Raw genomic sequence first — 85,864 nt, 5'->3', positions numbered from 1 at the left:
ATTTCATTTGAGAGCGTCATTTTTTCACTTCAATCGGGAGGATTACTGGACGATATGTTCCATCCAAATAAGGATAAGTATCCGCAGCAACGGATTTTTGTAGTCTCGATCGGCGAATATGTTTATTTGGTTCCTTATGTGGAAACCGAAGAAGAAATATTCCTTAAAACAATCATCCCTAGCCGAAAGGCGACAAAACAATACTTTGGTGACAAACGATGAAAAAAACAAAGCTGGAGTTGGAAGAAAAAGCATTGCTCGAAGCTTTCGAGTCGGATGAATTTCAATCCGGATTGACGCCGTCGCGCAAAAAAATGATCGAGGCAGCGGCAGCGCAAACGTTCAAAAAAGACAAACGGATCAACATCAGAATTTCCGGCAGAGATCTGACGGCAATTCAAAGACGGGCGATGGAACAAGGCATGCCGTATCAAACCTTGATTGCCAGCATCATTCATAAATACGCTGCTGGAAGTTTGTACGACGCGACGGTAAAGAATGCTATCGATACAAGCAACTAAACTGCTTGGCTTGTTCACGATGCGAATACGGCGTATCGAGTAATCGCTGCAAATTACGATTCAAAATTCTTGAGCACACGTTATATTAATTGCAAGGTTTGGTTCTGTTTTGCATTTTTTCTTTCAAGCTATTCACGCTATGGTGGATCTAAAAACTGATAGCGTGACAGCTAAATCAGTCGTTAAGTCTGAAAAATAAGGAGATACCATGAATCACTTCGTGTTAGATTTGACTTATGACGTAATATATTGCGTCATTTCGGACGTCTAATTGTAGTTAGGCCACACCAGCAAGGGAGCACAACTTGGCAAGCCCTCGATTCCAAGGCATGCGAGAACACCTCTCACGCGCCAGGCTCTTCCTAGAGATGACTCGCGCGGCACCTGAGGCAGTCACAGCACATCGGCTCTCCCTAGCCGCCATTTACTCTTGCCGCGCAGTTGTGGAGTTGATGCTTGAGGCCGCAGAGAAGCAAGAAATCAGAGACCCAGGCGAACCCACGCTGTACTGGAACCGCAAAGATCTGGAGAATCACGTATCTCCAAAACTTCCCTACTACGCCCTGATAGAACGAATCCGAATTCATGATTTTCATCGGTTCGGCATAAGCCCGCCAAACCCGAAGCAGCAAGAAGTCTTTATTGGTGGTCCTGTAAAGCTCGTGGCTCAACGGGGCGCGTCAGTGCTATCAGTGGGTTCTGGCGGGCTCGTCACACTTGTCAGTGGTGGGTCACAAATCAAGGAACAGCGACCTCTATTGAACCAGGATGGTCAGTTCTTCGACGAGGAGTCTTCTTCGTATGTCGCGCTCAACCAAGTCATCGAGAAGTTCATAGTCACAGCGGAAGAAGTCGTCAGTGAAATCGAGGCGAGTGCGGCCTAACCCTTCCATCGAGCGGATGTCACAAGGGCTACGCCCTTGCGCCACCGCTCATGTCAAACGTTAGGTGCCCGAGGAAGAAAAGTGGAAACCAAAGACTACATTACGATTAGCATATCTGTTGTCGCTCTTTTTATTTCAGGGTTTTCTTTTTACTTGGCGCAGTCCAAATACAATGATTTTAGAGCAACCGTATCGAATCCAAACTGGACTGTACATCCGATAGGTGAAGGCGATGATCGTCATCCTACGATTAATATTGAAGCTGACGTCTCTTTCATTAATGCCGGAGAGTTGCCAGTTATTGTAACCAGCATGAATCTTATAGCATCAGCATATGGACAAAATGAAAGAGTGCCATCATTAGAAGATTGCTCAAAGGGTGCTGTCGGAGGAGATCATGGGGCATGGGATATTAACGCTCAAGCACTAAAACCCGGAGAAGTTGCTACAAGCCACGTATCATTTGAATCAATAAGGTTTATGACGATTGATTACCCGCCAGATTCAACAAATGACACTATTGTCATAGTGTGTGCAGATTATTGGCTTGTTGATTCAAAAGGCAAGTCTCATAACTCCAGAGCACCAGTTTTAAAAATATTTGGAAACGGTGGTGAACATCCGAACAATATCCCTGTTTTACTCAGTGATTGAAGTATGAGTTTAGCACCTAACAAACATATCAAATTCGCTCCCGTTGGTCGCCGGACGCTCCTTGCGTCGCGCCGTTTATGTGGGCGTTAGCCGTCTGAGATGCATCCTCTCGCTGCGCATTTACTGAAAGTCGTCGGCGTCGGTCTAGCCGGGTTGGTCGGAATCGTCGGCATTCCAATCCTCGTGTTCGCCTTTCTTTTTTCTGGGGCGAACGAACTCTGCGGTAACTCGCCAATCCTTGAAGTGCCGTCGCCTAATGGCAAACTGAAGGCGGTTGTCTTCGAGCGAGATTGCGGGGCAACTACTGGCTTCGCTACGCATGTTTCGGTAATTGAGGCCGCCAGTTCATTGCCGAACGAAGGTGGCAACCTCTTCGTTGCCGACTCAAACCACAATGCCGCCCCTTCCGGTGCTGGCGGCGGTCCGAGTGTTCAAGTGGCTTGGGTTGGGCCCTCCGCTCTGCGCATTGAGCATCATCCCCTCGCACGGATTGTTCGCGCCGAGCCTTCCGCATTTGGAGTCAAGGTCCAATATGTGCCTCCGCGCGCCAACGGCTAACCCTACGGTCAAGGCGTGGCCCTCGGCCACTGGGACGCTCCGCCTGCCGGCGGTGCGCCCCTTACCTCCACGTTAGGCGGCACCGAGAGCACATGCTAGGCTTTGGGGGCGAGGGGTCGCTTTCGACCCGAGACGCGCAACTTCTTACATCATCTGCATAGGTAGAGTCATGAAATCCAATTTGGGGCTCTTTCGGCTTCTGACCACAGTCGTGATTCTTGGTGGGCCAATCGTCTCTCAGGCTGATTCTTTTCGTTGCGGTAGCTATCTCGCTCGAGAAGGTATGCCATCTTCGGAGATGGAAGAAAAATGTGGTCAGCCCGATGTAGTAAAGACGTCAGAAGAGCCGATTATCGTACGGCGCCCTGATGGCAGCACATTTTCGAACGGTGTAACGACAACTCATTACTGGTACTACGGGCGTGGCCCAAACGAGTTTGTGGCACGCGCGACGATTCGAGAAGGTTTGGTTGAGGAGATCGAGTTGCTATCAGCCAGGCTGATAGAATCCTTGCATCTTGATTAGGTGTTTAGCCCTACACTTGGTCCTGCGTGGAGGCGGATACTCGAGAGAAGAGCGCCGCCTAACAATAAGATGGAGCCGACAATCAAAATTGGCACTTACCTTGCAGGAAGAGGAATAGAAGCACGGGCTAATTTTGCTCACAGCTCATCTATGGCGTTAGTGTTTTGCAATGACTATACGCAGAAATTTCACTTGCTACCGATATTATATTTAATCAAGACATTGTAATTTGATTACCGGAAATGACTGGTAAATATCGCGCTCTATTTTAATTAAAAAAATAATTCAATGCTTCTGTATTGATATACCTGCCAGCAAAACAGCTTTGCTATTAGGTAAAAATCGTAACACGATTAATCGTTGGTATGGCATTTTCAGGCAAGTAATATATCGTCATCAGACTGCCCTTAAAGACAAGTTGTTAGGTAGAATGGAAGTTGATGAAAGCTATTTTGGTGCGAAATGGCGTCGTGGTTATCATGGCAAACTCAAACGCGGTCGCGGCACATTAAAACAACCTGTATTTGGTGTGTTTGAGCGAGATGGTAGGGTATACACCGAAATAGTACCGGACTGTAAACGCTTGACTTTACAAGCGGTAATACTGGGTAAAGTATCAATTGAAAGTGTCATTTATAGTGATGGCTGGCGTGGTTATAACGGTTTGGTAGATGTAGGATACTCTAAGCATTTTCGTGTATCCCATGGTGATAATGAATTTGCTCGGAATGGACATTGCCATATTAATGGTATCGAATCGTTTTGGAGCTTTACCAAGCGGCGGCTTGCAAAGTTTAACGGCGTGTCAGTTAACTTTGAGCTGCATTTAAAAGAATCTGAATGGCGTTGGAAAAAACAACCTGGTGAACTTGCTAGTGAACGATGGCAGCTCATCAGATGTTATTAACTCTGCTAGTCTAGAGCATATTAAATATACTTAAATTCTGAGGTTAGTTATTCAGTCTACTATAAGGCTACTAATAAAATTAACTACTTTGGCTATTGAGCATAACCAATTAATTTAATTGGCTCCCCGACCAGGGCTCGAACCTGGGACCTGCGGATTAACAGTCCGTCGCTCTACCGACTGAGCTATCGGGGAATTGGTGAGTAGCGCATGTTAACGGTTTGGAACCTTCCGGTCAACCATTGCTAATGCCGCTCCGGCAATCGAGTCTGGTTTTGATTGCTTTGCTATCGATTGTCGGAGGGCAATTGACGAGTCGAATATTTTTTGTTTAAATCTTTTAAATTTCATGTTGTTATGAAAATTTCTTAGCTTAACTATAAGGATAATTTATTGAGTGCTTCTAAGATTATAGTAAACTCACATTTCGCTTGTTAGAATCTGACTTTTTTACAAGATTAATCAAACTAAAATTACTAACTTAGGATTGTTCATGAATACCGAAGATTTTCGCCCTGAAAAAGAAGCCAAAGTATTTTACCCGCCACAACGTGTTTTGATGGGGCCTGGGCCATCGGATACACATCCGCGCGTGTTGAATGCGATGGCGCGCCCAACCTTGGGTCACTTGGATCCTGTTTTTACCGAGATGATGGAAGAGATTAAGGGATTGATGCGTTATGCCTTCCAAACCAAGAATCGCATGACTTTTCCGGTATCCGGCCCGGGTTCGGTAGGGATGGAAATGTGCTTCGTCAATACCATCGAACCTGGCGATAAAGTGATCGTTTGCCGCAACGGTGTGTTTGGCGGCCGTATGATCGAGAATGTTGAACGTCATGGCGGTGTAGCGGTGGTGGTCGATGACAAATGGGGGGAGCCGGTCGATCCGCAGAAAGTTGAAGATGCGTTGAAGAAAAATCCGGATGCCAAGATTGTGGCGTTCGTGCATGCCGAAACCTCGACCGGTGCGCAATCCGATGCTAAAACGTTGTGTGAAATTGCGCGGAAATATAATTGCTTGACGATTGTCGATACTGTTACTTCGTTAGGCGGTACGCCCATTAAAGTGGATGAATGGGGTATCGATGCGATTTATTCCGGTAGCCAAAAATGCTTATCCTGCCCGCCGGGCTTGTCCCCGGTGAGTTTTTCCGAGCGCGTGACCGAGCTGGTTAAGAATCGCAAAACCAAAGTGCATAGCTGGTTCATGGATATCAGCCTGTTGCTGAATTACTGGGGTTCGGCGGCCCGTACTTACCATCATACTGCGCCGACCAATGCCTTATATGGATTGCATGAATCGCTGCTGATGTTGTATGAGGAAGGTTTGGAGCATTCTTGGGCGCGCCATCGTTACAATTACGAAGCGTTGAAAGCCGGTTTTGCGACCCTGGGAATGAATTACGTGGTAAAAGAAGAGCATCGCTTGCCGCAACTGAATTCGGTTTATGTGCCTGCCGGCGTGGATGAAAAAGAAGTGCGCCGCCGTCTGTTGGATGATTACAGCTTGGAAATCGGTGCTGGTTTGGGCGATTTCGCTGGAAAAGTATGGCGCTTCGGTTTGATGGGTACATCCTGCCGAGTGGAGAATGTGATTTTCTGTTTGAATGCTTTGGAAACCATTCTGTCCGATATGGGTGTTAAAGTCGAACGCGGCACTGCTGCAGCGGCCGCACATAAGACTTATGCGGCAAAACCGATGTTCTAGGATACACTGGATTAGTAACAATCCTTATTCGCTCTGATACCACTTTTCCGTCGGCAACGAGGGGAAAGTGGTTTGTGTTTTTATATAGCTCATAACGGATAAATCCGCATACTATGGTTTTGGATTTTCCTTATTCGATGTTTTTAGCGCCTTCTCTGGCGTTTTTTTTGTCGTTTTTTTCCATTTTATGGCTGCTTAAAAGAAAAGCGGATTGGGTGCTGGATCAACCGAATGCGCGTTCGCTACATACGGTTCCGGTTCCCCGGGTCGGTGGTGTCTGTCTATTATTCGGAACGATGGTTGCATGGTTCTGTTTCTCGGCAATCATGCCATTCACTGTTTTGTTGGGTGTGGCATTGCTGATGGTCATATCGTTGATCGATGACATTTGGCATGCACCGGTGTGGTGCCGGTTACTGATTCATGCGGTCGCGGCTGCTTGGTTTGCAGTTGTACTTTTATTCAATACCTATGACTGGTCGGTGGTGTTGTGTGTGATAATCGCAGTAATCTGGATGTCGAACCTTTATAATTTCATGGATGGTTCGGATGGATTGGCAGGTGGGATGACGGTTATCGGATTCGGTTATTATGGATTGATCGCTTTTTGGGCGGGTGATTACAATTTTGCCATGATTAATTTCTCGATTGCCGCTGCGGCAGTGGCTTTTTTATTGCACAATTTTCATCCGGCGAGGGTTTTTATGGGTGATGCAGGTTCGGTTCCATTAGGGTATCTGGCGGCAGTGCTTGGAGTGCTGGGGTGGTTGAATCAGCTCTGGACGATTTGGGTGCCTCTATTGGTTTTTTCCCCTTTCATTGCGGATGCAACAGTGACGCTGACAAAACGTTTATTCCACGGGAAAAAAATTTGGCAAGCGCATCGGGAGCATTATTATCAGCGCTTGGTGCAAAGTGGTTTCGGCCATCGCAATACCGCATTGTCGGCTTATGCGTTAATGCTGATGGCAGGTGCGAGTGCAACGTGGATCAATGGACAAGACATGGTGGTGCAACAATGGGTCATGATGATGTGGGGAGGTGTTTATTTGGCAGCAATGATGATTGCCGATCGGAGTCTTAAATCGTTTTCTGACCGAGGATAACATGTTCGTTGGTCGATACGGAGTTCGCACTTTTATCGCTTTTACCCATGACTTTATCGCGGTCGCTGCAGCTTGGTGGCTTGCGTATTTATTTCGCTTTAACTTTCATGTTCCTGCTTCGTCGGTATTGTTCCTTTTAGAGGCTATTCCGTGGATCGTGCTGATTCAAGGTGGTTTCTTTTTGTGGCTAGGGCTTTATCGCGGATTGTGGCGTTATGCCAGCTTGCCGGATTTAAAAAGAATTTTCGTGGCTGTGATGGCTGGTTCCACGGCTGTGATTTTGTTGTCAGGGGCGTTTGGTTTGCTGGCAAAAATTCCGGGATCGGTCATGGTACTTGCACCGCTCTTATTGATGTTTATTATGGGCGGCAGCCGCTTGATTTATCGTGCTTGGAAAGAACGCCGCTTATACGGTTTGGAAAGCCCTGAAGCCAAATTGGTATTAATTATTGGAGCAGGCAGTACGGCGGTCAATTTGGTGAAAGCATTGACCGGAAGCCGGGAATGGCATGTGGTCGGTATGCTGGATGACGATCCAAGAAAATATGGCACCCGTTTACAAGGTATCCGAGTATTGGGAAAAATTGATGAGCTACCGCATTGGATACATAAACTCAATGTTGAGCATGTGATTATTGCGACGCCATCGGTTTCGCGCCGGATTCACCGGCAAGCATTGGAAATTTGTTCGGAACTCGGTGTTAAGGCGATGACGGTGCCATCGTATGCCGATTTAATCGGCGGCAAAGCGACGGTATCCAATATTCGCGAGATTCAATTGGATGATTTGCTGGGCCGGGCACCGGTGGTTCTGGATGACGAAGGACTACATGGCTTGCTGACGGAGAAAGTTGTTTTAGTAACCGGTGCGGGAGGATCCATCGGCTCGGAACTATGCCGGCAATTGGCGGCATTCGCGCCAGGACGGATTGTTTTTTTCGAGCGCAACGAATATGCGTTGTACAGTGTTCAGGAAGAATTTGCAGCACGATATCCGGAAATGAATATGTCGTTCTTGATCGGCGATATCAAAGATCAGGCGCGGATGGTGCAATTATTCGAGCAATACCGCCCTGCGGTGGTTTTTCATGCTGCCGCTTATAAGCATGTGCCGTTGATGGAACAAGGAAATGCGTGCCAGGCTTTACTGAATAATGTTCTAGGCACTTATATACTGGCACAAGTGGCGATTCGTTTTGGCGTCGAAAAATTTGTTTTGGTTTCCACTGATAAAGCCGTGAACCCGGTGAGTGTCATGGGAGCCACCAAGCGTTTGGCGGAAATGGTCTGTCAGGCTTTGCAGCAATCCATTCAGAAAAACCAAACGCAGCGTACTTGTTTTGTGATGGTACGTTTTGGCAATGTGCTGGGTAGTACCGGTAGCGTCATACCCAAATTCCAAGAGCAGATCGCCCGGGGTGGCCCGATCACCATTACGCATCCCGATATGACGCGCTATTTCATGTCGATTCCCGAAGCTGCGCAATTGGTTTTACAGGCAGGATTGATGGGAGGTGTTAGGGGCGGTGGAGAGATTTTTGTGTTGGATATGGGAGATCCGGTCAGGATCGTGGATCTGGCGAATGACTTAATTCATTTGTCCGGATTGGCTGAAGGCGATATCCGCATTGTTTATACCGGTCTTCGACCTGGCGAAAAACTCCATGAGGAATTGTTGGCGGTTAATGAAAATACCTATGCGACACCCCATCAAAAACTGCGCATCGCGCAAGCGCAGCAGGTGGATGAGCAATGGTTGGCCGATTTAATTTCATGGCTGGAGAAAATTACCGTGCTCGATGATCAAGAAGTTCGCGATCAACTGATCAATTGGGTGCCGGAATATAGTCGAAAGGAAGTCGAAGCCTAGGGAAACCTGCCGGACAACAGTGTTTCATGGCGGGTAACTATCAGGCGCTTTCAGATTTTCAGTAATGCTTCCATTTTCCAGTACGATGATCCGGTCAATTTTTCTGAGTTGCTGCGGAATTTGTTGATTGAAGATTAACGTGGTGCGGTTCTTCATCAGTGTTTCCAGAATTGAAAGCAGTTTCCCGGAATCGTGATCGGTTAATGAGAATATCTCATCCAAGATCAAGATGGGGGTGTTTTTGACAAACGCGCGAGCGATGGCAAGCTGCAGAAATTGCTGCCGGGTTATTTTGTTTGCTTTCCGATCTATTTGGGTTTGCAATCCGGCGGGCATCGTACGAATAAATTCCATCGCCCGTGAAGCGTGGGCGGCAGCGGTGATGGTCGCTTCGTTACTGCAGCGTTTTGCGCCATACGCGATGTTGCCGGCGACTTTGTCATTCAATAAAAAAGCGTCCGAAGAAACCATGGCAATATTGGCATGCAAGCTATCGAGCTTGATGCGTTCTATCAAATGATCATCCAACCAGATTTTTCCATCGGCAGGTCGTTGCAAACGAAGTATCAGATCGATCAACGCGGTTTTCTCGTCGGTGGAATAACCTTTGAAGACGACCACTTCTCCCGGCTTAATGGTGAAATTGATGTGATTCAGGATTGGTTTGGATCTCACCTCGTCATCATAACGTACTTGTTCGAATACCAATTTTCCTTGGAGCCTGGGGATATCCAGGATACCAGTGTCGGTTTCAAACGGTTGATCCAGAAACATAAAAATGGCTTCTAACGGTTTTTGATGGCATTCCATTTGTTTAGGTATTTTTAAAATACGCTGGATAGGTGTCAGTAGCAAAAGTGTTGCAGTAACAAGCGCTCCGATTTCCGGTAAATCCAAGGTGCCATTAATGGCCTGAAAAGCAACGGCGTAGCTTACAGCGATTGTGATCAACACCACGATTGCTAGAGAGAATGAAGTGACGATAGCGCTTTGTCCTGTTTGCTGTACTTCATCGAGTTGGATTGTTTTGGAAATTTTCCTCAGACGTTCGCTTTCCTGCGCTAACCCTCCATCCAGCCGGATTATTCTATGATGCTCGATCGCTTGGGATAAATGCTGTAATAAGTCGTGAAGAGCCGGTGAACGCCGTTGATCGGAATGCGCGGTTAACCGGTGAATTAACGCGAGCAGCGGCACGATCAGTACCAATAGAATCGTAAATTCCTGATTGAGATACAACGTACATAGAAGCAGTCCAAAAATTATCAGGCAATCCTGCAGTAACTGCGCGAAGTGGCGAATCGCGCTTGGGGATACTTGATAAATGTGAGCGATCATCTGATGGATCCGATCGTTTCTGAATAACGGTAAACACTGGTTGACGGGCAGTGCGAGCAGCTTGTCGATAAGATCCATGCGTAAATCATCCGCCAGAAGGCTGCCGCTTTTGCCGATCGAAAAAAGTTTGAAATAAACAGCCGCGGTGTGAATTGTGAATAGTCCGATTATCATCAGAATTGTCGATTGCAATACCGCGTGGTTTTTTGTGACAAAAATACTGTCAAGCAATTGATGAATAAGCAGCGGAAATACGGCGATCGTGGTAGCCATGAGCAATATCGAACAGGCTGTCAGAAGGTGTAATTTTCTATACGGCGCTTGTTTGGCGAGTAGGCGAAAATAAAGTTGCATGCGGATCATAATTCATCATTTTACACCAACATTCTCATGGTATTGCTGGCGTGATAATCCGGCGCAGGGCATAGATATAGTACAATCGCTATTGTTTATCATGAACTGATCCAGCTTTATTCGGTACATTCTATTTGAGGAGTCACTCTATATCCATGCTTCCACGACGAAAAGGCATTATTCTGGCAGGCGGTTCCGGCACTCGGCTTTATCCGGTGACGCAGACAATTTCTAAGCAATTGTTGCCGGTATTTGATAAGCCTATGATTTATTACCCGTTGAGTACATTGATGCTCGCTGGGATTCAGGAAATTTTGGTGATCTCAACGCCGCGCGATATTGGGAGTTTTCAGGAATTATTACAAGATGGGAGTCAGTGGGGGCTGAATATATCTTACGCGAAACAACCTTTACCCGATGGTTTGGCGCAGGCTTTTCTGATCGGCGAATCGTTTATCGGCAACGATCTTTCGGCATTAGTCCTGGGTGATAACATTTTTTATGGGCATGATTTCCATCATTTGCTGATGAATGCGATGCGGCGCACTGAAGGCGCAAGTGTTTTCGCGTATCACGTGCACGATCCAGAGCGTTATGGCGTGGTTGAATTCGATGCCAGTGGCAAAGTCGTGAATTTGGAAGAGAAGCCCGGGCTGCCGAAATCAAATTATGCTGTAACAGGTTTATATTTTTATGATGCTAATGTGGTGGATTACGCTAAAAACCTGAAACCGTCGGCGCGTAACGAACTGGAAATTACCGACTTAAATCGTATTTATCTGGAGCATGAGGCGCTTAACGTGGAAATCATGGGGCGCGGTTACGCTTGGCTGGATACCGGCACGCATGAATCATTGCTGGATGCCAGTCAGTTTGTTGCGACCATTGAGCACCGGCAGGGCCTCAAAATTGCTTGTCCGGAGGAAATTGCATTTCGGCAAGACTGGATCGATGCTGTACAACTCGAGGCACTGGCACTGCCATTGGCCAAGAATGGTTACGGACAATATCTGCTGCAAGTTCTGAAACGGGGATTCTGATGAAAGCGACACCTCTACGCATTCCCGATGTTTTTTTGCTGGAGCCGCGCGTTTTCGGCGATGATCGCGGCTTCTTTTATGAGAGCTTTAATCAGCGTGCATTTGAGTCCGCTATTGGAAAGTCCGTCGGTTTTGTGCAGAGCAATCATTCGCGTTCCGCTCATAACGTGTTGCGTGGTTTGCATTATCAGATCCAACATGCACAGGGAAAATTGGTGCGCGTCGTGGTGGGTGAAGTGTTCGATGTCGCGGTGGATATTCGTCGCTCTTCGCCGACATTCGGACACTGGGTAGGGGAAATTCTCAGCGCGGAAAACAAAAAGCAGTTGTGGATTCCGGTTGGTTTCGCGCATGGCTTCGTGGTGCTATCCGATAATGCCGAGTTTTTATATAACACCACCGACTATTGGGCGCCGGAGTTCGAACGTTGCATCGTGTGGAACGATAAAACCTTGACGATAAATTGGCCAATTTCAGGTTCTCCAGTGCTATCCGAAAAAGATGCCCGCGGTGCTACATTTGCGGCAGCCGAGGTTTATGATTGACATGTTAAGAATCTATCATTGGCGAAAACCGATGGTTGGTATCGGGACTGCTATCTTCATAGTGTTTATAGACTGATGGCCAAACAGAAAACCATCTATTCCTGTACCGAATGCGGCGGCCAGACCTTGAAATGGCAAGGCCAGTGTCCGCATTGCCAAGCTTGGAATACTTTGGTTGAAACCATCGCGGAGAAAGCGGTGTCACGTTTCAGTCCGGTATCCGAAACCGGGCAGGTGCAGAATCTGGGGACGATCGAGGCATACGAGGAGCCGCGTTATCCAACCGGGATCGAGGAACTGGACCGAGTGTTGGGCGGCGGCATGGTGCGCGGCGGGGTTGTGTTGCTGGGCGGCGATCCGGGCATCGGTAAATCGACCTTATTGTTGCAAGCATTATCTTATATGTCAGCACAGCATGCTGTGCTGTACGTCAGCGGCGAAGAATCAGCGCAGCAAGTGGCGTTGCGTGCCAAGCGCCTGGCGCTTGATGTGCGCTCAGTTGATTTATATGCGGAAATCCAACTGGAGAAAATCCAAGCGGTACTGGCAAAGCATAAACCGGCTGTAGCCGTGGTCGATTCGATCCAAACGGTTTATTCGGAAATATTACAATCCGCGCCGGGTTCGGTTGCGCAGGTGCGCGAATGCGCGGCGCAATTGACGCGGTTGGCGAAGTCGAGCGGTACCTGCATCATTCTGGTTGGCCATGTCACTAAAGAAGGGGCGTTGGCAGGGCCGCGCGTGCTGGAACATATGGTTGACACCGTACTGTATTTCGAAGGCGACATGCATTCCACTTTCCGTATGATTCGCGCGTTCAAGAATCGCTTTGGCGCGGTCAATGAATTAGGGGTTTTTGCGATGGGCGAGAAAGGGTTGCGTGAAGTCAAGAACCCTTCGGCATTATTTTTGTCGCACCACGATGCGCAAGTACCGGGATCGTGCATTATGGTTACGCAAGAGGGGACGCGTCCGCTGTTGGTGGAAATCCAAGCGCTGGTTGACGAAGCGCGGTCACCCAATCCTCGCCGGTTGTGCGTTGGTTTGGAACAAAACCGGCTGGCGATGCTGTTGGCGGTTTTGCATCGTCACGCCGGAATCCCGTGTTACGATCAGGATGTGTTCGTCAACGCCGTGGGCGGTGTCAAAATTACTGAACCCGGTGCCGATCTGGCAATTTTGCTGGCGGTTGTTTCATCGCTGAAAAACAAGCCGTTGGCGGAGAAAATGATCGTCATCGGTGAAATCGGTCTGGCGGGTGAGATCCGCCCGGTGCAACGCGGCCAGGAACGGTTGAAGGAAGCCGCCAAATTGGGTTTTAAGCAAGCCATCATTCCGTTGGCTAACAAACCCAAGCAAGCCATTGACGGCATGACTATTATCCCGGTGGCGCGGCTCAAGGACGCGGTTACGCATATGCATTGACCGTTATTGCAGGAGTCTGCAAGTTGATGAATTCAAACAGGCATTGGCAGTTTCTGGCGGGTATATCGATTCTGGTCATCTTGATTGCCGCATGGGCACCGCCATTGGCGCAATCTGCCGAGTATCACCGTTTCGCCGACCAACGCAGCTTTCTAGGTATCCCGAATTTCAACGATGTTGTGTCTAATCTGGCTTTTTTGGTCAGCGGTGGCGCCGGTTTACTGTTTCTATGGAGAATCCATCAGAATCCAGCGCAATCGGTATTCCAGGATTGCAAGGAAAGCCGGCCATACCGGATATTGTTTTTCAGCGTTGCTTCAGTTGCGTTTGGATCGATTTATTATCATTGGACTCCGGATATTGATCATCTGTTGTGGGATCGATTACCGATTGTCGTTGCGATTGCGGCATTACTGTCGGCGACACTGGTCGAGCGTGTAAATAAAACCGCCGGTTTAGTGGCTTTGCCGCTGCTGGTTACATTGTCTGTGTCGAGTGTGCTGTATTGGTATTGGACCGAGTTGCACGGCGCGGGTAATTTGAATTTTTATATCGTGATGCAGTTTTATCCGATCCTGCTGATGGTCTGGATCAGTCTGTATTTCCCATCGCGTTACAGTCATGGCCATACGGTTTTTCATGTGATTGCGCTCTACGCGGTCGCAAAGCTATTTGAAATATTCGATTCGCAAGTCTTTGCCTGGACAAACGGTTGGATCAGCGGCCATACGCTCAAGCACTTGATTGCCGCGTATGCGGCATACCGGATTGTGAGGATGTTGCAGGAACGGGTGTTAGTGGAGCGCCAATAAACCAAGCGCATCAGGTTGACATTCAGAGTTGCTTAGCTCCGCAATACCTTTGAATTCGGAGCAAAGCAACTTTAGAAGTGATTACTTAGTACGCGCAAACTGATAGCCGGTTTTATTCCCGTTATTATTTCGGAAAGCACCACCACGATTGCTGTTTCCAAATGCACGATTGTCTTCGAACGGCCTGCCACGCTGGCTGTTGCGGTTTCTGCTTTGCTCCTGGGTTTTGGCGGTTACGCCTAAACCGGGGCGGCTGTCGTGACTCGCAAAGGGTGCTCGTTTGCGTTTTTGAGTGACATTTGTTGTGCTTTTGGGGTTGTTATTATGAAAACGGGGTTTGATACGTGGCTCCAAGCCAGGGATAATGTGCGAGGTAATGCGTTGACCGGTATAGCGTTCAATCCTGGACAGATGGAGGCTGTCTTTGGTCGATGCGAAGGAAACGGCTGTGCCCGTCGCGCCGGCGCGGCCGGTACGGCCAATGCGGTGCACGTAATCTTCCGCGAATTTGGGTAAGTCAAAATTGATGACATGCGTGATGTCGGCAACGTCGATGCCACGGGCGGCCACATCGGTAGCCACCAGAACACGCAAGCCGCCGTTGCGCAATCGGGTGAGCGTGCGATTACGCTCGCGCTGATTCATATCACCATGCAAAGCGGCGGCGGCAAAGCCTTGGGCATGCAGGTTATCCGCCAAGGTGTCGGCATCGCGTTTGGTGGCGGTGAACACGATCGCTTGTTTCAATGATTCGTCACGCAGCAGATGATCGAGCAAACGATTTTTGTGCGACATGTCGTCGGTGTAATGCAGCCGTTGTTCGATATTGTCAAGCTTGGTTTTGTGGGATGCGACTTGGATGCGTTTAGGCGTTTTTAGCAGCTTCGTAGCGACCTTATCGATGGCATTGTCGAGCGTGGCGGAGAACAGTAACGTTTGGCGGGTATTCGGTGTCGCGGCTGCAATGGTTTCGACATCTTCGATGAAACCCATGTCCAACATGCGATCGGCTTCATCCAATACCAGCATCTGCAGACGTTTAAAATCAATACGGCCTCGTTGTATGTGATCAATCAATCGTCCCGGTGTGGCAACCAGAATTTCGACCGGTTGCGATAATAACCGGTTTTGTAGCGGATATGGCATGCCTCCCAGGATACTGACGACGTTGATACGTTTCAGGTATTTGCCGTATTTTTTGGCTGCGTCGGATACCTGCAATGCCAATTCGCGTGTCGGTGTCAGAACCAGTACGCGGGGGCCGCTGCTGCGGACGGGTGAAGGCGTAGACAGTATATGCAAAGCGGGTAACATGAAGGCCGCTGTTTTGCCGGTACCTGTTTGAGCGCAAGCCATGACATCATGACCGGCGATTAATTCGGGGATGGCTTGTTGTTGAATCGGCGTTGGTGCAGTGTAGCCGGCTTCCTGGATTGCTTTGAGTATTGCAGGTTGTAAGTTTAAATCTTCAAAAGACACGTTGATTTCCTAAAAAAGACAATGAAACGCACGACATGATTCACTGGATGTGAATCATTGGTGTGCATGCCCTTGTCAGCGGATTAAAAAAGCATCGCCGCTAACCAAGGTTATATACAATTTCCGGGAAACAAAATTGAAGAGAGGTCAGGAACGATGGAACCAAATAAAGTCGATGAACGCGAATTCACTCACCAACTTTGGCCGCGCAGTATACCGGATTAAGCGTTATCATGCAACGAACTCATTTATTGAATGGCAACTTTTGCAAATTTTCGTTTGCCGACTTGAATGACAGTCTTGATTCCTTTTTTCAACTTCATTGACTTATCGTCCACTTTCTCACCGTCCAATTTCACAGCGCCTTGTTCGATCATGCGCAATGCCTCACTGGTACTGGCAGTTAATCCGCTTTGCTTTAACACCTGCACCAATGGAATTTCATCGTCGGGTGCTTGAATCGAAGTTTCAGGTATTTCATCGGGAAGTGCGCCGTGTCTAAAGCGCGCTTCAAAATCCGCCAAGGCTTCTTCGGCATCGCGTTGACTGTGAAATCGAGCCACAATTTCTTGTGCAAACCGGACTTTGACGTCGCGGGGGTTGCGGCCGGATTCTACTTCTTCACGCCATTTTTGAATGGTTTGCAGCGATTCAAAAGACAGTAATTCCAGATAACGCCACATCAGTTGATCGGAAATCGACATCAGTTTGCCAAAAATATCTTTCGGGTTTTCGGTAATTCCAACGTAATTGTTGAGCGATTTGGACATTTTATTGACGCCATCCAATCCTTCCAGCAATGGCATTGTCAGGATGCATTGTTGAGGTTGCCCGAAATGTTTTTGCAATTCCCGCCCCATCAGCAAGTTGAATTTTTGGTCGGTTCCGCCCAGTTCGAGGTCAGCTTTGAGTGCAACGGAGTCATATCCCTGAATCAGCGGATAGAGAAATTCATGGATAGCGATGGCTTGATTATTGCGATAGCGCTTATCGAAGTCGTCGCGCTCCAACATGCGGGCCACCGTATGTGTTGCCGCCAGTTTGATTAAATCCGCAGCGTTGAGCTTATCCATCCAGGTGGAATTGAATACTACTTCGGTTTGATCAGGCTTTAATATTTTGAAAACTTGCGCGGTGTAGGATTTTGCATTTTCCGCTACTTGTTCTCTGCTAAGCGGCGGGCGAGTGGCATTCTTTCCACTGGGATCACCAATCATGCCGGTGAAATCACCGATCAGAAACAGAACATGATGTCCCATTTCTTGTAATTGGCGTAATTTATTGATTAACACTGTATGCCCTAAGTGCAAATCCGGTGCTGTGGGATCAAACCCGGCTTTTACGCGCAACGGATGTCCGGAAATAAGCCTGCTTTCCAGTTCTGTTTCTACTAATAGTTCGTGACTGCCACGTTTTATAATGCCAAGATCAGATATTATTGATTTTTTCACGATAATATTAACTTAATGATTTATATTGATATTATGGAATTGTGCGATAAATTTTTAGTACTTTTCTAGTAGTTTTTTAGTACAAATTAACTATTTTCATGATAGACTCGCGCCTGTTTGCAAAAATGATACAAACGACTGGAGGTACTTCATAGATGCTATATACGCCTATTAGCAGTAAGCAAAGGATTCTAGCTCAAAAATCATCAAAACTAACAAAAAAATCAATTCGCTGGCTGGTAGCGCTATCCAGCATCCCGCTTTTCGGCATCGTTACGGCATTTGGAATTGCGCCAAATTCCCCTTCATTCGGTGATGTTCAAGTAGAGGAAGTTGTTCTTGATCTTGATTTATCCATTCCGGATGTCTTAGCCGAAGCACAAGCGAATCAAACATTCTGGCGTCAGGAAAGCATCCGTCGTGGTGATACCATTGCAACCATTCTAAACCGGCTGGACATAAGCAGTCAGGATTCCACCGATTTTCTTCAGGCAGCGCGCGGTAGCCGCGCCATGCGCCAACTTAGACCGGGAAAGACCATTTACGCGCAAACAACAGCCGATGGTGAATTGTTATCGCTGCGTTATTTCTTTGGTAACGAAGAGTTGTTTTTGATGGAAAAAACGGACGATGAATTTAAGATGACCGAGCAATCCATTGAGCTCGATAGTCAAGTTCATATGAAGTCCGGCGTAATTACCAGTTCATTATTTGCGGCAACTGATAATGCAGGGGTTCCAAACAATATTGCCATGCAGTTGACTGAAATTTTTGCATCCGAGATCGATTTTTATCGTGATTTGCGCCAAGGTGATCGCTTTACCGTTGTCTATGAAACATTCTCAAATAACGGCCGGTTGGCAAAAACCGGCCAGGTATTAGCGGTTGAGTTTATCAATAAAGGAAAATCCCATCAGGCCATTTATTTTAAATCTTCGAACGGTGCAGATGGCTATTACACACCTGAAGGCGACAGTTTGCGTAAAGCATTCCTGCTATCGCCGCTCGCTTTTACGCGAGTGAGCTCTGGTTTTACCAACGCTCGTTTTCATCCGATTCTGAAGAAATGGCGTGCGCACCGTGGTATTGATTATGCTGCACCGACAGGCACACCTGTAAAAGCAACGGCGAGCGGGATAGTTGCTTTCTCAGGATCGCAACGGGGGTATGGAAATCTGGTGGTGTTGAAACATAACGGTAAATACGAAACAGCGTATGGACATTTATCCCGTTTTGCTTCAGGATTGTCGAAAGGTAAACGGATCAATCAAGGTGATGTGATTGGATATGTCGGTTCTACCGGCATGGCAACCGGTCCGCATCTGCATTATGAATTACGTGTTGACGGTGTGCAGCGCGATCCGACGAAAGTGGTGTTGCCAACGGCGCCGCCAATTGCCAAGCGTGATTTGAACAATTTCCAGAAAGAAACACAATCATTGGTTGCGCGCCTGAATATCATGCGTAGCATCCAGCTTGCTGCAATAGAGTAATCAACCAAAAGCATCCCATCCATCCAACGTTGGCGATTTGCCGTTGCTGGAATCGTCAACGTCGTTATGGTGGATGATTACGGATCTTTATTTTTTCTCAAGTATTAAATTAGTTGGAATCTGCTTTTTATATTGGCGTCATGTCGGGTACCAGTCTGGATGGCGTGGATGTGGTATTGGTGGATTTTCAAGATTCCCCTCCGGCGCTGCTGCAAACTTTCTTTCTTCCCTATGATGATGAACTAAGAAGGCAATTATTAGAGCTTCATCAATCCGGAAATGATGAATTGCATCGCGCCGCAATTCTCAGCAATCAGTTATCTCAATGCTATGCACAAGCGGTTATTAGCTTGCTGGAAATAGCAAATTTCATTCCCGAACGAATAATAGCAATCGGTTGCCATGGTCAAACTGTTCGTCATTGTCCAGAAAAAGAGAAGGGCTATACAATACAACTGGTTAATTCTGCGCTATTGGCGGAATTGACCGGGATTTCCGTGGTTTCCGATTTTCGCAGCCGCGATATTGCTGCTGGCGGGCAAGGAGCGCCATTGGTACCTGCTTTTCACCAGGCTGTTTTTATGCATGCTGATAGTCCTCGCGTGATAGTCAATATCGGTGGTATCGCTAATATTACCCGGCTAAATTCCAGATTGCCGGTCATGGGTTTTGATAGCGGGCCTGGAAATTTAATAATGGATGCTTGGTGTTTGCGTCATATAGGGCAGCACTATGATGACAATGGACATTGGGCGGCCAGCGGGCACGTTATCGCGACTTTACTGGATACTTGTATGGCGGATCCTTACTTTGAATGCAATCCGCCTAAAAGTACCGGCAGGGACAGGTTTAATCTTGAATGGCTGGAACAGAAGATTTCTGGAAATGAATTGCCCGAAGACGTGCAAGCGACACTACTGCAATTGACCGTGCAGTCGATAGCCGCAGCGATTATTCAGTTCTGTCCGAATACCGAAGAAGTTTATGTTTGCGGCGGAGGGGCTCACAATGCGGCTTTGATGAGGCGGCTCGCCGGTGAAATGCCCGGAAAAAAGGTGGAAATGACCGATCGGCTCGGCGTTGCGGCTGATTGGGTGGAAGCTTTTGCATTTGCATGGCTGGGACGGCGGGCTTTGCTGCGTGAAACGGGGAATCTAGCATCGGTGACCGGCGCAAAAGGCGAGCGAATCCTGGGTGCAATTTATCCGGCCTGAACTCCCGTCAATCCGAATTGGATGGAATTTATACGGAAAAAGACGATCCGCAACCGCAAGTACTTGTTGCTCCAGGATTCTTTATGACGAACTGCGAGCCTTTTAAATTTTCCTGATAATCAATTTCGGCTCCGATTAAATACTGAAAACTCATTGGATCAATCAGCAATTTAACACCGTTTTTTTCCATTACGGTATCGTCTTCGTTGATTTGTTCGTCAAAAGTGAATCCGTATTGAAATCCGGAACAACCGCCACCACTGATAAAAACTCGAAGATTAAGATGACTGTTGCCTTCTTCTTCAATGAGTTGCTTGACTTTGGCAGCCGCACTCTCGGTAAAATTGAGCGGTGCATTGATTTCAGTGTTCATATACGCTTAAGTTTTGTTGATGAAATTTATTTCTCATTCAGCAGAAAGCGTTATTTCGCTTCATCTGTGGAAGTATGCGGTTGATCGACCGCAGAAGATATCAATGTTATCATTTTATCCGTATTTTTTGCATGATCGTCTTCCAGAAAATTTTCTTGAATCATTTTTCCCTGAACAGAAGCGCCTAAATGTATTTCCAGCAAACCATACTGAATGTCCCCGTGAACTTTGGCGTTTTCTTGCAACTCCAGATAGCCGGATGCATGGATAGGACCATTGACAGTGCCATTAATTACAACGTTGGCAACGCTAATCTTGCCTGTAACGCTACCTGCATTACTGAGTACTAAGGTATCGTGTTCGTTACCTGTGGCGGTGACATTTCCGGCGATGTGTCCGTCGACCCGCAAGCCGCCCGTGAAATGGATATCACCGATCAGATTGGTATTCGCTCCAATCAAAGTATCGATATGGTGATGCAGTTGGTTCTTTTTTCTTCTGCCGAACATGTTTTATTCTCCTTTACAAGGCCGGTGACACAGTTTCAGTAAGGATGGCTTTGTTGTTACTCTCTTTAAAGATTTGAACTTGCATATTTTCTACGTTGGCATCCGGCGGTACTACAAAGGTTTCTTCCAATCGATGCAGAAATTTGAATTCAATAGGAAAATTGCGATTTGAGTTTTTGTTGACCAAAGGAATAAGCTTGTTCTGGCCATTCTGAGATAATTTAACTTGAAATTTGAGATTGCCTTTGAAATCACTAGGTCTTTCGCCGCTTTGAATTAAAGTTAGTGCGTAGCGGTATTTTCCGGATGTTTCAGTTTCTTTCAAACTGAATTGATAGATTGATATTCCATTTTTTGTATTGCTTGATACAAAATGTTGAAAGAAAGCTAATTTTTCTTTGAGATGATCATTTTCCTGCGAGAGTGACTTTACTTGTTCAGCAAGATCGTGGTTAGCAGTATTGCCGATTTGCAATTGTTGCGTTAAGTCGCCTATTTGTGAACATAATTGGCGTTTCTTTGTTTGCCGGCAAATTCCCGGATCAAATGAATAGCTGTGGTTTTCTTCAGTTACGTCATTGAACGCACTTTCTGAGCGTTTACCGGCTTCGTACATAATCCATGACAGCAGTGAGATGAGTAAACAACCAATGATGCCCATCGAAAAGAGAAAATGCCACGAACGAAGCGGACGAATGGTAACACGAGGAATTTCTGTTTTTTGGGGGGATGGAGAAGTCACCGTGTGTATTTATTTTATTAATTGATGATTAATTGCTCATACATTGTATCCGGTTATTTTCTTGGATAACTCAAAACATCTTACCGCAATCAAACTAAAAAAACAGATCGACTGCTACGGTAACAAAGGAATCTGTTGAATGCCAAGTGATTCAGGTAGATTGAACATGATGTTCATATTTTGTATTGCTTGCCCTGCCGCGCCTTTTACGAGATTGTCAGTGACAGATAAAATCACGACTGTATCGCTATTTTGTGGTTGATGTACGGCGATACGGCAAAGATTGGATCCTCTGACAGAACGGGTTTCAGGATGTTTTCCCGCTGGTAATACGTCAACAAATATTTCGTTCTGATAACGTTGCTCGTAGAGCGACTGCAGATCAACTTGTTTGGTGAGTTTCGCATAAAGCGTTGCATGAATTCCGCGAATCATCGGTACTAGGTGAGGAACAAAAGTCAAACCGACCGGATGCTTGGCAACATTCGATAGCCCCTGCTTAATTTCGGGGAGATGCCGGTGGCCAGGTACGCCGTAGGCTTTAAAATTATCGGATGCTTCAGCAAGTAAAGTGTGAACTTCCGCTTTTCTACCTGCGCCGGATACGCCCGATTTGACATCGGCGATGAGGTGATCGGTGTTAATGACCTTCGCTTCTATTAACGGTAAAAAGCCGAGTTGTACTGCAGTGGGGTAACAGCCCGGATTGGCGATTAATCGTGCATTTTTTATTTGTTCTCGATTAATCTCGGGGAGTCCGTAAACCGCTTCAGCTACGAGATTTGGGCAAGCATGCCGTATACCGTACCATTTTTCCCATTCTGCAACATTCTTGATACGAAAATCCGCTGCGAGATCAATAATTTTCACATCCGCCTGAAGTAAAGATTCTGCTTGTTGCATTGCGATGCCATTTGGTGTGGCAAAAAAAACTAAGTCGCATTTATTAAGTTTAGCGTCGGTAGGGTCGCTGAATTTGAGATCGAGATAGCCTCTAAGATTAGTGAATAATTCAGAAACAGTGATGCCAGCTTCGTTACGTGATGTGATCGCTTTAATTCTGACTTTGGGATGGAGTGCGAGCAGTCGAAGTAATTCAACTCCCGTATAGCCTGTACCACCGACAATACCGACGTTAATCATAATGACTCCTATATTTTATTGGATGTATTTTGCAAAAGTATCAATAAAAAAGCCGCCCAATACAAGGCGGCTTTTGAAATTCCAAATACAAATAAAATTATCGTTTAGAGAATTGTTTACGACGTCTCGCCTTACGTAAACCGACTTTCTTTCTCTCCACTTCCCGAGCATCCCGGGTAACCAGACCAGCTTTACTGAGAACCGGTTTTAAAGCTGCATCATAATCAATTAACGCCCGCGTGATTCCATGACGCACCGCACCAGCTTGACCGGATTCACCGCCTCCATGGATATTGACCATGATATCAAATGTTGAAAGATTATCTGTTAATTCCAGCGGCTGCCTGACGATCATGCGCCCGGTTTTTCTGGAGAAGTAATCATCAATCGGTTTGTCGTTAATAACGATCGCTCCCTTGCCCGGTTTTATGAAAACACGAGCTACCGCGCTTTTTCGTCTGCCGGTTCCATAATTAGATTGGGTAGTCATATTAGGCTCTTATCTCAAGTGGTTTGGGTTGCTGAGCAGCATGCGGATGTGAATCACCGGCATACACTTTAAGTTTCTTTAGCATTGCATATCCCAATGGTCCCTTCGGTAACATGCCTTTAACAGCTTTTTCAAGCGGACGATTAGGAAAACGAGCGTGCATTTTCTTAAAAGTGGTTGCATAAATTCCGCCGGGATAGCCGGTATGGCGATAATAAATTTTATCGTCAGCTTTATTACCGGTTACGCGTAATTTGTCTGCATTGATGACAATAATATAGTCACCGGTATCAACATGAGGCGTATAGATCGGTTTATGTTTACCACGTAAACGGTGAGCGATTTGAGAAGCAAGTCGACCGAGCACTTTATTTGTTGCGTCAATAACAAACCAGTCATGATTTACTTCGTGTGGTTTGGCTGAAAATGTTTTCACGAAAACCTGTCCTGCGTATTCAAAAGAGTCGGGAATTCTATGATAGACATCCCTAAAAGTCAAATTTCGAACAACCGTTGATTAATTTTGACTGTGGTGTCATTCAATGCATTAGTCTGCATTGGCAACTTGCGGGTAACCCAGTTGTAATAATTCATCCCAGACATTGCCGTGCGCAATGCCTTTAATGATGCGATCAATGTGTGCGGCCAGGCAAAGCTTTTGTAATAGGGAATGTAAACTGGTTCGTTTGGCTGCAGTTAAGACGATCTTCTGGCGTTCTCCCCAAACTCTTGCCTTTAGCAATAGTTGATCTGGAGATTGGCCATTATTAAGCCCTTTGTGTATGGCGATGAGTTGGCGGATGTGCTCGGTTAAAGTGGCGAGAATTAGCAAAGGCGCGGTTCCTTCGTCTTGTAATCCTATCAGGATACGATGATAGCGTTTGATATCGCCAGCAATCAGTGCATCCGCCAGTTGATAGACATCGTACCGTGCTACATTCAGTACGACATCTTTCACTTGATCGAATGTGAGATTACCACTCGGATAAAGCAGGGCAAATTTTTGTATCTCCTGATGCGCGGCAAGTAAATTTCCTTCAAGACGATCGGCAAGAAACTGTAATGTGGCCGAGGTTGCTTTTTGATGTTGTTTGGCAAGGCGCCGACTGAGCCATTCCGGTAGCTGGTTGCGCTCGACGGCATAAAGCGGAAGGTATGCACCGGTGGATTCGAGCGTTTTAAACCACTTGCTTGCTTGTCCTTGTTTATCGATTCGTGGCAGTGTAACCAGTGTTATGGTATCGGGGGGCAAGGCTTTGCAATAAGCTTCGATAACTTTGCTACCTTCTTTGCCGGGTTTTCCGGATGGAATACGAATATCGATCATTTTCCGGTCACCGAACAGTGACCGATTATTGCCTGCATTGAGCAGATCGGGCCAAGCAAAGTGCTGATCAACGGTAAAAAGCTCACGCTCGGTATAGCCTTGCTGGCGTGCGTAAGAACGGACTTGATCAGTGGCTTCCTGGATCAGGAGCGGCTCGTTACCGGAGAATGTATAGAGTGACGCGGATTGATTCTGCAGGAATTGTGTTAATTGCTCAGGCCTGATTCGCATATTGCGTAACCAAAATCAACGATTACCGCGAGTTTTCGAGGGGCGCTTTATAGGCGGATAAACGCCAGATAATTTGTTGTATTGCATCGCTTTGCATTTCCTTCACCAATAAATGTTCTTCCGATTCTTTAGCGAGAATTTGCGCATCCAAGAATGGTAGGATGCGCGTTAAGGAAATTGCGGTATTGGGTACGATTTCAACACCTCGATGATCAAGTACACGGTAAGTCACACGGTATACCAGATTAAAATCCCGCACGCGGCCACCACCCGACAAAGACAAAATGATCCTCTCGTTGGTAGCGCTGATGATATCCAAGGTCGCTTCGGCTTCTGTAGAACTAGTCGCCAGTTTGGTAGCGGAAGAGTTTCTGAGCATACGCTTCATCTCCATTCCAATGGTGTGACCGTCTGGCGCGATAACGTACAACGACTTGAACGGCAAAGGAGAAACTTGGCCGCGCAATTGAAATCCACAAGCGCTTAGCAGCAATAATACGATCAGAATAAAAATTGGAAACTTCATCATTTGAAGAGAGTGGGCGCTAGGTCACAATATTGACAAGTTTACCAGGGATAACGATGATCTTTTTAATTGCTTGTCCTTCAATAAATTTTTGCACATGCTCGTTGGAAGTTGCAATGTGCTCAATCGCTTCTTTTCCGGCATCTTTCGAGATATTGATTTGTGCGCGTAATTTGCCATTGACTTGCACGATCAGTTTGATTTCGTCTTGTACCATAGCAGCGCTATCCGCCTGCGGCCAAGGTTGATCAAAAAGCTCGGTATCCGGTCTCAGTTCGTGCCATAGCTCATGACAAATATGCGGAACGATCGGAGAAAGCAAGAGCACGATATTCTCTAATGCTTCTTGCATTAGATTGCGGCTGGCGGCATCAGAATCCTGACATTTTGCTAATCCGTTCATCAGTTCCATTATGGCGGCGATGGCGGTATTGAAGGTATGGCGGCGTTCCAGATCGTCGGTAACTTTAGCGATGGTTTGATGCAATTGGCCACGTAGTGTTTTAAGTTCCGGTGGCAAGGTTGCGTGCAAACCGGGATCGGCCTTGATCAGGCCACCTTGTAGGTGAGTATACGCTTGCCGCCACAAGCGTTTGAGAAAACGATGCGCGCCGTCGACACCTGCATCCGCCCATTCCAGAGTTTGTGTGGGAGGACTGGCAAACATCATGAATAAGCGCGCAGTATCGGCGCCATATTCATCCACCAGTTTCTGCGGGTCGACACCATTGTTTTTGGATTTGGACATGGTGCCGATACCCCCGGATTCGACCGGCTGGTTATCGGTTTGCAAGATAGCGCCGCAACGTTTGCCCTGTTCATCAAACTGCAGGGTGACTTCCGATGGGTTATAGTATGTGATACGGCCACTATCGGATTTGCGAAAAAAAATCTCGTTCAGCACCATGCCTTGCGTTAGTAAATTGGTAAACGGCTCGTCCAGCGACAGTAAGTCTAAATCGCGCATCACCTTGCTCCAAAAGCGCGAATACAGCAAATGTAATATGGCGTGCTCAATGCCGCCGATATATTGGTCGGCGGGTAGCCAATAATTAGCGCGCCCGTCGGTCATGGCCTGATGCTGATCCGGGCAGGCATAACGCGCGTAGTACCATGAAGAATCAACGAACGTATCCATCGTATCGGTTTCCCGGCGCGCGGCTTTGCCGCATTTCGGACACGTGCATTCGTAAAACGACGGTGTTTTACCGAGCGGATTGCCGGAACCATCGGGCACCAGATCCTGCGGCAACACCACCGGCAATTGATCATCCGGCACCGGTACCACACCGCAATGATCGCAATGAACCAATGGAATCGGACAGCCCCAATAGCGCTGTCGGGAAATGCCCCAGTCGCGCAAACGGAATTGCACTCGTTTGTCACCCAGGTTTTTTTTCTCGAGTGCTGCAGCGATGGCATCGACCGCTTGCTGAAAATCCAATCCGGAAAAATCACCGGAATCGAAGGTGATGCCATGCTCGGTATATGCTTCGGCAAGCGGTAACTGCAATTCACCCTGATCTGGTTTGATAACCGCTTTGATCGGTAATTGGTATTGCGTGGCAAATGCAAAGTCACGTTCGTCATGTGCCGGAACCGCCATGACCGCACCTTCGCCGTAACCCATCAATACGTAGTTGGCGACCCAAACCGGCAATTTATCGCCATTGAGTGGATGAATCACAAACAAACCGGTATCCATGCCTTTTTTCTCTTGCGTCGCGAGATCGGCTTCCTTCGCCGAACCGAGTTTGCATTCCTGGATAAACATTTGCAGCGTGGGATTGTTTTGGGCGGCATGCAGCGCGATCGGGTGCTCGGCAGCGACGGCCACATACGTTGCGCCCATCAGCGTGTCGGCACGGGTGGTGAATACCTTCAGGTCTTGCGGTGTGCCGGATTCGCGGTCGGCAGGGAAGGTGATATCGACACCGTAGCTTTTACCGATCCAGTTCGCTTGCATGGTCTTGACCCGCTCCGGCCAGCCGGTCAGCGTATCCAAGGCGGTCAGTAACTCATCGGCATATTGGGTAATTTTCAGGTAATACATCGGAATTTCGCGCTTCTCCACCGGTGCACCGGTACGCCAGCCGCAACCGTCAATGACTTGCTCATTTGCCAGTACCGTTTGGTCGATGGGATCCCAATTCACCGTGCCGGTGGTTTGATAGGCTAATCCTTTCTCCAGCATGCGCAAAAACAACCACTGATTCCAGTGATAATAGCTCGGGTCGCAAGTGGCGATCTCGCGTGTCCAGTCGATGCTCAACCCCAGGCTTTTTAATTGCTTACGCATGTACGCAATATTGTCGTACGTCCATTTGGCCGGTGATACATTGTTTTGCATTGCGGCGTTTTCCGCCGGTAAACCAAACGCATCCCACCCCATCGGCTGCAATACGTTGTAGCCTTGCATCCGGCGGTATCGTGACAATACGTCACCGATGGTATAGTTACGCACATGCCCCATGTGCAACTTACCGGATGGATAGGGAAACATCGACAGGCAATAGTATTTTGGCTTACCGGGATCTTCAATGGCTTTGAAAGCTGCGGTTTGTTCCCAATGGTGCTGGGCTTTTTTTTCAATTTCCTGCGGGTGATATTTTTCTTGCATGGTGGTTTTTTTCTGTAAATTGGCTGATTATACTGCTAACCGGCGCGCTTAGTCTCTTTCAATCCGTCATCTATTTAAAAGCATTATGGGAGTTCCTCTGCTGCAGCGAAGCCTCTTTTGCTGTTTTATTATTATCAGTTGGTTTTCAATAAGTACGGACACATTCGCCGATACATCGGCACGGGTGCACGGAAATCATGGCGTCGGCGCTTTAGGCCGGATTGAGCCGCGCTCCCGGGTCATCAAAATTTCTCATAATGCCGGACCGGAAGGCGCGCGAGTGCAGCAATTGCTGATTCAGGAAGGCGATCTGGTTATTTCCGGCGATAAATTGGCGGTTCTCTCGGATGACCTGAAAAGAAAAGCGGAAGTCGGTGCAGCAAGGACTTTTGTGACGATGCTTGAAGCGCAATTGAAGGCGGAAAAATATTCACTGACTTTCAATCGAAGAGAATTTAAACGCTACCAATCGTTGCAACAAGACGTTGCCACCAGTGAATCGCAAACCGATAGCAAGCGTTTGGCGCTGCAGCAATCGGAAACGACGATAGAACGTCTATCGGCTGAAATTGCCAATGCGCGGTTCAAACAGAAAATCGCCGAGGCGGAGCTCGACAATGCGTTTATTTATGCGCCGATTACCGGTACTGTTTTAAAAATCCTGACACGTCCCGGTGAGCGGATTAAGGAAAATGGTCTGCTGGAGATGGCGGATTTATCGCAATTGGATGTCGTTGCGGAAGTCTATGAAGTGGATTTGTTACAAATAAAAACGGGACAGCAAGCTTTGATCAGTGCAACCGGTTGGCAGCGGGCTTATCAAGCGCAAGTCGGGGAAATCGGTTTTCAGGTAAAGAAGAACGATTTGAACGATACCGATCCATTGGCGGATACTGATAATCGCATTGTAGAAGTCCGTTTGACGCTGGAAGCGGAAGCGGTCGATGTGTTGCGGCATCAGATTTTCCGTCAAGTCAAAGTGCGTTTCCTGCCATGAATATTGTGAATTGGTGCTATTTCCCGGCGCGTTTGGCGTGGCGGCAACTGGTGTTCGATCGTACCAAGCTGGTGGCTGCAATTTTCGGAGTGATGTTCGCCTGTGTATTGGTGTTTATGCAGTTGGGCTTTAGAGATTCCTTATACGATAGCGCGATTTCCGCACCATTGAAATTAACCGGCGATTTGTTTCTAATGCACAAACAGACCGAAGCGATGTGGCGTCCGGCTAAATTTCCACGCCGCGAACTGATGCGGGCGCTGGGGCATCCGGCGGTCGTTGATGTGATTCCTGTGTATTTAGGACTGGCATCATTCAAGAATATTGAGACGCGGGTGAAAAGAACGCTGATGGTATATGGTTTTGATCCCGATTCGCAGATATTCGATATCGCCGGTATCCGGAATTACCGCGATGGACTGCGGATTAAGGATACGGTTTTATTCGACGAATATTCCCGTCCTGAATTCGGACCCATGCGCCAACTGCTGGAAGCAGGCCGAAGCTCTACCGAAGTCAATGATTACAAAGTCGACGTGATCGGATTGTTCCACTTAGGTGTCTCCTTTGCAGCCGATGGCAATATAGTGACCAGTGATCTCAATTTCATGCGTATTTTTCCCAATAGAAACCATAATGCGATTGATTTAGGCGTGATTAAGCTTGATTCCGGATCGTCGATTCAGCAAGTGCAACGGGAGTTAAGATATCAACTTAACGAATTTGTCGATGTTTTTACGTACGAAGAGTTGTTGAAACATGAAAAGGATTATTGGGCGGATATGGCGCCGATCGGTTTCATCTTCGGCTTTGGCACGATCATGGGATTGATTGTCGGTCTTGTCATCGTTTATCAGATTCTTTTTACCGATATCGCCAATCTGCGTTACGAATTCGCAACACTGAAAGCTATGGGGTATGAACATGGCTATTTTATTCGTGTCGTCTTTGCTTCGGCTTTTTTCCTGGCGGTACTGGGGTTCTTTCCCGGGCTTATGCTGTCGACCGGCTTATATTACCTTGCTGAATCGCAAATATTCATGCCCATGCCGATGACTTTTAGCAAATTGGGTACGGTATTTGTGTTTATTTTATCGATGTGCGTAATGGCCGGAGTGTTAGCCATTCGCAAGTTGAAAGCCGCTGATCCCGCGGATATGTTCTGATGGCTGGAATCATTGATGTGCGTCGTCTGAATTTCAGTTTCGGCAGCGGTGAGATAGAACGCCCTGTTTTAAAGGATGTGACGCTCTCGATCGACAAGGGGGAGATCGTTTTAATGACGGGGCCGTCCGGTTCCGGGAAAACGACGTTTTTAACCATCGTCGGTGGTTTGCGTCAAGCTTGCCATGGCAGCGTGCACGTGTTGGATCAGCAACTGGTCGGTAGCGAGGAGCAAGTCAGGATTAAGATCCGGCAGCAAACCGGCTATATTTTTCAGCAACATAATCTGCTTAAAGCGTTGACAGCGTTGCAGAATGTCAGCATGGCTTTGGAAATGCACGATACCATGACAGAACAACAAAGACTTGATCGGGCTGCAGCGATGCTGGATGCGGTCGGACTTGGCGACCGGATGGATTATCGTCCGGAACAGCTTTCCGGGGGGCAGCGCCAACGGGTTTCGATTGCTCGAGCGTTGGTCGGACAACCTAAAATCATTTTGGCTGATGAACCGACAGCTTCGCTGGATAAGCAAAGCGGTTACGAAGCTGTCGGGATGTTGAAAAGATTGGCAAAAGAACGAGGTACTACGATATTACTGGTCACGCATGATTATCGAATCCTGGATATTGCAGATCGCGTGGTGGAACTGGAAGACGGCGTGATCAGAAATGCCTGACGGTGTACGATCGACAATGTGCAAACCGCAGAAATGGGTTTTGTGCTAACGAAAACTGCGATAGGTGCGCTAGTCCAAACGGAAACCGATTTTTAGCTTTACCTGAAAATGCGCGATTTTTGCATCAACGATATGACCGCGGGTTTCTACAACTTCAAACCAATCCAAGTGATGCAACGATTGTCCGGCTTTGGCAATTGCCTGATGAATGGCATCATCACTGCTTTTGGTCGATGAGCCGACAATTTCAATCACTTTGTAGACATGATCGCTCATTTTTGAAATCCCCCTTTTATGTTGATGGAAGAAACGTTATATCATACTTTGGTCATTTATTTTAATGGAGCAATTTGTCATGAGATTCAGATTGGTCGTTGTTTTGTCGATGCTCGTGCTGATGACGGCTTGTGCGACGACGCCTACCGGTAGAAGTCAGATGGTTTTTATGCCGGATAATGAGGTGGATGCGATGGGATTACAAGCTTTTACCGATATGAAAAATGAAAAGCAAATGAGTCAAGATACGCGGGAGAATCAGTTTGTGCGTTGCATTACCGATGCGATCACTCACGAAGTCGGTGGTGAGTGGGAAGTTGTCGTATTTGAAGATAAAACTTTGAATGCTTTCGCATTACCCGGTAAAAAAATTGGCGTTCATACCGGTTTAATCGATTTGGTGGATAACCAGGATCAATTGGCTTCCGTGATAGGTCATGAAATTGGCCACGTATTGGCGAGACATAGCAATGAGCGGATGTCCCAGAAATTAGGCGCGCAAATTGGAATTTCACTGATCGCCGCGGTGGCGGCGCCGCAAACGCCGATGGGCCAAACTGCCCTGGGGTTGCTTGGTGTCGGTACTCAATATGGTGTGTTGATGCCGTTTAGCCGTTTACATGAAAGCGAAGCGGATTCGATCGGAATTGATTTGATGGCCAAAGCAGGATTCAATCCTGCCGAAAGCATTACACTTTGGAGAAAAATGGCACAGGCCAGTCAGGGTTCGCAACCGGCTGAATTTTTGTCAACCCATCCGTCGCACGAAACCCGGATCCATGATTTGCAGGAACGAATGCCGAAAGCCACGGCATTGATGCAACAAGCCCGTGCTGCCGGGAAAAAGCCAAATTGCGTTAAATAAGGTTATTATTATTTTGGCGCCGGCTCGTTTGCCGGAAAATCCAGTTCGACTTTTGCGCCATCCGGGTCATGGCAGAATAATTGCCATATTTCCAATTCCGGCAATCGTTGTAATTCATAATGGATACCGTGTAGCTTGAGAGTATCGGCTGTCGCTTGTAAGCCGGAAGCTGTGAAAGCCATGTGATCAATGACGCCGGCTGCATTGGCCGGTATCGGTTTACCCGTCATGATGTGCAATATGGCTTGATCTCCCGCATAGAGCCAGACACCCGGGAACGTAAACGGTGGCCGGTAACCTTCTGAAAGACCTAAGATATTGATATAGAAATTTTTGCTTCTTTCAAGATTGCTGCTTAGAACCGTGAAATGATTCATGCCGAGGATTTTCATTTTGTTACGCTCCTGCATAATGCTAATTCATATCCGGGACGAAACTAAATCTGCTACCTGCTCCGTACCCTTACAAATAATTTCATATATTCCTACATATATAGAGGATTTTTCCTCCTCTTATTCCATACTTGGATTTTTCTGATCCTCACTAAAATGGTGATAACAAACCATGCTTATCGCCAGCTGATGCCGTTCAAAGATAGCAGCATTCGGAAATTGATGATTGGATTTGCCTGTAAGAACATAAAAGTCTACCAGCAATATTTTTGTGTAGCCACTCTTTTGATCACCTGTTTATTTATTTATTTTCTATCAATAGTTTGTTATTAAACGGGATTTAATGAGAATAAGCTCCGATGAAAGTGAGCTTGAGAGAGGCGTGATTTGCACCGAGCATTTTGGGCGCATTGTTTTGGGTAGTGTCAATGTGGGGTGATGCCTCAAGTATTGACGAAAGATAATGCCGCTGCCCGTGTAAAGCCACTGGAAAATTGATCGCATAATACTTCAAGACGAGATTTATAGAATCCACGTAGAACCGGCGTGTGTGGGACTCTGTGCCGGATTTGATTTTCTTTCTTGAGGTTTTATTTTAAATTATTAAAAAATAAATTAAAGAAAATATTTCCTTCTTCCGTAAGAAAACTCCTACCTATCTGTTTGAGTCGGTAAGAATACGAATTGTCATCTAATCCAAAATCAGTTTTGTAACTAGAAGGAGTAGGCGCATGTTACAGGAGCAGACGACCCCAGCCGTGAGTGGGTCAACGCAGCTGCGGACGAGCAGCATTACCAATGAATTCCTAACCTTTCGTCTGGGAAATGAGGAATATGGGATAGAGATCCTCAAGGTGCAGGAGATTCGTGGTTATGAAGCCATTACGCAAATAGCCAATGCGCCCGACTTCATTAAGGGCGTTGTGAATTTGAGAGGTATCATCGTACCGATCGTCGATATGCGAATCAAATTTCGCTTGGGAAATGTTGAATATAATCAATTTACTGTGGTGATTATTATAAATGTCGCTGGCAGGGTGATGGGTATCGTGGTGGATGGCGTTTCCGATGTCATCAGCTTGGAGTCTGAGCAAATGCGCCCAGCGCCGGGATTAGGTTCCGTGATCGATACCGAGCACATAATGGGTCTTGGGACGATTGATGAACGGATGTTGATATTGATCGATATCGAGAAGCTGATGAGCAGTGGCGATATGGAATTGATTGAACCAAGCATTAACTAACAGAGTGGCTTTTAGAAAAAAATTCATAGGAGGTTTTGATGTTTACTGAGACGTCAATTAAGTTTCGCTTAAATTTTGTGTTATCGATAATGGCAATATTGTTGGTTTGTACTGGCGCAGTGGGTTTGTATGGTTTTAGTCAGTCAAATAATGGATTGAAATCGGTTTTTGAAGACCGCTTGACTCCATCAGTTCAATTAGGCTCCATTCTGGATGTCTGGTACCAAGTTCGGGAAAATGCCAGAAACGCGGTTGAATCGAGAAATGTTGCGACCGCAAGAACATTGGGAGACGATGCGAATCGTTTGGTCAAGCAAAACGAAGGGGTGTGGGCCAAATATCTTGCAACCTACTTAACGCCTGAAGAAGAATTGCTGACCAAAACCAAAGGTGAGCAACACGTGCAGTATGTAAATTCAATGAACCGGACGATTCAATTAGCTTCGACCGGAGAATTTGAAGCCGCGGCACAGAATCTCGCAAACGATACCGTGCCAAAGTTTAATGCTTTGCGTGATACGGTTTTTGCATTGCTGGATTTGCAAGGCACAGTTGCTGAAAAGGAATATGCGCATGCGCAAACAAATTTCGAGACCATTCTTATGGTTTTGGTGGGAACGATGATTGCAGGCGTAGTATTAGCATTCGTGTTTTGCATGTTGCTATTAAAGTCGATTGTGGATCCGCTGAATGAAGCGATAGATATCGCCCATAGAGTAGCGTCAGGCGATCTGACTTCGAATATCGTAGTAGGCTCAACGAAATCGTCGACGGGCAGGTTATTGCAAGCATTAAAAGAGATGAATGACAGCTTGATAGACTTGGTCGGAAAAGTACGCTCCAGTACCGATCAAATAACGACGGCATCGGGTGAAATAGCTTCCGGCAACATGGACTTGAGTCAACGGACCGAAGAGCAAGCATCGAGCCTAGAAGAAACAGCCTCCTCGATGGAAGAACTGACATCGACAGTGAAGCAGAATGCCGATAATGCGCGCCAAGCGAATCAACTGGCGGCGGGCGCATCGGAAGTTGCGGTCAAAGGCGGTACCGTGGTGGGTCAAGTGGTGCACACTATGAAATCAATCAACGAAAGCTCGCATAAAATTGTCGACATCATCAGCGTCATAGACGGGATCGCGTTCCAGACCAACATTTTGGCATTGAATGCGGCAGTGGAAGCGGCGCGTGCTGGAGAACAAGGGCGTGGATTTGCGGTCGTGGCAACGGAAGTTCGAACCCTGGCGCAACGTTCAGCGGCGGCGGCGAAAGAAATCAAGGAACTGATTAGTGACTCGGTAGCGAAAGTCGATGAAGGAACACGGCTGGTCGATGAAGCGGGAACGACGATGGACGAAATCGTGAGTGCGGTGAAACGCGTAACGGACATCATGAGTGAGATATCGGCGGCATCGCAAGAACAAAGCTCAGGAATTGAGCAAGTGAACCAAGCGGTCACGCAGATGGATGAGGTGACGCAGCAAAACGCGGCGTTGGTGGAAGAATCGGCAGCTGCAGCTGAATCAATGCAAGAACAGGCGCAATCGCTATCGCAAGCGGTCAGCATATTCAAGCTATCGGGTGGTCATGGATCGGCCGTCACACCGGTTAAGAGAAATAATCGTCCGGCGGCGGTAGCCAAGTTACCGAACCGCGGCCCGGCGACCAAGAAAGCGCTAGTAAAACCTGAAGCGGCATCATCGAGTGTATCAACACAGCCTCGCAAAGTTGCATCCGGTGGCGGTGGCGATGATTGGGAAGAGTTTTAGCATTGATTAATTTGCCGAGCAAGATATGATGTCAAGCAAATGGGGTGCAAAAAACGCGCGATATATTCTCAAGATAGATGAATTTTTGAGCGTCACCTAATGCAGTAATTTGTTTGCGCAGGCAATTTGGTTTTCCTTGATAAAAACACCACCTGGTATCCAGGTGGTGTTTTTATTTGTAACAGCCATTCGTAAAAAGATCTCGACAGTTGAGCCTACTGTTACAATAATGCGGGACTTATCAGGGCGATGATTGTAATAAGATAACGTCTTTGACGACGCATGTTGAATGCGATCAAGGTTTGCGATACGGGCAATGAGAATCCAATCTAATGCGGCAATCAGCTAATCACACTGGTTTCAACACGATTCGGCCTAAGCAAGATCCAGTCGTGGAATCCTGAAGTGACTCCCAGTAATACTTAAATTCCCGATTTTAATTTGCGATAGCTTCGAACCTTGATTTTACGGAACTGCGTGCATCTTGGAGGAGCGGTTAACAATAGCGATAACAGTTTCATGACTAAATTTTTTCTTGAACGGCCGATTTTTGCTTCGGTATTGTCAATCATCATCGTGTTGGCGGGGCTGGCTGCGGCGATACAATTGCCGATTGAACAGTATCCTCGGATTACGCCTCCCACGGTCATAGTAACGGCGACCTTTCCAGGTGCGAGTGCCGAAACAATGATAAAAACCGTAGCAGCGCCCATTGAAGAGAAACTTAGCGCTATTGAAGGGCTGTTATACTTTAATTCCAGCGCTGACTCCAGCGGCCGGTTGACGATTACGATTACGTTTGAAATCGGAACCGATGTTGATCGCGCTGTTTTTAATGTCAGTAACGAAGTCAATACCGCGTTGGCGCGTTTGCCCGATGAGGTTAGACGAACCGGCGTTACCGTTCAGAAGCGTTCGAATGATTTATTGCTGGTTTTAGCACTGACTTCCAGCGATCCAAAACATAATACGCTGTTCCTTAGCAATTTTATTGCAATCAACTTGCTGGATGATCTGAGACGCGCCACGGGAGTGGGCGAAGCGCGGATTTTTGGTGCGCAAGACTATTCCATGCGAATCTGGTTGCGGCCGGATCGTATGGCGCAACTGGGGGTTACCACCAGTGATATCGTGAATGCCATTCGTGCACAGAATGCACAGCAAGCAATCGGGAAAATCGGTCAGGAACCTGCATTGGCCGACCAGCAGCTGGTCTATACAGTGACTGCGAAGGGTCGGTTATTGGAACCCGAGCAATTCGAAGAAGTGATTCTGCGCTCCGATGGGGTGCGCGGTGTGCTTTATCTGAGAGATGTCGCACGCATTGAACTGGGTGCGCAGGATTATGCGACGCGTACATTGCTGAATGGCCAACCCGGCTTGGGAATCGGAATTTTTCTGCGATCCGGCGCCAATGCGCTGGAAACTGCTGCAGCGGTTAAAGCCAAAATGGCTGAGTTGAAGCAGTATTTTCCGGAAGGCATGGAATACGTCATATCGTACGATACCAGTATTTTTGTTAAAGCATCGATTTGGGAGGTTGTGAAGACCTTGGGAGAAGCTTTGCTGCTGGTCGTGCTGGTCGTGTATCTGTTTTTGCAGAGCTGGCGAGCGACTCTTATCCCGATCATTGCCATTCCGATTTCGTTGATCGGCACGTTTGCCGGATTGTGGTTACTTGGATACTCCATTAATACTTTGACGCTGTTTGCCATGGTATTGTCGATAGGCATCGTGGTCGATGATGCCATTGTGGTGCTGGAAAATATTGAGCGCCTGATATCACATGAAAAGTTATCGCCGATTGATGCGGCGATGAAAGCAATGCAGCAAGTTTCCAGCGCTGTGGTGGCCATGACCATGGTATTGGTGGCGGTCTTTGTTCCCGTAGCGTTTTTGGGAGGCATCGCCGGGGAGTTATATCAGCAATTCGCGGTGACCGTGGCTGTCGCCGGTGTGATTTCAGGCATCGTGGCATTAACGTTGACACCGACGCTATGTGCGATGTTACTTCGATCCACGCACCGGCAATCGGCTTTCTTTTCCTGGTTTAATCGCTATTTTGAGCGCACTCGTCGGTTATATGTCGGAATGGTGGGGCTGAGTCTGCGAAATTCGATCAAAAGTACGCTGATATTCGCAGCAGTGATCGTGTGTTTAATTGTTCTGATAAATAGAATTCCGGATAGTTTTATACCGCCGGAAGATCAAGGATTCGTACTGGGGGCGGTAATTTTGCCCGATGGTGCGGCACTTGGCAGGACGATTCAAACGGCGAATGCCATTACGACCGAAATGGGGCAGTTACCCGGTGTAACTTTTCAATTCTCTGTCAACGGCCTGGATTTTGTCGGCGGCGGAAACAAAGCGAATGTGTCGACGATTTTTTTACGAATGAAAGACTGGTCTGAACGGACCATTACCGCTGAAGATGTGGTCAAGAAAATGACGGAAGCCGGTGCGCAGCAGCCGGATGGAATGGCTATTGCATTTAACCCGCCGGCGATTCGCGGGCTTGGCAGCACCGGCGGGTTTGAATTGTTCGTGCAGAGCCGAACGGATTCTGATCCGGCACAATTGGCGCGTGTTGTCGACGAATTGATGCAGACGCTGCGGCAGGATCCTAAATTGGCAACTGTAAATACATTCTTGCGGTCATCGGTGCCGCAATATTTTATTGAAGTCGATGATGCCAAGGCGATTGCACAGGGCGTGTTGATATCGGATATCTATGCAGCATTGCAAAGCACCATGGGTTCATTTTATGTGAATGATTTTAATCGTTTCGGGCGAACCTATCGCGTGCAATTGCAGGCTGAAGCGCCATTCAGAATGACCGCGGAGGATCTTGGGAAAGTATATGTGCGTTCAGAATCAGGTGCGATGATTCCGTTGTCGGCCTTAAGTATGGTGAAACATATCGTTGGTGCGGAACAGCTGGAGCGGTTTAATGGCTTGTTAGCGGCTAAGGTGATGGGCAGCGGTACGAAGGGGGTGAGTTCCGGCGAAGCGATTGCACGGGTGGAGGAAATTGCGGCTAGAACATTACCGGATAGTTATCAGATCGCCTGGACGGGGGCAGCTTTTCAAGAGAAGAAGATGGGGTCGGCTGCGATTATGGCGGTGAGTCTGGCAGTTATAATGGTCTTTCTTATTTTAGCGGCGCAATTTGAAACCTGGGCATTGCCATTAGCGGTCATCATGGCGATCCCTTTCGCGATGATGGGGGCTTTGATGGCGATTTTGTTGCGTGGCATGCCGAACGATATTTATTTTCAGATCGGTATGGTGACTTTGATCGGATTGACAGCGAAGAATGCGATACTACTGGTCGAATTTGCAAACCAAAAAATGAAACAAGGTGTGGCGATTTCTCACGCAGCCATACGGTCCGCGCAACTTCGTTTCCGCCCCATTGTGATGACCTCGATGGCTTTTATACTGGGTGTCGTTCCCTTGGTATTAGCCACCGGTGCCGGTTCGGCAGCCCGGCAATCCATGGGGACCGGCGTTTTTGGCGGGATGATACTGGCCACGACGATCGCAACAATTTTTGTGCCACTATTTTTTTCTTGGTTTGTACGCAAGCAGAGTTCCAAACAATCCGGAAATAAGGATAAAACTGTACCGCAGCAACCAGCCGCATAAATTGATCGAATGGTAAGGGGTTCTCAGGGATTATCTCGGCGGAAGCTCAGCCCGATGGAAAGTGTTCCCGCGAGCAAGCTGCTAATTCAGCTACAATCACGGCTATGAATTTAAGTAAAACGAAAATGCTGCAACCTCTTCAGAAAAAAATCGGAAATACCAATATTATTTTGATTGGCATGATGGGTGCTGGCAAAACTACGATCGGCAAAGCGCTGGCCAATGCGCTGAATAAAGAATTTATTGATTCCGATCATGAAATTCAGAAGCGTACCGGTGTAAAAATCCCGGTAATTTTTGAAATCGAAGGCGAAGCCGGATTCCGGAAACGCGAATCGGAAACCTTGTCTGATCTGGTTAATAAAGAGAATGTGGTGCTGGCGACCGGGGGCGGGGCTGTCCTTAATTCAGGCAACCGGCAGTTGTTGCGACGCAGTGGCATCGTCATCTATCTGCGGGCATCGGTCAATGATTTATACCGGCGTACCCGGTATGATAAGAATCGTCCGTTGCTACAGACCGATAATTTGTATGCCCGGTTGAGCGAACTTTACGGTCAGCGGGATTCGCTGTATCGCGAAACGGCGCATCTCATTGTCGACAGCGGTAAGCAAGGCATTCGTTTTCTCGTTCAAAAACTTATCAATAAATTAATTTCTAACGACCTCGATTATATTATGTACGGTAGAGACAAGGATGTTATGCAAACCATTACGGTAGATTTTACGTCTTCATCTGAAAAACGCAACTATCCAATTCATGTGGGGCATGGAATATTGCAGCAGATTGATCTGATTGTTAATTGCTTGCCGCAAAAACGGGTGGCAATTGTCAGCAATACTACCATTGCACCGCTCTATCTGGATAAGTTGCGTGCAGCCTTGGAAACCAGAGGGGTTGTTTCTATTCCCATTATTCTTCCAGACGGCGAAGCCTGTAAAAATTGGGAAACATTGAATTTGATTTTTGATGCGTTGCTCAAAAACCATTGCGAACGCAAAACCGCAATCTTGGCGTTGGGTGGTGGCGTAGTCGGTGATTTAACCGGATTTGCCGCAGCAACTTATTTACGCGGTGTTCCATTTATCCAAATTCCAACCACGCTATTGGCGCAAGTCGATTCCTCGGTCGGCGGTAAAACGGGTATCAATCACCCATTAGGTAAAAACATGATCGGCGCATTTTATCAGCCACGGATGGTGCTAGCCGATAGCGCAACGCTGAATACCTTACCTGATCGGGAGCTGCGCGCGGGAATTGCTGAAATCATTAAATACGGTTTGATCCGTGATCCGGTTTTTTTCGAATGGTTGGAGCAAAACATGCATCGGCTGCTGGCGCGTGATCCGACAACGTTAAACGAAGCGATTCGGCGGAGCTGCGAAAACAAAGCGGAGATCGTTGCATCCGATGAGCGGGAGAGGGGCGTCAGGGCGTTATTGAATTTGGGGCATACTTTTGGTCATGCGATTGAAAATGGCATGGGTTATGGTGTTTGGTTGCATGGCGAAGCGGTGGCGGCCGGAACTATTCTGGCGGCGGAGTTATCACGTCGCATGAAGTTAATTAGCGAAACGGATGTGAATCGAATCCGCAAAATTTTTCTGCAAGTAGGCCTGCCGGTTGTTGCACCGAAAATGCCTGTGGAACAGTATCTGGAGTTGATGATGCTGGATAAGAAAGTGGAGTCTGGTAAAACGCGTTTTATTGTTCTTAATCGCATCGGAGAAGCGGTGATGCGCGCCGATGTGCCTCCTGAATTACTGAACGATACGATTCGGGCTTGCATGCCGCATGAATAAACTGACCGATTATGCGGTGTCTTCCGAGAATTCACGAGGGCGCGTGATTTTTGAAGAATCGCCGACCGGACGAAGCGAATTTCAGCGAGACCGGGATCGTATCATCCACTCAGCGGCTTTCCGCCGGTTGGAATATAAAACCCAAGTGTTTGTTAATCATGAAGGGGATCTGTTTCGTACGCGCTTAACACATAGTCTGGAGGTTGCCCAGATCGGCCGATCGATTGCAAGAAACTTGGGACTGAACGAGGATTTGGTTGAAGCCATAACCTTGGCGCATGACCTGGGGCATACACCATTCGGACATGCCGGGCAAGACGCATTGAATAATTGCATGCGCGACTACGGTGGTTTTGAACACAATCTTCAATCCTTGCGGGTTGTTGATGTGCTCGAAGAGCGTTATGCGACCTTCGATGGTCTTAATCTATGTTATGAGACCCGGGAAGGTATTCTTAAGCATGTGGCGAAAAAAAATGCACAAAAATTAGGAGCGTTAGGGGAACGTTTCTTGCAACATAAAAGCCCATCTTTGGAAGCGCAATTAGCGAATCTTGCTGATGAAATTGCCTATAATAATCATGATGTCGATGACGGTTTGCGATCCGGGTTGATCAATTTGGCGCAATTGCAGGAAGTTTCGATTTTCTCCCGCCACCTGCTGCGCGTGAAAACCCTGCATCCATCGCTTTCGGAACGGCGTATGGTTTATGAAACGGTGCGCAACATGATCAATACGTTAGTAACCGATCTGATACAACAGAGCACCCAAAATATCCGGGATGCCTGTATCCGCAATTTGGAAGATGTGCATGCCGCACCTCCGCTGATTGGTTTCAGCGGGCAGGTAAAAAAAGAGCAGCAGGAATTAAAGAAATTTTTGTTCGATAAGCTATACCGGCATTTTCGTGTGGTGCGCATGAATAACAAAGCGCGTCATACCATCGAAAAATTATTTTCCGCGTTCAGTTCGGAAATAAGGCTATTACCGCAGAAGTATCAAGAAAAATTTGAAGCGGAAGGGCAACAAGCGGTTGCAGATTATATTGCTGGCATGACAGATCGTTATGCCATCAAAGAATACCAACGTTTATTCACGATTGCACAAGACTGACAAGCAATAGTTGTACGGTGTGCAGTTGCTTGGATTACTTGTCCAGTTGTCATGGTCGGATGCGCGAAACGACACGCATTGGTTTTATCCTATGGAATGAGAATATACGTGATGGCCATTCGCTGGTAAAATCACGGTTAGGAAAAGGTTAAATATTTACGGGAAGGTAGCCTTTTATAACAATTATAAATAGAGGCTTTTGGATGACAACACTTAAAAACGACACGTTGCTACGCGCATTGCTGAAGCAACCCATTGAATACACGCCTGTTTGGTTGATGCGGCAAGCGGGTAGATATCTTGCGGAATATAATGAAACGCGCGCGCGCGCGGGTGATTTTCTTTCTCTATGTAAGAACCCTGGATTTGCAACCGAAGTTACCATGCAGCCGCTTGCTCGTTTTCCGCTGGATGCTGCCATATTGTTTTCTGATATTTTAACAATCCCGGATGCAATGGGGTTGGGATTATACTTTTCTCAGGGCGAAGGCCCCATGTTTAAGCATCCTTTGCGGAATGAAGCTGAAATCCAGGCACTGAAGGTTCCCGATCCGGGGGCGGAATTGCGTTATGTGATGGACGCCGTATCCGAGATCAGGAAAGCGCTGGACAATCGAGTGCCGTTAATCGGATTTTCCGGTAGCCCTTTTACACTTGCCTGTTACATGGTGGAAGGGCGTGGCGGCACCGAGTTCCGTGAAATCAAAACTATGATGTACGCACGGCCTGAGCTGCTGCATCATATTTTGGAGATCAATGCAAAAGCCGTGACGGCTTATTTGAATGCACAGATTGAATCAGGCGCGCAAGCCGTTATGATTTTCGATACCTGGGGTGGTGTGTTATCGCATGCTGCGTATCAGGAATTTTCATTGCGCTATATCCGGCAGATAATCGCCGGTCTGAAACGGGAGCAGAATGGTTCGCGTATACCCAATATTGTTTTTACCAAAGGCGGTGGTTTATGGTTAGAAGCAATTGCGGATATTGGGTGCGATGCGATCGGGTTGGATTGGACGATCGATATCGGGGAAGCGCGTCGACGAGTCGGCGATAAGGTTGCTTTGCAAGGTAATCTTGATCCATCCGTGCTATTTGCAACCCCGACAATTATTGCCGCCGAGGTGGAAAAAATTCTGACGAGCTATGGCAAAGGAAGTGGGCACGTCTTTAATCTTGGACACGGTATCTCGCAATTTACGCCTCCGGAAAATGCTGCGGCATTAGTCAGTGCTGTTCATTCTTTAAGTCGCAGGTTCCATTCTGAAGGAGTTTAACCACAGCCAATTGATAGTTGCAGGTAATCCTATGCATATATTAATTATTGAAGATGATTTAGCTATTGCTGCTAACCTCTATGACTTTCTGGAATCAAGAGGACATACGGTCGATGCTGCAGTGAATGGTGTTGCAGGTTTACACTTGGCGGTTACGCAACGGTTTGATGCAATATTACTTGACTTAGGTTTGCCTGGGATGAATGGCATGACGCTATGTCGTAAGCTAAGACAAGAATCGCAAATCGACACGCCCATTTTAATGCTGACTGCACGAGACACTTTGGAAGATAAGTTAGCAGGTTTTGAACAAGGGGCCGATGATTATTTGATCAAACCCTTTGCTTTGAAGGAAGTGGAAGCGCGTTTATTGGCATTGCATAAGCGGCATGCAGGAAAAGTGGCCAATCGCACATTGGAGTTTGACAAGCTTTCTTTCGACCCGAAAACGCTTTCCATTCGTTTTGAGAATCAGAATGTCAAGCTTCCTCCCAAGTGCATACGTTTATTAGCTTTGATGATGAGTGAGCCGGGCAGGGTTTTTAGCCGTGAAGAACTGGAAATGGAGGCGTGGGAAGATGTTCAGGAAACGAGTGATACCTTGCGTAGCCATATGCACATACTGCGGCGAGCGTTGACCAAAGCCGGAGGGTACGATCCGATAGAAACCGTGCATGGTCTCGGTTATTGTTTGACATCGCGTGTTCAGATTCCCGAGTGAAAATAGCCTGCGCTACCGGGTTGCCGTAGCGCTGACAACTTTTAGCGTTTTTATCGTTGGAACGCTTTGCATCATTCTTTATTTTGTCTCAGACAATATCGAAGAGGAACATATTGAGCAGGTGATCGAGATGGAAATGGATCATCTCGTTCAACGCTATCAAAAGCACTCCGATTTTATTTTCCAAGTCGGTTTGCATCTTAAAAGCTATGTTATCCATAATATCGATGACGAGCTGCAGATTCCTACTTATTTACGTGGATTGAATGCGGGGTATCACCGGATTTACTATGGCTTGGAGAATTTCCACGTACTGGTGCGAACCGATAAAGAAGTGAAGTTTCTGGTTGCATACCGGATTGCACTGCATCAACAGCGGTTGAGTAAATTAAGGGTAATTATTTTGTTTTCCTGGTTTGCAGTGGTTGCAATTACCTTTGTTGTCGGGTATTTGCTGGCTGGCGTACTGGTCAAGCAGGTAACGGATTTAGCGGACCGTGTCAGTACTCTGGCAACGGGGAATGTTCAGACAGGTTTGCTGACGCAACCCGACATGGATGAGGAGGTTGCGCAGCTGGCGCAAGCTCTGGACGATTACCAGATCCGCATTAAACGGATGCTGCAGCGCGAGCAAGAGTTTACCGCCAATATCAGCCATGAATTGCGTACGCCCATTACCACGATTCTGACCAGTTGCGAATTGCTGGAAGCTTCTTCTGACGTACCTTCGAGAGTTCAACACCGGATAAAAATGATCGAGAGTGCGGCAACGCGTATGGGCGAGCAACTGCAAGCTTTGTTGTTCTTGGCGCGGGAACAGTCGTTGGGTGTGACTGAACCGGTTGCGATCGCTGAATGCGTTTACGACGCAGTTGAACCGATTTGTACCGAGATTTATCGCAAAAGACTGAATTTTGAGGTCAATATCGCACCGTCTGTGACGGTAGTGCTGAACCGCCAGGCCTTACATACTACTCTGATGAATTTGCTGCGCAACGCCGTGCAGTATACCGAAAATGGCTTTATTCGCGTGGATTTCAACAACCGGCGTTTGTCCGTTGCCGACTCAGGCATTGGCATTGAGCCGGCTTATCTGCCCTTGCTGTATGAGCGTTTCTTTCGCGGATCCACGCAAGGCGAAGGTTTAGGCATTGGATTGGCGATCGTAAAACGTATCAGCGACCACTATGGTTGGCGTATCGAAGTCGACAGTACCCCTGGTAAGGGCACGACTTTTCACATTATTTTTCCTTGATTATCGAAGGCAGATACCTAATTTTCTTCACGAATTCTTCACGTTTCCTATGTTAACGTTTAAGCGTGAAGGGTACTTGAGTCACGGGTTTCCAGATCTATAACAGAGCGTTTTTTCGTTACTTACTCCAACTAGGTTGTTACGTTTCGTAGAGTCTCAGTTAAAGAATTGAATCCCCCATAAGTTATACGGATTTTGGGACTATCTTTTTTTTCTCTGGATTTATGGCGCTTTGAAAGATACTGGAGAGAAAGGATTTTTCTCAATTAAGAATAGACATAATTAATAAAATAGGGAGTGTTGCATGGCTACTATACAACCAGTAGTGTTCTTTTTTGTTGCTGGGGTTCTGGCAGGTGTAATCAAGTCTGACCTGAAAATACCCGAAGCGCTGTACAAGAGCTTGAGCTTGTTCTTGCTGATTGCCATTGGTTTCAAAGGCGGGGTGTCAATGGCGAAATACGAAATTATGGAAGTATTGCCGATTGCTGTTTCTATGGTGGTTTTATCAGCATTGATTCCATTATCTGCTTATCCGATCTTAAGATTCATTGGTAAATTTTCGCAAGCGGATGCTGGTGCGATTTCCGCGCACTATGGCTCGGTCAGTGCGGTGACTTTTGCTGTGGGTGTGGCTTTCCTGGGGACCATGAATGAGCCTTCTGAAGGTTATATGGTTTTGATTATGGCGTTGATGGAGATTCCGGCGTTGGTAACCGGTACTATTTTGGCACGTGCTGGTGCCGGCGGTGAGAAAACCCAATGGGGCAAACTGATGCACGAAATTTTGACTGGTACCAGTCTTTATTTGCTAATTGTGGGTGTTCTGATTGGATACTACGCAGGTGTAGTAAAATTAGTATCGCCGTTGGATAAAATGTTTATGGACTTGTTCATGGGCGTGTTGGCATTCTTCCTGCTGGAAATGGGCTTGTTGGCAGCAGCGCGGTTGAAAGCGGTTATAGACAAAGGTATTTTCATCGTGGCGTTTGGTATTCTATTTCCGTTGACGGCTGGATTGTTTGGCGCTTATTTAGGTTGGATCTTCGGCCTGTCTGAAGGTGGTACTATGTTGTTGGCGGTATTGTATGCCAGCTGCTCGTACATTGCTGCGCCGGCGGCTATGCGTATTGCGGTACCCGATGCTGATCCTGCGCTTTCAATTGGCGCTTCGCTGGGTGTAACATTCCCTTTCAATATTTTTATCGGGGTACCGATTTACTGGGAAATGGCGCACTGGTTCCATGGCATTGCAGTATAATGAAATATATCTAATTAACCAGACAATTAATGGGAAAAATTTATGAATAATACGATTGCTATGAGACGATTTGAGATCGTTGTCGGTATTGAGCAGCTCGAACAACTGACGGAAATATTGGAGCGGTGTGAAGTGCGTGGTTACACGGTGCTGAAGAATGCGGGCGGATTGGGATCGCGTGGCGTGCGGGATCCTGGCGATGTTTTGATGGAACAAGAAAATGTGATGGTTATTCTTGCTTGTAAAGATGAGCAGGCACAAAGAATTGTCAGCGAATTGCGGCCAGTTCTTAAGAAATTGGGCGGTATGTGCCTGATTTCCGAGTGTCTGTGGCTCGAAGGACCGGCAGTCTCTTATTAATCTGTTTTTTTTAATTTTTTAAATTCCGTTTTATCCCAGCATACGCGCAATAGTTTTCTATTGCGCGTATTGCTTTATCTCAAACAGATAATAAATGCCGATGATAAATTTAAAATATCGGTTTTGTTATCAACCTGTTAGTGCCTGCCATGCAAAAAACCACGCCATTGTTATTGCGGGTTATCCGATTGATTAAATTGTTGCTGCAGGTGTTTTCCGGTGTGTTGCAATCGCTGGTTTATCCCTATTTTCCTTCGTACATCCAGCGTACGATGATGCAACGATGGGCAAAGGGCGTATTGACCTGTCTTGAAATCAGACTGCAATGTTGCGGAAGCTTGCCTGTGTGGCAAGTACAACGAGCATTGCTTGCAGCGAATCATGTTTCCTGGCTTGATGTGTGCGTGTTGATGGCTGCACATCCAACGCGTTTTGTTGCTAAGGCCGAGATCAGCCAATGGCCCATCTTGGGTTTTCTAAGCCGGAATGCTGGTACGCTATTTATCGAGCGTGCAAGACGCAGCGATACGCAACGTATTAATAAAAAAATTGGTGAAGTGCTGGAAAACGGTGAGACGGTAACGGTATTTCCGGAGGGAACAACGACGGATGGTACGCAATTGAATCATTTTCATGCTTCATTGCTGCAATCGGCAGTTAATGCGGACGCCTTACTCTATCCAGTGGCAATCAGATACCATAACGCTGCCGGTGAGGTTTGCAAGGAAGCCGCGTATATCGATTCATCCCTTATTTTATCGCTGCAGAAGATTTTGAGCCAACCACGGATTGATGTGGCATTGATTTTTAATCCGCCGATTCCATGCGGTTCGAGAAATCGGCGGGAACTGGCACGTTTGGCCGAACAAGCGATTGCAGATACTTTAAGCGTGCCTATTGTTCACAAGGAATCTGGAAAATTTTCCGGTCTTCCAAGCGAATAGCCGATAACTGCCTGCCCCAAACACAACCGCTATCTAAAGCAATTATATTGTCACTCATATGGAATCCCAGTGCTGACCAATGCCCGCATACGATGGTGTGTTGTTCGCTGGCGCGCCGAGGAACGCGAAACCACGGTAAATAATCGGATGGAATCGATGATAGTGCGCCTTTAAAGTACAAGCCCATTTTGCCATCGGCAGTGCAAATTCGCATTCGTGTCATGGCATTGACGATGACGCGCAAACGAATGTAGCCACTCCAATCATCAAACCAGTAATCGGGTTCGTTGCCATAAATGCGTGAGAATAACGCAGGATAGTCGTTTTGGCGCAAGGCATTTTCCACTTCGGTTGAGAATTGCACGGCTTGCGCGATTGACCAGGATGGCAGCAGGCCGGCGTGTACCATGGCATAAGAGCCTTCGCTGTGAAACAATTTCTGTTGCCGTAACCAATGTAACAATTCGTCGCGGTCAGGTGCGCTGAGGATCGATTGCAAGGTGTCGTTCGGGTGATTTCTTGCGATGCCGGCTGCAACCATCAGTAAATGCAAATCATGATTGCCCAGTACGACCTGCATCGCATCGCCGGCTTGTTTGATATAACGCAAAGTCGCTAAGGAATCCGGGCCGCGGTTGACGAGATCGCCTACCAGCCATAATTTGTCTTGGGTAGGATCGAAGCGGATTAAATCGATGAGGCGGCGGAACGCCGTGAAACAGCCTTGTAAATCACCGATTGCATAGATTGCCATGGAACGGTTTTAACGTAATTTTAGTACATCCTGCATATCGAAGAGCCCATTGGGTTTGTCGGCCAGAAAGCGTACTGCACGTAATGCGCCCATCGCAAAAGTCATGCGGCTGCTCGCTTTGTGCGATATTTCAATGCGCTCGCCGATTCCGGCAAATAGCGCCGTATGGTCGCCGACAATATCGCCGGCTCGGATGGTTGAAAAGCCGATGGTCTCGGGATTTCTCTCGCCGGTTATTCCTTCACGGCCGTATACCGCAATCTTGTTTAAGTCCTTGCCCAATGCTTCCGCGATGACTTCACCCATACGCAAAGCGGTTCCGGATGGCGCATCCACTTTATGCCGATGATGCGCTTCGATAATTTCGATATCGTATCCTTCATTGAGTACTTTGGCGGCGATTTCCAATAGCTTAAAAGTAACGTTAACACCAACGCTCATATTCGGTGCAAAAACAATTGCGATATCTTGAGCAGCTGCTTTGAGCTGGGCTTTCTCTTCCGCTGAGAATCCGGTGGTACCGATGACCATTTTTACTCCCGCTTCGCGGCAAACGGAAAGATGCGCCAAGGTGCCTTCCGGGCGGGTGAAATCGATCAGGTGATGGCAATTTCTCAAAGCGGTTGCAAAATCGCTGACGATCGTGATGCCGCAACTGGTTCCGATTAATTCTCCCGCATCCTTGTTCAAATAAGGGCTGCCGGTTCTTTCAAGCGCTGCGGCGAGTTGCAAATCAGGCGCTTGCGCCACTGCTTCCAACAGGGTTCGTCCCATTCGTCCGGAGCATCCTGCAATTGCAATCTTCTGAGTTATCATATTTTTCCCTGTAGATCTTGGGTTTGTACGAATAAAAAAGTATTTTAGAGGGTTATTTTTTTTCTTCTTCGGTAACCGGCGTGGTTTCCTCTTTCTCAGCGCTTGCTTCGACCGGCTGTTGTTTTACAGGTGCTTCTGTTGAGAAATGTAGATAATTTTCAATATTGATCAAAGTATCGTTATCGAAGAAAAGGGTAAGCCGTTTTTGTTCAACCAAATCATCTTTCTCCCGGGAAACGTAGACATAGTCCCATCGATTGTCACGAAAAGCGTCGACAATCAGCGGTGACCCTAATACGAATAACACCTGCGATTTAGCCATGCCGGGTTTTAATTTTTCCAGCATTTCGTCGGTAACGACATTTCCTTGTTGTACATCGATTTTATAAATAATGTGCGGCATGAATGAACAACTCGTCAGCAGAAAGAAAGAAAGCAGAGCAGTGATTTTTGCAGCCATTTTGTTGATATTATATGTTTCCAAAGTGAACACAGCACTATATGATACAGTAAATTATTTTCTGAACAGAGATAACTATGGGTAACTTTGATGATCTGAAAAGTATCGATTTAAAAAACAGTGGTCTTAAAACTACTTTACCGCGGTTGAAGATACTGAATTTATTCGAGCAAAGCAGCGTGCGGCATTTATCGGCTGAAGATGTTTACAAGGAATTGATCAATGAAGGCGAAGACATTGGATTGGCAACCGTCTATCGAGTGTTAACGCAGTTTGAGCAGGCCGGATTGCTGGAGCGGCATCATTTTGAAAGCGGCAAGGCGGTATTTGAACTAAGAAGCGATGGTCATCATGATCATCTGGTTTGTTTACAATGCGGCCGTGTGGAAGAGTTCTACGATGCCGAGATTGAGAAACGTCAAATCGCTATAGCAAAAGAACGCGGCTTTACGTTGCAGGAGCATTCGTTGTCACTGTATGCGGATTGCACGAAGCCCAATTGTTCGCATCGAAAATAAAGAATGCCGTTGATCGCGCTAGAATATTTTTCAATCAAATCTCTCTTGCATAACAAGAAACTGGGTGCTGGTTTTGTCGCGCTTACCGTTTCACTTTTAATGCAGCCTGCGGAAGCAGGCAATCCCCAGTTTGGTGAATGCATCTCGAGAATGAAAGATCAGGCGCGAGTGGAAGGTATCTCTGACAGAACCATCAGCCAGGTTCTCGGAAACGTAAGATATCTGCCACGCGTAATTGAATTGGATCGGCGGCAACCCGAATTTACGCAAACATTTGCAAACTACTTCAATGCGCGCATTAACGAGGAACGGGTTCAACGCGGACGGGAATTGCTGGCCAGGCACCGCGCATTGCTGCGGCAGATTGAACAGGAATCCGGTATTCCGGCGCAATTTCTGGTTTCGTTCTGGGGACTGGAGACTAACTATGGCGGTTTTTTTGGGGATTTCCGGGTCACCGATTCGCTGGCGACATTGGCTTGTGATACGCGCCGCAGTTCATTTTTTACGCAGGAATTGTTCAATGCAATGCGGATCGTTGATGCCGGTGACATTGTCGTCGAGCGAATGATCGGGTCTTGGGCGGGTGCGATGGGTCATATGCAATTCATGCCATCAACCTTTTTGCGGTACGCCAAAGATATCGACGGCGACGGGCGCCGGGATTTATGGGGCAGTATCCCCGATGCGATGGGCTCCGCAGCCAACTTCTTACGCCAACTGGGTTGGGTGGCAGGGTTAAACTGGGGGCAGGAGGTACGCTTGCCGCCATCTTTTGATTATTCGCTGGCGGGGCGTGATCAATTGATGAACTATGCCGAATGGGAGCGGCTTGGCGTAACGGCTGTGTCCGGCACATCGCTGGGACCGAGGGAGCATAAAGCCGCCTTATTGGTGCCTTCGGGGCATCAAGGTCCCGCTTTTTTAGTCACTCAGAACTTTCATGTCATCATGCGCTGGAATCGTTCCGAGTTTTATGCGCTATCCGTCGGACACTTGGCCGATCGGATTGCGGGCGCCACGGGATTATATCGCTTACCGCCCATTGAAAACGTCAAAATATCGCGCGAGCAAGTGCGTCAACTGCAAAAAGATCTACTGTCATTAGGCATTGATGCCGGTGAAGCTGATGGTGTGCTAGGTTCCGCTACCCGGAAAGCAATCAGCCGTTTTCAACAGAAAACGCAGCGGATTGCGGATGGTCATCTGGATACCGCCGTGCTGATCGCAATCCGTGAAGCAGCGAGCGGGTTATCGCGCTAATTGACGGAATCGGCTCAGCATACTTCCGTGAGGAAGTTTTGAAAAAGCTGGCGAACGATGATCAAACAAGATGAGATTCAGTAAAAAACCGCAGTAATTTCTCCGAAGCTTCCTTAAAATAAGTGTCGGACGGCTTCTTGTTCGGCAGCCAATTCCCGGTAGCTTGCTTGCATTTTTTCCTGATCCGAATCATTGATTTTCAGGCCATCGACAATTTGATACCGGCCATTCTGGCATGTGACCGGGAAACTATAAATAACGCCGCTCGGTATTCCGTAGCTACCGTCCGACGGGACGCCCATCGACACCCAATCACCTTCGCGAGTACCGAAGATCCAATCTTGCATATGATTGATAATCGCATTGGCGGCACTGGCGGCGCTGGATTTGCCACGGCGCGCTTCGATGATGGCCGCGCCGCGTTTTTGCACAGTCGGGATAAAGTGGTGCTCGACCCATCCGGCGTCATTGATCAAAGAAGATACGTTGTCCTCACCGATCATGGCGTGACTCAAGTCAGGAAATTGCGTGTTGGAGTGATTACCCCACACGATCATTCTTCTTATGTCAGATACCGGTGCTCGGAGTTTTAGGGCAGCTTGCGACAACGCACGATTGTGATCCAATCGCAGCATCGCCGAGAAATTATCCGGATCCAAATCGGGTGCGTTTTTTAAGGTGATGTAAGCATTGGTATTGGCCGGATTACCCACGACCAGAATCTTGACATCGCGTTTGGCGACGGAATTTAAGGCTCTGCCTTGCGAAATGAATATCGGACCATTGGCTGCGAGCAAATCTTTCCGTTCCATATTTTCACCGCGCGGCCGTGCACCGATCAGCAGCGCGATATCGGCATTCTCGAACGCAACTTCCGGATTATCGGTAGTGATGATGCCTGCTAACAGCGGAAAAGCGCAGTCATAAAGTTCCATCACAACACCTTCAAAGAAGGGTTGCGCTTCGGTTACATCATGCAACTGCAAAATGACCGGTTGGTTTTTACCAAGCATATCACCTGCTGCAATGCGATATAACAGGCTATAACAAATCTGTCCGGTCGCGCCGGTGACGGCGATACGAATAGGCGGTTTCATTTTTTTCCAATCCTCGAAAAGCCACCAATAGGTTGGAAAATTGGCGGTATATGGGGAAATGTGAACGAATTATACTTGCAATCAATGTCTCGCGGAAGAGCCGCCGCATCGCTAGACACAGAATAACGGTAGTGTATTGATTGCATATCAGAATAATTACCCGTGATCGGGATGGATTTTAACGGGATCAGTCAACGTACTCGTCATGCGCATGTAAAATAAATGCTAGAATCGGTCCGGCAGAAGCGCCGGAAGCCGGGTCATGCTTCGCGCCGAGCTTTGTTCCATCAACCTAATCCAATGATCCAAGCTGCTTTAATGGATCGCGAACCGCTTAAATCTCAAGCTTGTTTATTCTACGACTTGCATCGCAATCAACAGTGCGTATGATGCGAAAAATCAAAATTTCAAGGAGAAATTATGCCGCCCAATAGCTTTCCCTACGTGATTGCAACACCAGCTACAACCATTGACGAAGTCATTGCGCAATTAACCGCCATTGTCGAATGGTCCAAACAAAACAACTCACGCATGGGCTATTTTGCGGCGCTGTATCGCAAGGTAACCATTCAAGTCAAAAAAGGTATCGAGCAAAGTTACTTCGACGATGGCCTGCGCATGGAACGTCTCGATGTGATTTTCGCCAATCGCTATATTCGCGCCTGCTATCTGCATTTTACCGATCAAACGCCGACGAAATCGTGGGTGCGGGCATTCGACGCCACGCAACAATGGTGGCCGATTGTATTGCAACATTTGTTATTGGGCATGAATGCGCATATCAATCTGGATCTGGGCATCGCCGCGGCGGAAACCGTGCCGCCGGAAGAATTGCAAAACCTCAAGGGTGATTTCGAGAAGATCAATAAAGTGCTGGCCGATTTGGTAGGTGACGTGCAAAGCGAACTGGCGGAAATCTGGCCGGTCTTCGGATTGCTTAACCGTTTTTTGGGATCGGTACAGACCGCTCTTATCAATTTCAGCATGGAAAAAGCCCGCAACGCCGCCTGGTTATTCGCGGAGAAATTGTCTCCACTCACGGAATCGCAACGGCAACAGGCAATTCTGGAAAAAGACGAGATGATGGCATTGTTCTCCGATGTGATCTCCCATCCGGGTTTTTACGGCTCACTTATCATCGGCATCATCCGCCTGGGAGAACGCGGCACAACGCGTCAACGCATCGAAATTCTGGAATGATATGTTCAAAATCCGTCAACACACTATTTTCCCCGAAGAATTCCCCGAAGCGTGGGCATCCGATTGGGGCGAGGATGAATTCGGGCTGTGGATGGCATTCACGTACAAAGGCGTGCGGCAAGCGTTCCGCTGGTGCGAGCCGGGAACATTTTTGATGGGTTCGCCAAGCGATGAACCGGAACGTTATGAAGATGAATTGCAACAAGAAGTTACTCTGACCAAAGGTTTCTGGATTGCGGATACGCCGGTGACGCAAACGTTGTGGCAAGTGATCATGGGCGAAAATCCCAGCGAATTTAAAGGTGATGAGAACCCGGTGGAAAATGTTAATTGGCATGATGCACAAGCCTTCATCAGTAAGATGAATGATATGAAAGCGGAATTGAAGTTGTGCCTGCCGACGGAAGCGCAATGGGAGTACGCCTGCCGTGCCGGAACCACTACGCCGTTCAGTTGGGGCGATCAGATCGACTCAAGGTATGTAAATTTCGATGGCAATTACCCATACAACAATGGCAGCAACAGCGAATACCGGAAACAAACGGTGGCGGTGAAGGAATTACCGTGCAACGACTGGGGGCTGCACCAAATGCATGGTAATGTTTGGGAATGGTGCCAGGATTGGTTGGGCGATTATCCATCGCAACCAGTCACGGACCCGCAAGGCCCGGAATCGGGCGCCTACCGCGTGCTGCGCGGCGGCTCGTGGTTCGACCGCGGCGGGTACTGTCGTTCTGCTCACCGCTACCGCGACGATCCGTCCCATCGCTTCATCAACTTTGGCTTTCGCCTTGCCCGAGGTCAATGAGCTCAAGCCAAGTCAAGGCAGTGGAGCAGGCCAGCAGCCGATTGGCAGCCGCGCTGGCGGAGCGCGCGGGGGACAAGCGGGGGATGGACTGCGGGGAGGCTCAGCGAATTAACCCAAAATCGCTAATTTTTCAACTTCGTCGAGATTGACGCGCTGTTTTGTTTGCCAGAGATCGTAGTTGCTTTGCATCGCCAGCCAGCTTTCCGGGCTACGGCCGAGTGTTTTTGATAGTCGCAATGCCATCTCGGAACTGATGCTGCCGCGGCCTTGAACGATCCGATGAAATGTCGATGGCGATACATGCAGTTTCAGCGCGACAGCCCGGTAACTAATACCCAACGGCTCAAGATAGACTTCGCGAATAAATTCGCCGGGGTGCGGTGGATTGTGCATACTCATCAGTGATAATCCTCGTAATTGACGATGGTCGCATTGCCGTCAGAAAACTCGAAAGTGATGCGCCAGTTTTTGTTAACGCGAATTGCCCATAATCCTGCTTTGTCGCCTTTCAATGCATGCAGATCAAAACCGGGCAAACGCATGTCCTCGATACCAGTGGCGGTATCCAATGCAACCAATCTCATCCTTAATTTTGTTTGGTGTGCCGGAATGATACCGGCGCAATTGCCGCTTTCGAAAAATTGCTGCAATCCTTTATGCTTGAATGATTTGATCATGATTTTTATTATAATCATTTTCATAAGACCTTTGCACGGCAACGCCCCCAGAGTATGTAACTGGCGTTACAATTATGTTTTAAAACAACGGTATTGAATTATTGACTATGAGTATTTTCGGAATACAGATGTAACTCACCGTATGTGGAAAAAGAATTCTCTTAAGACTATAGGGTGCAATAACCGAAGGGCATTGCACCTTACGACTTTTCCTGCAGTACAATCCAAAAATCGATTAAACCAATGAGTGCGTAAATGACAAAACCAGTTAACGTTTTTGTTTCATATTCGTGGGCGCACGAAAAGCATACACGTGTTGTGGATGAATTGGAGGGGCTATGCCACCAGCGTCGTAATATCAACTTGATTCGCGATAAAAACGAGATGCAGCACGGCGATTTGATCAGAGATTTTATGGATCGATTGAGTGGCGGTGAGCACATCATTACGATATTTAGCGATGATTATTTTCGCTCTACTTGGTGTATGTATGAATTGTTAGCAATATGGAGAAAAGGAGGTTTCAACGAACGTACTCATGCATTGTTTATCGATGTTAATTGCAAATTAGGAGATGACAAGTATCACGATGACATTATTTCTTATTGGGAAGCTAAAGAAAAAGAAGCAGATGGAATATTAAGTGATAAGAATTCAAAGAATAGAAGAAAATTGATTGATAAATCAGTTCTGTATCGCGATATAAGTCAAGCGCTTGATGAATTGCTAGATTTTGCTGCAAATCGCCTAACAACACCGCTGGATCAACTCAAAGCACAGCATTACTCTCAAATTCTTAACAAAATAAGCCCTTTAAAAAATGGAATCAGAGATTTCATCGAGCCAGATGAATCTAATCCACTTGTTAGAGACGAAAAAAAGACTGCTCGACCCACTCCGAAATTCCAAGACAAATATATCCAAGTTATACAGAAGCATATTGCTGAAACACTCTCGGGCGATGCAATGGCGGTATGTAAGCAGGTTCTATATGGAGAATTAAATAAAGTTTTGGTGATGCTTGAAAGGGATCAAATTGAATGTAATGCTAAAGATATCGCAGAAAATCTAATCACTGCATTGCAGCTTGGCGGTAAAAAATGCCCGGTTATCAATAAAGTACTGACTAACACCGTCGTCATGTGTCTGGATAAAGAGAAAGGTGGGCAGATTTTTGAGAAAGCGATTCCTTATCAAAAGAATATCATAGAAAAAATTGAGCAGATTTTAGGTTATCTTGTGCTGAGTCTTGTTGTTGAAGATGATGCGCGTGATGTGTCGGATTGGTTAAATGATGATCTTCACGGGTTTTATTTTGAGCTGCGTGTACGGACATTGGGTGGCGTAGAGTTGTTTATCGCCAGGCAACAGGAAAGAAAAGCGACGGTTACTATTGATGGTCACGAGATCACTGGTAAGCATCTGATCTTTATAGATACAAATCCACTGACTTGGCATGAGCAAGTTCGTCTGGATGAAGTAAAACGTATTATCTGGAATATTATTATGGACGATGAACGAGAGCAGTTATTAGATGAAGATGATTTAGAAAGATTAAAAGCTAAAATCAATACATTGCGTGAAATAGAGCACGATCCAAAAAAATATTGTGTGGCTATTAAATTTGAGGACGGTGGCGATGATTCCTATCGGAAAATTTGTGAAAATTTTTTGATGCAGCTTGAAATCCCATTGGTGCGTTTTGGTATAAAAGATAAAAATATGACTCAATCTTCTTTTGGTGGAATTGAATTCGATTTGATGAGTGCAATAGAAGAATTTCTTAAAACATTTAACAAGTACACATAACTTATGAAAATTCCTGGACTTAAAGCTTTTGTCGACATCAAGCATGTTTTGCCTGCGATAGGAACATGGCGTAAAAGCGTACATGTTTTTGATGAAAGAACAGCACAGGCGGTACGTGCAGCACTGGCGTCAGGGCGACCGCTGCTGGTGCGGGGTGAGCCTGGCACAGGGAAAAGCCAGTTGGCGCGGGCGGCAGCTAAAGTGCTGGGGCGCAAGTTTTTGTCGCATGTCGTCGATGCGCACACCGAAATACAGGATTTATGGTATCGCTTCGATGCGGTTAGCCGGTTGGGGAATGCCCAGGTATTGAGCGCCATAGGCAAAAATAAAAGTGATGGACAAATCGACCAGATGCTGAATCCAGAAGAATACTTAAGTCCCGGTATACTCTGGTGGGCTTTTGACTGGAACGATGCATCCAGTAAGAAAGGGAAGCATCCTTTTTTCATACCGGATGTAAACGATCCGGGCGATGAGAAAAAAGGCATTGTTCTGCTGCTCGATGAAATCGATAAAGCCGATGCCGATCTTCCCAACAGTTTGTTGGAGACCTTGGACAATGGACAATTTACTGTGCCCTGGATCAAGAAAACAGTTGGTGTGGCGCATGGTGAATTGGCAAACCGTCCGCTAGTCGTGCTGACGACCAATGAAGATCGACAATTGCCAGGTGCCTTTATTCGCCGGTGCCTTGTGTTGGATTTACAATTGCCAAAAGAAAGAAACGAGTTGATTCGGAGATTAAAAGAACGGGCTGTTTTTCATTTTCCTGTTATGAAAAAGGGTGAATCAGAAAGTGATACCGAGATTCAGCGTGATGAAAATGATGTACCGTTACAAAAATGCCGATTGCATGAAGATGTGCTGCAAGAAGCAGCAGATCAGCTATTCAAAGATCGACTGGAAGCGAATAGTCTGGGTGTGACCCCGCCCGGCCAGGCTGAGTATCTGGATATGCTGCGTGTGCTCGATGAGCTCGTGCCCAATGATACAGAACAGCAAAAGGAACTGCTAAAAACGATTAAAGATTTTGCGTTGAAGAAATATCCAGGGATGCAAAAGCAGATTGATAGCAAAGTGCAAAATAGAAAAGATGCGCAAGAAGTAAACGAGGCATCTGAGTGATGCATGCCTACCAGTCCGCAAAGCGGTTGAACCGGGCTGATTTATTACGTGCACTAAAGCAACTGGGTGGCGACGCGCTGGATACGGTTGCAGAATATAGCGGATACGTTGCCCCGCCTCGAAAGAAAGTACAACTGATCTTGCCGTCGCTAGTACAGGATCAATCAAATAAGCCATTTCCACATAAAATTACCATAGAGCCAATACCGGCGCCGCAAAAAAAAACGCAAGCCGTTTATTACGCGATTACAGAAAGAAAGGGAAGCAGCTTACTCCCAGAACCAGCAAGCATAAATGCATTACCCAAGCCGCGCTGGTATCAAGAAGCTAAACGATTGAATCCGGCAGCCATGCATCGACCATCTGATCAGCCACCGTACAAAGAACCTCTGGTGCCATGGTCCAGATTATGGCCAGTGTTAAGGTCATTGCTTAGCGAGACTAAAGTAACGCGGCAACCGGATATGCCGCGTATTATCAAAACGATGGCAAATGGCTTGTTATTGCAAAAAATACCACGCCGGACACGTCGCCGTTGGGCGGCATCGGTTCAGGTGCTGGTTGACAGGCCACAGCGAACTCATTTGTTCAATCGTGATTACAATCAAGTCTTACATCAATTAGAGAAATTACGAGGCGGAACGGGATTGGTCATTCAAAAAATCCTGCAGCGGCCTGGTGGTAATGTGCAAATTGTTCAAGGTAAAGCCATTGTCAACAAACAATGGAAAGCACCTGTTGCAGGCAATACGGTGTTTGTCCTAAGTGATTTGGGGTTGCTGGATAGAACAGGAATGGCTTTACGTTCTTGGCTGAGAGTAGGCAATCTGCTGCGCCAGGCCGGTTGTCGCACGGTAGCGTTAGTACCTGTGCCAGAACGTTACCTGGCGCCGGACTTAATAGGCCTTTTTGATTGCGTTTGTTGGGACAGGAATAGTCAACTATCGCCTGTAAGATATGTGCCACCGCCGGATAATAGCGTCGAAACGCCAATGCAGAAGGATGCCGGCGGTGCCAAACAGTTGCTGGCCTGGTTGTCACCGGCTAAGCTGGTGGAACCAGCATTATTAAGAGCGATTCGTCATTGTTTGCCGCTTTCAGAAGTTGACATCGGTCATGAATTGGCGGCGTGGCATCATGAAAATGTCGTGCCAACACCGTTGGGTTTTTATTATAAACCGGATACCTTGAAAGAATATCGGCAGCAGTTCATGAGCATGGCACAAGAGAATCCGGAACTGGCAAGAATCATTTCCCGCATGATTCGGCGTTACCATCGGCATGTGTTTCAAACGCAGCGTGATGAAGAGCTGTTAATTCTTGAGCAGTTAATGAAAGAGAATCTTGATGCGGATGATCGTGAAGAAATCGAATCTGCACGGCTAGCTATGTGCGAATTGATAAAAGCATCTATTGAACAGAAACAGGAAATACCGACGCTGCCGTCTTTTCTCGAGAATCTTTTGGATAGGCAGCATGATGAAGTACTATCCAAGAATTCATGTTATCAGGCTATCTGGGCAAGCCGTCTGGGTAAGCAGGGTATAAACAGTGAAGTCGTTATACCGGATGACTGGGATATGCAGACTGTTATGTCATTTCTTGAAACAGAAACATCCAAGCAGCAAACCTTTATTCTTTATCAACAGGGAGTTAGAGAGCTAAAACTGACCACGTCTGATCGATTCCAGGAAGAAACGGATGGATTTAGATTGGGCAGTGTGCTGGCTGAGTTTGTTACATCATCGTCTTGTATGTTGCGTCAGCATGTCGGAGCTTTGGGAGCATCCAGTAATACTTTATTACCGTTAAGCAAAATCGATCAATATGAATTTACGCTGGATGAACAGGAGAAACAAAAGCTGCACATTGATGGAGAAGAATTAACCGTAGAGCGTTTTACCAAACCTGATTGGGCGATATTGATCGCCAATACAACCGGTGGTTTAAATGCAGAATCGATGGATAACAAAGGTAATGTCTACCGCTGGTACTGGCATCCGCCTGAATGGCGAGACGGTGAAGGCATGCTACCAGGCTTCTGGTTCTATTTGCCTGTGTATGAGGGAGCAGCACATAAACCGGATTGGGCAACCAATGCAGGCCGTGACCAATACGGCTTCTACGCCGACGCTGAAGTCTCTGGCGTCATCCAGCGTTTCCGCTGGATCGAGCCGAATAATTTTATGATGGGTTCTCCGGCAAATGAAGCAGGGCGTTATGACTGGGAACATCAACATCCAGTTATTCTCACGCAAGGTTATTGGCTTGCGGAAACGGTTTGCACGCAGGAACTATGGCAGGCAGTGATGCGCAAGAATCCGAGCAGTTTCAAACGAGAGCAATTGCCGGTGGAGTCAGTCAGTTGGGAAGATGTGCAAAATTTCCTGAAACAGCTCAATAACAGCCACCCGCAGTTGCAGTTGCGCTTACCCACTGAAGCCGAATGGGAAAATGCTTGCCGGACGGGAACTGAATCAGCGTTTCATTTTGGTTCTGACATTGCGCTTGATAAAGCGAATTATCGCGGTACTTGGGATGATTATGATAATTGGGGTGAAGGCGCTTTGCAGCAAACCGCGGCGGTTAGAAGTTATGCGTCGAATGCTTGGGGATTGTATGAGATGCACGGCAACGTATGGGAATGGTGTCAGGACAGGTATGACGAGTATCCAGCGGAGCGAGTCATCGACCCGCAAGGGCCGGAATCAGGCGCCTACCGCGTGCTGCGCGGCGGCTCGTGGATCGACGGCGGCAGGGACTGTCGTTCTGCTTACCGCTACTACGACGATCCGTCCCTTCGCAGCCGCCGCATTGGCTTTCGCCTTGCCCGAGGTCATGAGCTCAAGCCAAGCCGGGTGCTCGGAGCAGGCCAGCAGCCGATTGGCAGCCGCGCTGGGGACAAGCGGGGGATGGACTGCGAGGGAATAGGCGATGGAGTGTAATAATCGAAGGGCATTGTCGTTTTGGGGTAAATGGTTAGGCGCAAGGTGCTGCGCTCCCAGATGCTTGTAAAGAAAATTGCCGCATCGCTCAGCAAAAAATGGAGAATTACTATCTGAGGTACAGAAAAGTAGTGTTAGAATCCTAACGCCGAGTTTATTTTTATCGTATTAGGGAATTGATAAATTGATAGAGAAGGCCTTGGCAATGTTTGCCCTTTCCTTGAGTTACTTTGAATATGGCAAGTATGAGATAGAACTTATGATCAAATGACTAATTACTACAAAGGATATCTAAAATGTTTGAAAGTTTAAAAAATCTGTTAAAACATTTTACAGGCAGTCAAGAAACAGAATCGGCAGTTCCGGAAACAAAATCACAACCACAATCAGCTTCAACACCCGCCTCAACCACTTCCGCCGCTGAAGAAAGTCTTAATCAGTATATTTCACTAGGTCAATTTAACTTGGGCTTGGGTAGCATCGGGCCTGACAATCGGGATGATATCGATAAAAATGTTTTGGTCCAGATGTATCAATCGATTGCAGCCGGTACATTTAATGTGCCTGCAAACGGAGCAGTGCCGGAAATTTGTGTCGATGGCCGTACCAAAGCCGATGGATCGCGTTTCAGCGCGCCATGTGCAGCCGGTGGCACATTGAGCATCGTTTATGGCGGTGATCTTGGCGGTGGCTCAGCCGCTGGGGATGTCAATGAGCTTCAATTGACGACACAGGCGATCAATACGCTCAAATCGAAAGGGCATTCCACCGGCGTGCACGGCGATGATCACGGTCCTTGCGGTTGCGGCGCATGCGCCAAAGCACCGACGATTTATCAACATATCTCGGAGCGCATCAATGATATTGCAGCGCTGGTCGGCAAACTGGGTATCGATGTTACGGAATCGGAAAAGGGTTCGATTGTACAGCAAGCTAAGAACCGTCTGGGTCAAGCGGGCTTTTTTGCCGAAGACCGGGCTGCGGTGCTGCAAGCGGCGCAAGAATGCGGAGCGCTTTATGAAGAATTGGTGGGCAAGCACAATGAACTCGGCATCGCATTGAATACCAAACCCGGCACCACGATTGATCGTGCCGCGATCCGTGCCAAATACGGGCCGCAATACGATATGTTCGTGGTCGATGCCTGGGCATTCGGCAATGCGGCAAAAGATATCAATGCGAGCGGCAGCGATGATGATGCGCAACGCATCGCGAAAGCAATCACAATTCAGAATGTCGCTACGGCTTCGATTCTCGGCCATGGCTCATTGCGGATTATACCCATCGCTTAATTTTTTCAGATAACGGGCGCATACCCGCTTCCTCCGGATTTATTCGATCCGAAGAAAGCGCGTGTGTGCCCGCATCCTATCAGCGGCAATCGCTATCGTTTCGTTATTCAACAAGTGTGATTTATATCAATGTCACGCGCCGGCAAATAGTATGTAATGGACCAGCCTGGGATAAGTCTATAGCTGATTCGGCTTGTCGTGGCACAGGATAATTCATACAAGGAGACCTTTGCACGGTGTCATGAGCGGTGCGAGAATGAGGCAAAAATTTGCGAAAAAGTGGAGTTTACACAGGGTAAATGAGCATTTTTCGCAAATTTTTAACGCAATTATCGTGTCGCGTAGTAACCGTGCAAAGGTCTCAAAAGGTTGTTGAATCCTTCGGAAGGATCATGTCGCAGAACACGCAAAACCCATCGACCGGTTCGGCTGCATTTCAATCGCAATTCTTGATTCGCGATCTGCAAGCCGGCATCATTACCGGAACAATGGCGATCCCATTATCCGCCGGGATTGCATTGATGTCCGCTTATCCCATCAAAGTAGCGTTGGCAACCGTCGTTTTCGCGTGTCTCGTCGGCTGGATCAACGCCTGGTTCCGTCCTGGAAATTATGTCGGCGCTCCCGGCGTTGCTGCCGGTTTGGCACCGGTGCTGGCATTGGGTGTGGCGACATTCGGCATGGACAATATGGCTTTCGTTATTTTCCTGACAGCATTCATGCAATCCGTCATCTGGAAATTCAATTTGCAAAAGTACATTCTGGTCGCCGTCCCGGAGTATCTGGTTGAAGGATTGTTAGCCGGGGTTGGGCTTAAAATCGCCATCAATTTTTTTGCCATGACTTACGAAATACCGGATGGCATGGTAACGGAAAGTTTCTGGAACGGCGCGCGTATTCAGATGGTGTCGATTTCATTGCTGGGGATGATTGCTTTCATATTTCTCTTCAGTAAATTTCAAACCCGGCAACCGGCTGTTCCGTATTTTTTTCTGATGGTTGCCGGTGCGATTCTGGCGCAGTTTATCGCGATGCCGATGCTGCATGTCGAGGACGTGCCTTTACGTTTGTCATTGCCGCTGCCATATTTCGATGATATGCGGATGTGGCTCTATGTGATTGGTTTTGCAGCCATGCTGGCGATTATTGATGTGATTGAACAAGTCATGAGTAATGCCGCCATACAAAAAATCGATCCGTTGCAACGCAGATGCAATACCAATAACAGTTTGTTGGCCATTTGGATCGCCAACATGGGATCGAGTTTTTTCGGCGGCATGACAAATCTGGACGGCTTGGCTAAAAGCACTACCAACAAACTGGCCGGCGCTTATACCAAATTCTCGGTGTTGGTGGTCGGGTTGGTGATTTTATTTTTTGTGGTCAATACGCAATATTTGGAATTTCTACCAAAATTTTCCCTGGCGGTGATCATGATTTTTACCGGTTGGAAGATGATTCTGGGATTACTGCATGTTGCGCATCAAGGGCAATACGCATTGATGCTCGCAACGTTGTGCGCGTTGTTGGTTTACCGGTTGGGGATTTTTGAAGGATTGCTGTTGGCGCTGGCTATCCACGGGTTTGTGAATTATGTGATTTTATATTATGTACATAATATTAAAGTCAGCGCGATCGTCAGGAAATATTTGCAGCGATTTTCTATTGGAGGTGGTGCTGATTAATTCACGCATGATGAGTCGGGAAAATTGTTTTCCGGTATGATCGCCGTTAACATCGCCCTATGGGTATAACGTATTTTCATCAAGCCGCAAAAACAATATGAGTGAGCAGAAACGACCGGAATCGCAACAATTCGCCGCATTGGTATTGGCAGCCGACCGCACCGGCAAAGATCCCATAACCCGGCATACCGGCGCCGCCTGCAAAGCATTTGCGCCTGTTGCCGGTGTTCCGATGGTTATCCGCGTTCTGGATACGCTTGCCGCTTGCGAATCCATTAATCGAATCATTTTATGCGGTCCGCCGGAATCATTATTGCAGCATTGCCCGGAGTTACAGCAGCGGATCGCTTGCGGTCAGGTGACATGGTTATCCAATCTCGATTCGCCAAGCCGCAGCGCGGACCGGGGGCTGAGTATTATTCCCGATGACATTCCGGTATTAATAACCACCGCCGATCATGCGTTGCTGACTCCTGCGATCATCCAGCAATTTATAGCTGCATCATTAGCGGCGACGGCGGATGCCACGGTCGGAACCGTCACTGAGCAAGCGATCGTTGCGGCATTTCCCGGTGTTAAGCGTACTATCATAAGGTTGCGCGACGGCGGATTTCGTGGCTGCAATCTGTATGCATTCAGATCGCGCGGACGCGCGCTGGTACGTTTCTGGCAGCAAGCCGAGGATTTGCGCAAAAAACCTCTGAAATTAGTTGCGCGCGTGCTGGGTTTCAAAACCGTGCTGTCGTATTTTTTTGGATGGCTAACGTTGCGGCAAGGTGTAGCGGCGGTATCGGAGAAATCAGGGGTGGTCATCCAGGTGATCGTGCTGGACGATGCGCGTGCCGGCATCGATGTTGATAAGGTGGAAGATCTGCAACTTGCGGAATCGCTGTTGAGCCGACAGCGCCATTAACCATACCTGTTCTCCGGTTTGTTACCGCGATGGCAAGCTTAGGATCGCGTCGGCGTTACTGCTGGAAAAAACTTTCTGAGCGGCTTGTTGCCAAGGTAGCCAGATAGAGTTCAAATGTTCCCGGGTTGAGAGTTTGACAGGGATGGTCGCGGGCAAGCGTAAACCGAATACATGTTCGGTGTTGAATCGTACATCCGGACCATAGCGCCAGCGCCATTCCTCGTAGATTTCGTAGCGATTCTCGACGTGCCAGTCGGTTAATTGATAGTCGGCAGCGTTTAAACCGGTTTCTTCGGCAATTTCGCGAATTGCCGTGTCAAACAGCGTTTCACCGGGATCCTGACTGCCGGTGACCGACTGCCAATAACCGGGATGATCCGCGCGTTCCAATAATAAGACTTGCAAATCAGCGGTGTGAATAACAACCAAAACGGAAACCGGTATTTTGTACATCCGCTGAAAGGCAGGCTATTAGCCCGGTTTTACTTCCGTTTGGCGCAAGCGGATATTTAATTCCCGCAGTTGCTTGTCATCGACGGCGCTGGGCGCATGCGTTAACAGACATTGCGCGCGCTGGGTTTTCGGAAAGGCGATGACGTCGCGGATCGACTCTGAACCGGTCATCATCGTCAGGATGCGATCCAAACCGAACGCGATACCACCGTGCGGCGGTGCACCGTATTGCAGCGCTTCCAGCAGGAAGCCGAATTTTTCCTGTGCTTCCTGTTCCGAGATATTTAATGCGCGAAATACCTTGGACTGCACCTCCTGACGGTGAATCCGCACCGATCCGCCGCCGATTTCGGAGCCGTTCAGCACCATGTCATAAGCCTTGGAGAGCGCTTTGCCAGGATCGGTTTCGAGCAAATCGTCGTGCCCGTCGGCGGGTGAAGTGAACGGATGGTGCAAGGCTTTCCAGCGGTTTTCCTCGTCATCGAACTCGAACATCGGAAAATCGACGACCCATAGCGGTTTCCAACCGGGTTCCGCAAAACCGTGCTGATGACCGATTTTAATTCTTAGCGCACCTAAGGATTCATTGACGATTTTGGTTTTATCCGCGCCAAAGAAAATCAAATCGCCATCTTGCGCTTTGGTACGGGTAAGGATCGTTTGTATCGTTGCTTCCGGCAGGAATTTCAGAATCGGGGATTGCAATCCTTCCACGCCACCGGCCAAATTGTTGACTTTGATATAGGCCAAGCCTTTGGCGCCGTATATCGCGACGAAGCTGGTGTAATCGTCAATCTCCTTGCGCGATAACTCGCCGCCTTTTGGAATGCATAATGCGGCAACGCGGCCATCGGGTTTTTCCGCCGCTTCGCGGAATACCTTGAACGATACATCTTTCATGATGTCGGTCAATTCGGTGAATTCCAGCGGTACACGCAAATCCGGTTTATCCGAGCCGTACTTGAACATGGCTTGTTCATGCGTAAGCCGGGGAAACGGATCAGGCAAATCGACATTGATGACCGATTTGAACAATCCGCGAATCATGGTTTCCATCAGCCCCATGATTTCATTTTCTGACAAAAATGAGGTTTCAATATCGATCTGTGTGAATTCGGGTTGACGGTCGGCGCGCAGATCTTCGTCGCGGAAACAGCGCGTGATTTGATAGTAGCGGTCAAACCCGGACACCATCAGCAATTGCTTGAATAACTGCGGTGATTGCGGTAAGGCAAAAAAATGCCCGGCGTTAACCCGCGACGGCACCAGGTAATCGCGTGCGCCTTCCGGTGTCGATTTGGTCAGCATCGGCGTTTCAATGTCGAGAAACCCCTGCTGATCCAGAAATACCCGCACTGCCATTGCCACCTGATGACGCAATCGCAGATTCGATTGCATGGCCGGGCGGCGCAGATCCAGGTAGCGATGCTCCAATCGCACCACTTCGCTGATGTTGTCATCGTCCATCAAGAAAGGCGGTGTCAGTGAAGCGTTTAACACGTCGATCGCGCTGACCAGAATTTCTATTTCACCGCTGAATAGCGCCGTATTAACCGTTCCTTCCGGGCGTTTCCGCACCTTGCCGGTTATTGTCAGCACATATTCATTGCGTACTTTCTCGGCGATCTGGAACGTTGCTGCATTATCGGGATCGCAGACGATCTGAACCAAACCTTCGCGGTCGCGCAAGTCGATGAATATCACGCCACCATGGTCTCTACGCCGGTGAACCCAGCCGAAAAGCGTGACTGTTTGATCGAGATATCCGGCATTGATGGCGCCGCAGTAATTTGTACGCATGATGTTGTTCAGTAGATTGGATAATGAAAGTTAAAGGACATTAGTGTTGATTGCATTGCGAGCGATCAAGGTATCGGATTTAAACAGATCGCTTGGGTAGCTTGGGTATTTTGGTAGCGGCTTAAATCCATCACTCGGCTGCGGTTGTGGAAGTGGGTTTGCTTTCTTGATTTGCCGATGATTCCTTAGCGGGCGTTGCTGCTGTCTGCACGTTATCTTTGGTTGCCGCAGTATTATCCGCCGGTTTGGATTTGTTATTCTTGAAATCGGTCACATACCAGCCGCTTCCTTTTAACTGAAACCCTGCAGCCGAAATGCGCTTGACATAATTGCTGCTGCCACAAACCGGGCAAGCCGCGATCGGCGCATCGCTTACTTTTTGTAAATGCTCTTTCTCAGCGCCGCATGAATTGCAAAGATATTCATAAATAGGCATCGAGACCTCCGACAATACAATATTGAAAAGCCGAGTATTATACCTTAACTCCCTGGGTTTGATAGGTATCTCACCTTGATTGGAATCGGAGTGATGGTATTCGGTCATGTCAGTCCGGCGTCATTCAGTGGTTCCGGTTAGCCATTTTCCGCATCGCAAGCATGAAAACCAATACCGATATGGAAGATTCCTTCTCATTTTCCCGGATTTTTGTGATTAACCAAACAGCCTGAAGTATTCACCAATAATCAACCCCAAAAAACCCAGTGTCAGTAACAAAGACCGGATAGCAGGCTGCTCGAAGAACGGTTCGAATGCGCCATAATCGATTTCCTGTATTTCCCGGATCACGTCTTCCTTATTCGGGTGCGGCAAGTTTTTGGCGCAATTGATAGCGGCGCGTTTAAGTTGAATGGCCTCGATTCGCAATTTCGCGCCTGCATACAGGAGCAGCGAGATGCTCAGGATCACGGTAAAACCGACATGCAGCGGGAAAGCAATGTTGTCAAAATAGCTCATCCGGGCGATCAGCAATAGCATGATGGCAATAATCGGATAATAAATCAGCCGATCGACGGTGCGGGTTCTTTTGGCTACTAGCGTAACAATGCCTTGCAGTGATTTTAGCGCTTCCGCAGGATCTTTTTGTGCGTAAGCCGGCAATACGTTTGTTTTAAGTATTTCCAAGTTTTTTCTAAGTTTCTTTAGTTGACACTGATTGGATGAGTTTTCTGGATTCTTGGTGTCATTTTCGAGTCTTGTTAATTGTTCCTCAAGTTTATCAAGTGAATTCTTTTCAGAGTCTGTGGGAATTTTATTTCCGCTTTTTAATTTTTCATAAAGTGATTTTATTTCGAAATAAATTCTCACATAGTTTGGAACGCAGTCATTAATATTGATAAAGTGTTTACTATGCTTTGGAAGAATAGCTTGATGTACAAATAATGGGTGTTTGGTGCGTATCTTTTCTATCCAATGCAAACAAAGTCTTTGCGCATCGAGCACCAGGAACGTTAACAACATGATGATGGAAAAGCTGAGTACCCGGGAAGTCTCTTCCCAGAAAATACAATCCTGTCCCCGGCAGGGCGGCGGTAGCGTCGGAAATAATTGGTATAAGAACGCGGCAACGAGCATGAAAATGCTGAACTTCAATGAAGCGCGCAGCAAGCGGTGCCTGAATCGGCCATGAAGATAATAGTCTTTCCATAAGTCTTCGGACGGGATGACTATTCTTTCTTTTTTATTGTTTAAATCTTTTCCTGTATATTCATTGCGTTCGGTTTCTTGCGTTCGAACCGTGTCTTTTTCAACCATGATTTGGATGGATTTTATTTTTTTTCCAAACCTTGCTACAAGGCAAATGAGCGCTATCAATGCTACTTCTATTATCCGTTCATCCAGATTTTCATAAGAAGGAGTTACTTTAATAAAAAACATTAATATGCTGATAATTACTAGGGGAATCAAGATCAAGATTAATATCAAAATTACTAATAAAATTTGATCAACCCAGAAAATTAATAAAAATATTAAAACTATTAAGAAAAAGAATCGAATGGAAATAGAATCAAGAATTGTAAGAGCATAAATAGTGGTTACTAGAGTAATGATCAAGAACGCCAATAAAGTTGTTCCGCTTGGTTTTAATCGATTACTAGATTGCTCGATGATCTTCCAGTTTAGCAGTTCGCTTTCAGAAAACGGTTTCTCATCCTTCCACAACGTGATTAGCTCATCGGCAAGATCGGGATAATATCGCCTGTTCAGCCGGTCGAAATTGGCTTCCAATGCGCGTATTGCGGAGAAAAAAAATGCGATGACCACGAAAAACGTAAACCATCGCAACAATATGGATGGCCACATGCTGATACCGTCGGTAAAGCTGAAAGGCTCTCCCCAGTTGATCGCATAACCTGCCAGTGCAAATAGGGCCATGGTTGTTGCCATCAACCAAAAGACGATTGCGCCTGAGTGGGGTTTAATTTGCTGCACGGTAAAGATCAGCGCGATTGCGATGAAGAACCATAAGATCAATTGGTCTTTCAATCGATTCTGCGGCTCGGGGTAGTCAGGGTGAACCGAGTTTTCCTGATTTCCGTCCAAATAGACCGGGCCGTTTCTGCCAATTTCAAAAATTAAAGAAGGAGCGGCGTTCGGTATATTAGATTTAACATTTTTCAGTGTTTCGTGAAAAATTTGCGTTTGCAAGCTATCTCTGAACGGTGGTGTCTGATTTTGAAGATCTTTCTTCAAGCGCAAATCGTACGGTGTTGCTACGATCAAGTTTCTAGTCCAGCGCCAGTATTGCGGGTGCAGCATTTCCGCATCGAGATCGGTTGTGAACAGGACAATATTCGGAATATCGGCGCGTAGGGCTTCAAAAATAATCAGCTTGTCATAAAAATCGCTGCCAAAAACTCCGACGGCTTTGATGTGCTTGCTGCGGTCGCTATTTTTGTGAGATTCTTTGATTTGCTTGACCAGGCGGTATAGATAATCGAATTGCGCCGCACCGATGGGCAAATTATGCTGATCCATGATGGAAAGGAGTTCTTCGCGCTTTTCGGCGGTTTTTCCGGCGCCTTCCCGATCCTGTTTACCAAGTTGCCGTTGGTAAGCATCCAGACCTTTAAGGTAAGTATAAGTGCTTATGTCACTGTTACATCCATTTTTTCTATTATTTTCATTCTCACTACATGTCTTTTTGATAGAGCTCCAGAAATTATTTGTTAGCGTTTGAACTTCTTTTGTATCATATTCTGAGATGGTTGCGATTTCAGAAGGGAGCAGTTGACGGTGTGTATAGAGTTCATTAATTAGTGGCTCTAGAAGGGAATTCTCGGTGTTTATTGATGATGGTAAATCAATTATTGTTATTCCCTTATGCATACTGCTCGTCATTCTTGTTTTAAACGTTTTTTTGTCAGTTCCCCAGATCACAAAAAGATTATCTTTGTCATTACGTTTGAAATGTTCCCAACGAATATCGTATTGCAATTCACCCTGATTATTCTGGCTTGTGCAGAAATTGATTGGGTGAGGTTTTGATGGACGATAACCTTCTTCAATTAAGCCGCTGACTACTGCATAGCGATACCGGGTTCTAAATTCTTTGCTTTCGACAGTGTTGGGTTTAATTTCAATAGAGGGTATCAATATTTTGACTGGTACTCCTTGTTGGTTTTCTGAAATTTTAGATATTTCCTGAGTCAGTAAGCCATTCTCGCAGTAGCAAAGATCATTATTTTTTCTGGATTCTTCAGCGAGAGAATGCGATTCTCCAACGCTAATCTTGAAAGTTTCATGCAATTTGTTATGAAGCTTGTCGTCCCCGGGATCGAATCCAAAAGGATCTTGCCACAACCAGCTTTCATAGGTATGTCCGGTAATGCGTGGATTCTGCTGGTGCTTGCCAGCGGAATCATAGGGACGGGGGCTTTGGATTGGGCGATCCTGCCACATCATGAAGGCGAGAATAATGAGCAAAGCAAGGCCGATCAGTGCGAAATCCGGCTCTCCGGTGTGCTTAGGCATCATCTTGTTAATCCCCTTTCAAGTGGTTCATATCAAGTGCAAGGCAAGATATTAGGGAAATGTGTGCTTTTGTGACAGTTTTAGATTGAAAGATAGGTTAATTACCGCAGGCTTTCCTTAACGCGCTTACAACGCTACTTTGCAAATATCTTCTCCCCTTTTTTGATATGCTATCACAACATACTGAGCATGTAGAAATGCTATCCAATAGTAGGAAATATTTGAGTTATATATCTTTTCCGTTGTGTTCGAAATAACAGTTATTCAAGGATACTGCTACAACACATACCTTGCCAGATCTTCACTTTGCGACAGATTCTTGAGGCGATCGTCGACATAGGTTGCGTCGATTTGGATGGTTTTTCCGCTGTGTTTGGAGGCGTCGAAGGATATTTCTTCGAGTAGTTTTTCTATCACGGTATGTAAGCGCCGGGCGCCGATATTTTCGGTTTTACTGTTAACCGAAAAAGCGATTTCCGCTAGGCGTTTGATACCGTCGTTGCCAAATTGCAATTTTACGCCTTCTGTCGCCAGCAACGCTTCATATTGCCGGGTGAGGCAGGCATCGGTATTGGTCAAAATCTGCTCAAAGTCGCTCACGCTTAAACTGGCTAACTCGACGCGGATCGGAAAGCGGCCTTGCAGTTCCGGAATCAGATCCGACGGTTTGGACATGTGGAACGCGCCGCTGGCGACAAACAGAATATGATCGGTTTTGATCATGCCGTATTTGGTGGAAACAGTGGTGCCTTCCACCAGCGGCAGTAAATCGCGTTGCACGCCCTGGCGTGAAACATCGCCTCCGGTATGACCGGAGCGGCTGGCGATTTTGTCGATTTCATCAAGGAAGACGATGCCGTTTTGCTCGACATTTTGTATGGCGGTCAGTTTGAGTTCTTCATCGTTCACCATTTTTGCAGCTTCTTCTTCGATGAGCATTTTCCTCGCTTCGCGTATGGATAGCTTACGGGTTTTTTTTCGCTCACCGGTCATGTTTTGAAACATGCCTTGGATCTGCGAGGTGAGATCTTCCATGCCGGGAGGCGCGAAGATTTCCATACTGGTGCGCGGAGATGCCACTTCTATTTCAATTTCTTTGTCGTCCAATTCACCTTCACGGAGTTTTTTTCGAAATTTTTGCCGGGTTGAACTGTCGTGGTCCGCAGTATTGGATGGCAAACCGAAATCCCTTGATCCCGGTAAGAGCGCATCGAGAATGCGGTCTTCAGCTTGATCTTCCGCCAGTGGTTGTTTTTTGCGCGTTTCTCTTTCCCTGGCTCCCTTAATGGCGGTTTCCACCAGATCGCGAATAATAGAGTCAACATCGCGCCCGACGTATCCGACCTCGGTAAATTTGGTCGCCTCGATTTTGATAAAAGGCGCATCGGCAAGTTTAGCCAAGCGGCGCGCAATCTCGGTTTTGCCGACACCGGTCGGACCAATCATCAGAATGTTTTTGGGAGTGATTTCCTGGCGTAACGGATCAGCGATCTGTTGCCGGCGCCAGCGGTTTCTCAGCGCAATCGCAACCGCGCGCTTGGCTGCATCCTGGCCGATGATGTGTTTATCCAGTTCGTGAACAATTTCCTGCGGAGTCATTTGTGACATGATGATAAATTCTAGAAGAGAGAAAATGTAAGGGGTTACTCAATTACCGGTCAGGCATCCTCGAGATGATAGGCGCTGATAAATCTATCAGGAATCATGATAGGAGAAATTATTTAATGGTCTCAATAATATGATCCTGGTTGGTATAGATACAGATATCGCCGGCAATGGTCAGTGCTTTTTTTACAATATCTTCTGGCGGTAGATCGGTATTTTCCAGAAGCGCGCGCGCGGCGGCCAGTGCATAGGAGCCGCCGCTGCCGATTGCGGCAATTCCCAGTTCAGGCTCGATAATATCGCCTGCGCCGGTAATGATGAGCGTTGCTTCTTCGTTTGCGACCACCAGCATGGCTTCTAGTCTGCGTAGGATCCGGTCGGTGCGCCAGTCTTTAGCCAGTTCAACGGCTGCGCGCATGATATGGCCTTGATGGGCTTCGAGCTTGCCTTCAAACCGTTCAAACAGGGTAAAAGCATCGGCGGTGCCGCCGGCAAATCCGGCGAGAATTTTGTCATGGTAAAGTCTGCGGACTTTGCGCGCGCTCGATTTGGCTACGACCGCTCCCAGCGTTACCTGACCGTCTCCTCCCAACGCCACTTGATGCCCGCGCCTTACAGAAACAATTGTTGTCATGAAATTTCTTAATTTGTTACAAAATTTAATTATAACGCATAACACATCGCGGATTCGGATAGAAACTATCTGTGTTGTTCAACTTCTTTTTTTGGCGCGGGGATGCGCAGCATCATATATTTTTGTCAGATGCTGAAAATCCAAATGAGTATAGATCTGGGTGGAGGTGATATGCGCGTGCCCGAGCATTTCTTGAACGGCGCGCAGATCACCGCTGGATTGCAGCACGTGCGAAGCAAACGAATGCCGAAGAATATGCGGGTGCACATTTTGTTGAATGCCTTGTTGTATGGCGCGGTTCTTTAGGCGGTAACCGATGGTGCGAGCACTGATTGCATGACCGCGGTGCGATAAAAAAAGCGCCGTCTCGTCCGCTCTGACGATCAAGGAGCGTTGTTTGAGCCAGGCTTGCAGCGCCTGGATCGCAAACTTTCCGACCGGCACAATCCGGGTTTTACTGCCTTTGCCAAGTACTCTGATCGTTCTCTCTGCAAAGTCAATATCGTCGGGTTTGAGTTGGGTTAATTCCGCCAGCCGCAGGCCGGAGGAATAAAATAACTCGAACATAGCGCTGTCACGAATCGTTAACGAATGATCAGCCGGAAACTGCAGTAACTGTGCGGCTTCATCCGGTGATAGCGCATTGGGTAATTTTTGCGGTGATTTGGGTAGTCGTATGCCAATGCAGGGGTTATGCTGAAAGCGATGTTTCCGGATTAAATAGTGATAGAAGCTGCGCCAGGCCGACAGCATTCTTGATAAGCTTTTGCCGGAAAGACCTTTGCCGTGGAGTTGTGCGATCACCTGACGGATATGTTGCGGATGAACCTGCGCGACGTCGTTTTGTTTAAGATGTTTTAGCAGAACCGCAATATCGCGCGCATAATTTTTGCTCGTATGAGGCGACAATCGCCGTTCGTAATTCAAATAATCAATATACGCAGCCGCCAATGATTCAGATTCGTTAGACATAAGGAATGAATTTATGCGGTGACGCCGCCGGTGTTTTCGAGCTGACTGTAGCGCGTTAACGTCGTGCAGGCCAATTCCCCCAAACGTTTTAAATGCAATGTTCCCATCTCGGGATAAAATCTTTCCGGGTCGGGGCTGCCAAGAACAAGCAAGCCGATGGTTCGTGTTGTGTTTAACGGGATCATCGCAAACGAATGCAAGTGTTCTGCGTCTTCACCGAACCATTGTTTGATTTCGTCCGCGACATGGTTGCCGCAATAGGGCTGCGGCAGGCTTTCGGCAATCGCGTGAACATCTTCGCTGATCGTGTCGAACTCGGTTTTGGATTGATCAGCGTTCGGTATATTCCAGAAACGCATTGCCACGAGCGGTACGGAAAAATCTTCTTTTAGGCTGAAATACAATGCATTCAGCAGCTCATCCAGGTTGGATACGGAAATCAGCGCAATCGAGAGCCGATGCATTTTCTCTCCAATCGCGTCATTTTCTTCCCCGAAACTAATCAATTCCAGAAGCTTATCTTGCAACGCACGGTTTCTCTCTCTCAATGCAATGATCTGGCGTTCGTTCAACGAGATGACCTTGTCATCCTGGGGGTGCGAAATCTGGATGTCCGCGAGTAAATCAGCATGATCGTTAAAAAACTGCGGATGTTCCTGCAAATATTGTGCGACATCTTCTGCTTTCATGGTGTTTCCTTGATTGATTACAAATTGATTTCACCTTCAAACACGGTAACTGCCGGGCCGGTCATCCAGACCGGCTCATTCTTTCCTTCCCAGCGTATCGTTAATTCACCGCCGCGCGTACTGACGACTACTTGCGGATCGAGCAACCCCAAATTGATACCGGCGGCAACCGCCGCGCAAGCGCCTGTTCCGCAGGCCAATGTTTCACCGGCGCCCCGTTCAAAAACGCGCAATTTAATATGATGACGGTCAACGATTTGCATAAAACCGACATTGACTTTTTTGGGAAAGCGCGAGTGCCGTTCGAGCAGTGCGCCTTCCGTATCGACCGGGGCATCATCCACATCCGCTACTACACGAACCGCATGCGGATTGCCCATCGACAATGCACTTATTGTAACCGGCTGACCGGCTATTTCAAGTTGATAGGCGGGTGCGATGCGTTCAGCGATAAAAGGAATCTGTGCCGGTTCAAAAACGGGTGGTCCCATATTGACGGTGACATTGCCGTTGATTTCCAATTTTGGTGAGATCACACCGCCCAATGTTTCGATTCGAATCTCGTTTTTCTCAGTCAAACCATGGTCATGCACGTAGCGCACGAAACAACGCGCACCATTGCCACATTGCTCCACTTCGCCGCCATCGGCATTGAAAATGCGATAGCGGAAATCGGCTTCACCTTCGGCTTGCTCAACCAGCAAGATTTGATCGCAACCGATACCGAAATGACGATCTGCGAGAAAGCGTAATTGCTGGCGGTCAAGATCGATGATTTGATGAATTCCGTCCAATACCACGAAGTCGTTACCGAGTCCCTGCATTTTGGTGAATTTCAGTCTCATGAATCAGACATTCCATTTATTAAAATTAAGCATCATTAAATAATCGTTCATGACAAACCCTCCGCCGATATCCACAATACTATCATTCACAATCTCGAATCCATAATGCCGATAGGCCGAGATGGCGGTGAGATTGTGTTTGTTGACCGTTAGAACCAATGTTTGCAGCTCATTTTCTCTCAGTATTTCAACCGCATCCGCTACCAGTAAGGCGCCGTAACCTTGGCGATGGTGATCGCAATGAATGTATAGCTTGTCTATTTTAAGCTCGTTCGGATTGGCCGTGCGCGTACAGCAACAGAAACCGATAATATCTTTTCCAAGAACCAGTTTTTTCCACCAGATACCCGGATTCGATAATTGTTCTTTGATTAATGCCGGTTGATAGCGTTGCATCAGCATGTACTCTATTTGTCCGGTTGCAATGATGCCGGTGTAATGGTACCGCCAGATCTTCCCGGCAAGCACCGAAACAGCGGGAACATCCTGCGGCGTTAAAGGCAGAACGAATGCGATCATGGTGTCGATGTTGCGAGCATAAAACACCATTGTACGCTCACAGCAAGGGCGGGTCAGTACTGGGAGAGCAATGTATCGAACTAAGTGGATTGAATGATTGATCTGCTCTGATTATGGAGTTCCGTTTGCGGAGAGTTTGCTACCGATTGTATGAAACGCGCCGCCAATAGCTCGGGTATCACGGTCTCACCATTCCAGACGTATTCCCCATCCACGCTAATGAGTGGTGCGGTAATGATAAAAATGATCAGTAACACCAACATTACATCTACAAGCGGTACTACATTGATTTCAGACAAAGTTTTCTGTGATTGATGACTGTTTCCATTATCGAACGCCATTATTGTCTCTCTTCCGGCATAAGGAGAGCTCCGGCAGGGTGCGTGTTAACAACTCACCCATTCCGCCGCTGACTGCAAGTTCTCTCAAACTCGCTTTTCGTGCACCGCTTTCAACATCGATCGCCAATTTCGCCAGGTGCGCAAATGCATTGTCAGTGGCGGTATCTTTCATTTCCATCTTCAATGCCTGCAAGGATTCGGCTTTCCAAAATCGTTCCAGAAAAATATTGGCATGCCGGCCGGCGAGGCTGTTATGGATACTTTTCGTGATAATTAAATACCAACTGGCAACGGATAACGACAGCAATAAAATCGCCACGCTCATCAGCGGATAGTATCGCCGGTTGCGCGCTTGCCGTTTTTTCATTCAGATAACGATGCCGGTGACCGACAGCATGGCAATGACCAGGCCGAACAAGTACACGAAAATGCGGTAGGGTAAGCCGAAGATATTGGCCATGTGCAAGGCGTAGAGCCAGCTGGTCACGGTATTGCCGTTATTGTATCACTCGATCCATTGCTTTAAGGTCGTAGTCGTGCAAAGGTCTCTCATTGTGTGAGCAGCCTGTGCCAGTTCAGCAAGATATGCTTGCTCAATGCGTTGTTTTCGCACTTGATCGATGAGCAAACGTTTTGCCGTCGTAACCAGATAAGCCCTGGGTTCTTGCAAACAAGGTAAGTTGGATAAAGCGAAGATGCATGTAAACGTGTCGTGCGCAACATCGGCTGCCTGATGCTGGCAATTCAGTTTTTTCCGGAGCCAGGCATACAGCCAATGATGATGATCGCGATAGAGTGCGTCAACCGCAACGGTATGCGTATCGGTGGAGGTTCCGGCGATATTGACTGAGGGTAGTGCGGATTCTTCGTCACGATTGAAAACAGATGGCGGCATTGACTTTGGGTAACGCGGTTAATTGCAAAGTTGAGCATTATCCGTAGGATGTTTTCCGATCGGATGCGGCAAATTGCCGCATCCGATCGGCTCCGCTTCATCAATTACCAAAATGGGCGGGAAATTGCGTGTATTTTAGGGTTGTTCATCAATGAATCAGTTTCCACGGTTTTGCATGCCGAATAACATTTTTGACAGAAGCTTGAATCTTAACTTCGGCAGCATTGGTAACATGATGAGTAGCACGATGAATACCGGAAAAGCAAACGTCATAAACAGTTCCGCTACTTTTGCCACGTAGCGCCAGACAGGTGTTGCTTCCGTATCCATACCGACATCGAATCGGATTTTTAAAATATCATCAGCAAATGCTGATTCCTCGTCCCCGATGATCAGATATAAAGCATAGTGACCGGTTTTATCAATGACGGCACGGGTTTCAATAGTGCCTTGCGGGTAAACTTTAGGCATCACTTCTGAAATTATCCGGGTATCTTCATAGTCGGCTGCAGTTTCTTTATTTTTACCGGCCGGTTCCTGTTCGACCAACCTCAGACTGATCGGCATTTCTCTCAAATCTTCATCGACCAGATCCGCTGTGAAGTAGACATTCCCGGTATGCGGTATATTTTTACAATGGGATTTGAATAGCGATTCGTTTATCTTTTTCGAATGATCGATTTTTTCTTCAGGCTCGACATAGGCGCTGAAATAAATTGCGTAAAAATCATTCGCGACGATACATCCTACATTAGTATTGTAATGATGCTGTACAGGACTGATGCGATTGCATGCCGTTAGCATCAGGATTGTTGTCAACAGTAGCAGGTGCGGTTTCACGGTCTGAAATATTCTCATGATTGACTCCTGATTATTAATCGGATGAAATTTCCGCTGTTTCTGGGGAAGCAACGGTGAAGGTGAATTTGCCGGTAATGATATGCGTATCCGCAGACATCACACGATAGCGAACCGTGTAAGTATCGGGCGGCAGCTTCGGAACAGTGGTATAGATGTGTGAACGGTCCAATGCTGCTTGTCTGATGTCATTATTGTCGACACGCTTTCCGGCGCTGTTGACTACCGCCAGTGATTTGAATTCACTGGCGACATTTTCATTGAACCAGATTTTGATCTGATCGGGAGGCGTACTCACAACGCTTGCAGCCTTGGGTTCCGACTCGACGAGAATCGCATGTGCAAAGATCGTTGATGGCATTCCGGCAATAATTGGAACAATCAGTATCAACAGTTTTAGTTTGGTGAAAATAACACGGTATTTTTTCATTGGATTCTCCATGATATCCATTGGGTGTGCATTTGCTTGCGCAGAGATGTCAACAACCAACAGAAATTAGTTTCTGAAATTCAGTTGATTAAGTATTGAATAGCATTCCGGTATCAATGAGGTGGATTCTCCTTTAAGGGGGTGGCGTATTTTTCTGGTTTGATCAGTTTCCAGGCCAGTTGACTGGTTTGTTTAGCAGGTTTCTCGGTCCACACCACTAATACGCCGCTTGCCGTTGCTGTAAGCCTCGGTTGTGTCGCCGCGTTTTCTCCCGGTGTCAGTTGGATTGGTTTGTTCCAGGTGGTGCCGTTTTCCGTTATGGTGGCCAAGCTGATACTCATGCCTGAAGGATTCATTTCGTTCCATGCGGCAACGAGATGACGGCCATGATGCGCAATATCGCCGTTCATGCCGGTGACGCTTAGCCGTAGGGGTTCCGACCAAGTTGATCCATGATCGGAAGAAACCAGGTGATACAAACCGGCTTTTTCCTGGATGCCGGTCCAGACAAGTCCATGTAGCCAGTGCGTTGCTCCGCCGGTCACATAGCTTGCGCCGCCGCCGACATGCGGGCAGCCATTCAATTGCCATTTGAAATCACCGACCGCTCCGAGCTGCTGCCAGGTTACGCCTTGGTCGGTTGATTGAACCATCGCCATATCCCTGGGTGACATGTTGCGGTAAAGCACATTCAAGTGATTAAGCGGGGAATTTACGATCGTATTCCAGCAGCAGGAACAGGTGGAATCGTCGATCGTTTTAAGCTGGTTCCAGCTTTTTCCGCCATCTTCAGAGCGGGAATAACGCAAGCTTTGATAACCATTTTCTTCCGGATCTTCCAGCCAGACCGCATGAAAAATCCCTGCTTTGTCGGCCACGAGGTCGATGTGTGCTTGGCTACCGTCATTATCTTCAGCAGGATTGGCGCCATATTTCCAGGTTAGGCCGCTGTCTTCAGAGTACAAGCACATCATCGGGCCGATTCCCGGCAGGCTGGTTTTGGCTTGCATGAGCGCGACTATTTGATTGCCATGCGCTGCCAGTTGAACGTCGTTACCGCGCTTGGCATTGATTGCAGGTAGCTGTGCGGAGATGGTCACAGGCATGGTCCAACTATGCCCGCCATCTATTGACCGTTTATACCGCAATGTGAGCGCGGTATCGTTTTGCGACTGCCTGCCGCCTGCGATGATGTGAACATTCTGTCGGTCCGTATAAACGTCGAATGTTGCAATGTCATACAAACCCAACGTTGATTTCACATACCGCTCTTTCGCCGGATCATTGGTTAGAGCAGGAGAAGCGGGTAGTACGAAACTGAGACTGAGAATGAGCGCCTGAATTGGCCGCATGGGCATTGATTGCAATTTTTCTTTGTAGGGAATCATAAGCCGGATTACTGGATGGAGCATTAATTGGCGAGCACGTAGAAAATCGATTGATAATCTTCGTAAGATAAAGCGCCGCTGATGCCTTCGCGCTGATGCTTGCTATCGAGAAAATAAGTGCGCGGCAGTTCTCCGAACCATTGCGGATCGATTTCGTAGCGTAGGCGTTGTGCGTTTTCATCGGCAAAAATCCAGTTTTCCAGGCCGGTCAGTTCATGCTTAACCAATGCGGCTTGTACTTGCTTTGTATCCGCTAATTCATCGACAGAAAGCATGATGATTTTTATATCATTATGATCCTCCTGTAGTTTACTCAGTAAAGGCATTTTCTTCATGCAGGTTGAGCACGTCGTCGCCCAGATCACCAGCATGACCGGTTGACCGGTGTGCTTTTCAAGTAATTGCTGATAACTGCCGGAAACAAAATGTTTCAGTGTGGCTTCTCCCGCTTGCGCCGGGGCCGCAAGCCCAATTGTCAGAATTAATATAATCAACAGTGATTTGTTCAGTTGCATGATTTATCTCCTAATATTTGATATAAGAAGTGGTTGGTTTTCTTCCAATCGATTAATAATTAAGAACAAATCCCACCCGGAAGCTCACCGGTTCGACAGGGTGGAAGTGAAAGTCATTCACGCCGGTAAGAGGTTCTCCCGGCAGGCGTGATGTATAAAAGTAGGTTATCGCATCGTCTTTGCGGTTGAGCATATTGAACACTTCGGCCTGGATGCGGAATGACCGGTTGAATTCATATCCCAGCATCGCAGATAGCAAGATTGTGCCGTTCGAGCGCTTGGAGTTGTCTTCATTCAGTGCGCGCGGCCCAAGGTACCGCAATCTTGGTCCGCCATAGAAACCGCCGAAAACATCATGAAATGTCGCGCCTGTGGCAATGACCGCTTCCACGGCATTGGGTACATGATTGCCTTCGCCGGGCACAGTGTCGCGAAACCGGGAATGCGAGAAACTGAAATCCGCGTCAAGTGTCAACCAGTGCACCGGCTGGTAATAGTTGGTGAATTCGAGTCCGTAGCGGCGGCTGGGGCGGCTTGCTTCAGTTGTGCCTGCGTCTCCTACAAAAACCAACTCGGATTGAAGATCCATCCACCAGACAGTCAACGTACTTTGCAAGCCGCGAACCCAGGTTGAACGGATACCTGTTTCAGCGCTGTAAGTACGAGCAAGGGGATCGGCGCGATTTACGGGATCGCCGCTGGCCGGATCGATGCGGGTATTGATCCCGCGAGCATCATTGCTGTGAAAACCAAACCCGCCGTTCAGGTAAAGCTCGGTATCAGCCCAGGAGCCGAAGACGATGCCTAATTTCGGACTGACCAGCCCATCATAACGCGTGCCATTGTTTTGCTGGATATTGCTGTGATTGACGGCAAAGCGGAAACCATCAAAACGCACACCTGCACTGGTGCGCAGCCAGCTTTGCCATTGAGTTTTATTTTGCAGAAAGGGACTGATGCTGGTAACCCAGATGGAGTCCTGGCGGGTAATACCGTATACCCTCTGTGCATGGGTTTTTGTCAAGGCATTTTGGATATTATCGTTACGTACTTGTATGCCTAGCGTCGTTTCGGAATCGAATGCGCCAATTTTATGAAATACGGTGTGATTGGCTGTCAGGCCGGTGGTCCAGCGGTCATCCGGTTGACCGAACTGATCACCGCAGGTTTGAAATATGCTCGTAGAAATGCGGTTTGCGGACTGTAAGCCGTTTAGTCCCGAACATCCCGCAGGGTTGGTTGTTTCATTATCATCCAAGAGAAAAGAAAAATTTGAATAGAGGTCTAATTTGGAATAAATGCCATACGCCATGACCGACGTTAAGCTGTTTGCGGAGCGCCGATTCCATTCGCCGGTCAGACTGTAGCGATGACTCTTGCCGCCATCCGTCGGATCAATCGCGTCGAATCGGTGGATCGTGTTCATGCCGATAGCCCGCCTCGGAATCTGATCGGTTGCGCGCCAATCCGAATGCGTCCCCATGGCGGTAACACGCCAATTTTGATTGCCATTACTGCCGCTGTAGCGGAGCAGGCCGTTGAATTTCAGATAATTATTTCCGACAGTCCACGGGCCGTCGTTGTGTACGATTTCGCCGGCGTATAAAACGTTACCGTTTAATAGCTGACGTGATCCGGCGATTAATCCTCGATAGTAATTAAAACTACCGCCAGTGAAGCGGAGCATATTCTGAGGCAAGCGGTTGAAATAGCGGATATTGGCTGATCCGGCGCTCGAAAAATCACCCGTGTCGGCAAAATAATTTCCTTTTTTAAACTCGAGTGATTCGATTAATTCCGGGATCAGGAAATTGGTATCCGTCCAGCCTTGGCCATGCGCGTGTGAGAGCTGGTTGACCGGCACGCCTTCGATTTGCGTTAAAAAATCGGTGCCATGATCCAGATTGAATCCACGCAAGAAATATTGATTGGCTTTACCTTCCCCGCTGTGTTGGGTGGCGATTAATCCCGGTACCGTTTCAAGAACTTCTCCAGGGCGGATAATCGGTCGGTATCGGATTTGATCTTGTCCGACTTTGCCTTGTGACGCGGAATCGGCAATACCGATTAATTTGTCTGCACGGCCGTGGACGGATATTTCATCCAAAACGGTATGTGCCAGCTTGTCAAAATGGGCATTTGGTTTTGCGGTATTCGAATGAGGCGATAAATCTTTTCCTTGAGCATTGAGGCCGGTGCTGACAAAAAAGGTAATCAACAACAAAAGCAATTGCGAAATCAAAATGCCGACGCCATGCAACAGCAAAGTAGCAAATACGAAACCCGCGATATAAAAAACAAGACTGGTGGGTGCGGCGATTTCTTGTCCATGTACGTAACCATGAAAAAATGCAAACAATGAAATGATCGCGATGTTGATGGAAGTATCGAACCGGATACCACGCACGATTAAAGCACTTAATGTGAGGCAGGATAATAGAATCATGGCCTCTGCACCCGGAATAATCAGGTTGAATGCTCCGGCCAAGCTACCGAGGCTCATAACACTGACAAAAACAACCGGTAATACCCACATGGCTTGCCCGCGCATTTGGGCCGCCCAAACACCAACCGCGATCATGCAAAGAATGTGATCCCATCCGGTCAGAGGGTGCTGGAATCCTTCATTCCAGTCATGATCGAAAGACAATTGCGAATAGACGATGATCGTCAGTAGCGCGATCAAAGAAAATGGCCGGAGGATTGCGGCTTTCAATTGCGATGTACAGCATTTCGAACGAATCGGTAGAATGAGTTTTTTCCGATTAAATAATTGTTTGTGCCGGATTAGCTGCGGGTTTAAAGCGAAAAATTTTTCTGTCACGTAAAATCAGCCTCATTAGTCATTTTTGTAATTTCTGCGGGGACTTGGAAATCGAACTTGCCGGGATTTGCAACTGAATTTGAATCAACACGATTGCTTTTTGCGTGCACATTTTCATTATGTGCGTATTACAAAAAAAGTAAATGCGGCAAATTGACGCAGGTTACTGAAAATAATGATTAATTAGGAAATTATGTATTCTGATATCATTTCCGGACCGGAGATGCGGTGTCATTTTTCATGATAACGAGCTGCGAAATCGGATTGCTCGTATCGTAATTTCCATCTGATTTCTTGATGGAGAGCTTGAGTGTAAAAAAACACCCATTTCGCCAGAATCCGGTGGCTAAATGGGTGTAACTCGCAGGGAACGAAATTATCCGGTTATGTGCATAAATCGGCAAAAGCGATCAATGCGCTCTAGCTCTTCGATCACTTGTTGAAAGACGCATTTTGAAACATCAGGCATTTATCAAGTCAAAGCAAGCACGACTGATGACGGCGACTGGGACTCCAATGATGCAGCACGGCGTTTCCTCTATTTGATTTAGTTTGAAACAATGGGTGGTTCATTGATATCCAGAATACTTTGCAAAATATCGGTTAGCGTGGATTTTGCCTGTAAACCTGGAATGATAAAATGTGGCAAATTGTCGCAGCTAAGTATATGGATTGAAGAAAGCTAGCGAGTAGGTTTGGCTGCATCTGTTTTGCGATAGCTTGAGTACTTTGTTGGTCCAAATCCGCTTATTTTCCGGATTTCATGACAGAGTTAATGGAGGCTTGTTAAATTTTCGACGCATCGCATTAATGGCATTCAATATGACCGGCTGCCCGACAATCTTGGCTTCCAGTTTACGTTTGCCCGGGAAATCAATAAAAGAGATTCCTATCAGCATTGTAAGCAGGCCTTGTCCGGGCAGAAACAGCATGAGAAAACCAGCAAACAGAAAAATAGCGCCGGTAACATTCTTGATGATCAATCCAATAGTGCGTAACACAAGGTGACGGTCTTTCATCCAGTGACGAGGAACGCGTAAGTCGAAATAGTCGCTTGGCAGGCGAATCAGAATCCATGGAATGGCGATTAACGATCCAATAAAACTGATAATGGATGTGATCGTCAGACCAATGAGTACATTGATCGGCACCCATTGCTGAATAACCAGGATCAAGTCTTCCATGAAATTAAAGCCGGCATGATGGAGAAAAAGAGTACTCGGAGTCGCCTAGCGTATGGATCAATGCGCCGGATGGATTGATTAGGGGAAATGAGTTTTTGGGGGATGGAATCCGCCGCCCGGTAACCAGGGCAGCGGGGCGATGTCATAACATCTGACGACGGATTAAGGAACAATGCGATTGTTCAGAATCTCTCTGCTTGAACCATTCCAGGTTACGTCGGTCAGGTTAGAGTAACGGGTGATGATTTGCGCTGCAATACCGCCCGAGAATAAACCTGCCCAGCCCAGAATCACAAATCCCCAGTGCAATGGCGCGCTAAACAGCTCTTCCATGAACCAGAATGCATGACCCCATTCGTTCAAACCTACGTTCGGCAGAATCATCAATGGGCCAGCAATCGCCATTACCAACGGGAACGATGTGCCGCGGCTGTACAGTGGCAGACGGGTCATCGCGTACAGGTATGAAGCAACGCCGCATACAATGTACATCGGGAATGAGCCGTAAAACACCACTACGTGACTTGGCGTGAAGCTCGTGTCACGAATAATCACTTGGTGCCAGCTTGCATCTTGCTCGGTGAAGAAGCTGCCGCCCCAGTAAACACCAAACAAATACACACCCAGCCACATCATCCAGTAGAAATAACGTTTCATTTCCAGTTTGGTGTCCAGGTTGTCCAATTGTTCTTTGGTGTCACGGGTCTTCAATATCCAACCCCAGGTTACCAACGCAAACAACGGCATCAGGGTCATGTGCACTCGCCACAGTCCCATCCACACTTTGTCAAATTCCGGTTCCATTGAGTCCATCCCGTGCGAATACGCAAAGGTCCTTTGGTACCAAATCCAAAATATCGCTACCAGAAGCATGGTCGCCATGCCCAGTTTGTAGTACTTGGAATCGTACCACAGCGACATGTCATAGCTCGCGCTCGACGCGCCACTCGTTGTGCCATA

The 85,864-nt window shown here is 47.3% G+C and carries 82 protein-coding genes, 1 tRNA gene and 1 pseudogene; 42 read left to right on the top strand and 42 right to left on the bottom strand.

The genetic code is table 11. From position 1 onward, the window contains the following. From KF839_RS11100 to KF839_RS11070, 7 genes are all read left to right on the top strand, one after another. The coding region (locus KF839_RS11100; RefSeq protein ID WP_292917906.1) for a toxin at positions 1–222 on the top strand (222 nt) is incomplete at its 5' end. Further along, entirely contained in the window at positions 219–521 is a 303-nt protein-coding gene (locus tag KF839_RS11095; RefSeq protein ID WP_292917905.1) for a hypothetical protein, read from the top strand. The genes KF839_RS11100 and KF839_RS11095, both read left to right, overlap by 4 nt. 305 nt (positions 522–826) lie before the next feature. Then, positions 827–1,405, top strand: coding sequence for a hypothetical protein (locus KF839_RS11090; RefSeq protein ID WP_292917904.1), 579 nt, complete (start codon positions 827–829; stop codon positions 1,403–1,405). Positions 1,406–1,486: 81 nt separating this feature from the next. Continuing rightward, positions 1,487–2,059, top strand: a complete 573-nt coding sequence (locus KF839_RS11085; protein WP_292917903.1) for a hypothetical protein — start codon at positions 1,487–1,489, stop codon at positions 2,057–2,059. 99 nt (positions 2,060–2,158) lie between these two features. Next, positions 2,159–2,617, top strand: coding sequence for a hypothetical protein (locus tag KF839_RS11080; RefSeq protein WP_292917902.1), 459 nt, complete (start codon positions 2,159–2,161; stop codon positions 2,615–2,617). A 169-nt stretch (positions 2,618–2,786) separates the two neighbouring features. Further along, a complete protein-coding gene (locus tag KF839_RS11075; RefSeq protein ID WP_292917901.1) occupies positions 2,787–3,143 on the top strand; it encodes a DUF2845 domain-containing protein in 357 nt (118 codons plus the stop codon). Between the two features lie 253 nt (positions 3,144–3,396). Beyond that, complete coding sequence (locus tag KF839_RS11070) at positions 3,397–4,050, top strand: IS1595 family transposase (protein WP_292917911.1); 654 nt, start codon at positions 3,397–3,399, stop codon at positions 4,048–4,050. Positions 4,051–4,169: 119 nt separating this feature from the next. On the opposite strand, the gene KF839_RS11065 is transcribed toward KF839_RS11070, so the two are convergent. After that, positions 4,170–4,245: transfer RNA gene (locus KF839_RS11065), tRNA-Asn, on the bottom strand. 298 nt (positions 4,246–4,543) lie between these two features. Here KF839_RS11065 and KF839_RS11060 point away from each other — a divergent pair. The 3 genes from KF839_RS11060 (at position 4,544) to KF839_RS11050 (ending at position 8,737) form a co-directional block, all read left to right on the top strand. Then, positions 4,544–5,761, top strand: coding sequence for a pyridoxal-phosphate-dependent aminotransferase family protein (locus KF839_RS11060; protein WP_292917900.1), 1,218 nt, complete (start codon positions 4,544–4,546; stop codon positions 5,759–5,761). Positions 5,762–5,898: 137 nt separating this feature from the next. Further along, positions 5,899–6,867 (top strand): MraY family glycosyltransferase, encoded by a 969-nt coding sequence (locus KF839_RS11055; protein WP_292917899.1) that lies wholly within the window; start codon positions 5,899–5,901, stop codon positions 6,865–6,867. 1 nt (position 6,868) lies between these two features. Next, positions 6,869–8,737: a polysaccharide biosynthesis protein gene (locus tag KF839_RS11050; protein WP_292917910.1), complete on the top strand. Its 1,869-nt coding sequence runs from the start codon at positions 6,869–6,871 to the stop codon at positions 8,735–8,737. 24 nt (positions 8,738–8,761) lie between these two features. Here KF839_RS11050 and KF839_RS11045 read toward each other — a convergent pair whose 3' ends face one another. Next, on the bottom strand, positions 8,762–10,429 hold the full coding sequence (locus tag KF839_RS11045) for an ATP-binding cassette domain-containing protein (protein WP_292917898.1): 1,668 nt from the start codon (positions 10,427–10,429) through the stop codon (positions 8,762–8,764). A gap of 155 nt (positions 10,430–10,584) precedes the next feature. Here KF839_RS11045 and rfbA point away from each other — a divergent pair, with 155 nt between their 5' ends. From rfbA to KF839_RS11025, 4 genes are all read left to right on the top strand, one after another. Then, on the top strand, positions 10,585–11,469 hold the full coding sequence (gene rfbA / locus KF839_RS11040; RefSeq protein ID WP_292917897.1) for a glucose-1-phosphate thymidylyltransferase RfbA: 885 nt from the start codon (positions 10,585–10,587) through the stop codon (positions 11,467–11,469). Then, complete coding sequence (gene rfbC, locus KF839_RS11035; protein ID WP_292917896.1) at positions 11,469–12,014, top strand: dTDP-4-dehydrorhamnose 3,5-epimerase; 546 nt, start codon at positions 11,469–11,471, stop codon at positions 12,012–12,014. Before rfbA ends, rfbC begins: the two co-directional genes overlap by 1 nt. Before the next feature lie 75 nt (positions 12,015–12,089). Then, entirely contained in the window at positions 12,090–13,439 is a 1,350-nt protein-coding gene (gene radA, locus KF839_RS11030) for a DNA repair protein RadA (RefSeq protein ID WP_292917895.1), read from the top strand. 26 nt (positions 13,440–13,465) lie between these two features. Then, positions 13,466–14,251: an alkaline phytoceramidase gene (locus KF839_RS11025; RefSeq protein WP_292917894.1), complete on the top strand. Its 786-nt coding sequence runs from the start codon at positions 13,466–13,468 to the stop codon at positions 14,249–14,251. 81 nt (positions 14,252–14,332) lie between these two features. On the opposite strand, the gene KF839_RS11020 is transcribed toward KF839_RS11025, so the two are convergent. Then, positions 14,333–15,730, bottom strand: coding sequence for a DEAD/DEAH box helicase (locus KF839_RS11020; RefSeq protein ID WP_292917893.1), 1,398 nt, complete (start codon positions 15,728–15,730; stop codon positions 14,333–14,335). A gap of 248 nt (positions 15,731–15,978) precedes the next feature. Beyond that, positions 15,979–17,181, bottom strand: coding sequence for a tyrosine--tRNA ligase (gene tyrS, locus KF839_RS11015; RefSeq protein ID WP_292917892.1), 1,203 nt, complete (start codon positions 17,179–17,181; stop codon positions 15,979–15,981). Positions 17,182–17,336: 155 nt separating this feature from the next. Here tyrS and KF839_RS11010 point away from each other — a divergent pair, with 155 nt between their 5' ends. After that, entirely contained in the window at positions 17,337–18,674 is a 1,338-nt protein-coding gene (locus KF839_RS11010) for a peptidoglycan DD-metalloendopeptidase family protein (protein WP_292917891.1), read from the top strand. A 113-nt stretch (positions 18,675–18,787) separates the two neighbouring features. Next, complete coding sequence (locus tag KF839_RS11005; protein ID WP_292917890.1) at positions 18,788–19,888, top strand: anhydro-N-acetylmuramic acid kinase; 1,101 nt, start codon at positions 18,788–18,790, stop codon at positions 19,886–19,888. Between the two features lie 28 nt (positions 19,889–19,916). On the opposite strand, the gene erpA is transcribed toward KF839_RS11005, so the two are convergent. The 9 genes from erpA to leuS form a co-directional block, all read right to left on the bottom strand. Then, the gene (gene erpA / locus KF839_RS11000) at positions 19,917–20,261 is read right to left on the bottom strand and encodes an iron-sulfur cluster insertion protein ErpA (protein ID WP_292917889.1); all 345 of its coding nucleotides are present in this window, start codon (positions 20,259–20,261) and stop codon (positions 19,917–19,919) included. Positions 20,262–20,311: 50 nt separating this feature from the next. Then, positions 20,312–20,770 carry a bactofilin family protein gene (locus KF839_RS10995; protein WP_292917888.1) on the bottom strand — a complete coding sequence of 153 codons (459 nt, stop codon included), beginning with the start codon at positions 20,768–20,770 and terminating at the stop codon, positions 20,312–20,314. A 13-nt stretch (positions 20,771–20,783) separates the two neighbouring features. Continuing rightward, positions 20,784–21,512 carry a DUF6776 family protein gene (locus KF839_RS10990; protein ID WP_292917887.1) on the bottom strand — a complete coding sequence of 243 codons (729 nt, stop codon included), beginning with the start codon at positions 21,510–21,512 and terminating at the stop codon, positions 20,784–20,786. A 114-nt stretch (positions 21,513–21,626) separates the two neighbouring features. Next, positions 21,627–22,655 carry an N-acetyl-gamma-glutamyl-phosphate reductase gene (gene argC / locus KF839_RS10985; RefSeq protein WP_292917886.1) on the bottom strand — a complete coding sequence of 343 codons (1,029 nt, stop codon included), beginning with the start codon at positions 22,653–22,655 and terminating at the stop codon, positions 21,627–21,629. A 97-nt stretch (positions 22,656–22,752) separates the two neighbouring features. Next, positions 22,753–23,145, bottom strand: a complete 393-nt coding sequence (rpsI, locus tag KF839_RS10980) for a 30S ribosomal protein S9 (protein WP_292917885.1) — start codon at positions 23,143–23,145, stop codon at positions 22,753–22,755. Position 23,146: 1 nt separating this feature from the next. After that, on the bottom strand, positions 23,147–23,581 hold the full coding sequence (gene rplM, locus KF839_RS10975) for a 50S ribosomal protein L13 (protein ID WP_292917884.1): 435 nt from the start codon (positions 23,579–23,581) through the stop codon (positions 23,147–23,149). A gap of 111 nt (positions 23,582–23,692) precedes the next feature. Continuing rightward, positions 23,693–24,703: a DNA polymerase III subunit delta gene (holA, locus tag KF839_RS10970; protein ID WP_292917883.1), complete on the bottom strand. Its 1,011-nt coding sequence runs from the start codon at positions 24,701–24,703 to the stop codon at positions 23,693–23,695. 22 nt (positions 24,704–24,725) lie between these two features. Then, on the bottom strand, positions 24,726–25,229 hold the full coding sequence (locus tag KF839_RS10965; RefSeq protein WP_292917882.1) for an LPS-assembly lipoprotein LptE: 504 nt from the start codon (positions 25,227–25,229) through the stop codon (positions 24,726–24,728). A 19-nt stretch (positions 25,230–25,248) separates the two neighbouring features. After that, positions 25,249–27,849 carry a leucine--tRNA ligase gene (gene leuS / locus KF839_RS10960; RefSeq protein WP_292917881.1) on the bottom strand — a complete coding sequence of 867 codons (2,601 nt, stop codon included), beginning with the start codon at positions 27,847–27,849 and terminating at the stop codon, positions 25,249–25,251. A 184-nt stretch (positions 27,850–28,033) separates the two neighbouring features. Here leuS and KF839_RS10955 point away from each other — a divergent pair, with 184 nt between their 5' ends. Genes KF839_RS10955 through KF839_RS10945 form a run of 3 tightly spaced genes read left to right on the top strand, consistent with a single transcriptional unit; the run spans position 28,034 to position 30,689 of the window. After that, the gene (locus tag KF839_RS10955) at positions 28,034–28,846 is read left to right on the top strand and encodes an efflux RND transporter periplasmic adaptor subunit (protein ID WP_292917880.1); all 813 of its coding nucleotides are present in this window, start codon (positions 28,034–28,036) and stop codon (positions 28,844–28,846) included. Then, positions 28,843–30,012 (top strand): ABC transporter permease DevC, encoded by a 1,170-nt coding sequence (gene devC, locus KF839_RS10950; protein ID WP_292917879.1) that lies wholly within the window; start codon positions 28,843–28,845, stop codon positions 30,010–30,012. The genes KF839_RS10955 and devC overlap by 4 nt, the downstream gene beginning before the upstream one ends. Beyond that, entirely contained in the window at positions 30,012–30,689 is a 678-nt protein-coding gene (locus KF839_RS10945; protein ID WP_292917878.1) for an ATP-binding cassette domain-containing protein, read from the top strand. The genes devC and KF839_RS10945 overlap by 1 nt, the downstream gene beginning before the upstream one ends. Positions 30,690–30,758: 69 nt before the next feature. Here KF839_RS10945 and KF839_RS10940 read toward each other — a convergent pair whose 3' ends face one another. Beyond that, a complete protein-coding gene (locus KF839_RS10940) occupies positions 30,759–30,965 on the bottom strand; it encodes a dodecin (protein ID WP_292917877.1) in 207 nt (68 codons plus the stop codon). 79 nt (positions 30,966–31,044) lie between these two features. Here KF839_RS10940 and KF839_RS10935 point away from each other — a divergent pair, with 79 nt between their 5' ends. Then, complete coding sequence (locus KF839_RS10935) at positions 31,045–31,830, top strand: M48 family metallopeptidase (protein WP_292917876.1); 786 nt, start codon at positions 31,045–31,047, stop codon at positions 31,828–31,830. A gap of 8 nt (positions 31,831–31,838) precedes the next feature. Here KF839_RS10935 and KF839_RS10930 read toward each other — a convergent pair whose 3' ends face one another. Next, positions 31,839–32,222, bottom strand: coding sequence for a VOC family protein (locus tag KF839_RS10930; RefSeq protein ID WP_292917875.1), 384 nt, complete (start codon positions 32,220–32,222; stop codon positions 31,839–31,841). A 731-nt stretch (positions 32,223–32,953) separates the two neighbouring features. Here KF839_RS10930 and KF839_RS10925 point away from each other — a divergent pair. From KF839_RS10925 to KF839_RS10870, 12 genes and pseudogenes are all read left to right on the top strand, one after another. Continuing rightward, complete coding sequence (locus tag KF839_RS10925) at positions 32,954–33,466, top strand: chemotaxis protein CheW (RefSeq protein ID WP_292917874.1); 513 nt, start codon at positions 32,954–32,956, stop codon at positions 33,464–33,466. A gap of 38 nt (positions 33,467–33,504) precedes the next feature. Then, positions 33,505–35,235 carry a methyl-accepting chemotaxis protein gene (locus tag KF839_RS10920; protein WP_292917873.1) on the top strand — a complete coding sequence of 577 codons (1,731 nt, stop codon included), beginning with the start codon at positions 33,505–33,507 and terminating at the stop codon, positions 35,233–35,235. Between the two features lie 519 nt (positions 35,236–35,754). Then, on the top strand, positions 35,755–38,883 hold the full coding sequence (locus KF839_RS10915; protein ID WP_292917872.1) for an efflux RND transporter permease subunit: 3,129 nt from the start codon (positions 35,755–35,757) through the stop codon (positions 38,881–38,883). Between the two features lie 104 nt (positions 38,884–38,987). Next, positions 38,988–39,524, top strand: a pseudogene (locus tag KF839_RS10910) (shikimate kinase); the annotation flags it as partial. Between the two features lie 60 nt (positions 39,525–39,584). After that, positions 39,585–40,685, top strand: coding sequence for a 3-dehydroquinate synthase (aroB, locus tag KF839_RS10905; RefSeq protein ID WP_292917909.1), 1,101 nt, complete (start codon positions 39,585–39,587; stop codon positions 40,683–40,685). Beyond that, a complete protein-coding gene (locus tag KF839_RS10900) occupies positions 40,678–41,799 on the top strand; it encodes a deoxyguanosinetriphosphate triphosphohydrolase (protein WP_292917871.1) in 1,122 nt (373 codons plus the stop codon). Before aroB ends, KF839_RS10900 begins: the two co-directional genes overlap by 8 nt. Positions 41,800–42,002: 203 nt before the next feature. Next, complete coding sequence (gene hemE / locus KF839_RS10895; RefSeq protein ID WP_292917870.1) at positions 42,003–43,076, top strand: uroporphyrinogen decarboxylase; 1,074 nt, start codon at positions 42,003–42,005, stop codon at positions 43,074–43,076. Between the two features lie 31 nt (positions 43,077–43,107). Continuing rightward, positions 43,108–43,797: a response regulator transcription factor gene (locus KF839_RS10890; protein ID WP_292917869.1), complete on the top strand. Its 690-nt coding sequence runs from the start codon at positions 43,108–43,110 to the stop codon at positions 43,795–43,797. Beyond that, a complete protein-coding gene (locus KF839_RS10885) occupies positions 43,778–45,052 on the top strand; it encodes a sensor histidine kinase (RefSeq protein ID WP_292917868.1) in 1,275 nt (424 codons plus the stop codon). Before KF839_RS10890 ends, KF839_RS10885 begins: the two co-directional genes overlap by 20 nt. A gap of 304 nt (positions 45,053–45,356) precedes the next feature. Beyond that, positions 45,357–46,313 (top strand): sodium-dependent bicarbonate transport family permease, encoded by a 957-nt coding sequence (locus tag KF839_RS10880; RefSeq protein ID WP_292917867.1) that lies wholly within the window; start codon positions 45,357–45,359, stop codon positions 46,311–46,313. A gap of 42 nt (positions 46,314–46,355) precedes the next feature. Next, complete coding sequence (locus KF839_RS10875; RefSeq protein WP_292917866.1) at positions 46,356–46,673, top strand: P-II family nitrogen regulator; 318 nt, start codon at positions 46,356–46,358, stop codon at positions 46,671–46,673. A 149-nt stretch (positions 46,674–46,822) separates the two neighbouring features. Further along, positions 46,823–47,617 (top strand): lysophospholipid acyltransferase family protein, encoded by a 795-nt coding sequence (locus KF839_RS10870; protein ID WP_292917865.1) that lies wholly within the window; start codon positions 46,823–46,825, stop codon positions 47,615–47,617. On the opposite strand, the gene KF839_RS10865 is transcribed toward KF839_RS10870, so the two are convergent. The 3 genes from KF839_RS10865 to KF839_RS10855 are packed head-to-tail and all read right to left on the bottom strand — an operon-like array spanning position 47,568 to position 49,647. Next, a complete protein-coding gene (locus tag KF839_RS10865; RefSeq protein WP_292917864.1) occupies positions 47,568–48,371 on the bottom strand; it encodes a symmetrical bis(5'-nucleosyl)-tetraphosphatase in 804 nt (267 codons plus the stop codon). The genes KF839_RS10870 and KF839_RS10865 overlap by 50 nt on opposite strands. Positions 48,372–48,380: 9 nt before the next feature. Then, positions 48,381–49,187, bottom strand: coding sequence for a 4-hydroxy-tetrahydrodipicolinate reductase (dapB, locus tag KF839_RS10860; RefSeq protein WP_292917863.1), 807 nt, complete (start codon positions 49,185–49,187; stop codon positions 48,381–48,383). A 52-nt stretch (positions 49,188–49,239) separates the two neighbouring features. Beyond that, on the bottom strand, positions 49,240–49,647 hold the full coding sequence (locus KF839_RS10855) for an outer membrane protein assembly factor BamE (RefSeq protein ID WP_292917862.1): 408 nt from the start codon (positions 49,645–49,647) through the stop codon (positions 49,240–49,242). 77 nt (positions 49,648–49,724) lie between these two features. Here KF839_RS10855 and fur point away from each other — a divergent pair, with 77 nt between their 5' ends. Both fur and KF839_RS10845 read left to right on the top strand, forming a co-directional pair. Next, positions 49,725–50,165, top strand: coding sequence for a ferric iron uptake transcriptional regulator (gene fur, locus KF839_RS10850; protein WP_292917861.1), 441 nt, complete (start codon positions 49,725–49,727; stop codon positions 50,163–50,165). Positions 50,166–50,210: 45 nt separating this feature from the next. Continuing rightward, positions 50,211–51,428 carry a lytic murein transglycosylase gene (locus KF839_RS10845; RefSeq protein WP_292917860.1) on the top strand — a complete coding sequence of 406 codons (1,218 nt, stop codon included), beginning with the start codon at positions 50,211–50,213 and terminating at the stop codon, positions 51,426–51,428. A gap of 113 nt (positions 51,429–51,541) precedes the next feature. Here the strand turns inward: KF839_RS10845 and KF839_RS10840 are convergent, their stop codons facing one another. Continuing rightward, entirely contained in the window at positions 51,542–52,525 is a 984-nt protein-coding gene (locus KF839_RS10840; RefSeq protein WP_292917859.1) for a malate dehydrogenase, read from the bottom strand. Positions 52,526–52,945: 420 nt separating this feature from the next. On the opposite strand from KF839_RS10840, the gene KF839_RS10835 reads away from it, so the two are divergent. Together KF839_RS10835 and KF839_RS10830 are read left to right on the top strand one after the other, a co-directional pair. Next, positions 52,946–53,725: a DUF5995 family protein gene (locus tag KF839_RS10835; RefSeq protein ID WP_292917858.1), complete on the top strand. Its 780-nt coding sequence runs from the start codon at positions 52,946–52,948 to the stop codon at positions 53,723–53,725. A 1-nt stretch (position 53,726) separates the two neighbouring features. After that, positions 53,727–54,533, top strand: a complete 807-nt coding sequence (locus KF839_RS10830) for a formylglycine-generating enzyme family protein (RefSeq protein ID WP_292917857.1) — start codon at positions 53,727–53,729, stop codon at positions 54,531–54,533. 108 nt (positions 54,534–54,641) lie between these two features. On the opposite strand, the gene KF839_RS10825 is transcribed toward KF839_RS10830, so the two are convergent. Together KF839_RS10825 and KF839_RS10820 are read right to left on the bottom strand one after the other, a co-directional pair. Next, positions 54,642–54,932, bottom strand: coding sequence for a HigA family addiction module antitoxin (locus KF839_RS10825; RefSeq protein ID WP_292917856.1), 291 nt, complete (start codon positions 54,930–54,932; stop codon positions 54,642–54,644). Then, the gene (locus KF839_RS10820; RefSeq protein ID WP_323802065.1) at positions 54,932–55,228 is read right to left on the bottom strand and encodes a type II toxin-antitoxin system RelE/ParE family toxin; all 297 of its coding nucleotides are present in this window, start codon (positions 55,226–55,228) and stop codon (positions 54,932–54,934) included. Before KF839_RS10820 ends, KF839_RS10825 begins: the two co-directional genes overlap by 1 nt. A gap of 237 nt (positions 55,229–55,465) precedes the next feature. Here KF839_RS10820 and KF839_RS10815 point away from each other — a divergent pair, with 237 nt between their 5' ends. The 6 genes from KF839_RS10815 to KF839_RS10790 all read left to right on the top strand — a co-directional run bounded on the left by KF839_RS10815 (position 55,466) and on the right by KF839_RS10790 (position 64,979). Continuing rightward, positions 55,466–57,019 (top strand): toll/interleukin-1 receptor domain-containing protein, encoded by a 1,554-nt coding sequence (locus tag KF839_RS10815; RefSeq protein WP_292917855.1) that lies wholly within the window; start codon positions 55,466–55,468, stop codon positions 57,017–57,019. A 3-nt stretch (positions 57,020–57,022) separates the two neighbouring features. Continuing rightward, the gene (locus KF839_RS10810) at positions 57,023–58,144 is read left to right on the top strand and encodes an AAA family ATPase (protein ID WP_292917854.1); all 1,122 of its coding nucleotides are present in this window, start codon (positions 57,023–57,025) and stop codon (positions 58,142–58,144) included. Continuing rightward, a complete protein-coding gene (locus KF839_RS10805; protein ID WP_292917907.1) occupies positions 58,144–61,089 on the top strand; it encodes a formylglycine-generating enzyme family protein in 2,946 nt (981 codons plus the stop codon). Before KF839_RS10810 ends, KF839_RS10805 begins: the two co-directional genes overlap by 1 nt. Before the next feature lie 296 nt (positions 61,090–61,385). Next, on the top strand, positions 61,386–62,381 hold the full coding sequence (locus KF839_RS10800) for a cadmium-containing carbonic anhydrase (RefSeq protein WP_292917853.1): 996 nt from the start codon (positions 61,386–61,388) through the stop codon (positions 62,379–62,381). Positions 62,382–62,773: 392 nt separating this feature from the next. Then, positions 62,774–64,066: a SulP family inorganic anion transporter gene (locus KF839_RS10795; RefSeq protein WP_292917852.1), complete on the top strand. Its 1,293-nt coding sequence runs from the start codon at positions 62,774–62,776 to the stop codon at positions 64,064–64,066. A 97-nt stretch (positions 64,067–64,163) separates the two neighbouring features. Beyond that, positions 64,164–64,979: a nucleotidyltransferase family protein gene (locus KF839_RS10790; RefSeq protein ID WP_292917851.1), complete on the top strand. Its 816-nt coding sequence runs from the start codon at positions 64,164–64,166 to the stop codon at positions 64,977–64,979. 21 nt (positions 64,980–65,000) lie between these two features. On the opposite strand, the gene nudB is transcribed toward KF839_RS10790, so the two are convergent. From nudB to KF839_RS10685, 21 genes are all read right to left on the bottom strand, one after another. After that, the gene (nudB, locus tag KF839_RS10785) at positions 65,001–65,432 is read right to left on the bottom strand and encodes a dihydroneopterin triphosphate diphosphatase (RefSeq protein WP_292917850.1); all 432 of its coding nucleotides are present in this window, start codon (positions 65,430–65,432) and stop codon (positions 65,001–65,003) included. 18 nt (positions 65,433–65,450) lie between these two features. Beyond that, complete coding sequence (gene aspS, locus KF839_RS10780) at positions 65,451–67,232, bottom strand: aspartate--tRNA ligase (RefSeq protein ID WP_292917849.1); 1,782 nt, start codon at positions 67,230–67,232, stop codon at positions 65,451–65,453. Between the two features lie 130 nt (positions 67,233–67,362). Next, a complete protein-coding gene (locus KF839_RS10775; RefSeq protein ID WP_292917848.1) occupies positions 67,363–67,668 on the bottom strand; it encodes an FmdB family zinc ribbon protein in 306 nt (101 codons plus the stop codon). Between the two features lie 216 nt (positions 67,669–67,884). Continuing rightward, positions 67,885–71,208, bottom strand: coding sequence for an AI-2E family transporter (locus KF839_RS10770; protein WP_292917847.1), 3,324 nt, complete (start codon positions 71,206–71,208; stop codon positions 67,885–67,887). A gap of 273 nt (positions 71,209–71,481) precedes the next feature. After that, positions 71,482–72,813 carry an ATP-dependent protease ATPase subunit HslU gene (hslU, locus tag KF839_RS10765; RefSeq protein ID WP_292917846.1) on the bottom strand — a complete coding sequence of 444 codons (1,332 nt, stop codon included), beginning with the start codon at positions 72,811–72,813 and terminating at the stop codon, positions 71,482–71,484. Between the two features lie 109 nt (positions 72,814–72,922). Further along, a complete protein-coding gene (hslV, locus tag KF839_RS10760) occupies positions 72,923–73,444 on the bottom strand; it encodes an ATP-dependent protease subunit HslV (RefSeq protein ID WP_292917845.1) in 522 nt (173 codons plus the stop codon). A 78-nt stretch (positions 73,445–73,522) separates the two neighbouring features. Beyond that, the gene (gene xerC, locus KF839_RS10755) at positions 73,523–74,416 is read right to left on the bottom strand and encodes a tyrosine recombinase XerC (protein ID WP_292917844.1); all 894 of its coding nucleotides are present in this window, start codon (positions 74,414–74,416) and stop codon (positions 73,523–73,525) included. A gap of 11 nt (positions 74,417–74,427) precedes the next feature. Further along, positions 74,428–75,105, bottom strand: a complete 678-nt coding sequence (locus KF839_RS10750) for a DUF484 family protein (RefSeq protein ID WP_292917843.1) — start codon at positions 75,103–75,105, stop codon at positions 74,428–74,430. A 17-nt stretch (positions 75,106–75,122) separates the two neighbouring features. After that, positions 75,123–75,950, bottom strand: coding sequence for a diaminopimelate epimerase (gene dapF, locus KF839_RS10745; RefSeq protein WP_292917842.1), 828 nt, complete (start codon positions 75,948–75,950; stop codon positions 75,123–75,125). Between the two features lie 3 nt (positions 75,951–75,953). Beyond that, complete coding sequence (locus KF839_RS10740; RefSeq protein WP_292917841.1) at positions 75,954–76,499, bottom strand: GNAT family N-acetyltransferase; 546 nt, start codon at positions 76,497–76,499, stop codon at positions 75,954–75,956. A 50-nt stretch (positions 76,500–76,549) separates the two neighbouring features. After that, on the bottom strand, positions 76,550–76,810 hold the full coding sequence (locus tag KF839_RS10735) for an ExbD/TolR family protein (RefSeq protein WP_292917840.1): 261 nt from the start codon (positions 76,808–76,810) through the stop codon (positions 76,550–76,552). Next, positions 76,797–77,177 carry a hypothetical protein gene (locus tag KF839_RS10730; protein ID WP_292917839.1) on the bottom strand — a complete coding sequence of 127 codons (381 nt, stop codon included), beginning with the start codon at positions 77,175–77,177 and terminating at the stop codon, positions 76,797–76,799. The genes KF839_RS10735 and KF839_RS10730 overlap by 14 nt, the downstream gene beginning before the upstream one ends. Next, entirely contained in the window at positions 77,178–77,297 is a 120-nt protein-coding gene (locus tag KF839_RS10725; RefSeq protein WP_292917838.1) for a PepSY domain-containing protein, read from the bottom strand. Positions 77,298–77,315: 18 nt separating this feature from the next. After that, positions 77,316–77,705: a sigma factor gene (locus KF839_RS10720; RefSeq protein WP_292917837.1), complete on the bottom strand. Its 390-nt coding sequence runs from the start codon at positions 77,703–77,705 to the stop codon at positions 77,316–77,318. A 156-nt stretch (positions 77,706–77,861) separates the two neighbouring features. Further along, the gene (locus tag KF839_RS10715) at positions 77,862–78,563 is read right to left on the bottom strand and encodes a hypothetical protein (protein WP_292917836.1); all 702 of its coding nucleotides are present in this window, start codon (positions 78,561–78,563) and stop codon (positions 77,862–77,864) included. A gap of 16 nt (positions 78,564–78,579) precedes the next feature. Continuing rightward, positions 78,580–78,993: a copper resistance CopC family protein gene (locus KF839_RS10710; RefSeq protein ID WP_292917835.1), complete on the bottom strand. Its 414-nt coding sequence runs from the start codon at positions 78,991–78,993 to the stop codon at positions 78,580–78,582. A gap of 113 nt (positions 78,994–79,106) precedes the next feature. Beyond that, positions 79,107–80,351 carry a sialidase family protein gene (locus KF839_RS10705; RefSeq protein WP_292917834.1) on the bottom strand — a complete coding sequence of 415 codons (1,245 nt, stop codon included), beginning with the start codon at positions 80,349–80,351 and terminating at the stop codon, positions 79,107–79,109. A 53-nt stretch (positions 80,352–80,404) separates the two neighbouring features. Next, complete coding sequence (locus tag KF839_RS10700; protein ID WP_292917833.1) at positions 80,405–80,896, bottom strand: TlpA family protein disulfide reductase; 492 nt, start codon at positions 80,894–80,896, stop codon at positions 80,405–80,407. A 52-nt stretch (positions 80,897–80,948) separates the two neighbouring features. Beyond that, positions 80,949–83,720, bottom strand: coding sequence for a TonB-dependent receptor domain-containing protein (locus KF839_RS10695; protein WP_292917832.1), 2,772 nt, complete (start codon positions 83,718–83,720; stop codon positions 80,949–80,951). A 761-nt stretch (positions 83,721–84,481) separates the two neighbouring features. Further along, entirely contained in the window at positions 84,482–84,904 is a 423-nt protein-coding gene (locus KF839_RS10690) for a PGPGW domain-containing protein (RefSeq protein WP_292917831.1), read from the bottom strand. Positions 84,905–85,066: 162 nt separating this feature from the next. Then, the coding region (locus KF839_RS10685; RefSeq protein ID WP_292917830.1) for a methane monooxygenase/ammonia monooxygenase subunit C at positions 85,067–85,864 on the bottom strand (798 nt) is incomplete at its 5' end.

Origin of the sequence: Nitrosomonas sp. (genome assembly GCF_019635155.1) — a bacterium.
Lineage (GTDB): Bacteria > Pseudomonadota > Gammaproteobacteria > Burkholderiales > Nitrosomonadaceae > Nitrosomonas.
This window is presented reverse-complemented; position numbering and strand designations above follow the sequence as displayed.

Coding starts and splice junctions, on each gene's coding strand:
- hemE (WP_292917870.1), top strand. CDS start 42,003: ATGACAACACTTAAAAACGACACGTTGCTACGCGCATTGCTGAAGCAA.
- KF839_RS10945 (WP_292917878.1), top strand. CDS start 30,012: ATGGCTGGAATCATTGATGTGCGTCGTCTGAATTTCAGTTTCGGCAGC.
- KF839_RS10870 (WP_292917865.1), top strand. CDS start 46,823: ATGCAAAAAACCACGCCATTGTTATTGCGGGTTATCCGATTGATTAAA.
- holA (WP_292917883.1), bottom strand. CDS start 24,703: ATGCGAATCAGGCCTGAGCAATTAACACAATTCCTGCAGAATCAATCC.
- aroB (WP_292917909.1), top strand. CDS start 39,585: ATGCAAACCATTACGGTAGATTTTACGTCTTCATCTGAAAAACGCAAC.
- KF839_RS10925 (WP_292917874.1), top strand. CDS start 32,954: ATGTTACAGGAGCAGACGACCCCAGCCGTGAGTGGGTCAACGCAGCTG.
- KF839_RS10720 (WP_292917837.1), bottom strand. CDS start 77,705: ATGCCGCCATCTGTTTTCAATCGTGACGAAGAATCCGCACTACCCTCA.
- KF839_RS11010 (WP_292917891.1), top strand. CDS start 17,337: ATGCTATATACGCCTATTAGCAGTAAGCAAAGGATTCTAGCTCAAAAA.
- radA (WP_292917895.1), top strand. CDS start 12,090: ATGGCCAAACAGAAAACCATCTATTCCTGTACCGAATGCGGCGGCCAG.
- rfbC (WP_292917896.1), top strand. CDS start 11,469: ATGAAAGCGACACCTCTACGCATTCCCGATGTTTTTTTGCTGGAGCCG.
- KF839_RS10865 (WP_292917864.1), bottom strand. CDS start 48,371: ATGGCAATCTATGCAATCGGTGATTTACAAGGCTGTTTCACGGCGTTC.
- erpA (WP_292917889.1), bottom strand. CDS start 20,261: ATGAACACTGAAATCAATGCACCGCTCAATTTTACCGAGAGTGCGGCT.
- KF839_RS11050 (WP_292917910.1), top strand. CDS start 6,869: ATGTTCGTTGGTCGATACGGAGTTCGCACTTTTATCGCTTTTACCCAT.
- KF839_RS10705 (WP_292917834.1), bottom strand. CDS start 80,351: ATGCCCATGCGGCCAATTCAGGCGCTCATTCTCAGTCTCAGTTTCGTA.
- KF839_RS10730 (WP_292917839.1), bottom strand. CDS start 77,177: ATGAAAAAACGGCAAGCGCGCAACCGGCGATACTATCCGCTGATGAGC.
- KF839_RS10920 (WP_292917873.1), top strand. CDS start 33,505: ATGTTTACTGAGACGTCAATTAAGTTTCGCTTAAATTTTGTGTTATCG.
- KF839_RS10915 (WP_292917872.1), top strand. CDS start 35,755: ATGACTAAATTTTTTCTTGAACGGCCGATTTTTGCTTCGGTATTGTCA.
- KF839_RS10900 (WP_292917871.1), top strand. CDS start 40,678: ATGAATAAACTGACCGATTATGCGGTGTCTTCCGAGAATTCACGAGGG.
- KF839_RS10820 (WP_323802065.1), bottom strand. CDS start 55,228: ATGATTATAATAAAAATCATGATCAAATCATTCAAGCATAAAGGATTG.
- argC (WP_292917886.1), bottom strand. CDS start 22,655: ATGATTAACGTCGGTATTGTCGGTGGTACAGGCTATACGGGAGTTGAA.
- hslV (WP_292917845.1), bottom strand. CDS start 73,444: ATGACAACAATTGTTTCTGTAAGGCGCGGGCATCAAGTGGCGTTGGGA.
- KF839_RS10825 (WP_292917856.1), bottom strand. CDS start 54,932: ATGAGTATGCACAATCCACCGCACCCCGGCGAATTTATTCGCGAAGTC.
- dapF (WP_292917842.1), bottom strand. CDS start 75,950: ATGAGACTGAAATTCACCAAAATGCAGGGACTCGGTAACGACTTCGTG.
- KF839_RS11055 (WP_292917899.1), top strand. CDS start 5,899: ATGTTTTTAGCGCCTTCTCTGGCGTTTTTTTTGTCGTTTTTTTCCATT.
- KF839_RS10965 (WP_292917882.1), bottom strand. CDS start 25,229: ATGAAGTTTCCAATTTTTATTCTGATCGTATTATTGCTGCTAAGCGCT.
- rpsI (WP_292917885.1), bottom strand. CDS start 23,145: ATGACTACCCAATCTAATTATGGAACCGGCAGACGAAAAAGCGCGGTA.
- KF839_RS10700 (WP_292917833.1), bottom strand. CDS start 80,896: ATGCAACTGAACAAATCACTGTTGATTATATTAATTCTGACAATTGGG.
- KF839_RS10805 (WP_292917907.1), top strand. CDS start 58,144: ATGCATGCCTACCAGTCCGCAAAGCGGTTGAACCGGGCTGATTTATTA.
- KF839_RS10770 (WP_292917847.1), bottom strand. CDS start 71,208: ATGATGCCTAAGCACACCGGAGAGCCGGATTTCGCACTGATCGGCCTT.
- rfbA (WP_292917897.1), top strand. CDS start 10,585: ATGCTTCCACGACGAAAAGGCATTATTCTGGCAGGCGGTTCCGGCACT.
- aspS (WP_292917849.1), bottom strand. CDS start 67,232: ATGCGTACAAATTACTGCGGCGCCATCAATGCCGGATATCTCGATCAA.
- devC (WP_292917879.1), top strand. CDS start 28,843: ATGAATATTGTGAATTGGTGCTATTTCCCGGCGCGTTTGGCGTGGCGG.
- KF839_RS10710 (WP_292917835.1), bottom strand. CDS start 78,993: ATGAAAAAATACCGTGTTATTTTCACCAAACTAAAACTGTTGATACTG.
- KF839_RS10790 (WP_292917851.1), top strand. CDS start 64,164: ATGAGTGAGCAGAAACGACCGGAATCGCAACAATTCGCCGCATTGGTA.
- KF839_RS10740 (WP_292917841.1), bottom strand. CDS start 76,499: ATGGTGTTTTATGCTCGCAACATCGACACCATGATCGCATTCGTTCTG.
- KF839_RS10810 (WP_292917854.1), top strand. CDS start 57,023: ATGAAAATTCCTGGACTTAAAGCTTTTGTCGACATCAAGCATGTTTTG.
- KF839_RS11075 (WP_292917901.1), top strand. CDS start 2,787: ATGAAATCCAATTTGGGGCTCTTTCGGCTTCTGACCACAGTCGTGATT.
- KF839_RS10875 (WP_292917866.1), top strand. CDS start 46,356: ATGAATAATACGATTGCTATGAGACGATTTGAGATCGTTGTCGGTATT.
- KF839_RS11025 (WP_292917894.1), top strand. CDS start 13,466: ATGAATTCAAACAGGCATTGGCAGTTTCTGGCGGGTATATCGATTCTG.
- KF839_RS11045 (WP_292917898.1), bottom strand. CDS start 10,429: ATGCAACTTTATTTTCGCCTACTCGCCAAACAAGCGCCGTATAGAAAA.
- nudB (WP_292917850.1), bottom strand. CDS start 65,432: ATGTACAAAATACCGGTTTCCGTTTTGGTTGTTATTCACACCGCTGAT.
- KF839_RS11080 (WP_292917902.1), top strand. CDS start 2,159: ATGCATCCTCTCGCTGCGCATTTACTGAAAGTCGTCGGCGTCGGTCTA.
- fur (WP_292917861.1), top strand. CDS start 49,725: ATGGGTAACTTTGATGATCTGAAAAGTATCGATTTAAAAAACAGTGGT.
- KF839_RS10775 (WP_292917848.1), bottom strand. CDS start 67,668: ATGCCTATTTATGAATATCTTTGCAATTCATGCGGCGCTGAGAAAGAG.
- KF839_RS10715 (WP_292917836.1), bottom strand. CDS start 78,563: ATGAGAATATTTCAGACCGTGAAACCGCACCTGCTACTGTTGACAACA.
- KF839_RS10880 (WP_292917867.1), top strand. CDS start 45,357: ATGGCTACTATACAACCAGTAGTGTTCTTTTTTGTTGCTGGGGTTCTG.
- KF839_RS10795 (WP_292917852.1), top strand. CDS start 62,774: ATGTCGCAGAACACGCAAAACCCATCGACCGGTTCGGCTGCATTTCAA.
- KF839_RS10815 (WP_292917855.1), top strand. CDS start 55,466: ATGACAAAACCAGTTAACGTTTTTGTTTCATATTCGTGGGCGCACGAA.
- hslU (WP_292917846.1), bottom strand. CDS start 72,813: ATGTCACAAATGACTCCGCAGGAAATTGTTCACGAACTGGATAAACAC.
- leuS (WP_292917881.1), bottom strand. CDS start 27,849: ATGCAAGAAAAATATCACCCGCAGGAAATTGAAAAAAAAGCCCAGCAC.
- KF839_RS11060 (WP_292917900.1), top strand. CDS start 4,544: ATGAATACCGAAGATTTTCGCCCTGAAAAAGAAGCCAAAGTATTTTAC.
- KF839_RS11095 (WP_292917905.1), top strand. CDS start 219: ATGAAAAAAACAAAGCTGGAGTTGGAAGAAAAAGCATTGCTCGAAGCT.
- KF839_RS10855 (WP_292917862.1), bottom strand. CDS start 49,647: ATGGCTGCAAAAATCACTGCTCTGCTTTCTTTCTTTCTGCTGACGAGT.
- KF839_RS10940 (WP_292917877.1), bottom strand. CDS start 30,965: ATGAGCGATCATGTCTACAAAGTGATTGAAATTGTCGGCTCATCGACC.
- KF839_RS10800 (WP_292917853.1), top strand. CDS start 61,386: ATGTTTGAAAGTTTAAAAAATCTGTTAAAACATTTTACAGGCAGTCAA.
- KF839_RS10830 (WP_292917857.1), top strand. CDS start 53,727: ATGTTCAAAATCCGTCAACACACTATTTTCCCCGAAGAATTCCCCGAA.
- dapB (WP_292917863.1), bottom strand. CDS start 49,187: ATGATAACTCAGAAGATTGCAATTGCAGGATGCTCCGGACGAATGGGA.
- KF839_RS10995 (WP_292917888.1), bottom strand. CDS start 20,770: ATGTTCGGCAGAAGAAAAAAGAACCAACTGCATCACCATATCGATACT.
- KF839_RS10735 (WP_292917840.1), bottom strand. CDS start 76,810: ATGGCGTTCGATAATGGAAACAGTCATCAATCACAGAAAACTTTGTCT.
- xerC (WP_292917844.1), bottom strand. CDS start 74,416: ATGTCTAACGAATCTGAATCATTGGCGGCTGCGTATATTGATTATTTG.
- KF839_RS10750 (WP_292917843.1), bottom strand. CDS start 75,105: ATGAAAGCAGAAGATGTCGCACAATATTTGCAGGAACATCCGCAGTTT.
- KF839_RS10835 (WP_292917858.1), top strand. CDS start 52,946: ATGCCGCCCAATAGCTTTCCCTACGTGATTGCAACACCAGCTACAACC.
- KF839_RS10935 (WP_292917876.1), top strand. CDS start 31,045: ATGAGATTCAGATTGGTCGTTGTTTTGTCGATGCTCGTGCTGATGACG.
- KF839_RS10840 (WP_292917859.1), bottom strand. CDS start 52,525: ATGAAACCGCCTATTCGTATCGCCGTCACCGGCGCGACCGGACAGATT.
- KF839_RS10890 (WP_292917869.1), top strand. CDS start 43,108: ATGCATATATTAATTATTGAAGATGATTTAGCTATTGCTGCTAACCTC.
- KF839_RS10930 (WP_292917875.1), bottom strand. CDS start 32,222: ATGAAAATCCTCGGCATGAATCATTTCACGGTTCTAAGCAGCAATCTT.
- KF839_RS10690 (WP_292917831.1), bottom strand. CDS start 84,904: ATGGAAGACTTGATCCTGGTTATTCAGCAATGGGTGCCGATCAATGTA.